Origin of the sequence: Colwellia piezophila ATCC BAA-637, from assembly GCF_000378625.1 — a bacterium.
GTDB classification, from domain to species: Bacteria; Pseudomonadota; Gammaproteobacteria; order Enterobacterales; family Alteromonadaceae; genus Colwellia; species Colwellia piezophila.
Genome location: NZ_KB905171.1, coordinates 115,343 through 222,414, shown reverse-complemented (window position 1 = coordinate 222,414; position 107,072 = coordinate 115,343). Strand labels below are relative to the sequence as shown.

Genomic DNA, 107,072 nt, shown 5'->3' with positions numbered 1-107,072 from the left:
ATAGATTTAAACATGCATCTGAAGTGCAAATGTACGCAGGAATTGCACCGGTGACTCAGAGGAGTGGTCAAAAATCATGGGTACACTGGCGTTGGCAATGCTCTAAATTCTTAAGGCAATCGTTCATAGAATGGTCAGCTAAAACTGTCTACTCATCATATTGGGCTGGGTTGTACTACGCACAACAGCGTCAGAAAGGCAATTCACATCAGTCAGCGGTGAGAGCTTTATCATTTAAATGGATACGTATTTTATTTCGCTGCTGGAAGTCGAGAACACCCTATAGTGAATCTAAATATTTGAAGTCACTCAGAGATAGAAAATCGCCATTATTAGTCTTGGAAACCGTTGACGAATGACTCAGGGCGTGAAGCGGTCTTAATTTACCAGTGAAAACCACCCCACCTAACGACCAATTTGTTGCCAAGAGCAGTCATTAGCTTATGGTGTTGAAACGATCATTTTTGCCACATAGCCGACTAAAGTAAAAATATTACTAAGAACAGGTATATGACCTTAAAGCGGACGCTCGGTGGTTACAGCTTTAGTTTCAACGCTAGAAGTTGCTTACCGCGTCCACTGTAAGCTGTGAGTTCAACTCGTTCCTGCCAGTCTAATTTTTGAGATATTTTAAAATCTATTTCTCTAAGTACGCTTGTATTTGAACTTGGTTGACATGACAAATGCCTTCAGATACTTCAACATTTGACTGATACCAATTTTGGTAGCCTTCTTTTTCAATAGTGATATTGTAAATACCACCTCTTTCAGGAGCGGCCCCAACACCAATTATAAAATCACCATTCCCTGCCGAACTAGACCCGCCCTTACAATCAACGAGCTCTTTTATATAATCGCCATCTTCAATTGTGATTGTGGCATCACAATGAAGTCGCTCCCCTGTTTCTTTATCAAATAATTCAAACCACAGTCCAGATTGTATAATGTCAGTACAGACCACACCTTGGTCTTCAGGAGGTATTCCTTCTATGAAGTTTATAGTCAACTCATGTCGTAGTAACTCAATTTTATCAACAGTTGTTTCTATAAGAAAAGCGCCTGAAGCTTCAAAAATTTCTAATATTTCTAAATCGTAATACTCACTCAACCTTTGAACTTCTGAAATTGTATTTACATTGTCGTTAAAAATAATCAGGGAACGAGGTGCATCCGGATCTAATTCACCAAACAAAGGCACTAAAGTTTCACGCATATTACCGACTTCATAATTAAAAACAGCAAATTTACTAATCTTAAATAGTGTTTCATCACAAGTCTGATTTGTTTTATCGATAAAATACTCAGAAGGAAAACCATATTCAGCATTGAATTGAGGGGGAAGGCTTTGCTCTACATGGCTCTTGGAAAATATTTCAGGTTCATTTTGGATATCTGCCATCAGTTCAGTAAATATGTCATAAATGGTAGGCCAAGAAGAAACCTCATGAGTAAACAAATGATTGGAGTCATATACAGTAGAAACGACACCGTTTTCAACCACAATTGTACCATCGTAGGCATTATCGTCATTTGGGCAATTAGGTGAATATTTTGTGACATGGAACTCATAATCCAAAAGATTATTTTCGTTCCAAATTGCTTGGTTTTTCTCTATTAAATCAAACTTTGGATTACTGTTGTCATCATTGCAAGCTGCCAAGCACGTTATCAATAAAATCGAGGTTATTTGTTTTAACATAAAAATCCCTTTACATATGTTGCTCTATTAAACATTTACTCATAGACACTTACAAGTGCCTTAAAAATTTTAGTAAACGTTCTGAAATCGACGATTCCAAAAATGATACCTATTTCAAGGGTTTAATGTCAACGACAATTTCTGACACGACTTTACAAACAACTAAATATGATTCGATTAAGTGAAGACAAATAACTGTAGCTGGTACTTTTAGGGCTGTTTCAGACACTAAAAAGCCGTCCTCGAATTAAGTGATCAACTTTATGGGAACAGCCTGGTGTCTTCTTTCGGATCATATACCTGCCCTTAACAAGATCGGCTCAGTGGCAGTAGTTAGCCTTATAAATCGAACCTCTAATGACAGCTATCAAGCCAACAGCGGAAGTTTTAATGTAACTGCTAATCACTTCCGCAATGCGCACCAAGAAGTCATTAGCGGTGAACTGTTATTAACCCATTTGTGCTGTCTTATTTTTTATTTTGATATTGAACAATTCGCGTTTGAAGGGCAATAGGCTATTGTTATTTAGTAACTATCTTTAACAAGTTTAATGTATGAAAGCACTTGTAGTTGACCCCTCCAACCTCGCCCGCATGGTCATCAAAATGACGCTTGAAAGTCATGGTATTTTCACCGACAGTGTAAGTTGTGAAAAAGAAGCGCTGTCCTTAATCAAACAAAATAATTACCAGCTTATTTGTGTGGCTAGAACGTTGGAGACCCGTGATTGTCGCAGTTTTTGCTCGGAATTACGTGGAAACCTATCGACTAAATCCACACCTATCGTAATGCTATCAGCAACAGATGAACAAGAACCTGAGTCATTTATGGCATTAGGGATCACTGAGATTTTTAGTAAAAAAGATATTTCTGCCTTCTCAGACTATGTCGATAGTCTGAGTAAAGCCACTAGAAATAATTTTCTTTATGTTGGAAGAATACTGTATGTCGAAGATTCAATGAGCATCGCCCAACCAACTATTTCAGTACTAAACGAACATGGCTATGAAGTCAGTCATATCACTACAGGTGAAGAGGCCATCAAGCTCTATGACGAACAAGATTTTGACCTAGTGATGACTGATATCATTCTTGCTGGAAAAATCAATGGTACAGCTGTAGTACGTCATATTCGAGATAGGGAAAAAAAGCATAACATTCCTTTTCCTATTTCTATCTTGGCCATGAGTAGTTTTGACGATATATCTCGAAAGTTAGCGCTATTTCAAGCTGGCGTTAATGACTATGTGCCGAAGCCGATAATGACCGAAGAACTATTGGCCCGAGTCGATAACTTAATCTTGAACCAGCACCTATTTAAACAACTGGAAGTACAGCGCCAACGTTTAGAAGAGCTGGCTATGACCGACCAACTCACCGGCCTTTATAATCGTCACTACCTTTTAGATAGCGCATCTAAAAAAATTAGTGCTGCAAAAAGACACGATATAGATCTTTGTATGGTGGTTATTGATATCGACTTCTTTAAGTCGTTCAATGACGAGCATGGCCATGCTATGGGGGATATGGTGCTCACGGAAGTTGCCGCGCTACTCTCTGATAATGTACGTAATAACGACATTGTTGCTCGCTTTGGTGGTGAAGAGTTCATTATCTTATACGATCACTGTCCTTTGACTCAGGCAATTGAGAAAACAGAAGTGCTGCGAAAAACCTTAGAACAATTAAAACCAAAAGGCTTGACGGTAACGGCTAGTTTTGGCCTTGCTCAATTTAACCAGCAGGATAAAGACTTTAATGATCTCTTTGCTCGGGCTGACGAGGCCGTATATCAAGCAAAAGACAACGGTCGAAATTGCGTTGTATCGGTGTAACCCGGTAATAGATCAGAGTTATGATGATTCAGCTAATTTTTTGTGTTTTAAAGGAAGTAAGTCATTAGTAAAGATATCGCAAAAAACTTAATGCTAATGTCGCCTTAGCACTTACTTGCTATTATTTTCTTGCGACTTGTGAATTCTTTTGAAATTCCTCACGACTTTTGACGAAAAACCTTCAATAAAATTTATCCCAATTTGGCTAAAGCTCATACAATTATTGAACAAGAATTTTCATTTTTATGACGATCCGCAAATGTAGAGGAATCATAAAAAGGAGACATTAGTCACTACATGAGATAAATTTAACAGTTATTTTACAATGAAATGTGATTACGCATAATGTTTGAGATTATCAATCATCAAATGAGATTGACTACATACTTTAGATTTCAGGAAAAAAAGCATTTATTCTTCCTATACTCCGGTTTATTTATACATTCATGATGCTGATTTAATGACAGCTATCAACTGCTCTATATCTTCAATATCATTATAAATATGCGGTGAAATTCGCATGCCTGAACTCCGAGCATCGACACTGATATTGGCATTTTTTAGTGCAGTCATGACTTTAGTCTGTTTATCGCCAAAATTTAAGATCAAGGTACCACTGCGCTTACTTTTTTCTCTGGGAGATACAAATTCTTTATCAAACTGCGCGGCAACCAGTTCGATTAAACTTTGGTTATGCTGGCGCATTGCCTGCGAACCCAGAGCTGAAAAATATTCAATACTATGGGCTGCAATGCTATAGGGAGCTATCGAAGGTGTGCCACCCCAAAACTTGAGCGCGGTATCATGATAACGAAAGTGATGAATATCAAACTCAAATGGGTTTTCATGAGAAAACCAGCCAACATCTTTTGGCTGACAAGTCTGAATTTTGTCAGGATTTACCCATAAATAGGCGGCTCCTGGGCCACCACATAACCATTTTACGCTTGAACCAATCATGAAGTCAGGGCATTGTTTTTGTAGATCTAGTGGGACTATGCCTGCCGATTGTGCAATATCTAAAATGCTTAATATATTACATTTTTTTGTAAGTTTTAAAATTTCATCCAGGGGGGCTATCTCACCGGTATTGGAATAGGCATGACTGATAAAGGCTAAGTCTACATCCTGTGTGAGATAAGCCTGCCATACATTGATATCGGTAATGTCTTGCTCTTTAGGGATAAATTTTAACTGGTAATGCTCGGGTAACGCTTTTTGTAATGCAAAGCCAATACTCGGGAAGTCGTTTTCGCTTAATAAAACCACGGGTTTAGTCTGTTGTAATTGCGCTAGTGACATCACTATTTTAGTGAGTGCACTTGACAGGTTAACTTGCGGGCAAAACTCATGTTTAGAGGCATTAAACATTTTACCTAAGGCACTGCGAAAATCATCGATAATGTTTAGCCAGTCACCCCAAGGCTCTATCCCGCTATCTTGCCAGGGGGCAAAAAAAGACTCGGCAAAAGCCGTTTGGGCTGTTTTTAAAGGGCGGCCAACAGAGTGGTTTAATAAGTAGTTTGTGCCACTGAGTCTGAAATCATTTTTAGGCATTTAATTTTCCACTTTGACTTAAGTTATTTCAGAGTTGTTTTTAATAATTTAATATCGTCATAACGGGTACGCATATCTGTTCTTTGTGCTGCGGCACGGCGATCTCGTAATTTTTCCAGTGCGTCAAGCAATGCATGTAATGGCGGCCCGCTGGCCGTGATTTTGCTCATGTGTTGTTGTGCCATGCTGGTGGATGGCACTGCTATATACTTGCTCACTAACTGGTTATGGTGTTGAATGGCTGTTTCACCGTGAGACTCACATACCGCTAAAAATAGTTTTAAATTATCTTGATACCAAGACTGATCTTTGTATTTCGAAGCCGCTAAAAAATCATCCATGATACTGGTCATGCGCATGCAATCGCGTAAAATACTTTGATCTTCAGGCATCATATAAAGAAATTTATCAACCAACATTTGCGAATAAGAAGGCTCATTTGCAAAACATAAACCTAATAACATATCGATGACATTGATCCCGGCAAAGTCACCGGCATTAGCGCCACGATAAACTTGTGAACCTACGCGATAAGGTTTGTAATAGGGGCGTACCTGGTAGAAAAACTCATCTGCATCAAGTTTTTCAAATAATGCTGAATTTGACTCAATCACATCTTGCAATGCAACTTTAGCAACCCGTAATAAATCAGCTGTGATGGCATGTGAAATCCCTAAAGGTTGAATTTTCAGCAAGGCATCAGAGGCACGTTTATAGGCTAAAATCGATTTAGTATTATAATCAACAAAGAGTTTTTCACAGGGTAAATCGGTAAAACGTTTATATAAACCATTTACAGATTTATTATGCGTGGTTAAATGCGCCGTTGCAAAACGCGGTGTCACACCTATAGAGGCGCCTATATGCATGGCTAATGCCGACGCTTGGGTGAGAGGAGAGGTTTTTTCACGGCTTGGCTCGGTAATTTCATGGCGACGACATGCTGCCATAAATAAACCTACGTTACCTAATAAGTCGAATGCATTATCAAAGCCCTCATCCGTATTACCTTCAGCAAGTAATGCGGTTATTAATTCAGTGCCTTCTGATTCGAGTTGTTTTTTTTCATTTTCGCCGACACCTTCAACATTGGCTTTGTCTTCTTGTTGCCAGTAGATCTCTTCAAGGCATGAGTTGATTTCAACAAAACGGGTTCTGATCCAATGATCAAAAGCATGGGTATTTGGAGTCACGATTAAGTCTTTTTTGTGTATGTCTATTAGTTAAAAGATAACATGGTTTAAAAATCTTATTTCGATAAATAACGCTTTAAATTTGGCTTGTTTTAGTGAATTACGATATAAATACATCATATAATATTGAGATTAACTAAAATTAAGATGAAAGCTGATTTAGATAAAAAAGATTTGAGTATTTTAGCCATTTTGCAACGTAAAGGGCGTATCGCGATATCAGAGTTAGCAGATAAAATTAACTTGTCGGATACACCCTGTTTAAGGCGGATCCGAAAATTAGAACAAACAGGTGTGATCACCGGATATGGCGCACAGCTGAACTCTCAGGCCGTTGGGCTGAATGTATTGGTTTATGCATCTGTTCGTTTAACTGAAAACTCAGATATTTATGCGGAACTATTTGAGCAAGCCGTTGCTGAACTGGATCAAGTGATGGAATGCTCAATTGTAACGGGTGCTCATGACTATATCCTTAAAATTGTGGCGACAGACTTGCTAAGTTATGAAAGTTTCGTTAAAAAATCCCTTGGTAGCCTTAAATTTATTGCCAGTATTGAATCTACCGTTGTATTGAAGCAAACATTTACCCGCAATATTTTGCCGTTATACATGGATAAGTGATCGGTAACTTTTATTTAGCGACTTGACTGCTTATCTATACAGATACCTGGGCCTGAAATATGTATCTGGTAAAGAAATCATGAAGGGAAGACGTTAACGTATGAACCAATAATTGAATATGCATCGATGTAACGGGTTGGCTTGGCGGTTATAACTTCAAATTTTGTTGGGCTAGCGATTATGCGTGTGGGCAGGCGGTTTAAGTAACATGGCTATATATCATCTTTTTGATTTCTTTGCTTCATACATAAGCGAGTCGCCATCTGCTAGTAGCGCTTCAATAGATTCGTGTTTATTTTGATTGAATTCCACTATGCCATAGGAATACTCAACGTCGTAGCCTCGCTTTACCGCTTGATTATACTTTTGTAGTGAATGACAGAATTTATCAATGACAACTTCTGCTTGTTTTCTTGAAGTACTGCTGAGTAATACGGCAAATTCATCGCCGCCTAATCGAGCAAAGACATCTGAATTTCTAAAGGTTTTTTTCATGAGATCGGCAAAAGTAATTAATACCGAATCGCCTTCAGCATGTCCAAAGGTATCGTTAATGGGCTTAAATTTGTCTAAATCAAGAAAAACCAGTACCGCTGGAAGTTCTTGTCGAATACAAAGATTCAAACTCTGTTTAGCCAGCAGCATAAAGCCCCTTCGGTTTGATATATCAGTCAGCTCATCCATGGTCGCCATTTGAATTGCTGTAAGTTCACGCTCCACCATTGACGCGAGATCTTTTAGCAATTCGATATCTTCCTCGTCAAAGTTTCTTGGAACCTGATCAAGAATACACAGTGTTCCTAACCTGTAACCATTCACTTCGAGTGGACAACCCGCATAAAAACAGATTTTTGGATCGTTCAAAACCAAGGGATTATCTGAAAAGCGAGGATCTTCACGGGTATCTGGCACGATAAAGACTGAGTTGCCAAGTATTGCATGGCCGCAAAATGAAATTTCGCGAGGTGTTTCGCTAGCGTTTATACCAATGTTGGACTTAAACCATTGTCGGTCCTCATCAATTAGGCTAACTAGCGCGATCGGAACCCCAAACATTCGCTTTGCCATGCGAGTCAGTCGCTCGAAACGTTCTTCAGGTAATGTATCGAGTACATTCAGTGAACGAAGAGTTTTGAGTCGTTCTGTTTCATCGAGTGGGATGTTAGGAGCTTTCAAAGCAATTTCCTAGTTTTAATTTCATGACGCGACGAGTTTAGTATTGGAATTATATATAATAGTAGATAGGGCATCGATGAATCAACATTCTCTCAGGGTATATTACCGATAACTTTCAACAGTATCACTTAATATAGAGCCACACTCTTTAACATTATAAATCATTTGAAATTATTGGCTCGTCGCCTAGGTGTATCCAGTTAACTGTTACACGATAGTGTTAATGGTACAGGTGTTGTTATTCATTTAAATTAGCGAGTATTATCGCTTGGCAATGTTTAGTCGATGTAGGTCAAATGCAAGCAGGGCTGCGAGTATTAATTCATGCGGGTGCTGTTGGCCATTACCGTCAGCCAAAAGACTGCCCTGAATGCTACTTTTTTAGATTTATGCCTGAGCAACTGTTGGCTGATGGCAGCGCCTGGCCAACCACCGATCAAAGCGAGTAAATGTAAGGTGATTTCTGGCGTTCGCCATGTCCCTGGTTTGGCTTTCGATTTATCTAAGGCGTAAGCGAAAAAATTCATAATGTTAGCAGCCAGGTACAGGGTTAAAATTTTTGCTATGAGCACCAAAATTATTCCTTCATCCACCCTTACATAGCAAAAGGTGAAGAGTAATAAAAACACTGACCATTATTGCCAGAGATTTTTATTACTCCCTTTGTAGTCACGTAAATCGTAGCAAACTTACCAATAAAACTAAGCCACGGTAAATTGTTGTGTTAGTTGATTTAATTTAGATGCAATGACACTAATATCTTGCCCTGCCGTTGATACCTGTGAAGCCGCCGCTGAGTTTTCATAAGCAACGTCACTGATTGTCGTTATGTTTTGTGCTATCTCATTAGAAACACAAGACTGCTCTTCAACTGCTGCTGCGATCAACTCTGTCATTTGCGTAATACTCCCTATTTCTACATTCATTATATGGATCATTTCAGCAGTTGTGTTGGCATTAGATAATGTCTTCTAACATACCAATCTACTCGTTTTCATGGCTTTTACAGCATCATTTGAGGCACTTTGCAGTTTTCCAATCATGTTTTCTATGTTTTTAGTCGATTCTTGAGTTTTTGAAGCTAATGTTCTTACTTCATCGGCAACAACGGCGAAACCTCGTCCTTGCTCACCGGCTCTTGCCGCTTCAATGGCAGCATTAAGTGCCAGCAAGTTTGTTTGATCTGCAATACCTCGTATCACTTCGAGCACGGAGCCAATCTCATGTGAATCAGTTTCTAAGGTTTGAATCACTGTACTAGCACAACTAATTTCGCTATCTAATTCTCCTAGGTCACGAATCGTTTGTGTCAGTTTATTATTTGCTTCATTGGAAGAATTTTGTGCCAATTGCGCTGAAGTAGCGGCGTTGGTCGCACTTATTGCGACTTCATTAATACTCGTTGTCATTTCTTCTACTGCTGTGGCAACTTGTTCAATGCTTGATTGTTGTTGTGCTAAGCTTGTCGAAGATTGTAAACTTAATGCGCTAGTTTCTTCCGCTGAGCTTGCTAAGCTATTACTGTTGTCAATAATTTCGCTGACCACGGCTAAAAGATGATTAGTCATGTGTTTCATTGCCCCATAAACCCCCTGCATTTCACGATCAGTATCAAAACTTACCGTTAAATCCCCTTTAGCTATAGTCTCCGAGATGCTTTTCATTTCACTTGGCTCACCACCTAATGGCGTTATAATTGATTTGGTAATTGACAGAGCTACCGCAACTATCACCACAACAAAAAATAAGATAATCGTTAATATATTCCAATAAAGAGTCTGTATTGGCTGAAAAGCTTCAGCAACATCTATTTCAGATAATAAGCCCCAACGTATACCATCAAGTTCAATGGCCGTGTATGCCGATAAAACGGGATTACCATTATAGTCAGTAATTATTTTTTGCCCGGTCTTACCCTGAATGGCCAAATTAGCCGCTTGGGTGTCTACGCCATTGTTTTTCACGTTACCTGCAAAAGAAGCTGTTACTGAATGGCCTATTGGGTCAAGAAAAGAGTCTGAACGCATTAATAAATCACTACCAACAAGGTAACTTTCGCCCGTGTCGCCCATTCCGGCACGTTCTTGCATTACTGCATTTATTTTTTCAATCGATAATTGTAAAGCAATCACAACCGATACACCGGTGTTTGTGGTGATGGGTAAGGCGATGAAGCCCGCGGGGTCGTCGTTGCTAGGTGCATAACGACTAAAGTCAGATATGCCATAGGTATGTTTGTCTTGCACTCGCCTGAATAACTCACCTAAACCAGAATTTTGGTATTGGCCAGCCAGTAAATTAGTTTGGTAATCAGCTTCTTTTGTTACGGTATAAAAAATCCCACCGCTATCATCAATGATGAAAAAATCGTAATAGCCATAGGCATTAATAAAGGTTTCAAAGTATTGATGGTTGTTATGTGCCGAAGTGTTCAATGCATTTTTGGAACTGAAGTCTAATACCTTTTGAATAGTGGCACTAAGCACTTCGATATCGCCTTTTCGTTCAGCGAAATAAGCTTCTATTTGTGATTTTTTAATTTCTCTAACGGCAACCAATTGTGAAAACGCTTGCTTTTCAATGGTATTACTAGCGACATAAGTTGATATTGCCCCGACTAAGAGCATAGGTGTTAGTGCAATAGCTAAAAAGGTGATTAATAGTTTGATTTTTAATTTCATGATTCTATAAGTCCATTTAATAGAGGGCTGTAGAGTTTTAGGCGTATCGTAAAGTAAAATACGAGGCGTAGATATATAGGTGAATATTTGGGAAGGTCAAAACAGACAAGGTAAAAGTGTATTAATCATCAATGCTAATTCCTTGCACAAGATAACCAAAGCTGAGTGTACCGTTATGTAATAATTAGTGCTGTACATTAATGTAACAATAAATGTTGTAACATTAACGTTACGATTGGTGTGGCATTAATGTAACAATTAGTACTGTTATATTGGCATATATAATATGGCCAAGGTTGGTTGAATCATGCTGATGCTGATGCTGATGCTGTTGGTTATATAGCGAAATAACTTAAATATCCCTAGCCTATCCTCTATTTATCCTCTTGCGGGTATTACTAAGCGCCTTGTTGATATTTTATTTAACGAGTATGTTAATGTTAAGTGGTCAGACCTTTGATTGCGGTCAATAATTATAGAGGCTATAAGTAAGCAATGAAGCAACAGTCGTTATATATTCAAGGTGAAAATCACCAATTACACCTTCGTCATATCTCCAAAAACCCAGCGGGTACGCCGGTATTAATGATTCACGGAGCGATAGAGAATGGTTATATTTTTTACACTAAGAAAGGTAAAGGTTTAGCCTGCTATTTAGCTGAACAGGGCTTTGATGTGTATGTTGCTGACCTTCGTGGTCGCGGACAAAGTATACCAATAATCAATGCCAATTCTGACTTTGGTCAATTTGAAGCAATTACCCAAGATATTCCAATGCTTTTAGATTACATCGCTAAAAAAACCAATAAAGCTATGCATGTTGTTGCGCATTCATGGGGCGGTGTTTTAATGGCGAGTTGTTTAGCTCGTTATCCAGAACGTTTATCACAAGTATTAACTAAAACCTGTTTTGGAACAAAAAGGTCGGTATCGGTAAAAAGTGTAGAGAAGTTTTTAAAAGTGAATTTATTTTGGAATAACTTTGCTCTAAAGCTAGCAAATAAGCATGGTTTTTTAGATGCAAAAAGGTATGGCATAGGCTCAGATAATGAAACAAAAAAATCGCTTGCAGACAGTGTTGCTTGGGTTAAAAAAGGTGCTTGGATCGATCCCCATGATGGTTTTGATTATAACAAGGCCGCTAAAAATATAGTATGGCCGCCGTCTTGGCATTTTACCGGTGTAAAAGATAAAGTATTAGGGCATGAGCAAGATGTAAAAGCTTTTATTGCCGAGTCACATAATCATCAGGCTAAGTTTCATTTACTGTCAAAGAAAAATGGTAATGCCCTAGATTATGATCACATTAATATTCTGACTCACCCACAGGCCGTTACCGATCATTTCCCACTGTTGGCAGCATGGCTAAGCACTCATCAATAATTTTAATAAACTGTTGGCAAAGTATGCCACTACCCGGATATTATTCGCACCATTTTCATAGCAAAGTGCTTTAAGGCGGAATATTGCTACTCAGCGAGATTTAAAAGGCATAGAGGGGATATCGGTGCATAGCCAATTCATTCGTGCCGTGATACAGTTTTTATCTGCTCAAAATCAAAATTTTGATCTAAGATAATGAAAGCTAATACCTGTTCAACACCATCAAGCCGTAGGAAGTTCATGTTTAATTTTATAAGCCGTTCTATTATGCGTCAGTTAGTTGCTGGCATTTCAGGCGCAGTCGCGTTATTACTTATTATTACCTCCTTTTTTATTCTTTCTAATGTAAGTGATAATACTCGACAGCAAATCACCAGCTCAATTGAAGATATAGTTAAACTGCAATCGGCAGAAGTACGTGGATTTTTTGAAGCCAAAGGACAAATAGTCCACAGTGTTTTTGCCAGTCCGCAAGTTATCGACTGGTTTTCTACCTATGACCAACGACTTGCAAACATTGATAACAATAAACAATATCAACAAGTGACTGAATATTTCAATTTTTTCTCCACAGAAGATGCTGCCATTAAAAGTGTCTTTTTTGGTAGTGAAAATACTCATGAATATTTCGACTTAAATGGTCGTTATACTGACGCAGACTATTACACCAATCAAAGACCTTGGTGGACTAATGGTCTAAACCAAGGGCAGATGTATGTTACCGATCCTGCCGTGGATAATAATGATGGTTCAATTTCAGCGACCGTAACCGGCCCTTATTACTTACCTAATGGCAAACTATTGGGCATCGGTGGTATTGATATTTTAATTTCCACCATAGGTAAAGATTTACTCTCTAAAATTAAATACCAAGGCGAAGGTGAAGCTTTTTTAATGACAGATACCGGTAAATTGGTGTTTTTCCCTGGTTTTAATACTAGTTTCTCGCCAGGTGATTTGATGCAAGACATAGACGCTAAATTTAACCATGCGTCTGGCTTTACTCAATTACAGAACCTCGCCTTGAATAGCGCGTCAGGCATCGGCAGTGTTGAGTGGCAAGGTGAACCGTATAAAGTAGTCTTTAATCAGGTTAAGAGTGACTTTCCTAAAATGAACTGGAAGTTAGGTTTTATGGTGCCAGAAAAACTTATTTCTGACCCCGTGACTCAGGCTTTTTGGTCATCAAGTTTTATCGTTTTCATTATCATTGGCTTAATCGCCGTGGTTGTTTATGTGATGGTCTTACCGCTAACTAAACGGATCACTCGTTTACAGAACACCATGCATGATATCGCTGAAGGTGATGGTGATTTGACTAAGCGTATTGAGCCGCTTAAAAATGATGAAATTGGTCAATTAGTAACAGAATTCAATACCTTCATTGATAAAATTCAAGCTTTGGTGAAAGAAACCGTGGTGATTACTGCCGAAGTAGGGCAATCGACCACTATTGCTTCCTCTATCAGTAAGCAAACTATCGACATTATTGCCGAGCAAAAGCAAGAAATTGCTTTGGTTGCCACTTCGGCGAATGAATTAGCACAAAATAGTAGTGAAATATCTTATAACGCTAATTTATCGCAAGAGTTGGCCAATAATGCTGAAACTCAAGTGGCTCAAGGGGCGTCGGTGGTTAATCAAGCTACTGCCGGTATCAACAAGTTAGCTGAAAATATAAGTTCCGCAGCAATTGTGGTTAATAAGCTCAAAGAAGATAGCCAGAGTATTGGTGAAGTGTTGAGTGTGATTCGTGGTATTGCCGATCAAACTAATTTATTAGCCTTAAACGCTGCCATTGAAGCGGCACGAGCCGGTGAACAAGGCCGAGGTTTTGCTGTGGTTGCCGATGAAGTGAGAACCTTAGCCTCTCGTACACAAGAATCAACGGCGAGTATCGAAAAAATTATTGATGAACTACAAACGACAGCTTCAAAAGCGGTGACAGTGATGGAGAGTAGCCGAGCCGAAGCGCAGTCTAGTGTTGAATTGACTGAGCAAGTGCAGGGTGTATTAACTGAAATCACCGGTGTTATCACTAATATTAAAAGCCAAACACAAGAAATTGCCCTAGCGGTTACTCAGCAATCAGTCGTTGCCGAAGAGGTATCGAAAAACATCGAAAATGTCAGAGCGTTGACTGAAGATACTGTGCAAGGCGCCGCAGAAATGCGTGATGGTTTGCAGGGTTTGCAAACCTATTCGGAAAATCTGACTACAGTGGTTAATCAGTTCAAAGTTTAGCTAGTTTAGTTACCTAAACTTAACTTAAAAAAGCGTGTAGATATTCATCTGCACGCTTTTTTTATACCATTGTTAATGGCTAACACGCTATTTCAACAGCTTAAACACTTCACTGCTTTTATCTTGCTCCGTGTCAGCCGTATTCACTAGGAAAAAAAGTTAAAAATGATTGTGCTTGCGGTGTCATTAACCAAGTTAAGGCCACTGTATTGGCAATTACCGTCAGCCAAAAGGCCGCTCGAAATGGTACTTTTTTAGATTTATGTCTGAGTATTTCTTGGGCCACTGCCGCACCCGGCCAACCACCGATCAAGGCAAGTAAATGTAAGGTGTTTTCGGGTATTCGCCACTTGCCTCGCTTAGCTCTAGATTTATCTAAGGCATAAGCGAAAAAGCTAATAGTACTCGCTCCTAAGTAAAGCCATAAAATTTGCGGAGGCAGTTGGCCGTTAAAGTAGGCGACGGTTATTATTCCGATGAATATTATCGATAGATAAATGGACAACTTATTGATGTTCTTAGTCTTATTATTCTGCAATTTTTCACCTGAAAATGTTGCCTGCTCGACACAATACCGACCTAGGTTATCTGTTGTTACAGATAAAATTATAACGGTGTTAGTCTACAGGCTTTTTATTTTGTCGGTTATCAGCTTAACTGCCCTTTATTAATAGGATGGTTCTCGCTTTTTCCAATGGTTAAACGGCAAGCGCAACAGCCAGTAAAACATCATCAATAAAGGTAATAACAGTGTTAACCAAAGCAAACCTGTATCTACAATAAAATCAGGAAATATGTCTTGGTCTAAAAATGATAGAATGGCCATTATAAATGCGAAACACATGCGCCAAAGGTGGCGAGCTATACGATGAGAGCCGATAACCCCTCCTCGTATTAGCATCGTTAAATCCAAAGTTGCTGCAAAGGCCGCAAATGTTCCGAAGATAAAATATCCAGCTAATGGCAAGGTCCCTTCTAATACTTGGCCATTATAAGTGATATCCCAAGCCCATTTATAAAACGTAATGGCGACTATACTAATGCAAAAAAAGGCAGCATATTCGAATCGTCCAATTTTTCCGGCTTGACGTTTAACCGATGCCCAAGAAGTACTAGCAAAATATAGTGATAGCACTCCCATAATTGGAAAGTCGCCTAACTTAACTTCCAGATAAGCAGCACTCAACGATAAAGTGACCATGGCAATAAAAAATATATTACCGGCCTGTTTGTGAAGCTTTAGCCCTTTACCAGAAAATAAGGCAGTGAAACCACAGAGAAGTACTAAGACTCCGGCAATAATATGAAAAAACAACATAAAGTAGTCCTTGCTAATTTAGGCTTGAAATAGTTAGTTAGTTAGTTAGTTGGCTTGGGTCATCATTGGTCGTACTCTTAATGTAGTGATCAAATAGGCTTAGTCTTTTAGCACAAAACACCATCGTTTAACTGCACTATTCTTCGACTGCGTTTAGCAAATCTGGTGTCGTGGGTCACCATACAAATGGTGCGACCTTCTTCATTTAATTCATCAAATAAGTCCATAATGACACCCGCATTGACTGAGTCTAAATTACCCGTAGGTTCATCAGCCAGCAAAATAGAAGGGTCAACGACTAGGCTTCTGGCAACGGCAACACGCTGTTGCTGACCGCCGGAAAGTTGTGCAGGGTAAAATTTAGCTCGTTCGGCCATGTTTACTTTCTCTAATGAATGCATCGCTATTTCCATTCTTTCCGCTTTTTTCATTTTTCGATAGGACAAAGGTAAGGCGACATTTTCTAGTACGGTTAAATCCCCGATCAGATTAAATGCTTGAAAAATAAAGCCGATTTCTCGGTTACGAATTTCAGCTCTTTGATATACATCTAAATCATGTACGTGATGGCCATTTAACAAATACTGGCCACTGGTTGAGGTATCTAATAAGCCTAAAATAGAAAGCAAGGTTGATTTACCACAGCCAGAAGGGCCGGCTATGCTGATGTAATCACCAGCATTTATGGTTAAATTTACATCTTTAATGGCGCTGTTAATACCGGCATCGGTAGTAAAATCTTTTGTTAATGACTCTAGTATGATCAGCGGTTGTTCGCTTATGTTTTTGTTTGTATTAGTGTTCATGTTTTTTCCCATTTCCATAGCTATTGGAATAATTTTATTGTTAACTTATTCGCTCATATCGTTTTGATTTATTGCTCACGCAAAGCCTGATTCGGTTGAATCAGGGTGGCTTGTCTAGTTGGCATATATATAGCGAGTGCGGTCACCAGTAAAACCACTATGGCTGTCAGTAAGTAGATAGGTAAATTAAGTGACTCGGTTTCAAAAAGTACGCTAGCAAGCAGAGGTGAAACAAATGCCATGATCAACGCACCAATCACTAACCCTAGACCACATAAAAACAGACCTTGTAAGGCGAAGAGTGCTTGTATTCGATTAGGGTTTGCACCCAACGCTACGCGAATCCCTATTTCTTTGCTACGCTGACTAACGTTATAGGCGACCACGCCCACCACACCACTTAAGGTAATCAAAAAGGCTAATAAGGCAAAGATAGCTACCAATAAACCAACCAGCTTGGTGGAAGCCAAGGAATTATCTTTAATCAAGGTAAAGCTAGTAATACTGGCAATAGGCTGTCGAGGGTCAACGGCATGTATGATGTTGCTCAGCGCTGGCCTAATATCGGCTAGCGTCGCTTTGCTTTTGACCAATAGCTGTAATTCATAGTGCCAGCCGGATATCCAAGGCACATAAAAGGTCGGTTTAGGTGCTATTTTAATACCCATTTCACGCACATCATCAACCACGCCAATTATGGTGCGCCACGTTTTGCCGTTGTTCAGGGATATGCGCTTACCAACAGCCGTTTTCTGGTTAAAATGTTGTTGGGCAAAGCTTTGATTGATCAGGATAACGGCGGGGCTATCTTTATCATCGGTGTTACTAAAATAACGTCCTTGCAATAAGCCAATATTAAGTACTTGATGAAAGTTTGCCGATACCTCATTTTTTAATGCTTCTGGCCTTTCATCACTATGCGCGGGCGGTTGACCTTCTATTTGGAAAAAACGTCGTTTATCTCGAAAGTCTACTAGGGGTATTTGTGCAGCAAAAGCGACACTGTCTATTTCAGGCAGTGCTTGTAAACGTCTGACAGTATCTAAGGCAAACTGAGTCCTGTTTTCAGGGCTGGTTGATAAATCAACGGCAACTATATTGGTGGTATCAAAGCCGGTATCTTGCAGGCTTAACCGATACAGACTTAAACTGACCAAGCAAGCACTGGTTAAAATAATAAATGACAAACTAAACTGTGCCACCAGCAAACCTTGTCGTAAACGTATGCTGCTACCGCTGGCGGTGATATTGCCGCTGCCTTCTTTTAATGCTTCGTTAATATTGCGCTTTTGAAAGGCTGCCGTTGTGCCACTAATAACACCAGTAAACAATGACACCAAAAGACAAAAAGCTAAAACACTGCCATTGATTTTTACTTCACTGGCTAGGGGAGTATAAAGAGCAGCAAAGTCAGATAATAAACCAACACTCATAAAGGCCAGTAATAAACCGAGTAAGCCGCCAGCCAACGATAATAGGATACTTTCCGTTAATAGTTGTTTGGCAATACGTCTTGGATCAGCGCCCAACGCTTCACGAATCGCTAATTCCTGCTTACGCGCTGCGGTACGTGCCAGGTTTAGATTAGCTACATTGGCACAGGCAATAAGTAATACCAGTGCGGTAATGCCCATCAATAAATAAAACGTCGGTCCTGAATCCCCGGCCATATCAACACGCATAGGGGTAAGGGTATTACTTAAACCTTGGCTTTGCGGGTAATCATCGGGATATTCTGACGCTAATTGGCTTGCGATAGTATTGAATTCAAGGCTGGCAGTTTGCAAGCTGACACCGGGTTTGAGCTTACCGTACAAGTTTGAAATAGGTCTTGAGCGGTTACCAATAAACATATCGCTGCCTCTGCCACCACAGGAGGATGAACCCATCCAGATATCATTTTTAAAAGGGTAGGCTGGCAATGGCGGTAAGACACCAATAACCTGAATGACAGCGTCATTCATTTCCAAGTTCATACCAATGACATCAGGATTACTGCCAAATTTTTCTCGCCAATAATGATGGGATAAAACAATAAGTGCTTTGGCGCCAGGTTCATCTTCTCCCGGTAAGAAAGTTCGCCCCAAAATAGGTCGAATGCCCAGCATTTCAAAAAAGTTCCAACTGACCACGCCACCTTCTACATTAGCGGCATCACCATAACCAAATAGGGTAAAGGCCATTTGGTGATATTCAACAAGGTGCTCTAGGCTTTTATTTTTATTGATATAGTCTAAGGCCGTAGGCACAGACACAGTGACATCAAAGCGGTCTATTTTCGGGTTATTGGTTTTAACCTTAATGAGCTGCTCGCCATCGGCAAAGGGCAGCGGCGCTAAAAGCACATTATGTACCATGCTAAAGATTGCCGCATTGGCACCTATGCCTAAAGCTAAGGTGATCACTATCAGTGCACAAACCGCGGGAGTTTTTACGAAACTGCGCCAAGCAACTTGAATGTCTTCTATCAGTGTTTGCATTAAAGCTTTATCCTTATTCATTTGGTTATAGCATTTGCCGGCTAACGTAACGCTATCTTGGTAAGTTTATGGTATTTATTGGTTGAAGACACTATCACCTGATCGCCTAGCTTTAACTCAGACAATATTTCGATAACATCAACGGAGCTGCGGCCAAAGTTTACTTGTTTCCGCTCTGCCATGTTTTGTGCTTTATTAAGCACAAATAGACTGCTTGTTGAATATTCTTGGCTGAATACTGGCCGCGTTATTTTTAAGACACCCTTTAGATGTTCTAATTCAATCACCCCGTCGATACGTAAATCTGGACGAGCACCGGCTAAGGCCTGATCGGTAAAGTACACATCGACTATCACCACGCCTTGTTTTACTGAGGGATTGATCCGTTTGACTACACCCTTAGCTGATTTACCGCCGGCAGATAAGACCACTGTTTGTCCCTTGAGTACTTCTTTCACCTGACTCTCCTGCACCCGCAATTGTGCTTTCAAATTACCTTGTTCAGCAATACGTGCGAGCACAGTGCCAACTTTAAAGGGCTCTCCCTCACGTAAGTTTACCTCCTGTAATATGCCAGCACGTGTGGCTTTAACGTAAAGATCATCGGCTAATTTTTCTTGTAATAATAACTGCCGAGTGGCTTTGTTAGTTTTAGCTTGCGCCGCGGCTAATTCTGCTTGCCTGAGTTTGGGTAAGCTATCCAATAACTCTAATTCTAATTTATGCTGAAATTGCAGCTGTTGCTCAAGTAACAATGATTCATCGTAAGCAATGCTTGATACTGCGCCGGTATTTAATAGTTTCTGATTGGCTTCTCTGCGCAATTTAGTCACCTGATAACGGGCGCTATAATCAGCAACGACAATACGCTGCTTGAGATTCGATTGTTGCCAGCGGTGTTGCAGCGAGTTATAAGCCGATTGTAATACTTCAACCTCAAGCTTGGCTTCATCAACGGCCTGGCTCAGTTGCGGATTTTCTAACACCATGATAACTGTGCCAATCTCAACAGCATCGCTGGCTTCAAGTATTATTTCTTTTACTCGACCGTTAGACGTAGCCGAAATAAAGTTCAACGCGATTGGCACTAGTGTACCTGGCGCCCGCACTTCTCTAATTAAATCGCCTTTTTCTACCTGGGCAATAATCAGCTCTGCTCGGTCAACTTCGACCTCAGTATTACTGTTACTGATGCGACTCCAAGCCAAGGCCAATAGACCAAGGCAGATGAATACCACTATCTTGATAGTCGAGGGGAATCGTGTTGATTTCTTTTCTGGAATTCTCATAACTACTCACTTTAATTCGTTTGTTATTAGTCACTTCGCTTACCAGGTTACCCATTTAATACATTTGCGATACGCGGTAACCACATGCCCATAGCGGCTATAAATATGCCGACAGCCATGGCACCAGTTAGTATTAACAGACCCGTTGTCATGGCGACTTTGCCAAAAGTGTCGCTTTTGTCTTTGGCCCACACATAAAGTTCGAAGACAAATAGCGGCAGTAGGTAGGTCGAAAAAGAGAGAAAAGTCAAAAATGGTCCCGAAAATGTTGCCATATCAAAACCTACCGGTCCGCCATGGATAAACATCCACAACATTAAACCGATACGATAAAACCACACACCACTGACTACCAAGAACAAGCGAATGGCCCAGCGACGGTGAATATTAATTTTTCTGGCAATGGCATACCGCACCGTCTGCACGACAAATACTAGGATTAATAAGGCGTTGATTGCCAGACTGACATGCGTAATAAATGCGCCAACAGCACCTCGAGTGAGCATCATAAAAAGACCACCAAGGGCCATAATGAACGCGGCCATCATGTACACTCGGCCATTTATCCGATGAAACTTAGGAAAGCGATTACGAACTTGAGGTAAAAGCTGCAAGGGTCCACCAAGGGTAATAATGGCAGCAAACATAACATGTGAAGCAACGGCAATATTGCCAACGATGTCACCGGCAACATAACCTCGGGGGAAGACGCTATTCCACAGTTCAAAATTACCTGTTATTGCGGATGTGCCATAAAAAGTAATAATGTAAAAGGCGAAGATAAATTGGCCAATAAATGCGACCAGAAACCAAAACTTTCCTACTCCCGTTAAGACTTTATCAGCCGAAATATTCAAATCTCTGGTGTTAGTTAATATTGCTTCATTCATCTTGTTCTCCTCAGTGCACCGATAATTTTTATCAAGTTGCTGATTTCATTTGATGCTTACTATAAGGACAATAAACCGGCTAAATAAGGCCCAATGTGTGCCAATAAATGAATTAGTTGTACTTTTTTTGGTTAACTTTGGGCAATGAAAGACTGTTTTTTATACAATAAAGTGCTGAAAAGGCCAATTGTGTGTCAATTTTTAGGTGTTTTCGCTGTTATTTTGTACTAGAGAGGTGAAAAGCCAACAAAAGAGATTATTGAGGGTGAAGATAAGTATTTAATGGGATTTTCTAGGATAAAAGTAATTAATGAGTAAAAAATCTATTGGTAAACTAGTTTAAGGCCGCTTTAATTTTGCTCTGGTAAGCAGAAATCTCTGCGCTAAGTTGCCGGTTTTCTTTGTTTGAATATAACAATATTTTACTCGCAGTGTGGAAGTACAACTCAGCAGCGAGGTAATTGTTATTGCGTAATGCTCTTTTACCTAATTCAATATTGAGGGTTATTTTATTACTGATTCTACGTTGATCTAATTGTTCAGAAAGGAAGGTAATATAATTTTGAGAAGCGCCGAAATCTGCGCTAGATTCTACTCTTGTTGGTCGATTATTTTCCGCTTTTAATTCGGCTAAGGCATTATGTAGTAACTTACTATAATGACAAGGGTCAGCCTCATCATCTTGTGAATAATCCCCTAGTGAGGATGCAAAACCAGTCCAGCATTTGTTGTCATTGCTGGTGGTTTTTGAACTTGTTACCGGGGCGAACCAGTGAGCTAGGTTATTAAGATTAAAAATAAGCCAAACCAAGCCAAAAAATATCAGGGTAGCGGCTATCATTAGCGGTTTTTTGTTGGATCTTTTACTAGAATAATTCTCTATCGCTAATGTTCTTTTTGTGACTTGAGCAAGCCTTAAGGCAGACTTTTCTGCTATGTCATCTTGATGTTTAGTGTTTTGCAGTGATAAATCAAAACAATGCTGGCGAAACTCTTCCTCAGTAAAACTCAGTGTTTCAGCAGTTAAATTGAAAAGCTTAAGGATTTTAGTGACGTGCCTATCAGGTACCACTGGGTATCTAGGGTTACCTAGTCTATCTCTAGTGGCAAACCAGCGCGTTAGCGAAGTGGGATCTAAGGCTAAATGTGCAGCAAGCTGCTTACGGGTCTTAATCTCAGGATTTAGACCACTACGCAAAAGGGTATTTAGTTTAGTTTTATCTATTCTCACAAGCACTGCCGAGCGGTTAACGCCACAATAATTAGAGCGCTTTAATAATTTATCTTAAAAAGTATATAGTTAATTAATGTCCGGCGAAAGTACAGTCTGCTCTGGTAGTGATAATGCTTTTTCGGCGGAGTTAAATGTACTTTAAGTTTTCGATGTTATTTATCTTCGCCTTCAACAATTTAAACGCTTCACTTGTTCTATCTTGCAAAGCACAGACAGTTAATAAATCGTCAATAAAATGATTTAGTGCTCGGTGCTCAACTTGTTGCACTTTTATTTGCTGTGTTGGAGTTAGCATTTGGTAACTTGTCGCTGCACCAAAATCGCCAAAAATGATGTTACCTTGGTCATCAAACAAAGTATTATGGGCATATAAATCGCCATGACAGACTTTAGCGTTATGCATATGGCTAAAAACATCTTGCATTTGTTTTACTATTTTATCGATAATCGCAATAGGTAAACTAAAGCCCTTAGGGAAGGTGTCGCGAGTACAGCTGTTAAAACAAGGGGGTAATCCTAGGTTTTTATAATGTGCAGGAATTAAATTCATGATCAGTGCTAGGTACTTACCTCCAGGGTTTAAGTCTTCTTTTACCTGCGCTAACGATTGTACTAAATTTGGGTGACTACCTACCTGTAAACACGCTTGTAATTCATCTTCTGGATAACCATCACTGGTCACTTCACCCTTGAATACCTTAACGGCAATGTCAGCTGGAAATTGTGATTGTGGCATTTTCCAATGTGCTTTTGAAATCACCCCAGAAGCGCCTTGCCCTAGGACATGCTCTAAAGTGTAATCTGTAGAAGATAGCTCAGGTACATACTTTTTAGCGCTCAGCGTGTTGTCGGTGACTTTAGAAAATGGATTACCGGCAAAAGCCAACCATGCTAGTTTAGGTAAATTTAATAACTGCTCAGGACATTCGCTTAACTCATTCGCTGAGATTCGTATCAGTTCAAGATTATGTGCTTGCGCTAATGTTTTTGGTAATTGCGTTAGGCGATTACCGGCTAAGGCAAGTTTTTGTAATCTCGGTCGTTCGCCCAAGGAGTCTGGCAAGGTTGTAATTTTATTATCGGTTAAAATTAACCAACGTAATTTTGCGGGTAGTGAGTTTGCCGCGACTTCTTTTATTTGGTTAGATTTAAAACCCACCATTTCTAATCTAGGTAATTTCCCTAAAACTTCGGGCAGGTGTCTGAATTTATTTTGCGAAGCGAAAATTATCTTTAACTTAGTTAGCTGCACTAGCTCTTCGGGTAGTGAAGATAAGTTATTACTCGACAAATCTAGAATTTCCAAACTGTCAGCCAAGGTTAATATTTCTAGTGGAAATTCAGTTAGATTTTCAGATAGTTTTAACTGATTAATGCCGTTGAGTTCGCCAGAGCGAAGCTGAGCAAGAGTATGCAAAATAAAGCGTCCGTAAGATAATGAAAAACGGCGCTAGTTTACTAGAAAAATGCTGATAAATCTTCGGCAATCTAATTTTACCGTGTTTAAATAAGGTTTAAAGAACGAGAGTCAGCGGCAATATTGTTCACTACACGCTGACCCTCTTTTATCTACTACCATGAAGCGAAGTTATTAGCTAAGGTTACCCGCTCGGCTGAGTCATTTTTTCTGCTTGTAATATGTCAGAGAGTTGTTCATCGGTTAATAATTTTTGTGCTTTTATTAAGGTGATGATTGAAGCACCGCTAGTTAGCGCTTCTTTGGCTATTTTAGTCGATGTTTCATAACCCAAGTATGGATTAAGCGCAGTCACTAACCCTAAGCTGTTATCGAGTAATTCTTTACAGCGTTTTTCATTGGCTTTAATGCCGGTCACACATAAGAAGTTAAACATATTAACGGCATTGGTTAGCAAGTTTTGTGAATCAAGCAAGTTCACCGCAATTAATGGTTCCATAGCATTTAATTGTAACTGGCCCGCTTCCGCTGCCATGGTAATCGCCATATCGTTACCTATTACTTGATAAGCACATTGGCTAACGGCTTCAGGAATTACCGGATTAATTTTACCGGGCATAATTGAGCTACCAGGTTGACGCGCAGGTAGGCTGATTTCACTTAAACCGGCTCTTGGCCCCATGCTTAATAATCTAAGGTCATTAGCAATTTTTGATAATTTCAATGCTAAACGTTTTAATGTTGCTGAGTAAATAACAAAGGCGCCCATGTCTGAACTGGCTTCAATTAAATCTTCTGCTTCGGAAAACTCAATACCGGTTAGCTCAGATAATTTATTAATGGCGATAGTGCCATAGCCTTTTTTAGTATTGATGCCAGTGCCAACAGCTGTACCACCTAAGTTGATTTCTGTTAGTAGTTTACCGGTGTTTTTTATTAGTTTGATATCTTCTCTAAGGGTGGAAGCAAAGCCTTTAAATTCTTGACCTAAGGTCATAGGTACAGCATCTTGCAGCTGAGTTCGGGCTAATTTTAATATACCTGAGAACTCTTTAGATTTATGGGTAAAGCTTGCTACCAATTGCTCGACTGCAGTTAATAACGACTCTTGATTAAGTAATACCGCTAAACGTACCGAACTTGGGTAAACATCGTTGGTTGATTGCGACATATTTACATCGGTATTTGGATGTAAATATTGGTATTGGCCTTTTTCATGCCCTAGTAGCTCTAGGCTGATATTTGCCAGTACTTCATTAATATTCATATTGCTTGAAGTACCTGCACCACCTTGAATCATGTCAATATCAAAGCTGTTATTAAATCGGCCGGTGTTAACTTCTTCAGCCGCTTTGATAATACTATTCGCTTTAACTGCATCTAACGAGTTTTGTTGTAAATTAGCCGTTGCACAAGCAGATTTAACCAATGCCAAGGCATTGATCAGTTCAGGATAGTGAGTTAATTTTTTACCGGATAACTTAAAGTTATTTACCGCACGCTGCGTCTGAATTCCGTGGTAGCTCTCTTGAGGGATTTCCATAGTGCCGAGTAAATCTTTTTCTATACGATAAATCGTCGTTGGACTGAATGAAGTGATGCTAGCTGACATGATTTTTACGGGTTGATGAATAGTGGCGCTAAGGTAATAATTCCCAGTACTTATTACCAATGCCGATTTAACTGAGTGGTTATGCAAGTTATGCATAATGACAGTTTAGGCTGCTAATCCCCTGGACTTACAAGTTGAGGTTATTGAAATGTAACCATACTTTTTCTTGAAACGAATGGTTGTTATGCGTTTTTTTAGCGCGGTATAACCTTAATGATAATTCGGGTTGCCATTGCTTATCGCCGGCTACCACTAATTGTTGGCTGGCTAATTCTGTCGCTAAGCTAAATTCAGGGATCCAAGCAACGCCTAAACCTTTTAACGCCATCATTTTTAAGCTATCAGCCATGGGCGACATTAGCCTTTTATTAAAGTTAACTTGTTGGCCTTTTGCTTTAAGTAATTTACTGACCACACGGTCGAGGTAAATATTTTCTTGGTAAGCCAAATACGGTACATCACCTTTTGGTTGTGATAATTGATAGATAGGCTCACCCTGTTCGTTTGCCAGACAAACAGGTAATAACTTCACTTTGCTTAATAAAATAGAGTCATGGTGAAAGGCATCGAGCAAAGGATCGCTAAAGGCTAATAAATAATCACAATGCTTATGTTTAAGTAAATTCGCGCAATCGTCGGCATCGGCAATTTTAAGTTGCGTATCGACAGTGAACTCCAGTTTATTGAGGTGCTCAACAATGGATGGAAAAACACCAATTGATAAGGTGTGGGTTGCAGAAAACACTAATGGTGTGCGTAAGTTTTGCTGTTGTAATTCGGCACTGAGTAAGTCGAGCTCAATCAGTAAGTTTTCGGCGCGCTTTAAAAATATCTCACCGGATAGGGTCAATTGCAACGGTTGGTGTAAACGATTGACCACTTTGCAGTTAAGTTTACTCTCGAGTGCTTTAATTCTGCGGCTAAAGGCGGGTTGGCTTACATGTCTAATTGCCGCTGCTTTTGAAAAATTACGGGTTTGTGCTAACACGACAAAATCTTTTAGCCATTTAGTTTCTATATTCATCTTGCCACTTTCACCAGAGATTCGTACTTACTTTTTGTTATTAATAACGAGTTTTGTGTCGTCGTTTTAAGTTTCTATAATACCTAATTTATCAGCAGAAATAATGCTTTTATCCTGCTCTACATCAGGTAAATAGGTAAAAAAGACTAATAAATGATATTGGCTAGACAAAATAGACTGATAAACGATTTCTTTAATCTTGTTTATTTCCTCGCAATTTTCAACACTGGTTTTGGTTGATAAATCATCAGTGTTACCGCTTTGGTATTCATTTGTTAGCAGCAGAATTTAAGATACTTCAATTGCAATTTTATTGCTATCAACGACAACTTTAGCTTTTGCAATAATTCTCATTGAACAAGATAGAGAGCATAAAAATGAATAAAAAAATAACAGCAATAAAAGGTAAGTTTACTACACCGCTATTCTGCATGTTTGTAGCAGGTAATTTAGTAGGTTGTGAGGTTGATAAGGAAGAGCCAACATTTGATGTCGATAGCTTCAAAGTTAGCACCAATGTTGGTGACGGAGGAAACGCGAGCATCGATTCTATGCTGGTCACTGAAGGTGAAAGTGTGGCAATCACAGTAACACCCAATGATGGCTATGAATTAGAAGGGATATCAGGTTGTGAAGGTCGTTTTGTTTACCTTGGTGCACAAATTAAGTTTTAGTGAGTTAACTAAGACTTAGTTAGCGATACTAATTAATTGCCTTTAATGGAAATATAACGGTGCCTTAGGGCGCCGTTTTTTATGGTGAAAGCTTGAGCTATTTTAACAAGCTGGCGATTTATCATGGCTTTGTACGCACTTTAGATAAATTTTTGTTGCTTAGCATAACCACGTAAAATACTATTATTTCCCAAGTGAACCTTGTCAACTCTAAGAAGCTAAAATGAAGTCTGCGTCAGCTGAACTATCTCAAAGTGATAAAAACCTAATAATTCAATGCAAAAATCTATTTTCCAATAACAAAATATTAGAGGCTAGGCAAAAGGTTTCGGTCTTATTAAAGACCCTGACCCATAATAAAGCGCTATTAGAACTTGCCTTTAACATAGAGCTTAGATGCCAAGATTTTGCCAAGGCTGGTGTATTTCTTGATTTATTATCTGCCGATATAGCTTCAAAAAAAGAGCAGCACTTATTATTAATTTCATTGCTTGAGGCACAAGAAGAACACTTCAAATTACTCGCGCAAATAGAGTTATATATAAAACAATACGATGGTGATGTAGCAATGCGCTTTAAGCACGGCATCGTTGCGATGGCCGCAGGAAAAATCGAACTTGCCGAGCAATCATTTTTAACCTGTATAAGTCATCATCATGAGTTGCCACATTTATCATTAAATTTAGGTCATATTTATAAAGCGAAAGGCGACAGTAGTAAGGCGGTGAGCTACTATCGACAGTTTGTCAGTGAAACGCCAGCACAATGTGGTGTCGGTTACTGGAGTCTGGCCGATTTGAAAGATTTTTCTTTTCTAGCCGAAGACAAAGCCAAAATGGAGCAGTTGTTAGCTGACGAAGGTATCAATATTGGTAATAAAGCGCTGTTAAACTTTGCTCTCGCCAGAGCGTGTGAGCAGCAACAAGACTTTGCTTTAGCCTTTAAAAAAATGTCAGCGGCAAATAATACCTTTGCTCGCTATCGCCCTTTTAAGCAGGAATTGTTCGCCGGTTTGGTGAATAGCATGATAAGGGGCATTGATAATACCTTTACCAAAACCTTAGCCTGTGAAAACTTCACCCCTATCTTTATCGTTGGCATGCCACGTTCTGGCACTACCTTGGTTGAACAAATATTAGCGAGTCACTCCAAAGTGGTGGCTACCGATGAGTTGCAATATATTGAACGTATCGGACTTGAGTTAGAGAAATCAGGTGGTTACGTTACGCAATTAAAAGCACTTAGCAATGAAAAAAGACAAGAGTACTCACAAAGTTACTGTAATCAAGTACAACAATATTTTACTGACTATCAACCTATTGTGATTGATAAAAACCCTAATAACTTTTTGCATATTGGTTTAATCAAAGCGCTATTCCCGAATGCAAAAATTATTAATGTTATCCGCAACCCATTAGATAATGGCTTAAGTGTTTTTAAACAATACTTTAGCCGTGGTCATGAGTATTCTTATTCGATGGAAGGCATTATGGGTTATTGGCAAGGTTACCTTGCGCTGATGCATCATTGGAAAAAAACCTTTGGCCAAGATATTTATCACCTAAGTTATGAAGGCTTAACCGAAAATCCTGAAACTGAGATCAGAAAGCTACTCAATTATTGTCAATTAACGTTTGAAGCAGATTGCTTGACCTTTTATAAGTCTGATCGCGTGGTACTAACCCCGAGTGTTAGTCAGGTGAAACAACCGATTAATAGACGTTCGGTTAATTCTTGGCAGAAATATGAGCAAGGTATGACCCCATTTTTACCAAGATTTGAGAGTATTATTAAACAAGCGAATGCCTTGCTAGATTAAATAACCTGAGTTCTGGATAAGCAATATTACACAACAAAGCTATTTTAACCGCTATCAGCGTTATTTCTCCTACCAATAGCCAGCTATTGGGTACGTAAAAATGCCTTGATAACGACTAAACTAACATCATTGTGTATAACGTGTAATTTACTACCTAAATTTCATAGTGTTATAACATTCATTAACCAGAGTTCAGGTTAAATAGAAAACCGTTTAAGCGAGCGGGGCTGTTACCTTCCTGTTGGCGGGGTGAGAGCGGGGACTATAATACAATGAGCCAACATATCTAATGCGCTACTGTCGTTAGATATTTTTAATTGTGAGGCTACCACTTTAGCCTGATGAAAAGTACCATCCCTACATTGATGATAATGCGGCCAACCAACTTTCTCATTGCCATAGAGTGACCACAACCTTCGCCAATTTTGGCTAAAACCGTGTAAAATATCAATCAGCCTATGTGTATTAGCGCTATCATTTGAAGAGACTTGTTGTACTTCGTCGGTTAATTCATTCAGCATAAAGTCTAATTCGCCAGGGCTCATTACGATTGGATTGTTATACTTCTCCATTAGTGTCTGACTTTTACTTGCGGGCGTATAAGCTAAGCTTTTGATGGGCTCTTCAGCTTGACTGTGCCATGGGACAAATGCTTTATTGATCATTTGCCAAAACTGGCTAGAGCCAAACGTATCTATGACTAGGTGAACTCTATCTTTGCTTGAGTTATTAACCACTCGGTGCTGCTTCCAGGTATCAAAAATCCAACACTCGCCCTCAGCCATATGAACAGCTTTATCGCCGCAATGAAAGATAACATCAGCATCAGTGATTATTGGGATATGGATTCTTACCCGTTTATACCAGTGATAATTGACATCTGAATGCAAGGGTACTTCAAAGCTAGCATCTAATTTCATTAATCGAGAACGGCCGAAAACTTCATCAAAAGAGGCAATAACTTGTTGTAGATATTTGCTCTGCTTTAATGCGCTCGTTGCTAACATTTCGCCAGTAAAGTCATTATTTATTTCACCATTAACGCTGATCAACGGAATAGCACTATTGCCTTTGAAACCTTCGTGGTGCTGATGCCAATCATTGGCGGAAAAAAGGGCAACTTCTTCTTGTAGTTTAGCGACATCAAAACTTAGGGGTAATTTGAAAAATTCATGGGCTAGTTTCATATAATATTATCTACTTGGTAATCACTAAAGTTTGTTAGGTTAGCGTTAAGTTGGTTAATTAGTGGCGTTAATTGCGGCATGTGAGGTGCTAATAAGGCTTTGTTTTTTTGCCATTTATCTGCTTTAGGCTTGGTCAGTGTATATTGAGAATAAGGTAGAGGTTTATTGCAGTACTGTTGTAATTCAGGGTCAAATTCAATACCAATAAAGTGACATAATTTACTAATTACGGCGCCAGTATTATCCAGAAAATCTTGATAATTAATGGTGTATTGTCTATTTTCGGGGATGTGTTTAAGGTCATTGATAATGGCTTGATTTGCTGTTTGCCATTGAAAAGTTGCAATCTCTTCTACAGGCTTGCCTTTTAACGCCTCCCATTTTGGCGGTAAAAGGTAAGACCATTGATTATTAAAACCCGGCAAATGCGGGTAAGTTATAAAATGACCAGAACGCCAACCTTCAATAATACTACTGATGTTATCTTTAGGATCTCGTATCAAATGAACAAAAATTGCATCAGGAAAAACTTTATTCAAGAAGCGAATTCGCAATGAATTTTTGGGTGTTTTCTCTAAAAACCTGATCGGTTTAAGTTGTTGTTCATCATATGCTTGGTTGTTGCTATCGCGCAATTGTTGTTGAAAACGTTCTCGTAGCACTTCAATTGCTCGAGTTGTGCCATCATTTTCGGTTAATTCATTAGAAATTGAGCCATTGTAGATAGTGCTGAATTCAGGGATTTCTTCAATGATGGCATGGCTTTCACCACCTACAGTCCATAAGTCTTTTGCTTTGCCCAGTGTTTCATAAAATAAGGTACTACCAGAGCGAGGGCTGGCTAATACAATGATTGGGCGATCGAAAGCGTTTACTTCAGTATGACTAGATGATTTCAAAACAGACTCAACAAAGGGAATTTGATAAATATTAAAATATATAAATAACCATTGCCAATAAAAGCGTCAATTAAATTTTTGCCAAGGTAAAATTACACCGGTTGAAGAAGGTTAATCCTATTGATAGTTAGGGTGTAATTTTAAATAGTCACACCAAACACTGAAGTGGGTATGATTAAAGCGGATGTCAGTAGCGACGTACCATTTAGAGACTTCGATGGCTTTAAGGCGAAACAGAATTTTATGACCGTCAATGGCGACATGACAGATTAAGTTTTCCATGGTGGCATTGCTAACTTGTATTTCAGCAAAACCTTTAATATTACGTTGATGTTTTACCGCTATTTTAGGCATGGCTAGACTATTAAGCGAAAATAACAGCACCATGAAAAAAGCAAATATTTTATAGAACATCATGCTTTTTTATCCCTTTTAGCAAATAATATTCAGTTTAGCATTGAAAGCGAATTAAGTGTCTCCATAACTTATAACAACGCAGTAATTACATGCTAGTTATCCCAAGCGGGTAAAATATAGTTCAATTACAATAATTATAAAAATATGCTCTACGACAGCATTTACAAGAGACAATATCATGGCGAACTTTGTAGCAGTTAAATCCGATAAACACCAAAATCTTAAAGTTTCACAAAAACGTAATTTAGCCCATGTTGCTAACCAACATATTATCACTGTCACAGCATCTGAATACGCCCAAGCATCAGCAAGCTTTCCCATTGTATTGGTAAAAAATCCTGATTCACCACGTTTCCGCAGTGTTGCTATGTTAGGTCTGGAGTCAGGAGAAAATGTATATTATCAAGATGACAAATGGTCTGCTTTATCTGTACCGCAAAGCATTGGTATGGCACCGTTTTCTTTAGGTTTAGATCCAGATAAAGAAAATACATTAACGGTTTGTATTGACGTAGATAGTGAATTTGTAGGTGAAGACAAAGACCTGGCATTATTTGAAGCGGAGGGTAAAGAATCTGAATTATTAACTAACGTGCAAAACTCTCTGGGTCGTTTATACGAAAATGAAAAAATGACAGAGAACTTCATTAAAGAATTAGAAGAAAATGATTTACTACAAGAGCTAGAATTAAAAATTGATTTAAGCACAGGTGAGAAGAAAAAACTTACCGGACTTTTCACTATCAATGAAGATAAAGTAAAATCGTTAGCTGAAGATAAAGTTTTAGATTTCCATAAACGCGGCTTATTTGTCCCTATTTATGCAATGTTAGGCTCATTATCGCAAATTAACCGTTTAGTACAACTGCGCAATCAAAATAACGAAGTACAAGTAACCGGCATTAAAGTTGAACCATTAGCCAAGCAAGAAGCACAAGCTGAGACTACTGAGAGCTAAAAAATCTTTTTGATTTTATAGTCAACAAATATTAAAAAAGAGGCTTCGGCCTCTTTTTTTTGTCTTGGTGTATACGATTTTGTTAAAAAAAGTAACTTTTCATATTCCTGTACTGGTATACCTGTGGTAATTTACAGGTAGTAGCGATTTATAATAATGAGAAGAATATGGTCGATAAGAGTAAACTTTCTAAGGACGTTGAAGAGAAAATACAAAGCTTAGCAAGTGATGTTTACATTCAAGTAGAAGATACGTTAACGAATTTGATAACTGCTGTTGTTAAAGAGCAAGCGAACCATAATACTGATCAAAAAAATAAAAATGCCTCGGTAAAGGAGCAAGCGCTAGCGCATGAAGTATCTCAACTTAAACATGCACTAGCTGACAAGCAAACGGATATTGATGTTAATAAACAACATTTCCAAGTAGAGCTTACTCAAAATACCATTAATTATACCGAAACTATTGAAAGCCTCGAGCAACAAGTTGCTAACTTAAAGCAGCAGAAAACATTACAGTATGATGAAAAGCAGAGTGGTCATTATAAATTAGAAGAAAAATTGTTAACAATAGAACAGAAGCTTAATGATAGAAGCCAAGAAGTTGATGGCTTAAATGGCCGTATCATGGTGCTAACAGAACAAGAGCTTAGTTTAATGGGGCAATTGAACCAATCCAAAGAGCAAGCTGAGTTAGCTTCACTACAGCATGCCAATGCACTGAAGCAAGCTAAAAAAGAACTGGCAGCTTCTGCACTACGACAAAGTGATGCGTTTGCTGAAAAGTTTCAACATGCTAATAATACAGCAAGTCACGCTCAAGCTGAGGCCCTTAAGGGCAGTGATAAAGTTTCACAAGACTTACAGACAATCATAGTGCAGCTAACCGAGCAGATTAATCAAGAGCAAGACAGTAACGCTGAATTACAGCAGCAGCTAAGTGGCTCACAAAAACAAATAGATACCGAGCAGAATAAAAATGCACAGGCTGAGAAGATTAGTCAAGAGCATCAAGCACAAATAGCTAGGTTGAATGAGCAAGGAGAGCAACAAAGCCAAGAGTATCAGGCACAGATTGTGAAGTTAGCTGAGCAAACCGAGAAAACAATACAAGAACATGAAACGCAAATCGCTAAGTTGAATGAACATGCAGTACAACAAAGCCAAGAGCATCAAGCAAAAATAGCTAGGTCGAATGAGCAAGGAGAGCAACAAAGCCAAGAGTATCAGGCACAGATTGTGAAGTTAGCTGAACAAACCGAGAAAACAATACAAGAACATGAAACGAAAATCGCTAAGTTGAATGAACATGCAGCACAACAAAGCCAAGAGCATCAAGCAAATATTATTGAACTAAATGAGCAAGCCGAACAGAAAATACAAGAACAGCAAAAGCAAGCCGCTAAGTTAGCTGAGCAGACAGAACAGAGAAATAAAGAGCAAATAACTAAGTTGCATGAACAAGCAGCACAACAAAGCCAAGAGCATCAAGCGCATATTACTCAATTAGATGAGCAAGCTGAACAGAAAGTTCAAGAACAGCAAAAGCAAGCTACTAAGTTAGCTGAGCAAGCAGAACAACAAAATAAAGATAAAATTACTAGTTTGAACGAACAAGCAGCCAAAAAGAATCAGGAATATCATGAGGGAATTGCTAAATCAGCAGAGCACGAAGCACAAACAAATCAAGAGCACCTAGCGCATATTACCCAATTAGATGAGCAAGTAGAGCAAGAAAATCAAGAGCATCAAACGCAAATTTCTCAGTTAGCTGAGCAATCAGCGCAAAAACATCAAGAGGAAATAGCGAAGTTAGTGGCGCAAGTAGCAGAACAAAGCCAAGAACATCAACAACAAATTACTCAATTAAACGAGCAAGCCAAACAACAAGCCCAAGAGCACTTAGGGCAAATGGCTAAAATAGATGAACTGGCAATTAGTGAAAAGCAGCATCAACTTGATGAAATTCAAACAATCAACAGTGCGGCTGAACAGGTAAAACAATTACAAGTAATAGCGCAAGAAAAAATTATTGAATTAGGTAGGGAAAATGAGCAACTTAGTAAGCAAATAACAACAGAGAAACAGGATATAAAGCTATATCAGCAAGAAGTTTCGGTGCTAAATGAGCAAGTTAAAACAGCTCAAGATGGCCAAGAAAACATCTTACTTCGCTTTAATAATAATCGTGATAAACAAGAAAAAGACAATGATAAAGTTAGAGAAACCATTAAGTTTTTACGTGATGAGAATCATCAGTTAATCACTGATAATAGTGCACAGAATGATAAGTTTAATGAAGAAATGAATGATCTAGAGCATAAGTTAACAGAATACCGGTTAAAGTTTGCATATGCACAAAAACAATTAACCAGCTGATTTTTTTGAGTATTATCGCTAAAGGCTTAGCGGTAATACGCCTTAGTGGATACAATTTAGTGCTTGATAGCGCCAAGCTTATTCGCATTTTGAATAAGCTTGGGTATAATCCAGTGAATTATCGCAACTGAGTCTATACCTAAGTGGCTATTCATCTTCCTTTTGCCAAGTTAAGTCATTGGCAACAAATTACTTTTTCTGCAGCGCTACTTGAGCGTATGTTACCCAATTATCAAATGTTTAGTGAAGCCGAAGGTTTTGGTGATGCTAAAATTCTTCGTAACCAACTCGATATCATTTGGCAATGGCTGGCTAATCGCAATACGGTAAAAATCAATGTTGACGCACAACTACTCAAATTAGAGCCTGAAACGCCAGATCCAGAAGCGTTTGACTCTTTTGGGGTTTTTCCTGCACTTGATGCGTGTATGGCATTAACGGCTTTATGGCAATTAATGCAAAGTAAACCACAGAAAAAAAATAAAATCACCGATGCAGATCTAGACGATATTAGATGTATTAGCCGACTTTCTCATAATACCGTCAGTTATTATGTTGAATTATTGTTACTTGATGAAGTCGATGATAATGGCGATGAAGAGTTTGTTATTACCACGGAACAAATGGATGAACATCCATTAGTTCAGTGGGAAAAAGATACGCAAAATGAACTGTTCGATTATTTAAAGTTTGCGGCTGAAGATAAACGTAGCTGCCAACTTGCCAAGAACATGAGCTTATCTGAAGGCTTATCTAGCTTAGGTATAGAGATCGCTTAATTACTACTCGTTGAGGTAAGAGGGGCTAAAGTAAGTTTAAACTAGCTCAAATGAAAGTAATCACCTTAAATCAGGAAACTAAAATGAAGTTATTCAGTTGTACCGTATTTTTAATTACCTTGCTCTTGTCATTCGTAACGCCGACGCAGGCAAGTAGCATTGCTGATAAGAATACTAATATTGAGCTAGCCATTGCCCAAGCCATGAGTACTTTTCAAGTGCCGGGTGTCGCGGTCGCTATTGTGAAAGATAACAAGGTGGTAATGAGTAAAGGCTTCGGGGTTATTGAGCACGGAAAATCTGCGAAAGTGACGGCGGATACTTTATTTGGCATAGCTTCTAATACCAAAGCCATGACCGTTGCGCTATTAGCGAATTTGGTGGATGAAGGAAAGTTAACTTGGCAAACCAAAGTAACTGACATTATTCCCGAATTTCAGATGCCAGATGCCTACGTTACTCGTGAATTCACTATCATTGATTTATTAGCACACAACTCAGGTTTAGGCTTGGGTGCAGGTGACTTAATGATTTGGCCGCACACCACTTTAACTAATGATGATGTTATTAAAGGTATTAAACATCTACCTGTTGTCTCTAGTTTTCGCAGTGAATTTGCTTATGACAATTTGCTATATATTGTCGCTGGAGAAGTGATCGCTCGTGTTACGGGGCAATCTTGGAATGACGTTGTTCAACAGCGTATTTTTACTGCTTTGGGCATGAAAAATACCCGTGCTGCTTTTTCAAAGATTGAAACGCAGAACAAAAATGTTGCCAGAGCGCATGTGCCTCTTAATGGTGAACTAAATGTTGTTGGCGGTAATTTCATAGAGAGATTTGGCGCGGCGGCCTCTGTAGCTTCAAGTGTTAATGATATGAGCTTTTGGCTATTGGCGCAGCTTAATCAAGGCACCTACGGAAATATCCTTGATGACAATGCACCGCGGTTATTTTCAGCTAAGCAAAGTCGTGCCATGTGGCAGCCGCGTACTTTATTGTCTGTTTCTGATAAAGCCACTCGGCAAGATAAAACCCACTTTTCAGCTTATGGCTTAGGTTGGTTCATGAAAGATTACCATGGCGTAAAATTAATTCATCACAGTGGTGGTATTTTAGGTATGGTTTCTAAAGTGGTGTTAGTACCGGAAGAAGATCTGGCGATGGTGATTTTAACTAATCAGCAATCTGGTTATGCTTTTAATGCTATCTACTTACAAATATTAAATGAATACCTTGAGTTACCTGAAAAAAATTGGATCGATTTTTATCATAAAAAACAGCAAAAAAGTAAAGCCAAAGAACAAAATCGCTTAGCTAAAATGGCTGATTCCGTGCATAAAAACGCAGCACATTCGTTAACATTACGTGATTATGCCAATACTTATGTTGATAATTGGTATGGTGAAATAAATATTAGCTTTAAAAATAATAAGCTGCATATGCAATTTAGTAATACCGCGGCATTAGCAGGCACACTTGAGCACTACCAGCATAATACTTTTATTGTTCGCTGGCATGATAGAACCTTGGAAGCTGACGCCTTTGTTAATTTTAATTTGAATGAAGAGGGTAGCATCAACTACGCTACTATGAAGGCGGTATCGAAAGCCACGGACTTTAGCTTCGATTTTCAAGATTTAAAGTTAGTGCCGAAAAAATAAAGAGTAAATCTTTCCATAAAAAAGGAGTACTAAAAGGTACTCCTTTTTTGCTATTACTATTGAGTTCACTTAAAGCAATTACTTATTGTTAACGCAGGAATTCTGTTTTTGCTTGTCGCTTATCAATAACATCATTGATATTCAACTTTGCATCATCATCGGATACTTTAACGTTGACCCCCTCATGTTTTAACAACCATAATTTTCTTGCTACCCCACCGGCATAACCTGTTAGCGAGCCATTACTACCAATAACACGATGACAAGGCACAATAAGGGTAATAGGGTTTCTACCGTTTGCACCACCCACCGCTTGGGAGGCTTTTGGCTTATTAAGTGCCTTGGCGATGTCGCCGTATGATTGAACGGTCCCAAAAGGAATTTTTGCTAAACAGTCCCAAACGGATTGTTGAAATGGTGTACCTTGTGGATCTAGTGGTACGGTAAACTCCTGACGTGTGCCGTTAAAGTATTCAGTTAATTGCCGTTTGCAAAGGTCGGTAATTTCGTTAGTTTTACTCGCAGACTTTTCAATACCCGTTCGTTTATCACCGCCGGCTTTATCACCACAAAAGATGGCTTGGCAGATACCTAGCTCGGTGGCCATAAATTCAAATAAACCTAAGGGTGTATCAAGATAATCAATAAACATATCTACGTTCTCCAGTGCCAAAGGGAATATGCTTAGGCGTTATATTGGTATAGTTGATAGATAACCTGACCCGCAGTTTTCTCTTTCAGTAATTGCCAGTTCGCCGGTATCTCTTGGGTACTTTCTGCTTCCATCTCTACATAAATGAGTGCTTGCTCAGCTAAGCTATGGTTATTTAATAACTGAGCCGTTTTTTCAACTAATTGCTGCCGAAAAGGAGGATCTAGAAAGACTAAATCATAAGGCTTTTGCCTACTTGTGGTTTGCTCAGCATTAAGAAATGTTTCTTTAATAAAAGCAAGCACATCGCGGTTAACAACCGTAAGGTTATCCGCTTCGAGTAATTGCTTATTCGCCAATAGTTGCTTTGCTGCTGCTCTATTTAATTCTACTAAAGTGACTTGCTCTGCACCGCGAGATAAAGCCTCAAAACCTAAACCACCAGAGCCAGCAAAGCAATCTAGGCAATTGGCTTGAGCAATATAAGGCATGAGCCAGTTAAAAACGGTCTCTTTAACTCTATCCGTTGTTGGTCTTAGCCCCTCGGCCATTAATACCGGTAATCTTCTGCCTTTATACTTACCGGAAATTATACGGATTTTACCCGCAGATTTACCTTGACCGTAACCAGAGGGTGTTTTTTTATTTTGATGTTTCTTTGCTTGCTTCATATCACTGACAATTTTGCTATTAAGTGCTAATATAGCGCCAATTTTATCCTTGTTTGGTCGTTATACCAAGTAGATTTATTAATCGAATGAGTATTATCCCAAACAAATTCATATTGAAATATATTTAGGTAGCTAAAAGTGTCGAAGAAAAAAGGTATGTTGTCTTGGTTAGGCTTTGGTAAGAAAAAAGAGCAAGTAAGTACTGAAGACAGTAATAATGAAGTTCAATCCAGCGTTGCACAAGAGCAAGCACTTGTCGCTGATCCTGTTGAGCAGCTTGAGCAATCAAAAGCTGCACCACTTATCGAGCAGGAAAACGCGGATATAAGCGAGTCAACAGCTGAACTGGCTGATGAATCACTAACCGTAAAGACAGCAGTAGCAGCCTCTGCAACCGTTGTTGATGATACGCCTGTGGTCGATAAAAGTGTCGAAAATACAGAGACGGTAGCGCCTGAAGTTACTGAAGTTGTTATTGATGAGGTAATCGCTGAAGTAGAGGTTGCACAAGCTACACCCGTGATGGAATCTCAAACGACAAGTGAAGTTGCTCGTACCGTGCAGCCCGAAGCCAAATTATTGGCTGAAATGGAAGCAGTTGAGCAAATTTCTGAACCTGTAGCTGAGCTAGAGCCAGTTGCTGAAGTAGAGCCCGAAGAAGTCGAGAGTTCAACGGCGCTTGAATCAAAAGTCGAACAGCTAGCTGAAGTTAAAGCTGAGCTAAACCCCGAAGTTAAAGCTGAACAAAAGCTGGGTTTCTTTGCCCGTTTAAAACAGGGCTTAAGTAAAACCCGACAAAATTTAGGGGGCGGCTTAGTTGATTTATTTCGCGGTAAGCAAATAGATGACGATTTGTTTGAAGAGCTAGAAACCCATTTACTACTGGCAGATGTTGGTGTTGAAACCACCATGAAACTTATCGACTCATTAACACAAAGTGCTAATCGTAAACAGTTAAAAGACGCCTCTGCTTTGTATGATTTATTGAAAATTGAGTTAAAGAAAATAATTGAAAATGTCAGCCAACCACTTGTTATCCCTGAGAGTGATGGTCCATTTGTCATGCTGATGGTTGGCGTAAATGGTGTCGGTAAAACCACCACTATTGGTAAGTTAGCTAAGCAATTTCAGGCACAGGGTAAATCAGTAATGCTAGCAGCGGGTGATACTTTTAGAGCTGCAGCCGTTGAGCAATTACAAGTTTGGGGTGAGCGCAACAATATTCCTGTTATTGCTCAGCATACGGGTGCCGATAGTGCTTCAGTGATCTTTGATGCCATTAGTGCCGCCAAAGCGCGTAAGGTCGATGTCATTATTGCTGATACAGCAGGGCGTTTACAAAATAAAGCTCACTTGATGGAAGAGTTGAAAAAAATCGTGCGAGTGATGAAAAAATTAGATGTTAATGCTCCTCACGAAGTGATGTTAACCCTTGATGCCGGCACGGGGCAAAATGCGCTAAGTCAAACCAAGTTGTTTAATGAAGCTGTTGGGTTAACTGGTCTAACGATAACTAAACTAGACGGCACTGCTAAAGGTGGTGTTATTTTCGCTGTGGCAGATAAGCATAGTATACCCATTAGATATTTAGGTGTAGGAGAAGGAATAGATGACTTAAGACCCTTTAATGCAGATGACTTTATCGATGCTATTTTCAGTAAATAAATTGTAAAAAAACCGGGCAACTGTGCTAAGTTAGCCTGCTAACAACAGCAAAAATATTAAAAATAATATGATTGATTTCAATAAGGTAAATAAAACCTACCCAGGCGGCTTCCTCGCATTAAAACAAGTTAGTTTTAGTCTAGCAAGTGGTGAAATGGCGTTTTTAACTGGCCATTCAGGTGCAGGAAAGAGTACCTTGTTGAAACTGATTTCCTTAATGGAAAAGCCGAGCTCAGGCAGTATTCAAATAAATAATACCGAGTTAGCTGATATACAGTACAAGCAAGTACCCTACGTACGTAGGGGCATAGGCATGATTTTCCAAAGCCATAATTTACTCAAAGATAGAACTGTTTTTGATAATGTCGCCTTACCGCTAATTATCGAAGGTGTTAGTCATAAAGAAATCAAAAAACGTGTTGCCACGGCCTTAGATAAAGTGCATTTGAGTGCGAAGTTAAAGTGCTATCCGCATATGCTTTCAGGTGGTGAACAACAACGTGTCGGTATTGCCAGGGCTATTGTAAACAAACCTCCTATTCTTTTAGCTGATGAGCCTACCGGTAATTTAGATCCCAAGTTATCCCTAGATATTATGAGTTTATTTGAAGAGTTCAATGCCGCCGGTGTTACCGTACTTATTGCGACTCACGACCTGGGATTAATCGCGCGGATGAAATATCGCACCCTAACCCTTAAAGAGGGCACCATGATTAATGATGGCATTGTTGATGGCTTGCAAGCGCAGCGGGCTCCTGATGAGTAATATTCATAGCAGTGGCTTACAAAAACGTGCCAGCATGTTGACGCGTATTTTAACTTTACCCATTCGACATGTTCAGCAAGCTGTAGGTAGCTTAGGTAGCCTATGGCGTACGCCTTTTACCACAGTGATGACTATTTTTGTTTTAGGTATTAGTTTGGCATTGCCAGCTACCCTACATCTTTTTGTTAAAAATGCTGAGCAAGTGAGTGAGCAATGGGACAGTGCTTCGCAAATCACCCTGTTTTTAAAGCTATCAACCAGTGAAAAGAGTGCACAAAACCTAATCAAACGTATTAGCCTATATAATGAGGTTGCTGAAGTGCGTTATATTTCAGCAAAACAAGCATTAAAAGAATTTAAAATTTTATCTGGTTTTGGTCAGTCACTTGAGTATTTAGATAAAAACCCGCTACCAGCGACAATACTGGTAACGCCCACTCAAAGGGCGAGTCAGGCACAAGCCGCGAATGCCTTATTAGCGAAGTTGAATAAAGAAAGAGAAGTTGAACAAGGCAAGCTAGATTTAGAGTGGCTAAACCGTTTAGAGGCCATGGCACGTTTAATTGAAGATATCGTGCTAGGTGTAGCGCTATTATTGTGTTTATCTGTGGTGCTGATTGTCGGTAACACTATTCGATTAGCTATCTTAAATGAAAAAGATGCTATAGCGATAATGAAGTTGGTCGGCGCTACCGATAGCTTTATTCAACGGCCATTTTTATATGCAGGTATTTGGTATGGAATCTTTGGCGGGATACTTTCATGTATTGCAGTAACGTTGCTTGCCTGGTATTTAGGTTACGCTATTAGTGATTTAAGCGAGCTCTACCAAAGTGATTTTCAATTACAGGGGCTCACGGGCAGTGAAGCATTAAAGCTGATTGCGTTTGCCATTGTACTTGCCTTAGTCGGTAGCTATATATCGGTAAGTCAGCATATAAAAGCAATTGAGCCTAATGCAGATTAACCGCTCGCTCCTTAGTTAAAGTTATCATCGCGAGAATACACCAAGGGTTAACGCATTGATTTAATAACATTGCTTACGCAACTTCTGCTTTGCTTAATTCTGAGAAAAATATCTACTTACAAATCCCAAGGCTTGAACCATCAATAAATTGAAATATAGCCTTGTGTTGCCCTATATATTAAGTTATGTTCATATCCCCGCTATCGCAAAGAGTGTCGAACTGTGTTATTATCGCGGGTGAATTAAAGAAGAGATTGGAGAGAGTTTTATGAGTCAAACAATGCAACTTACCTTACCCAAAAGTGGTAGTATCGAAGCATACATGCAATCAGCGTATAGCATTCCTATGCTTACCGCAGAGAAAGAGCATCACCTGGCGACTCGCCTCTATAACGAAAATGATTTATCAGCGGCGCAAGAGCTTATTATGTCGCATTTACGTTTTGTTATTCATGTAGCTAAAGGGTATTCAGGGTATGGTTTGCCTCACGCTGATTTAGTGCAAGAAGGCAATGTTGGCTTAATGAAAGCTGTTAAACGTTTTAATCCTGAAGTGGGTGTACGTTTGGTATCTTTTGCTGTGCATTGGATCAAAGCTGAAATTCATGAGTTTGTGCTTAAAAATTGGCGCATAGTTAAAGTGGCTACTACGAAAGCGCAACGTAAGTTATTTTTCAACCTTCGTAAAAATAAAAAACGTTTAGGTTGGTTCAGTACTGAAGAAGTCAAAACAGTAGCAGAAAGCCTTGGCGTAACCACTAAAGATGTGATGGAAATGGAATCTCGTATGAGTAGCCATGACCAAGCGTTTGAGTTATCAAAAGATGATGATGATAATATTGGTGCCGGTAGTTTTTCACCAGCACAATATCTTGAAGATAAACAATCAGACTTAGCGGTTGAGGTTGAAAATGACAATTGGGACAACCATGCCAATCAAAAATTATCGACAGCATTAGTCACTCTAGATGAACGTAGCCAAGATATTATCAAAACACGCTGGTTAACCGAAGATAAAACAACCTTGCAAGAACTAGCCAATAAATACCAGATATCAGCAGAACGCGTTAGACAATTAGAAAAAAACGCCTTATTCAAGCTGAAAAACACTATGGTATTTGACTAACACTAGTTAGCCAAATAGCTGATAAAAAAACCGACTTAATGTCGGTTTTTTTATGCCGATAATTATGCCGCTAAGTTTGCTTAACTGCGTTTAATCACACCGGTATTGACAAAAAACTCAGTCACTAAACGTTAACAGTAATTAATTGAATGAATGGTTAGTTAAAAAATAGCCTCTCAACGGTTAGTTATCTGTTATCAGTAACAAGTACTCAGATATCAGCTCAATGTCTTAGCCAAATAGCTAATCAATAAACCGACCTTAGGTCGGTTTTTTTATGCCGGTAATTGGGTAGAAATTTATGTCGCTAAGATTGCTTAACGTCGTGTAATCGCACAGTTACTTACAAAAAAATAAGCTGTTCAACGCTATTAGTTGCTTATCAATCTAGTTGTCGGCTAAAAAACACCCAGTCTATTTACAGTTTGACACACGAACCCACATTAAAGTCACTAAGTCGTATCAATCTTAACGAATCTACAACACTTGAAAACGAACTTCTTCAATTAGATGACGCAGTATAAATGTCAATTGATATACATCAGTTACAAATAAACTAACGATAAAAAGGTAGAAGTAATGAGCCTAAGAACAGCCAGAAAGAATATGGTCACTCGCGCAGTGATGTTTGCCCTTGCCGCAACATCTGTGACTTCAGTACAAGTATTCGCCGAAGAAGGCGCAGAAAATGTTGAGCGTATTGCCGTAACGGGTTCACGTATTAACAGAACAGATATCGAAACAGCTAGCCCAGTAACTGTAATTTCTGCAGATTTCATTGCTCAGAGTGGCTTTACCTCAGTACAAGAAATTTTAGCGATGCAACCCGCTGCAGCAGGTATGAGCTTAGGTGCAACTTCTAACAATGGCTCAGGTGGCTCAGCAACAGTTAACTTACGTGGGATGGGAACTCAACGTACGTTAGTGTTAATGAATGGTCGACGTATGGTTGCATCAGGTACTGGTGCTGACTCTTCAGTAGATTTAAATACTATCCCTGTCTCAATGATTCAATCCATTGAAATCTTAAAAGATGGTGCTTCTGCTGTTTACGGTTCAGATGCTATTGCCGGTGTTGTTAACATCATCACTAAGAAAGACTTTGAAGGTACAGAAATAACTGCTGACGGCAGCATTACCGACAAAGGTGATGGCGAAAGTGGTGGTTTTAGTATTTTACACGGCCGTGAAGTTGCCGGTGGTAATTTAGTGGTTGGCGTCCAATACTCAAATCGTGGCGAAATTATCCAATCGGATCGTGATTTCGTACCAGCAGGGGAGTCTTCATTTGTTCCTGGCGGCTCTTTAGGCGGTATGGTACCAGATGGTAACGGTGGCTTTGTTCCACGTGAAGAATCTTATGATTATACCGATGATAGTTACGCACAAACACCCAATGAGTTATTAAGTTTATTTACTAGCTTTAACAGTGAAATTGCTGATGACACTGAGTTAAGTATTGATCTTATGTATACACGTCGTGAGTCAAATCAACAAATGGCGCCGCAGCCAGCGAGTATTGATTTAGCTGTTTGTCAGCCAGGCGAAGCTAATATTGGTAACTGTATTGATGAAAAATATACAGCTCAATTTGCCGATGAAGATGGTAACTTACCAGGAGAGTTAGAATATAGACGTCGTATGACAGATGCTGGTCCACGTATTTATGGTCAAGAAACCGATACTTACCGTGTTTCTGTTGGTCTAACGGGTTATTTAAGCAATGATTCACAGTGGGATATGTCTGCGACTTATGGCCGTAATGACTCAAAAGATAGTGTTGGCAACTCAATTCATGCTGGCAATATGGAACAAAGTATCTACAACCATCAAGATGATTGGTTCAGTGGCGACCCTATGGATACCGACTTCTTAGCTAGTGAAGGCATCATGTATACCGAAGAAAATGAAGGTGGTAATGAGCAATTTACCTTAGCTGCAGGTTTCAGTGGTATTAATGACTCTGATATTGGTTATGCTATCGGTGTCGAAAGTCGTTTTGAAAGTGGCTACTACACCCCTGATCAAGTCACCCAAGACGGTGAAAGTACTGCTGCACAACAAGACCCAACTGAAGGTAACTATTCAGTGCAATCGCTTTATGGTGAAGTTTCAATACCAGTAACTGATTCATGGACCGTAGAAGCGGCAACTCGTTACGATAACTACTCTACCTTTGGTGGCGCTGCTACGTGGAAATTAGGTACTACTTATACTATTACTGATGGCCTTATGTTAAGAGCCGTTGCGGCAACAGGCTTTAGGGCGCCAAGTGTAAGTGAATTATACAGTGGTAACTCAGGTTCGTTTGATTACTTAAGTGACCCATGGGGTAACGAACAAGATGCTCAAATAAAAGTTAACTATGTTGGTGATGCAGACTTACAGCCGGAAGAAAGTGAATCATTTACTGCTGGTGTAGTATGGGAAGTAACCGAAGGTCTTTCTACTACTATGGATTACTGGTCGTTTGATATTACCAATGCTATTAGCCGTGTTAATGTTCAGGCCGAAATGAATAAATGTTTCGCTGGTGACCAAGTTGCTTGTGACACTATTAACATTACCCAAGGTGGTGACTTAGACAACATGACATCAACCCTAACTAATATTGGTGAGCAAAATACTTCAGGTATTGACTGGAATGTTAGTTACACGGCTGGCATTTTTAAAGTAATGCTTGATACTACTTATTTAATTGAATTTGTAGAAGATAATATCAGTTATGAAGGTACTATCGATGGCAACATGGGTGGTTACTCGCAGTTAAAATCTAACCTAACTATTAGTGCTGATATCACTGAAGATTGGAACGTGCTTTACACTGCCAACTATATTCAAGGTATGGAAGGTGTTGACTACGGAGACGTATTCACAACTGATGATGTGATTTACCACAATATTTCAACGGCTTACCACATTAATGATGCTTGGCAAGTAACCGGTGGTATTAAGAACTTATTTGATACTGAACCTGAAGAAGTACCAAATGGTAATGACATGAATACAGTACCAAACATCTACGACGTAATTGGCCGTACCTTCTTCGTGAATACTTCTTACAAATTCTAAGTAGTATTCATTGCGGATAATAATTGCTGATATTCATTAAGTTGAATTAAAGTAACTCAAAAAAGGCGACTACTTAGTCGCCTTTTTTGATCTCGGATTTTAAAGAAAGTGCTTTAGCGAGAAAAAATGTTGTTTTAGCTCATCATTTAGTCATTAATTGATTGTTTTTACTCGTTTCTAGCTATTGTTTAGGTATATAATGTTGATACAAAAAATGAACTAAGACCTAGTTCATGTCAGTATCAAATACTAGGAGTTAAATTATTATGGCTGGAATGGGAATTTGGCAACTAGCCATTATCGCTGTTATTGTGGTGTTATTGTTTGGTACTAAAAAACTACGTAATTTAGGTGGTGATTTAGGCTCGGCAATAAAAGGCTTTAAAAGTGCTATTGGTGATGATAAAGAGCAAAAAACTGATGCCGAAAAAACTAGCGTTGATAAAATGTCAGAGTCGCTAGCGGATAACTCAACTACTGCAGATGATGTTACTCAGAAGAAAACCGATAAGACTAAAGAAACCGACCAGGCCTAATTTATGTTTGATGTTGGCTTTTGGGAATTAATTCTTATTGCAATTATGGGCTTAGTTATTTTAGGTCCTGAACGCTTACCGGTTGCCATACGTACACTTCGTGACTGGATATCGGGTGCGCGTAAATTTAGTGATACCGTTAAAGCTGAGCTTACCGAAGAGTTACGCATACATGAATTGCACGCCAATTTGAAAAAAGCCGAGCAAACCAATTTACAAAACTTAAGTCCAGAAGTTGCTGAATCATTAAAGACCTTACAAGAGGCCGCTGCTTCAGTTACTGAGCCATTTAAGAAAATAGATACTCAACCACTAGATTCAATGATCTCAGCGTCCTTAGCTTCCTCTTCGAAAGAGGCAATAGATTCTGATGAACAAATTAAGCTTGATGAGAGCGCCAACTTAATTGAGCAAGAGACTAACTCAGTTAAAGGCTCTGATACAGCGTCAGCTAAAGTTGTTAATTCCAATAGTGAAAAATCCTTACCATGAGTACAGCCCCAGCACCTAGTGCCAGTTTGTTTGACCATCTATTAGAATTACGAAATCGTTTATTACGCTCAGTTTTAGGGGTGTTAATTGTTTTTTGTTGTTTAGTTTATTTTGCGCAAGATATTTACCAATATGTGGCGCAGCCTTTGTTAGCAACCATGCCTGAAGGCTCACAAATGATAGCAACCGATGTTGCCTCGCCATTTTTTGCCCCGTTTAAATTAACCCTGGTATTATCCCTATTTATTGCCATGCCATTTGTCTTGTATCAAATTTGGTCATTTGTGGCTCCTGGCTTATATAGTAATGAAAAGCGTTTGATTGTGCCGTTAATGATTGGCTCAACCCTATTGTTTTATAGCGGCATTGCCTTTGCGTACTTTTTGGTATTTCCTGTGGTCTTTGCCTTTTTCAGCTCAGTAGCGCCGGAAGGTGTGGTGATAGCAACCGATATTAGTAGCTACCTCGATTTTATTTTAAAACTGTTCTTTGCCTTTGGCGCTGCTTTTGAAATTCCGATTGCGATTATATTAATGTGTTGGACAGGTATCACAACACCTGATAATTTACGTGCTAAACGACCTTATATTGTTGTTGGCGCATTTGTTATCGGTATGTTATTGACGCCACCGGATATTATTTCTCAAACTATGCTAGCAATACCTATGCTGATTTTATTTGAGGTAGGCGTTATTATCGCCTCGTTTTATCATAAAAAAGATGATGATGAGTCAATTGAATCAGCAGGAAGAGAATAATAAACATGATAAAATCAATAAAACTTAGCGCACTTATCAGTGGCTTAATATTTGTTCAAGCAGCGCACGCTACCACGATTGATCTAGCGAGTGACATTAAGGCTTGTAGTCAAATAAGCCAAGATAAAGCTAGGCTAACTTGCTTTGATAAACTCGGGAGAGGGGAACAGTCAGCAAGTGCCGTGGCTTCTACAGCCGTACTATCTACTGCAGCAATCTCTACAGCTTTAACACCTAGATCGAGTAAGCTGAACGAACAGCAAATTGATGCTTTTGCCAAAGAGCATGTGGAAAAAACTGCTGAAGAAAAAGCGAATGAAATTTTAAGTATTTCATTAACCATAAGTAAATTAGTAAAAACAACGCGTGGTCAATGGAAAATTACTTTTAAGAATGGTCAAAAATGGCAGCAAAAAGACAGCACTAAGTTAAAGTTGAAGCTAGATGATAAGGTTACCCTAACTAAAGGGGCGCTAAACTCGGTATATTTACAAAAAGAAAATACCAATAAGCGCATTAAAGTTAAAAGGTTGAAATAGAGCGAGACTACTTTGAATACTAACGCTATAAAAAGTAAGACCCCAACGAATCATACTCTAATTGATATAGGCGTTAATTTAACCAATAAGCGTTTTGATAAAGATCGTGAAGCCGTATTAACTCGCGCTCAATCTTCAGGGGTTGCCGGTTTATTAATTACGGGTACCAGTGTTATGGAAAGTAAAAAGGCCTTAGGATTGTGTCAGCAATATCAAGCTAGCTTTCCTGACTTTCTCTATAGCACTGCCGGTGTCCATCCTCATGATGCCGATAATGTTGCTGATGATTATATCGAGCAGCTCAAACAGTTAGCAAGGCAACCACAGGTTAAAGCGATTGGTGAATGTGGCCTGGACTTTAATCGTAATTTCTCCGCGCCAACACAACAAGTCAAAGTCTTTACCGAACAAGTCGCTCTAGCTGCAGATTTAAACATGCCATTGTTTTTACACCAACGAGATGCCTTTGAGCCTTGGTTTGATATTTTATCGCCCTATCAAGGCAAAGTACCTGCTATGGTGGCTCATTGCTTTACCGGCGACAAAAATGAATTAATGCAATGCTTAGCTGCCGATATGTATATTGGTATTACGGGGTGGCTGTGTGATGAGCGTCGCGGACAAACTCTGCGAGATATTGTCAGTTTAATCCCCCTAAATCGCTTATTCATTGAAACTGATGCACCCTATTTAACACCTCGTACAATTCGACCCAAGCCGAAAAGTAGCCGAAATGAGCCAAGTTACTTAACTTTTATTATTAAAGAGCTTGCAAACATAACGGGTCTTGACCCAAAAGATATTGCTTGGCAAACTAGTCGTAATAGTGAAACAGTTTTTGATTTCCCAACAACCTAAGAATTACCTTAAATGAAGCTATTTGTTATCTCTAAAATCACAGGATATACATCTTTACTGATGTTATTTAGCCCTATGAGTTTAGCTATGACACAAGAGGGCAGCAATCCATTGTTTTTTGGAATGGGGCTGTTATTAGGGTGTGTAATAACCACGTTAATAGCCTTATTTATAAGCCGGCATGGGCGACAAAAATATCAAAAAATGTTACTGCGGCTTAAATTGGCACAAAAAAATAGCTCAATGGCGGAACAAGCAATGCAAACCTTGGCTATAGAACAGCAAGATAGCCAAGATTTGTTAGAAGAAAGAGTACAAGAGCGTACTTTAGAGCTAAATATAGCTTTACAAGAATTAGAAAGTGCTAATCAAGAGTTGGAACGAAAAAATGTGCTTGATGAGCTAACCGGCTTACACAATCGTCGATTTTACGACCAAAAAATAATGGCAGAATATCGCCGTAGTCGCCGTAACCTTACGGCTTTAAGCTTAGTTATTATTGATATTGATAATTTTAAAGCCGTGAATGATAACTATGGTCATCTGGCGGGAGATCAATGTCTAATTTGGGTGGCGAAGTTTATTAAGCAATGTTTAAAACGTAGTGCCGATAAAGCCTTTCGTTATGGTGGCGAAGAGTTTTGTTTAATTCTCCCTAACACCGATGAAGAAGGTGCGCTGCTTTTGGCCGAACAATTACGTTTGCAAGTAAGTAAGCAAGCTTTTCAATTTCAAGGCATCGACATTACAATAACCATTAGTTGTGGGACTTGTACTTATCAACAAGAAGCGGATATTGGCGTGGAGCAAATTTTTTCAGGTGCTGATAAAGCTTTATATCAAGCTAAACACAATGGCCGAAATCAAACCCAACAATATAAACTTACTGAACAATACCAAGTTGATTAATACCTCACAGAAAATTTTTAGGAATACTTATGTCTTACAATGGTAATTCGGCTTTTGGCCAATACCCTGCTCGTCGTATGCGCCGCATGCGAGTTGACGATCATACTCGTCGTTTAATGGCGGAATCGCAATTAACGGTTAATGATCTTATTTACCCTGTTTTTGTCCTAGAAGGCGAGAATCAGCGAGAAGCGATTGCTTCAATGCCCGGTGTCGAGCGTAAAAGTATTGATTTATTATTAGAAGAAGCGCAAGAGTTGGTCGATTTAGGTATTCCAGCTATTGCACTCTTCCCGGTGACACCCAGTGATAAAAAATCACTAATGGCTGAAGAAGCCTATAATTCTGAAGGCTTGACCCAACGAACTGTGCGTGCACTAAAGGCTAAATTCCCACAACTTGCTGTGATCACAGATGTTGCTCTTGACCCTTTTACTACCCATGGTCAAGACGGTATTTTAAGCGAAAGTGATGACAATAAAGCGGGGGCAACGGGTTATGTATTAAATGATGTCACTACAGATATTTTAACCAAGCAGGCATTATCACATGCACAAGCTGGGGCTGATATAGTTGCACCATCGGATATGATGGATGGCCGTGTTGGCGCGATCAGGCAAGTATTAGAAGAAAATGGCTTTGTGAATACCAAAATATTAGCTTACTCAGCGAAATATGCCTCTAATTATTATGGTCCGTTTCGTGATGCTGTCGGCTCTGCTAGCAATATTAAAGGTGGTAATAAACATACTTATCAAATGGATCCTGCCAACAGCAATGAAGCCATGCATGAGGTTGCTCAAGATATTGCCGAAGGCGCTGATATGGTCATGGTAAAACCGGGCATGCCTTATTTAGACATAGTACGCCGAGTTAAAGACACCTTTCAGGTACCCACTTATGCCTATCAAGTCAGTGGTGAATATGCCATGCATATGGCCGCTATTCAAAATGGTTGGTTAGAGGAGAAACCTTGTGTTATGGAAGGCTTACTCGCATTTAAACGTGCAGGAGCCGATGGGATTTTAACTTATTTTGCTAAAAAGGTTGCTCGCTGGTTAAAAGAAGACGCAAGGCTTTAAAGTAGCACTGAAATCAAAGCGCGATTAAATCGCGCTTTTTTTTGGCTGCTATCGGATTTACTCGCAATACTATAGGTCTTCCCTACAGTTTCTTAGCGATTAATACTTTCTGGCAAGACGGTCTTGTCATTAAGTCAGCTAAATATTTCTCTACTTTAGGAAAGTCTGTCAGCAGGTTAAAACCGGCAGGTAAGCAAGATATATAATGTAATATGGGCGCTAATAAGGCATCAGCAATGGAAAATTGTTTAGCGGCCAAGGCGGACTCTTCACCTAACATACGTTCAATAATTGCAAGTGTGGCTGTCGCTTTTGGTTGCACCTCTTTAACAACATCAAAGCGAACACTATTGTTTTCTCCTTTGGGGAAAGCAAATTCCAACAAGTATTCCCGCACAAGTACCCTATCAATATCTATTGATATTAACGCACAAAGAGCATCGTGCTTGGCGAAATCCAGACACTTATCCGGCTGTAACTTCTTATCAGTATCAAGGTAGCGACAAATACTGGCTGTTTCTGGAAGAATTAGTCCCTTATCAAGTAACACCGGTATTTTGCCAAAAGGGTGCAAGCCTAAGTGCTGCTCACTTTTAAAGGCGACTTTCTTTCCCGCCACTTCCAAACCAACGCTGTAGGCAAGTTCTTTTTCTTCACACACTAACATCACTGTCCGGACGAAATTTGAAAAGCTTGGCCCGTAGATGTGTACACTTGCTGCTGTCATTTTATGCTCCTTTATTTATAAGTGTTACTGTATAGACAATAATCTAACCTTAATCAAAATATGTTCAAGAACATATTTTGATAGTATGGAATACTATCAAGAAAATTAATCAAAATGGTATGAGTAATGGCGTGGCAAGAAACCCATAAAGAACAGTCTAAAGATAGAATTTTAGCCAGTGCAGCTATGCTCTTTACCCAACAGGGTTTTGAGAAAATATCCATTGATCAGGTGATGAAAAAAGCTGAGTTAACACGTGGGGCTTTTTATAGTCACTTTAAATCAAAGAGTGACTTATATGCACAAGCGATAAAAAAAGCGGCAACTGTCGCTTATCAGCGTAAGCCAGTAAACTGTCCTCAAGATATGAATAAATTTTCCCAGTATTATTTAAGTCCAGAGCATAGAGATGATCAATATAAGCAGGCATGCCCGTTAGCCTTTTTAGTCTCTGATATTAGTCAGCAAGATAGCCAGGTAAAGGCAACTTATACTACAATATTACAAGCTTTTATCGAACAAGCAGAGTTGTTATGCCAAAGTAGAGAAAAAGCATTACAAAGCGCGGTATTGATGATTGGAGGACTGGCTTTGTCTAGGGCATTAGCGGATAACAATTTTAGTAATGAGCTCTTAGCTGCTTGCCAAGTAGGGGTTACTTCATTAACAGAGAAAGAGAGTCATGATGTCAGCTGAAATGAGTATATTGCTGCTTAATACTGTGATTATTGTTTTGGTTTATACTTGGCTATATCCGAAAGTTGCAGATAAAAATCTTAATAAAATAGCACTTTTTGACTGTTTAGCTTCAGGTTTAGCTGTGATGATTGTCGCCAGTAAATATTGGGGCAGTGATATTCATTTTGAATTTTTCATGTTTACACTGAACTGGTTTTGGTTTACTTTTCTTAGCTACAGTATCATTGAAATACCTATCGCACTTTGGTATTTCAGATCTTCACTTACTAAAGGAAACTCAAACTAACTAAAGAAAACTTAACCTAACTACAGACAAGTAAAGAGAAGCAAGACAAGTAAATTAGAGTGCGTGGTTATTGGTTTAAATGATTTTTGCGTCAGGAACTAATTCAAATAACAGCCCTTCACGAAGTGCGCCACGTGAAAGGCGTAATTCTTTAATATGCAAACATTCAAACAACGCTATTAATATACTCAAACCACTGGCTAATATCGCTTTACGATCGGCTCTTAATCCGGGGATTTCAATCTCATTGATGGTTTGGCAAGCTATCAAGGTTTGTTGTATTTCGTTAAGTAATGCTAAGGTGATAATAGGCGCCTGTTTACGCTCATTAAGAATCTCTATCATAGCTTGCATGGTACCTGAACTGCCGACTGCAGATTGCCAGCCAAGTTGAATAAACTGTTCGGCGATGGTACTAATAACTTTAGTTGCCGCAGCGATACAGTGACTAAAGCTTTCTTGCTGTAGCCTACCATCAGTAAAATATTTACCAATAAAACTAACACAACCAATATCTAAACTGACCACTTTTTTTGCCGTACAGCCTACGCCGACGATAATTTCGGTACTAGCACCGCCAATATCAAGTACTAATCGCTTAGCCGTAGAGGTTTGTTTATTGTTAGTCGCAGTGTGAGCTACACCGGCGTATATCGTTTTGGCTTCTTGCTCACCGCTTAATAATTTAATCTCTTTAGGCAGGATTTTTTTAGCGGCATCGAAAAAAAGCTGATTATTTTTAGCAATCCGTAATGCAGCTGTCGCGACAATGCGGATATTCGTAACTGGAATAGTCTGTAGGTATAAAGAGAAGTTTTTAAGGCAAGTAAGACCGCGTGTTATGGCCTCATCCGTAAGGTAGTTGTTATTATCTAAACCGGCAGCTAAGCGAACTTTTTGCTTAACTTTATTAACGGTTTTTATTGATTTACCCGTCGGCTCGGTAATTAATTGGGTGATCTGTAGGTGGAAACTATTTGAGCCTAAATCAACCACAGCATAATGACTATCATCATACTGTGGAATTGCCTTTGGAGAGGCTTGATTTTGGCTCACTAAATTACTCAATGTGCGTTAATACCCGGGCGTTGCTTAGCTACGGTTACCGCGATTACTATTGCCACTACGATTTGTTGATCGAGTATTAGAACGACCACCTTGTCGGTTACCACCAGGTCTATGACGACGTTGGCGTGGTTTAGGTCTTGGTAAGTCAGTTAATAAAGCATCTTCATCATACTTAGTTACTGGTAGAGAATGTTCGATATATGTCTCTATGTCAGGTAAATTAAATACATATTGCTCACAAGCTAAACTAATTGCATGACCGCTTGCACCAGCGCGGCCAGTACGACCTATTCGATGGACATAATCTTCACAATCATCAGGTAAATCATAGTTGAAAACATGCGTTACACTTGGGATGTGTAAACCTCGGGCAGCAACATCAGTTGCCACTAAAATGTCTATTGTGCCTTCAGTAAATTGCTCTAAAATTCTTAAGCGCTTTTTCTGTGGTACATCACCTGTTAATAAGCCAACACGTAATTTATCGGCAACTAGATGATCATAAACTTTTTCACAAACATGTTTAGTATTTGCAAAAACAATAGCTTTTTCAGGCCAATCTTCTTCAATCAATGTTTGCAACAAAGACATCTTGTCTTCGTTAGATGGATAGAAAAGCTCTTCACTAATACGAATGTTGGTTTTTTGCTCAGGAGCAACTTCAACACTGGTAGGATCATTCATATGATCGAAGGCAAGCTCTTTAACACGGAATGATAAAGTAGCAGAGAACAACATGCTTAAGCGCTCTGTTGCCGGTGGCATTTTATTAAACATATAACGAATATCTTTAATAAAACCTAAGTCGAACATTCTATCGGCTTCATCAAGTACGATGACTTCAAGGTTAGAAATGTTGTAGACACCTTGCTTCATGTAATCAAGTAATCTGCCACAGGTGCCAATAAGAATATCAACACCTTGTTCAAGTACTAAACGTTGACTTTCATAACCTTCGCCCCCGTATACAACACCAAGACGTAAACCGGTGCTTTCTGCCATCTCTTTAGCATCACGGTGAATTTGAATCGCTAATTCACGTGTTGGTGCCATGATTAAGGCGCGGGGTTGGTTATGTGTAGGCGCTTCTTTTTGAAGCAGGTGATGAAAAGTAGCAGCTAAAAAAGCAATGGTTTTACCTTCACCGGTTTGTGCTTGGCCAGCAATATCTGTGCCTTGCAAAAGAACGGGTAAAGACATCGCCTGGATAGGCGTACAATAGTCGAAGCCCATGGCTTCTAATCCGGTCACTACTTGCGGAGCAAGATTTAGGTCAGCGAACTTTGTTTCTGTTAAGTGTGATTTTTTCATGGCGCAAGCTTAACATTTTTGTTATCAAAATAGTTGCTTAATAAATAAATAAATTTTATAGCAAATATAGGTAAGTTATTTCACCCTCAGCGATAATTATAAGCTTTAAAAGCAAGGCTTTGATTGCAGGTTAGGGTTCGTCAGGTAAATACGTATGGTATTTTCTCATAAGTTATATCTTGTCGCGTCGCTATCACATCAATCACGTGGCATCTAAGCCTTTTAAACTGCTATGACATGATTTTGAGAAATAAACTCACTTATTAGAAGTGCTATTACTGCTTTATTAACAGTTATCTTAGATAAAACAGTATGGGAAAAGCAGTGAATCACGGTATAATTATTTCAAAGGACTTACTGTAAAGTAAGAACCACATATACAAAGGCGTTTTCGCCATACATAACGGAGAATATAATGAGTGATAAAATTGTTCAGCTAACTGATGATAGTTTTGAAGCAGATGTATTAAAAGCATCGGGTCTAGTATTAGTTGATTTCTGGGCTGAATGGTGTGGTCCATGTAAAATGATTGCCCCAGTACTTGACGACATTGCCATTGAATATGATGGTAAGGTAACTGTTGGTAAATTAAACATCGACCAAAACTCAGTGACACCACCTAAGTATGGTGTACGTGGTATTCCAACATTACTATTGTTTAAAGATGGTGAAATCGCCGACACTAAAGTGGGCGCACTATCAAAAACTCAATTAAAAGAGTTTTTAGATAAAAATTTGTAAGTTTTAAAATTAGAAAAGCCTGATAACTGCCAGTTAAGTTCGCAGGCTTTTTATTTTTAACAGAGAAAATTTCCACTTACATTTTTATTCAGCCTTTACCTAATCAGATTTTAGTGCTAAATTTAGCCCCTGAGTACAAAATAGCATCTCTTTATCTCTATTCTTATTGTAACAAATACATTTAACATACACTTGTGTCGGCAATCGCCGAAGGCACTATCACTTAAAATAGTTTAAGAAACCCCCTATGAACCTTACCGAACTAAAAGAAAAATCCATTAATGAATTGGTCAATCTTGCTGAGGAAATGAAGCTTGACAACCTAGCTAGAACACGCAAGCAAGACATAATTTTTGCTATTTTAAAAGCACATGCTGAAGGTGATAATGATATTTTCGGTGGCGGTGTTTTAGAGATTTTACAAGATGGTTTTGGCTTTTTACGCTCAGCAGACTCTTCATATTTAGCTGGGCCAGATGACATTTATGTATCACCAAGCCAAATTCGCCGCTTTAGTATGCGCACGGGTGATACCATCCAAGGTAAAATTCGTTCACCGAAAAAAGGCGAGCGTTACTTCGCTCTATTAAAGGTGACTGAAGTTAACTTTGATCGCCCAGAAAATACCCGTAATAAGATATTATTTGAAAACTTAACCCCGATTCATCCAACCGATCGCTTCATCATGGAACGTGGTAATGGTTCAACAGAAGATATTACCGCTCGTGTTATTGATTTAGCGTCACCCATTGGTAAAGGCCAACGTGGTTTAATTGTTGCGCCGCCAAAAGCCGGTAAAACCTTATTATTACAAAATATTGCACAAAGCATTGCCCATAATTATCCTGATGCCGAGCTAATGGTATTATTAATTGATGAGCGTCCAGAAGAAGTAACTGAAATGCAGCGCTTGGTGAAAGGTGAAGTTATTGCTTCTACCTTTGATGAACCAGCAAGTCGTCACGTACAAGTGGCAGAAATGGTCATTGAGAAAGCAAAACGTTTAGTTGAACATAAAAAAGACGTGGTCATTTTACTTGATTCGATTACCCGTTTAGCCCGTGCTTACAACACAGTTATTCCTTCGTCAGGTAAAATTCTATCTGGTGGTGTTGATGCTAATGCTTTACATCGTCCAAAACGTTTCTTTGGTGCAGCACGTAACATCGAAGAAGGTGGTAGCTTAACAATTATCGCGACAGCGCTAGTTGAAACGGGCTCTAAAATGGACGAAGTTATCTACGAAGAATTTAAAGGTACAGGTAATATGGAATTACACCTGTCACGGAAAATTTCTGAAAAACGCGTTTTCCCAGCAATTAACATTAATCGCAGTGGTACTCGTCGTGAAGAGCTTATTACTAAGCCTGCTGAATTACAAAAAATGTGGGTTCTACGTAAGGTTGTTCATGAAATGGATGAAGTTGGTGCCATTGAGTTCCTTATCGATAAATTGGCCATGACTAAAACTAATGATGAGTTCTTTGATTCAATGAAGCGTAAATAATCGCTTTATTTATAGCTCAACCTTAATTAATGAAAACCAGTCTAATGACTGGTTTTTTTATCTCATACCCGCTATCAATCAAAGTGCTCAAGCACTCTGAACCCCGCATCTTGATTGATAACGGCTATAGTACCTTACCTCTTACTGGTAACTTAGATGAAATACAGTGATTTAAGAGACTTTATTAGTCAGCTTGAAAAAATAGGCCAGCTTAAGCGTATCACTCAGCCAATATCTACTCATTTAGCAATGACAGAGATTAGCGATAGAACGCTTAAAGCGAAAGGGCCGGCATTACTTTTTGAAAATGCAGTCGATAAAAATGGTAAGCCGCACAGTATGCCGGTACTTACCAACCTTTTTGGTACCCCTGACAGGGTTGCTCTAGCCATGGGCCAAAAAAATGTTGCTGCTTTACGCGATGTTGGTAAGTTACTGGCTATGCTTAAAGAGCCTGAGCCACCAAAAGGTTTCCGTGATGCGCTAAGTAAAATACCTGTGTATAAACAAGTATTAAATATGCCAGTAAAGGTCATCAAGAAGCCATTGTGTCAGCAAATAGTTTTATCTGGTGATGACGTTGATTTGACCAAATTGCCAGTACAAACTTGTTGGCCTGGTGATGTTGCACCACTCATTACTTGGGGGCTTACCATTACTCGAGGACCTCATAAAGAGCGCCAAAATCTCGGTATTTACCGTCAGCAAGTACTCAGTAAAAATAAAGTCATTATGCGATGGTTATCACATCGTGGCGGCGCACTTGATTTTCAAGAATTCAAAAAAGAAAATCCAGGCGAGAAATACCCTGTGTCTGTTGCCTTAGGTGCCGATCCCGCCACTATTTTAGGCGCAGTAACGCCAGTACCCGATACGCTATCGGAATATGCTTTCGCCGGTCTATTACGTGGTGCTAAAACACAAGTGGCTAAATCTATAAGTAATGATTTAGAAGTTCCCGCTAGCGCTGAAATAATTTTGGAGGGCTATTTAGACCCCGATGAAATGGCGCCAGAAGGGCCTTATGGCGATCATACTGGTTATTACAATGAAGTGGATAGTTTTCCAGTGATGACAGTAACACATATCACTATGCGCAAAGATGCTATCTATCATAGTACTTATACCGGTAGGCCACCTGATGAACCTGCCATCTTAGGTGTTGCCCTTAATGAAGTATTTGTGCCTATTTTGCAAAAGCAATTCCCTGAAATTCAGGACTTTTATTTACCGCCAGAAGGTTGCTCTTATCGCCTTGCTATTGTCACTATTAAAAAGCAATATGCCGGTCACGCTAAGGTAGTAATGATGGGTGTTTGGTCATTCTTACGGCAATTTATGTACACCAAGTTTGTTATAGTCTGTGATGACGATATCAATGCCAGAGATTGGAAAGACGTTATCTGGGCGATGACCACAAGAATGGATCCGAGTCGTGATACTGTATTGATAGAAAATACGCCCATTGATTACCTTGATTTTGCCTCACCTGTTTCAGGGTTAGGTTCTAAAATGGGCCTCGATGCCACTAATAAATGGCCTGGTGAAACAGATCGTGAATGGGGTGAGCCGATTGAGATGACCCAGGAAATTAAAGACCAAGTTGATGAACTGTGGGATGAGTTAGATATTCTATAAGTTACATTAGACCCTCATGGTACGCGGTATATACCCGTTATCAATCAAGATGTAGGTTTCAGAGTGCTTGAGCAATTTCAATTCAAGGCGCTGTGATGAAATAATGGTTGTTCCATTATAAGTCACAGCAACGATGAAGTGATGTTGTTCAAGCACTTCATCGATGGGTTTTAAGTGACTTTATACAGCGTTAAATAATCAAACCATAGAGTAACTATGATGAAATTATTTTCCTTGCCTAAAGTCATTTAAATTCCCACTGAAATCCTGCACTTTGAATGGTAATGGGTATATACATCATGATAAATTACCAATAAAGTAGAAAGGTTAAAGAATGAAGACAATTAGTTGTCAAATACAGTCGTTATCATCGTTAACGTCTCATGTGTACAAAGTAATATTACAACCAAATGAAAAAGTAGATTTTGTTGCCGGTCAATATTTGAACTTCGTTATGAGTGACGAGGACAAACGTCCTTTTTCAATTGCCAGCTCTCCAAATAGTGACTTAATAGAATTGCAAATAGGCGCTTTTATTGCTGATAGCTACGCTATGCAAGTGATTGAGCGTATTAAAGCAAGTCATGTCAGTGGTGCAGCAGTAACCATTGAAATACCGCTAGGTCATGCGCAATTACGTACTGAAAGTGAACGACCATTGCTATTACTTGCCGGTGGTACAGGATTTTCTTACATCAAATCAATGTTTGAGTATTTAGCTGAGCAAAAGTCACAGCGTCATATTATAGTCTATTGGGGCTTACGTGAAGAACGTGCTGTCTATGAACTAGAAAAGACTATTGCGACTATTGAAAAATTACCCAATGCTAGCTTTATTCCGGTAGTGGAAAATATTAGTGAAAACGTGAACGAAGATAGCTCCAAGCCTTGGCAAGGTAGAACCGGTCTAGTTCATCAAGCCGCTATGCATGACATTACCAGCTTTGAAGCTTATGATATTTATTTAGCCGGTCGATTTGACATGGTTGGCGCTATTCGGAGTGATTTCGTTGAGCATGGTGCTTTGCTAGAGCATATGTATGCTGATGCTTTTGCCTTCATCTAAAGGGTCTAAATAAATAACTCCTGCGTTGTGCTCAATCACAAGCCTTGGATTTGATTATTTATTTTCAAACCGCTGGCAAGCTCTGAGTGGGAACTAACTTAATGGACTTGGTATTGGTCAAATATTTAATCCGTTTACTGTAAGCTATAAAACTGAAAAAGCACGTCCATGAGCGATCATTGACGTGCTTTTTTGTACCAGTCATCAAGAAAACATCTATCGCAGCGAAATTTATTAACTTTATTAAAAGGCTGCCTCTGATAAATCTAACTTAGCAATGGTAATAACTGCTTGCGTGCGGTTGCGCACATCGAGTTTTCTAAATATTGCCGTAGCATGGGCTTTAATAGTCGCTTCTGAAACATTTAGATCGTAAGCAATTTGTTTATTTAGCATACCTTGGGCAAACATCATTAAGATACGGTATTGTTGCTGAGTTAAACTAGCAACGCGCTCAGCAATGTTGCTTTTACTATTGTCATTTGTCCGGTGTTCAAAAGAAGCGGGCAGCCAGAGGTTGCCTGATAACACCGAAACAATAGCAGAATAAATATCATCTACTGGTGTTGATTTAGGCACAAAGCCAGCAGCACCATATTCCATGGCCTTGCTGATGGTGTCATGATCTTCGTGAGCGGATACGATCACCACAGGAATTTGTGGAAAATGATTGCGTACATGGATTAGGGTATTAAAGCCATGAGCGCCAGGGATGTTTAAATCCAGTAACAACAAGTCACTATCATTATTGTCGGTAAGTTGTTGCTCTAACTCCGCAATAGTTTGTGCTTCAAGCCATGAAGTCTGCGTTAATTTGCTCTTTAAAGTCCCTAATAAAGCTTGTCTAAATAAGGGGTGATCGTCAGCTATTATTATTTTATCTGGCTGAATCATAACAAGGTATCCTGATTAATGATTTCCCATTCTAACGTAAAAAAAGTGAATAACAAATGATAGTTAGCTTTACTAAGGAGATACTCGGTTTGGTCAGTCTAGATAGCTGTATTGTTATTTTCACAAAAGTCCACTTAAGAGACCCCTGCGAGAGTAAATGGCCATTACTCTGTACAAAAATTAAGCATAAAGCAGCACGGATTATAAAATTCTATGATAGACTGAAAAATATTTTACCTGATATTTTGGATTAGGGATGATGAAAAACTGGCTTAAGCGCTACTTACAATTAGATAAGGATATTGAAAGTGCCGATTATCTAAAAAAAATCACCAGTAAATTTATTTTATTACTTGCGTTTATTCTGCTCTTTTTTTTAGTCTTCGCCAACTTTATTTACAGCAATACTGCCACGTTTTATCTGACGTTTAGCTTATTCTTAGTCATGTCAGGGGTATTCTTTTTACCTAGTAGCCTACGTAAATATGCGTCGCATATAGTCTTACACCTATTAGCATTGGGTGTTTTAATGGTTGTGTATTTAAACCGTGGTCAAGAATACACCCCCATTTGGTCATTTCTATATATTTTATTAGTGGTGTCGTTATACGGTCATAAAGCGGGTTTAAAAATATCGATTGTTTACTTAATGACACTACTCGTTTTACTGTTTTCATTCACCGGTATTACTTTAACCATGATGGAGTTTGTGCGGTTTACTATGGTGTCTTTATTCATGTTGTTCTTTACTTATTTGGTCGAAATGTTAATTTCGAGAACGCTCGAAAAGCTTATTACGGCAAAAAACATGTTGGAGAAACTCACCAAAATGGATGCGTTAACAGGCCTATTTAATCGGCGTCATTTTGATGAAATGTTGTCTCAACAAATGAGCAGTGCTAATAGGGGGCAAGAGTTATTAGCACTGGCTATTTTAGATATTGATCATTTTAAAAAATATAATGATAGCTTTGGCCATCCCGCGGGTGATATTGCTTTGGTCGCTTTAGCCAATTTATTAAAAGCACAAATGAGGCGCGGTAATGATGCTGCTTTTCGGTTAGGAGGTGAGGAGTTTGCCTTGATATACCAAGTGAAAAATGAAGAAAGTGCGCTGAAATTAATTGAAGGGGTTAGGGAGGCAGTAGAAAAATTGGATCAGCATTGTACTATCAACCAACGAATTACAGTATCAGTAGGCTTACTCTTAATTAATACTACACAAGGCGTTTCGGTAAAGAAGGCCTATGAATTGGCAGATCAATCGCTTTATCAAGCAAAATATTTCGGAAGAAATAGGGTGGTTACAACAAGTATACAAGCGGATAACACCAAGTTATCAGCTTGTATTTAATCACAATCGGTATTTACTTCTTTGGGATGTTAGCGAGAACAGCGACGAGTAATTGCCAATATTGTTCCACGGTGGCAATTTCAATTTTTTCATCAGGTGAATGTGGGAAATTAATCGTTGGCCCAATAGACACCATATCCCAATGCGGATAGGCCGTTTTGAATAAACCACATTCTAGCCCCGCATGAATTACCATGACGGCAGGCACCTTATTAAAGATACTCTGATAAGTGTCTCGTACCGTCTGCATAATGGCTGAATCGGCATTAGGTTTCCAACCTGGATAAGCTCCAGAGAAGACTACGCTAGCGCCTGCGAGTTCAAAAACCGATTGTACGGTGCGTTGAGTTTCTAAGCGACCATCATCATGTAAACTACGAATTAATACCATCGCATTAAGCTTATTACCACGAGTATGGATAACACCCAGGTTAAGGGATGTTTCAACTATACCTTCAATATCATCACTCATCCGCATGACACCGTTAGGACAGGCGTTCAGCGCACGTAAAATTGCGGATTGAGTTGCTTTAGTCCAACACCTTTCAAAATCTTCAGGTGAAATCAATAACATATCGATATCTGTTTCAATAGCGCCGAGATTGGCTCTAATCGTTGCTAAATAGCTAGCTAAGGCTGCCTTTAAAACCTCGACTTTATCTTTAGCAATAACAAAACTGGCATTGGCTTCACGAGGTATCGCATTTCTTAAGCTACCGCCATTAAGTTCAGTTAAGTTGATGTCAAAATCATCACTGGCGTTTAATAAAAAACGGACTAATAATTTATTAGCGTTAGCACGACCAGTATGAATATCAACACCAGAATGGCCACCTTTTAAGCCAGAAATAGATAGGTTAAAGGCTTGATAATCGTTAGGAACAGCTTCAAAATTGAGTGGGAAATTGGCATTACCGTCAATACCACCGGCACAACCCATATACACTTCACCTTCTTGCTCAGAATCGGTGTTGATTAGAATATCACCGTCGAGCCAACCCGCTTCCAAACCAAAGGCTCCGGTCATACCTGCTTCTTCATCAATCGTTACTAATACTTCTAGTGGTCCGTGAGGAATATCATTGCTCGCTAATACGGCTAGTGCAGAAGCTAAGCCGACACCATTGTCTGCACCTAAGGTTGTCCCTTGTGCAGTAACCCAATCACCTGACTCAATAATATAAGGTTTGATTGGATCCGTAAGGAAGTCATGGTCAGTATCGTTATTTTTTTGCGGCACCATATCCATATGCGCTTGTAAAATAACACCTTTAAGATCTTCCATACCAACAGTGGCGGGTTTTTTAATAATTAAATTACCCACAGCATCTTCTTTAATGGCTAAACCAAGCTCTTTTGCCCAGTCTTGAATCCATAAAGATATTTTTTGTTCATGTTTAGATGGATGTGGAATACTGCAAATTTTTTCAAATAATTGCCATAAGCTGGCTGGTTTTAAGTGTGAGAGAGTACTCATAGCTTGCCTCGAGAAAGTTTATAATTGTTCGCGGAAAATACGGTTATGGGTCATGCTTATTTTCCGCTTAGATGGTGTTGTTTAAGTGCTTATACCAATTACACTAATGAAGTGGTTAATTAATGTACTTGGTATTACTTATCGGCCATTAAAAATTGCCATTGCTCATTGAAATCAGTACTCGGCTTTTTAGTATAGCCGGAGCGAACATATTGACTCATTTTACCTTCAGCGAACGATACTAATAAACTCGCTAAAGCGGCTTCGCTGATAGTAAACGTTTTACCTTCACGGAGTTTTCGTTCACGTAAAACTTGTTTAAATTGTGACTCTAATTTTTCAAAAAATTGGTGAACTCTAGTGCGTAAACGTTCATTTTCGCCCATTAAAGCATCGCCAGCTAAAATACGGCACATACCTGGGTTACGTTCAGAAAAGACCATTAATACATGCAAGATATGATGGCATCGCACTAAGGCTTCTTTATGATCGGCAAGAATCAAATTGATACGAGAAAATATAGATTCTTCAATAAAGTCAATCAAGCCTTCGAACATACGTGCTTTTGATGGAAAATGACGATATAAAGCCGCTTCAGAAAAGCCTACTTCAGCAGCAAGTTTTGCCGTGGTGATACGCTGTCCAGGACAATTTTGCAACATTAACGCTAAGCATTCTAATATTTGAAGTTTACGGTTTGGCTTTTGGGTTTTAGTTTGTGTGGCGACCATATAAAAATATTCTCTAATGTTATTGTTTTATTCGATAGCAATGAATTAACGCACTTGCGGAGTAATATACTCTAGTTGTTTGTTAAATTTAATTGTCTTATTACTTGGTATCTTTGGCTAAATAATGCTGATTAATTAAATTGACCAATTGTTTGGCAATAATGTGCTTATTGGCCAACGGGAGTTCTATTTTATCAATGGCGCTGTATAGAGTTAGGGCATTGTTATCGCTGTTAAAACCTTGTCCGGATTTAGCAACATCATTTGCTGCGATTAAATCTAAATTCTTACGTTTTAATTTACCCCGCGCATAATGTTCGACATTTTGTGTTTCTGCAGCGAAGCCAACCATAAAGGGTTTTTTCACTAATTTAGCAACATCAGCAACAATATCGTGATTTTTAACTAACGAAAGCTGCATATTCTCACTATCTTTTTTAATTTTTTCACTGGCAATATCAGCAACCCTATAATCGGCAACGGCAGCACAGGCGACAAAAGTCGTTGCCTGTGGCGCACAAGTTAAGGCCTGTTTATGCATTTGTTCTGCACTGATTACTTGGATAAGATCACAACCGACAGGTGCAGTAATATTGACCGGGCCAGAAATTAACGTCACCTGAGCGCCTGCGTTTAATGCTGCATTAGCAATGGCATAGCCCATTTTACCCGAGCTATGGTTAGAGATATAACGAACAGGGTCAATCGCTTCACGAGTTGGTCCCGCGGTGATTACCCAGTGCTGTCCTTGCAGGAATTTTTCGGCAAAAAAGTCACAACTTAGGGTGACCAATTCGCTAACCTCTAACAGACGACCTAAACCAATATCACCACAGGCTTGTTCTCCAGCACCAGGGCCCCAAACATGAACCCCTCGTTGCAGTAAGGTGTTGATATTTTCTTGCGTTGCTTTGGCATGCCACATTTGCTGGTTCATGGCCGGAGCAATTGCAATAGGTGCGCTGGTAGCTAAACACAGTGTTGAGAGCAAGTCATTCGCCATACCGGCAGTGATGCGAGCAATAATATCGGCAGTGGCGGGAGCAATAATAATTAAATCAGCCCATTTAGCTAATTCAATATGCCCCATAGCAAGCTCAGCTTGGCTATCTAATAAACTATCTGCAACATGATTACCCGATACCGCTTGCAGCGTTAATGGGGTAATAAAGGCTTTCGCGCCTTCGGTCATTACCACACGCACATCTGCGCCATGATCTTTTAGTCGACGTACTAATTCTGGTATTTTGTAGGCAGCGATACCGCCTGTTATACCCAGTACTATTTTTTTGTCCTGAAGAATTTGCATAAGCTGCTAATCTTAAAGTAAACATAAGACCGCTAAGATAACATTTATTGGCTTTATTTAGAAATAACTGTTGCTAGATAAAGACAGTATCTTATCGATAAAACACATCAGAATGTAAAGCAAGGATGCAGTTATGTTAAAAGAATCAGTGTCGAAAGGATCTTCGTTAGGTGAATCATTGGTAAAACCCTATGTTTTAAAAGACTGGCCTGAACTGGAAAGGCCACGCGAAAAATTGGTACATTTGGGTTCAGCAAGTTTAAGTGATGCTGAATTATTGGCGATATTCTTACGTACCGGAGTCAAAGGTTGTAATGTGGTCGATCTTGCTCGGCAATTGTTGAGTAGTTTTGGCAGTCTTGGAGCTGTTTTTTCTGCCAGTCAGGAAGATTTTTGTGCAAGACATGGACTCGGCATAGCAAAGTATGTGCAACTGCAAGCGTGCTTGGAAATGTCTAAACGGTATTTAGCCGAAAAAATGCGAGCAACAGACTGCTCTTTAAGTTCATCACAAGTTACTCGTGATTATTTATTAAGTGAATTGCGCTTTGAAAATCGTGAAATATTTGCGGTGCTATTTTTAGATAATCAACACAGAGTTTTAACCTTTGAACGTTTGTTTTTTGGCACATTGGATGCAGCAGCGGTTTACCCAAGAGTTGTGGTCGAGCAAGCGATAAAACATCATGCTGCCGCGGTAATTTTAACGCACAATCATCCCTCCGGTGTTGCTGAAGCAAGTCTTGCGGATAGGCAAATTACTGATAAGTTAACTCAAGCGTTACAGTTGATTGATGTACGCGTATTAGACCATATCATAGTGGCGGGTAATCATTGCTATTCGTTGGCTGAACATAATGAAATGTCCTAATTACATCGGTGGACAATGGATAATTTGCTAAAAACCTGAAAGGCACTTACTTTTAAGTAAGGGTCCACCCTAACAATCTGAATAGAAGGATTTTATAATGACTGACAGTAGTGAGGAAATGGAGCGCCGTACATCGTTTCGTTTAGATATGGAAAAAGAACTGGTCGACATTGTCTGGGCGGATGAGAAAGGCCAAGAGCATAAGAAAAAAATCGCTTGCTTAGATTTTGCTCGTGGTGGCTTGAGGATAGATTGTGATGAGACATTACCAGTAAACACCGCAGTCACTGTCGTTTTTCAATCGGCGAATGCCAGTAACCAAAAGCTTTATGGCAAGGTGTTACGTAGTATTAAACAAGAAAATGGTTGGTTTGAAATTGCCTTAGTTCTCGATAAAGGTACTGAATAAAACTAGCAGCACTCAGTCGATGTGTGTCAGAGCAAACTCCAAAAATTGAACTACAATTAGCACGGTAAGATATTAATTATATTGTGGTAAAGGACGGTACTAAAGATGATGATATTAGTAGGTGGCGAAAAAGGTGGTAGTGGTAAAAGCTGCCTAGCACAAAACTTAGCGGTATATTTCGCCTCACATAAAAAAGCAATTGTCTTAATGGTTGATTGTGATCCTCAAAGAACAACTTCAGATTGGATTCAAGCACGTAATGGTGATCCCTCTCTGCCTTCGATAAATTGTATTCAGTTGTACGGCAAAATTCGTAATGATCTACTGAGCTTAGTACAGCACTATGATTACGTCATTGTTGACTGTGGTGGTCAAGATAACCTTGCTTTACGTGCTGCTATGTCTGTAGCAGATCATGTCATCATTCCTTTAAGGCCTAAAAGGCGTGATTTAAAAACAGTGCCGCATATGGAAGATATGCTCAGTACTTGTAAAATGGTGAACCCTAAAATGATGGCTTCTTTTGTGATCACCCAATGTCCGGCTTTGCCAAACCAAGTGGGTAGGATTCTGGAAGCTAAAGAAGTTTGTAGTTCTTATGGTATTAATGTTTTGGATGCCGTCACTTTTAATCGAAACATTTATGATGATAGTGAAGAGCAGGGCTCCTCAGTTCTTGAAATAGACCCGAAAGGTAAAGCTGCTCAGGAAATGATAGCCATTGCCGAAGAGCTATTAGCAATGGAACCGGATAATTCACATGAGTTTAACTGATTTAAAAAAAGGCAAGGATAGCAAAGAAAAAAAGAAAAACTTCACCATCGATGAGTTTATTTCTGATGCTGAAAATTATGCAAAGGGTGCACCTGAAATTGTTAGTGAGCTCCATGGTCATGAAAAAACAGATCATAAGCTTAGCTTGAAACAAGCGATTAACGAAGCTAAGCGTTATGTTGAAATGACTGAAATAGAACATCAGCAAATTGCACAAGTTAAAGTAGGTGTCAGCGCAAGGCTAGATAAGCCATTTCGTCGAGCCACGTTTACGTTAAGTGAAGAAGCCATAGCGCAATTACAAGATTTATCTGAAGGGACAGACTTAGCTAAATCACACATTTTGCGTATTCTTATTGATGAATTATGTAATAAAGAGCAAAATGAGCAGTTGAAGAAGCTGTTACAATCAAGAATAGGCTAATTTTCCATTTGTTTTACTGAAGTTTGTTGGGTTTTTATCCTCGAACAAGACAAAAATTAGTCGAAAATTCACTATTATGGTGAGTTTTTTCTCTGTATTTTCTAGTTAACTTCCTGAAACTTAATAATAAGTACAGTTTTTTGAGTATTTTTCTTTTAAAGCTAGTATTAATTATTCAGTTTCTCTATAATATGCCACCTTTTTCAGGATCCCGAGGCGACGGTCTTGGGGAAAATATAGCTCGAGCTGAAATTAAAATTGGAGTACTCACATGTCTAAAGTTTGCCAAGTAACAGGCAAAGTGCCAATGGTTGGAAACAACCGTTCTCACGCAAGAAACGCGACTCGTCGTCGTTTTTTACCTAACCTTCAATCTCACCGTTTTTGGGTTGAGAGTGAAAATCGTTTCGTTAAATTACGTTTAACTCCGAAAGGAATGCGTATTATCGATAAAAAAGGTATTGATGTTGTTTTAGCAGACATCCGTGCCCGTGGCGAAAAAGTTTAATAACTTTCTAAGGAAAATACTATGCGCGATAAAATTCGTTTAGTTTCTAGTGCTGGTACTGGTCATTTTTATACTACTGATAAGAATAAAAAGACTATGCCTGAGAAAATGGAAATCAAAAAGTTTGATCCAACCATTCGCAAGCACGTAATGTATAAAGAAGCTAAAATTAAGTAATTAATTTTATTTCTACTAAAAGCCCGGTTTTTAACCGGGCTTTTTTATGCGTGCTATCCATGCACTGACCTTAAAGGTCAACCTTTGGGTGTGAAAGAATATCAATGCCAATAAGTTTCTTTTCACTCAGCGAGAGTTAAAAGTATTAGAGATAGGGCATTGATTGCAGTACGCGCTATTTTGTAAAAAGTTAAGTATGATGTAATTACTAAATTGATTGGAACGGTTATATGAAGTTATCTAGGACAGGATGGAACAATGTCATTATCTTTTCTGTGATGATAATAATTTTATTAATCAATGCTACTAATGAGAAGCTCTTTCCAACGGCAACAGATGACAATCATGCCGAGCAGTCAATTCTTCCTCTACATAGCGTTATTTTAACGTTAACCATGGATTTTCCTGGCGGTGAGCGAATCTTATTTGAACGTATTGGACGCAGTTGGCAGCTAACGACTAAAGGCGTAATACTGGGAAAAACAGATCAACAAATTGAACAACTGATGTTTGCTTGGCAACAGAGCACTGGTTTAGTGCAAGCAGCAGAAATTATCATTGCTAATGACCATGCTATTACGGTGAAAATTGCCTTGGCCGGAGAGGAACAAGCGCGAGATTTCACTTTATATCCACTTCATGACCAGTTATTAATATTTCAGCAGCAACATAACCGTTGGTTAGCCCTACCTGCGGCATTAACTCAACAATTAATCCCCACTAGCTTTTAATACCAATTACACTAATATATTGATCAACTTAGAGTTATATTAGCGAGCTAAGAACAAGCAAAATTACTTAAACATAGTTATTCTATATTTCTTTAATTCTGTGCAGTTATCAGATTGCTGATAAACTCCCAAAGGGCGAGTTTAAAAGGCTTACATGCATCGTTATTGATTTTGACAAGGGAATAACCATTCTCTTCAATCAATGCCTTGCCTCTAAGCCTTTAAATTCTCGCTAAGTGGTCAATAAATTAATGTACTTGGTATAGCCATGATTCAATAAGGCATGGCTTGAATAAGAAGAAATTATGCCAGAATTACCTGAAGTCGAAGTATGCCGTCTAGGTATTAGTCCTCATATTGTCAATCAGCAAGTCAGTCAGGTGGTAGTTCGTAATAGCCGCCTACGGTGGCCTATCCCCGATGAAGTACATTCGGTAGTAGGGTTATCGGTACTTAAGGTCGAACGACGTGCTAAATACCTCTTACTGCGCTTTTCAACGGGTACTTTACTGTTGCACTTAGGTATGTCAGGTACTATCAGGGTCATTGAGCAAGATACGCCTGTGGCTAAACATGATCACTTTGATTTGGTTTTTCAGCACGGAAAAGTATTAAGGTTAAATGATCCTAGACGTTTCGGTGCAGTATTATGGTTGGCTAATGATCAAGATGAACTTGGCTTATTGACGAAGTTGGGGCCAGAGCCACTGAGTGATGATTTTTGTGCGGGATACTTGTTTAGTAAAGCTAAAAAGAGAAAAGTCCCTATTAAAACATTTTTAATGAATAATCATATTGTCGTTGGTGTTGGTAATATTTATGCTAATGAAGCGCTGTTCCAAGCGGGTATTTTACCTACCACAAAAGCCGGAGTTATCAATGAGCAAAGGTTGGATAAGTTAACAGATATCATTAAAAAAGTGCTGAGTGCGGCTATTGCGCAAGGTGGCACAACGTTGAAAGACTTTACCCAAGCAGATGGTCGTCCGGGATATTTTGCCCAGTCACTGAAGGTATATGGTCGAGCAGGGCAAGAGTGCCTTACTTGCCAGACCAAGTTAGAAGAAATTAGACAATCTAATCGCAGTTCGGTTTTTTGCCCGAACTGCCAACAAGAATAATCCTAACTCTGCTCTAATGCAGCTTTCACGATCGGGTGAACAAATTGACCAACATCGCCATGGTGGAGAGCGACTTCTTTTACTAAGGTTGATGAAATAAATGAATTCTCTTCTGCGGGTGTCAGGAAGACACTCTCAAGATCAGGAGATAAGCGACGATTCATATTGGCTAGCTGAAATTCATACTCAAAATCAGATACCGCACGTAAACCACGAATAAGTACCTTGGCTTGATGTTGTTTAGCAAAGTCCACTAATAATCCGCTAAAGCCAACGACAGTGACGTTAGTCAACTCTTGGGTGACTTCTTCAATCATGGCAACACGTTGCTTTAAATCAAAACGTGGTTGTTTACTTGGGCTTGCCGCGACCCCTACAATTACTTCACTAAATAATTTACTAGCGCGAACAATCAAGTCGCTATGGCCATTGGTTACCGGATCAAAAGTACCCGGATATATTGCTTTTATCGTCATCATATATCGTTTATTTAACGGTTGTTAAACATTATTGTAATATTAGATGTGACATAGTGACAAGTATTTATACTCGCTAATAGTCTTTTAAACCGTGGATAATCAACAAAATTGAAAAATTAGTCACAATAAAAAGTAAAATATCTTAAAGTATTTACTCAAAACACTTTAAATATACTGAATTTTGATAGTATTATTGAACTAGTTTTAATCAAATCAAGTGAGAAGTAGCTGCATGAAAACCCGCGATAAAATAATCCAAGCCAGTATTGAATTATTTAATGAGCAAGGAGAGCGCAATGTCACCACTAATCATATTGCTGCCCACTTAGCCATTAGCCCTGGTAACCTCTATTATCACTTTCGTAATAAAGAAGATATTATCTTATCTATTTATGAAGAATATGCTCGTCGTTTACTGCTAGATACTTTACCTAAGCTGCCAACAGAATTAAAACCACTTGATTCGCTTGTGCTCTATATGGATTCAGTTTTCCAAACTACAATGAAGTTTCGCTTCTTTTATAGCAACTTACCGGTACTATTGGATAAAAATCCTAGTTTGCGGGAAAAGTATGTTGAAGTTCAACAGTCTATTTCAGAGCGTGTTAGTCAGTTACTTCTCTCTTTAAGAGCCGCTGATTTTATTGACTTTGCCGATGAGGACTTAGCTGATATTGTCAGCATATTACGTCTGATTAATACTTTTTGGGTGAGTTTTCATCAAACCCAGACCATAGTTAACGAAGTTAATGATTCAGTATTTTATCAAGGGGTACTGAAGATATTAGTAGTGTTACGTCCTTATACTAAAGCGCATGCGATTAGTGAGCTTAATCAAGCTCGTGATGTATATCAGCAAAGGTATCAAAAAGAAGGGGAGACAGCGTAGAACTTTTTACGCTGTCAATTCAAACTGAAAGTTATCAGATTTTTCATAACCTTGGCTTACCTTAAAGTAAAAAGTTTCGATGCGGTGTGCACGTTGTAATACTTCATTAGACTGTACTTTATTATTACTTTGAGACGTTGCGAACTTGTGCTTTGAGGCACTAGAAATAACTGCCTCTTGTGCAGATAACGTTTGATTCATCAACGCGTCAAACTCATTGCTTTCATCGATATAATCTTCGTTTAAAGTCGCACTAGCGTTGAGATTTGACGCACTGCTAATATGAGTTTCAGGCGCTAGGTTACTGTTTAGTGCAAGTAGCTCAGATTGCGCTGCGAGTATGATTTTTGCTGCATTAGCGGCAACTCGAGTGTCCTGAATTGACGGGTTGGTTGGTGCTAACGCCGCGGCATGTACTTTTTTCATTTTAGTTATGGTCGCCTGTGGATCACCGGCAACACTGCTTAAGTCGACAGCAACCTCGCCTCCAACCGCATATTTTTTTCCATCAGGGCCAATTTCAAAAGTATAAGCAGGGGAACCAGTCGCAGCACCGCCAACCGTAGCATGAGCTAACTCATGTGTTCTGACTTCTTTATCTCTTTTTTGTAGTTGATTGATAAGTGTTTCATCGGCATGTGCTTGTTTAGCGCTTTCACTATCTTGGTCACTTTCAGGAGTTTCATGCTGAGCACTTTGCTCATCTTGCTGTGGATTATGTTGAGGGTTACCTTCCTTCGCGCCTTGTTGGTGTTCTTGCTCGGTTATAGAGGTGGCCGCCTGGTCGGTTTGTTTTCTTAAATTAGCAAAGTCGACTTGTTCATTGACTTGGGCGGGGGTACGAGCGCGTTCTTTATCTGAAGCGACAGCCTTTTCAGCAACTGCAGGGTTAGTTGCGGTAACTTGGGTAATAATTTCACGCTGATGATTCTCACGACGTAAGCCCTCCGTAGGTGGATTGACCACGGTTGCTAAGGGTAAACTTGTGGTATGCGGAGTGATATTCATAACAATTAATGATTAACCAATAAATAAAAGCTAGTTATCCAACGGCAGATGTTCAGTACCTGTTGCTCAGTACTGTTAGGCGGTTACATCAAGCAAGGTGCCCAGTGAGTCATCAGCACTTTTAATGACTTCTATAGCAGCTTTAGCTTGAAATTCAGCGACTTTTAACTTGACGATTGCTTGGTTTAAATCGGGTAATTCTTGATTCTCGATTTGATTCGTCACTTCAGTATTTACTTCGCCAATATTACTGACTGAACTTCTTTGCTGCTCAGCACCCAAGGTTGTACTCGCTACAATATCAACAGCCGCTTGCTCCGCTGTTGCTCTCGCATTTTGTAAGCCTTGTACCCCTGAATTAAATGCAGATGGTATTTCCACGGGTAATCCTCCCTAAGTTGTATTGGTTAATTATTAACCTAAAAGATAATAAAGTAAAGCTGAAGTTGTCACTGAATAAAGCAATTACCCGCTATTTTACTCGTTGAAATTTTCAGCTAGCCAAGCCACTAATACTTGATGAAAGTCATCCAGATGAGAAATAAATGGCGCATGAGAGGCGTGTTCAAATAAATACTGCTCACTAGACGGTGCTAACGTGTTGATCTGTTCTATTACGACTTTAGGTACCAAGCTATCGTTATGGCCATATAAACGCAAAAAGGGTTGCTTGATACGGGCTAACTGTTGGCGTAGATCACAGTGACTCAGCAATCTAAGGGAGTCAGCTAACGTTTGCTGATTGGGTAGGTTATGTGCCATCACTAGTTGAGTAATAAGTTTTAAGTCTTGTCGAATGTGGGGGCTACCCATGGCTTGAATTTTTAAGAAACCTTTGATGGTTTTTTCGGTATCTTGTGCTAATTGTTGATGGAAGTTTGCCAACACACTTTCCTTTATACCTGGCCAGCTATGTTGTGGTTGTTCGACAAAGTATGGGCTACTAGCTACGGTGATCAATGCCAATACCTTTTCAGGGTACTGCAATGACATTTCAGTGGCGACTAAGCCGCCCAATGACCAACCAAGGTAGATAGCAGGTTGCTCAATCGTTTGCTCAATTTCCTGGCAAATATTGGCTAAAGTGTAGGGGGCAATTTCAACCATGCTATTACTGCCATAGCCGGGTAAATCAATGGTCAGGAACTGGTAATTACGGGTGCCATTTTTGTTAAATAATTCCAGTAAGGGTTGCCATACACCCGAGTTTAAGCCCCAACCATGAATAAGAATAATAGGAATGGCATCTTTGTTAAGTTCACTGTTAGCGGGAAATGTGGAAAATGTTAAGCTTTTTGCCATGCTTATAACTGCACTATAAAAATCAAAACAGTAGTTTATATCATATCAGCTGATAGCAAAAGGAAAGCAAGATGGCATGGCTGCTCGATTTAAAGCAATTTAAGCGCTATTACACCGATACCCTTAAAAGTATTAGTTGCTGTGATTTATGTGGCGGTAACGTTAACAATAGCGACTTGCTTGGCTACTCACTGCCACAAGCATTACTCTGCCAATGTTGTGTCAACGATTTACCTTACTTTAACCAAAGTATCGTCTCAGGTAACTTACTCAGTTGGCCTGCTATTCAACGGGCGATGCCAAATATTCACTTTGAAAGGCTCTTTGCTTTGTCACCTTATAGGTATCCCTTTACCCAATGGCTAGCGCAGTTAAAATATTCGGGCCGCTTTGAGTTAGCGCCATTATTTAGTGCCTTGCTAGTTGCTCAGTGGCAAGCATTAACAGCAAAGCACAGCATCAAACCTGTTGACCTAGTGTTATCCGTGCCCTTACATATTAAAAAGTGGCAAGTCCGTGGTTATAACCAAGCACACCTTATCGCTAAATTTTTTAGCAATCAATTGGCTTTACCCTATGATGCTAAGCTTGTCGTGCGAATAAAAAATAATGATAGTCAGATGGGGAAAACCGGTAGCCAGCGCAGAAAAAACTTAGCCAATGCCTTTGCTTTACAAGGGAGGGTAGCTAGCCACATCAAGCATGTATTGATTATTGATGATGTGGTCACCACAGGGACTACGGTAAGCGAAATCAGTAAATTATTGAAAAAATCAGGAGTGGAGACTGTGACCTTAGTCACAGTCTGTTTAACCTTACCTAAAACCCAAGATAAGTAAAAACTCATTTGGACTGCAGCCTACTTGGGGAATTTCTAATACTTACTTATAAGGCGTAGAAAACACTTTACTGAAAAATAAGCTGTTAGCGAGTAATTTAGCGCTACCGTACCAATAACCTCTAAAAGCGAGTACTTCAGTAGTCGCAATGACTCTTCCCTTACCAACATTGTGGGCGACAATGGCAGCATTATGGGCTAAGCGGTTGACTAAGTTTTTATCGGTATAGCCACTGAGTAGAGGCTTTGGCGTATATCGGGCTACGGTAACGAAGGGTTGTTGAGGATGTTCCATAATCAAATTGCTATTACGAAATACCGGCAATAACTTTTGCTGATAACCATAAGCGAGTGGATGACTAGTATCTAACTCTACTTGGAAGATAGCGCCAGCAATACGTTTGCGACTAGCGAGACTTTCTTTATCTTGATAGCTGAGGTTATCATGATCAAAAAGATCATTTATCTCTTCCTTTTTAACAAAGCGAGTACGTAATATTTCTTGTTTTGCCAACCATAACGCTGCACGTTTCTGGCCGATAATCACACCGCCTCGCTTAACCCATTGAGTTAACTGCTCAGCTGTTTCCTCGGTGACATGCTTATAATTACCATCAACCAAAATTATATGGCTGTAACGGGATAAATCAACACGTCCTAGTTTACTGTGGTCGATAATGGATAGTGGAATATTGAGTGTTTCATCAAGGTAAAAGCGTATTTGTCCTGCTTCGTACTGAGAAATACCGGCACCGCCTAACAATAAGGTTTTAGCTTGGTTAATAAGTTTGAATGAGCTACTACCTATATCAACGCCTTTTATCGTTAAACCTGTGTTGATATGATGCACAATAATGCCCACGTCATTGCTGGCAGACTGTAAGTTTGCTTGCCAGTTTTTACTTTGTTGAATACCTGCTGGAATGACTATGCTGCCGGCAGCAAAATGCTTACGGTTACCATTGATTAAGCTAGTAAATGGCTTAGTGGCCACTTTGGCTTTAACTTGCTGAGCCAATAAGTTATTGAGTAGTTTTGGCGCTAAGAAGTGGTGCCATTCAAAAACATAAGCATAAGCAGGCTCTATCGTATTACTTGCCGTATCAATCGTTGGTTTAGACCACGCTTGTTTCGCTAGTTTTAGTCCACGAGTTCGTTTTACTTTTTTACTTTCAATGTTCATTGCCAATGGCATAGTCCAGCCGGAAACATCATAGAAAGTATTATCTTCAAAGTCTTTTTGTTGATTAAATAAAGCTTGAATCAAACGAAATTGTGCTTGAGCAAGCGGTACATAATAACTGCTGCCTTTAGGGTACTTTTTATCTTGAAATTCAAAGTCAGCGCTTAGTGGGTAAACGTTAATTTTATGCTGAGCTAATTTGTCTAGAAAAGCATTGAGGCGATAGGTGTCTTTGTCTTCATGTAATAAATACCCAGAAAAGTTCTCTTTTTTGGCCAGTTTTGTACTCTGTCGGTAAAAATCACTGCGGTATTGTTTTAATTGTTGACGGTTTTGCCAAGCACCATTAATGGTTGAAAGTGAGGTGGTCACATGATTTTTGATACCAAACTCAAGAGTCACTAAGCCATTAAGACCTTGCTGCTGCATTCCTCTAGCGCTAGCTTGTTCAAACAACAGTCCGATACTGCCATTAACATCAGGGTAGGTTGAACCTTTACCATAATAAAAATCATCGAAATTTTCTTCACTGTAATAAAGACGTTGTTGTTTATCAAAAGCGGCAGCATGAAAAGTGGCTAATATTTTGGTTAGCTCAATATTTCTTTTCGGTGTTAGTGGGTGAGTGCGGCTTGGAATACCGGGTTGAAAAAAGTAACTACTGTTGTGACTCATTTCATGAAAATCACCAATGACATGTGGTTGGTATTGATGGAAATATTTAAGCCTTTGTTGACTCTCTTGTTGAGAAAGTAATAACCAATCTCTATTTAAATCAAACCAAAAGTGATTAGTGCGCCCACTAATCCAACCTTGATGATGTTCCATATGATTAGCATCGTTATTATCAGTTGAGTTGCGGTAGGTACTAACCCAGTTTACAAATCTATCCATGCCATCAGGATTCATACTTGGCTCTAATACAATGACAGTATTGGCAAGTAATTCTGTCATTTTCTCTTCATTGTTAGCGGCTAAGTAATAGGCAACGACCATGGCGGCGTTAGCACCACTAATTTCATCACCGTGAACACTATAACCGAGCCAAATAACTAAGGGGGCATCAGCTGATTTTTGTTTTTTTAACTGATTTTTCTGAGCAGACAATAAATCACGTTCACTCAGTATTTTAGTTAAATTAGCTAAGTTTTTAGGACTTGAAATGGTCACTAATAATTGGTCGCGGTGCTGGGCTGTTTTCCCCATCGAGGTAATATTTACCCGTTCAGAACTTTCAGCTAGCAGATGAAAATAACTTTTGAGCTGATCATACCTGACATGGCGTTGGCCAATTTCAAAGCCTAAGCTACTGCTAGGTAAGGGAATAGCACTATTTAATTGACTACTTTTAGGTAAGTAATCTTGCACGGGCATAGCACTAAGTAACGTAGCACAGAGTAGGGTGAATGAAATAATTAGAATTCGTATCAGTAACATCTAGATGGCCTCTTTTTTTGACAGCCCTAAAGTATCAAACAAAAGCGCAAAAATCATTAGCACATAACTAAATAGCAGAGTAAAATAGCCATACTTGAGTAAAACAGTCAGGTATTAATCCCTTTTGTATTTAATTGGGCGAGTATCTGAGAGCAAAGAGAATTTAAATAATGATCAGTATTTCAGAGAATGCTCAAAAGCATTTTATTAACTTACTTTCACAACAAGCTGAAGGTACGCATATTCGCGTTTTTGTAGTAAATCCAGGCACAGCGAAAGCTGAGTGTGGTGTTTCATACTGTCCGCCTGACGCGGTTGAAGCCGATGATATTGAAATTCCTTTTGACGGTTTCTCAGCGATGGTTGATGCCGATAGTAAAGGCTTTTTAGCCGACGCGGAAATTGATTTCACTACCGATCAAATGGGCTCACAACTAACATTAAAAGCGCCTAACGCTAAGTTACGTAAAGTAGCTGATGACGCGCCGTTATTTGAACGCGTACATTACTTTTTACAAGCTGAAGTGAATCCTCAATTAGCCGGTCATGGTGGCGAATGTACTTTAGTGGAAGTTACTGACGATGGTTATGCGGTACTACAATTTGGTGGTGGCTGTAATGGTTGTGCACAAATTGATGTCACGGTAAAAGATGGCATTGAAAAGCAATTGGTCGAGTTAATGGCGGGCGAGATTAAAGGCGTTAAAGATGCCACCCAGCATGAACGTGGTGACCATTCATATTACTAAAAATTAGATATATGACTCAGTAAATATGATTAAGTTATTAGAAAAACTAGGCCAAAATCCACAGCGCAGTTTAACACTGTTCTTACGTGGACTTGGCCTTTTTGTTATTGGTTTGTTGTTCGTAGCCTTAGGTTATATCAATCATCACCTTTGGCAAATCATTGGTGTGGCCATCTTAGGTCTTGCTTGTTTAATTGCCGCTTGGGGTTATCTCGGTATATTTGCTAATCGCTGGTTAAATATCATTTACCGTACTAGACCCAACCAAAAAAATTCGACTAATCACAATCCATAACCGCTAGGGTGAATGTAGTAATTCAATGAAATTTATACTCAATTTAATCAAACACTATTGGTTGTTTATTACGGTTTTTTTACTTACAGCCATTGCCACTTTGTCTTTATGGCCAGCCGAATATTTACCGAAAGTTCCAGGAAGTGACAAAACCCATCACTTTATTTCTTATGGTGCGTTAATGTTGCCGGTAGCGCTTAGAAAGCCTAAACACTGGCTCTGGATTGCGCTAGGATTTGCTGCTTTTAGTGGTGCGATTGAGCTCATTCAACCTTATGTTAATCGCTATGGTGAATGGCTTGATATGGCAGCGAATGTGGCAGGCTTAGCTTGTGGTATTTTATTGGCAAAAACGCTTGAGTACTTCTCTGTAAAGGCGATTAAGTAACACTTAATTTTTCGGGTGGAAGCTGTAGCTAATAATAATCGCTATCACTCTTTACCGCGGTATCGACTAAACCAAGTAAAGGCACGGTAATATTTGATAAAATCATCGGTAACGCTAAGTAAAATAGACGTTTGTGTTGCTCTAAATTGCGTGTTTTAAACAAAGAAATACCCTAAAGTGCTAGTGATTTAATAAAAAAGGCGTTATTTTAGCTGACGACCATGTCGTATAAGTAATTCTCGTTACGTGAACACTTTTGAATGCGGATTGGTCTCATCTAATTTTTAAAGGTATTTACCATGAAACATATGTTGCGGACACTTTTTTCAGTTTCACTATTATTGGGCGTTGTGTTCAATAGTCATGCAGCGGTTATTTTACAATACCACCATGTTAGTGACAGCACCCCTGCTAGCACCAGTATTTCTCCTAAGCAGTTTGAAGTACATCTTCAATATCTTAAAGATAAGAACTTTACCGTAGTGCCACTTTCAGAACTTATTGAAGCGATAAAAAAGCAACAACCGTTACCGGATAAAAGCGTGGCAATCACTTTTGATGATGCTTATATTGACGTGTTAACACAGGCAAAACCCATTTTAGATAAGTTCGGCTTTCCGTATACCATTTATGTTAATCCTGGCATTATCAATCGTAATGATAACAAGCAGTCCTCCCCTTATATGTCATGGATTCAGCTAAAAACACTTGCCGATGAAGGGGTGATAATTGCCAACCATGGTTTTGAGCATGACTCTATGACGCGCATTACCAACGGATTAACGCAAGAAGCGTGGTTGAAAAAGCAAACGGATTTATTATTAAAAGCCGAAGCGATGATTAAAGATAACACCGGTCAAAGCTGGCGATATTATGCATACCCTTATGGTGAGTATGATATGGCAGTTCAGGCATGGGCGAAAGAAAATGATTTTGTTGCTTTTTCTCAGCAATCCGGCGCTATTGATTTATCCACAGATTTAACCAGTGTGCCACGTTTTCCTGCGTCACAGCCTTACGACAAGATCTCTGGCTTGCGTGATAAATTAAACTCTTTGGCGTTTGATATTCGTTTAGAAGGTGATCAGGGCGAAACAATTTTTAAGTACCAAGAAGCTAAAAGCATCACCTTTGCTATCGAGACCGGTGATTTTTATAAGTCGGCACTAAATTGCTATATTTCAGGCCTAGGTAAGCAAAAAATCACCTGGAATGATGATAAAAGTTTTAGCATTACCTTCAGTAAAGATTTACCTGTGGGTCGAGTTCGAGCGAACTGTACGGCTGCAAGCATCAGCAAACCAGGTCGTTATTACTGGTATTCGAAGCCATGGTTTATCTTAAAAAATGATGGTAGTTGGTATCATTTATAAGCGACTATTACCTACACATGTACTTTACACATTAACTTTAAACATTAACGTTTCACACCTTTGATGTTACTTATGTTACTGATGTTAATTATACAGGGCGACTATTTTTTGATAGTCGCTTAATAGTTTATCATTATCAATAACCGGTGCTTGGCCTACTTCCTGTTCAGGCCGAAATATTGCCGCTACCTTACCCTCTGGATTGATTAACACCAATGATGCGCTGTGATCAACCCAATAGTTTTCATCTGCTGCTTGTTCTTCACTGGCGTTACTAACTTGCTTACTGTTCTCTTTACTAGTAATGGCATACATCAGTCCTAAATTTCGAGAAAATGGGAATAGCACGTCGTGTTCGGCGCGTAGGGCTTTAAATTCCTTATTAAAATAGGCAATGTATTTGGCGAGCTTGGTTATGCTATCTCTCTTCGGGTCAACAGTGACTAATAATACTTGGCTATTGTCAGCAATAGCGGTTATTTCATCATAAATGAAATTGAGATTTTGCAAAGTGATTGGGCAAACGTCAGGACATGATGTATAGCCGAAAAATACCAGAGACCACTTGCCCTGTAACTGACTGTTATTAAAAGGCAGTCCTGATTCATCGGTGAAGGTAAAAGCGGATAACGGCCGTGCTTGCTGATAATACAAGGCATATTCAGGCTCAGGTAGTTGCTGGGCTTGTTTAATAAAGTGAAAGCCAACCGAGCCTGCACTGATAGAGATTAGGGCAATAATGCCAAAGAAAAATTTATTCATTGAAATCCTGAATTTAGAGACTCTATTAATAAACGCTTAAAACTAGCCCATTGGCAACCAATAATGATCGACCAGTAAAATAATAAAGAGCAGCATTAAGTGCACAATAGAGAATTTAAACGTTGCCATCGCCGTATCTTCCTTGGCATTAAACTTAAGCTGCCAAGCATAGCCAAAAAAGATCACATTCAAAATGCACGCGCCGACTAAATAAAACCAATTACTCATGCCAACTAAATAAGGTAATAAACACACCACAAACAGTAATACCGTATAAAGCAGTATTTGTGTTTTGGTAAAATCTACACCATGAGTTACCGGCAACATAGGAATATTCACTTTGGCATAATCATTTTTTCGGTGGATAGCTAATGCCCAAAAGTGTGGCGGCGTCCAAGTAAAAATAATCAATACTAATAACAAAGCATTTGGCGCTATTTCATTAGTCATAGCGGTCCAGCCCAATAGCGGCGGTATTGCACCGGCTAAACCACCAATAGTGATATTTTGCGGCGTAGCACGCTTAAGATACATAGTATAAATAAAGCTATAGCCAACTAAGCCAGCTAAAGTCAAAAATGCGGTTAGAGGATTCACCAAAGCATACAGAATAATGAAACCTAATAAGGCGATGCTAATAGCGAAAACTATCGCACTGCGGACACTTATTCTCCCTTCGGGTAAAGGCCTGTTATGCGTGCGCCCCATGACGGTATCGATTTTCTCATCAACAATATGGTTAATCGCTGCTGCCGCAGAAGAGAGTAACGCAATGCCCAACATGGCCGGTAATAGCAATTGCCACGGTAACCCCCCAGGCACTGATAAGCTCATCCCGACCAGTGCGGTTAAGACCAATAAGGCGACAACTTTTGGTTTGGTAATATCATAATAAGCTCGCCAATTAGTAAAAAAACGCCTCATGGAATCGGAACTATTACCGGCATTAATTGCGGTTGGTAGGGTATCGCTCATGGTCTCATTAATTGTTTTATTCATGGTATTATTCATAGAAGGACTCCTTAGAACTTTGTTTTAACTTATAAGCTAAAGCAATCAAACTTAGCATCAAGCAGGCGGCAACTAAGTTATGTGCCACCGCCACGTTAAGTGGTAGTGAAAACCAAATATTACTAATGCCCAAACTGATCTGGGCAATTAATAACGTTAACAGCACAATGGCGGTATTTTTGATGGTATGCGTTCTTGCTTTGATGAATACCATGATGGCTAACCAAGCAAGAAAAACACCAGTGATGATCGCGCCTAAGCGGTGACTGACATGAATGGTTACGCGTTCATTGTGATCTAGGTGACCAAATTCATAACTGTCTTTACTGGGCGGAATCACCGCAAAAGATTTATCAAAGGTTAGATTTGACAGCCAATCGCCTTGGCAAATAGGCAGCTCAACGCAGCTCATCGCAGCATAATTTGAGGAAGTCCAACCGCCAAGAGCGATTTGCGCCGTTAAAATAGTGATGCCGAGTAGAGCAAAACGACTGTACTTTTTAAGCTGTGCATTGACTAGGTTCGCGCCTTGCGCATTAGCCCCTTTGGCTTTGAGTCGTAAATATAATAAGAACAGTAAGCACAAAGTGGTAAAACCGCCGAGTAAATGCGCCATCACCACAATAGGCATTAATTTCAGGGTCACCGTCCACATGCCTAAAGCGGCTTGAAAGGTGACCATGGCTAAAATTAATATCGGCAGAAAAATCGGATATTTGATTCTCGAACGTTTGGACCAGCGTAATTTAATTGAAAATAGGGTAATTACCGCGATAAGCAAGCCAAGACTACCGGCGAAATAGCGATGGATCATTTCATTCCACGCTTTCGCGGGTTCAACCGGTCGGTCGGGAAAAGCTTGCTCGGCGGCAGCTATTTGTGTGCTAGTTTGCGGTACATCAAGTAAGCCATAACACGTTGGCCAATCTGGGCAACCCAAGCCTGCGTGGGTTAAGCGGGTATAAGCACCTAAGCCAATAACAACAATGGCTAATAATAAGCTAGTCAGTACTAAGCGGCGAAGGGTTTGAGCACTTTTAACATCATCCATCATGGTGTTAACCTACCTTAGAATATTTCAAAAGCTTCTTCATATCGGCAATAATAGCCTTACCAAATAAGGCATGCTGTTGTGTTTTCTCAGGGATGGCATGCCTTAAGATGATATTGCCTAACGGATCGGCGATCAGTACTTGTGGACCTTGCAGTAAATTAGTCATTCTTGGGGTTAAGGCAAGTATTTTCCACTGACTTTTAGCAAGTCGTTTATTTTGCTGAGCAGAGAAAATATCTTCTTTCAATAACACGGGCGTCACCCTGGGCATATCTTTGCCCAGTGCAACATAACTGTTATGTACGGTTTCAATGCTATGTAAGCAGCTATCAGGACAGTTTTTTGGTAGTCGGTAAATGATAAGCCATTGTTTGGCAAATACAGACTCATCTATGCCCAATTCTTTAAGTGTTAATGGCTGCGCTAATAATTTACCTTGATTGGTTACGCCAAGGTCTAGCCACTGATTTTCTAAAGCTAACTTGGCTAATAAAATAGGTAAAACAAATACCGTTACTAGCAAGAGTAAACTGCGACGGTTTCGCTTGGTTGAAGCCGGGCTTAACTTAGGTGTCTGCTCACTGGCATCGGTGGGAGAAATTGATTTAGCCATGGTTAACCGCCTTATTATTCTTATTATTTTTTTGGGAATTTTCAGCAACATTGTTAGAGATAGGTTTAACAATATTTGTATGAATGCTATTCGCTGGTGTACTTGTTAAAGTTTCAGCAGACTTCGAAGAATGAGCTGATGAATGATTCGGGGCAGGCTTTTGCGTTTTGATACGTAAACAAACCATCAATATTAGCCAAGCAATAGCCAACGTTGCCCATTGAAAAGTATAGCCAAAATGTTTTGCTGCGGGCATCACCATAGGATGCCAATTTTTCTTATAACCAAGACTCTCCTCCGGGTCTACATAAATAACAAAGGGTAATAGCGGTTTACTTATTAATGGGGATATCAATGCAGAGAATTTAGTTAATTCAATTTGTTGTACTCGTAATGGCCAACTGACTTGAGAAAAATCTTGCTCGGTAAGCATGATGCCTCGCTCAACAATACGGACATGACCTTTAAATTTATACTGACCCTGTAAAGCGGCTACATTAGGAAGCACGCTTCTATCTATTGAGCCCTGCACCCAACCTAAGTTGACTAATACGGCATGTGAAGGTGTTTCGACAACTTGTAATACTCGGTAGCCCAAAGAGTATTTTTCTACTTGGTTATCGAGTAAAAATAGAAAATGCTCGTTAAACACCCCTGTAATCGTTACTGGGAAATCATTAATACTCTCTTTACCGGTAAACTGCTTTTCGGTAGCAAGTTTGACTACTTCGTTAAGGGTTAAAGGGGACTGTTGATTGAGCTGCACGATGCGGGCAGTGCGTTGCTCTTTTTCAAAGCCGCGCTGGTATTGCCAAAATGCTAATTTAACTAAACAGAAAAAGACCATAAGCGTTAGCCCTAACCAAAGGGCATTAGCGATTAATTTTCTGCGCTTATCAATAGTCTGCAAAAAATCCGGCCTTATAAAATATAAACAAAGACAAATAACATTACCCAAACCACATCGACAAAATGCCAATACCAACTTGCGGCTTGAAAAGCAAAGTGATTTTCTGGGGTAAAGTGACCTTTTAAAATTCTGAACCACATGACAATCAACATGATACAACCCAAGGTGACGTGCATACCGTGAAAGCCGGTTAACAGATAAAAGGTATTGCCATAAACGCCGCTATCGAGAAAGAGGCGCATTTCTTCAGAGTAGCCGTGTGAGTATTCTAGAACTTGAAAACAGATAAAAGCCACACCCAGTATGATGGTTAGGCCAAGCCAGGATTTTAAAGCCTTGCGGTTATTATTAAGTAAAGCACTGTGGGCGAAGTGGGCAGTAACGGAAGACGTCATCAGTAAAACCGTATTAATTAGCGGTAAGCCATACCAACCCATAGCGGTGGTCGTGGTACCGTCAGGTGTACTTAATAACGGCCACTGGGCAACAAAGTCTGGCCAAAGTACGGCTCCTGTTGCCGCATTATTACCTGCGCCACCTAACCAGGGCACAGAAAACACCCGTAAATACAATAAGGCGCCAAAAAATGCCGCAAAAAACATCACTTCAGAAAAGATAAACCAACTCATGCCTTGGCGAAATGATTTATCCATTTGGTGTGAGTACTTACCCGCTAATGATTCTCTGATAACATCCTTAAACCAACCGACCAGCATATAAATGACTAAGGCAATGCCAGCGAGTAGTAAATAGCCGCCATAACCACTTTGGTCTTTTGATAAATCGGTAACATAGTTAGCGGCACCAAAGGCGATCATAAATAATGCTACTGCGCCAACTATTGGCCAGTGACTTTGGCTGGGTACGTAATAACTTTCGTATTCTTTGTTAGTCATTTTCTATCCCTTTTTAGTGAACCCTATGACGACTTCTCGGTTATGTCATACAAGGTGTAAGATAAAGTTAAAGTATTGATATCTTTGGGTAAGTCTAAATCGACATAAAATTGCAATGTCATTTCAACATCCTCTAATGATTTAAGTGGTTGTTGAGTAAAGCAAAAACATTCAATTTTATGAAAGTAATTGGCGGCCAAACCCGGTGATACCGATGGTACTGCTTGGCCGATAATGTCATGTTGGCTATTATTTTTTGCATAGAAGGACACCACTTTAATTTCGCCTGGGTGAACAGTAATTTCATTAATCACTGGCTCAAACTGCCATGGAATTCCTTTGGCATTACGGGTAATAAATTGCACTGTTATTGTTCGCGATTCATCGATACCCGTCGCGGTATAATCTACCGCTGTGCTATTAGTCTTACCGTTTAAGCCGGTGATATCGCAAAAAACATCATACAAAGGCACTAGCGCAAAGCCAAAGCCAAACATAGCAACAACCACTAACAGTAACTTCTTTACTGTTTTTGTGTTGTTAGCACTAGCACTACTACCGTCATTATTTTTGTCAGGTGCTAGCTTAGCTTTGCTGCCATGTTGGCTGTCATTCTTGCGGTCATCTGTGCTCATAAAGCTTAGTGCTCGTGCTGATCAGCTTGATCAATATCTGCTTGTGGCGGCGGTGTGCTAAAAGTGTGATAAGGCGCTGGGCTTGCCACCGTCCACTCTAAACCTATGGCGCCATCCCAAGGTTTCGCCGGCGCTTTTTCACCACCACGAATACATTTAATCACTACCACTAAGAAAATCAATTGTGATAAACCAAAGGCAAAACCACCAATACTGACCCACTTATTGAAATCGGCAAATTGCAGGGCATAATCTGGAATTCTACGTGGCATACCCGCTAAGCCTAAAAAGTGCATAGGGAAAAATAGTAAGTTGACAGAAATTAATGAACACCAAAAATGCCATTTACTTAACGTATCGTTGTACATATGGCCGGTCCATTTGGGTAACCAATAATAGGCGCCGGCATAAATAGAAAATAGTGAGCCAGTAACCAGTACATAATGAAAGTGAGCAACAACAAAGTAAGTATCATGATATTGAAAATCAACCGGGGTCATTGCCAACATTAAACCTGAGAAGCCACCAATGGTAAATAAAATCACAAAAGCGATAGAGAACAGCATCGGTGTTTCAAAGGTCAAAGAGCCGCGCCACATCGTTGCTACCCAGTTAAATACTTTCACGCCAGTAGGTACCGCAATGAGCATGGTGCAATACATAAAGAACAATTCACCGAACAGTGGCATACCGGTGGTGAACATGTGATGTGCCCAAACGATAAACGATAAAAAGGCAATAGATGAAGTGGCATAAACCATCGAAGTATAACCAAATAACCGTTTACGAGAAAAGGTTGGAATGATGGTAGAGACGATACCAAAGGCCGGTAAAATCATAATATACACTTCAGGGTGACCAAAGAACCAAAATATATGTTGGAACAACACCGGGTCACCACCACCGGCGGCATCAAAAAAGCTGGTGCCAAAATAGGTATCGGTCAGTAACATGGTCACCACACCGGCGAGTACCGGCATCACCGCAATTAATAAATAAGCGGTAATAAAAAAGGTCCAGACGAATAACGGCATCTTCATATAAGTCATGCCTGGGGCACGCATATTCATGATGGTAACGACAATATTAATGGCGCCCATAATGGAAGATATACCCATGATATGCACGGCAAAAACGAAGAAGGCAGTACTACCATTAGAATAGGTTGTTGATAACGGTGCGTAGAAGGTCCAACCGAAATTCGGGGCGCCACTTTCCATAAAGAATGAGCCAAGCAAAATAGCAAAGGCAAAAGGCAGAATCCAAAAACTCCAGTTATTCATCCGAGGCAGAGCCATATCTGGCGCGCCGAGCATCATAGGTAACATCCAGTTAGCAAAACCGGTAAAGGCAGGCATAATGGCGCCAAACACCATGATCAAGCCATGTACGGTAGTTAACTGATTAAAAAAGTCTGGTTCAACAAGCTGTAAGCCTGGCTGAAATAACTCAGCCCGGATAACCATCGCCATCGCGCCACCGGTTAAAAACATGATAAAAGCAAACCACAAATATAAGGTGCCAATATCTTTATGGTTGGTGGTATAAAGCCAACGCTTTATTCCGGTCATTTTCCCATGTTCATGTGAGTCATCATGATGTTCGTCGTGCGAATCTTGTACTATCACGTCTGTAGTCATTTTATATCCCCCTACTTCGCACTAGCAGCATCAACAGCTGCAGGTTGTACTAAATCACCGGTATTATTTCCCCAAGCATTACGCTCATAGGTTACAACGGCAGCTATCTCGGTTTTGGTTAGTTGGCTAGCAAAAGCAGCCATGGCTGCATTGGTCTTACTACCGTTAAGCACCATATCTAAATGAACAGCGATATCCCCCGTTGCAATTACACTGCCTTTAAGCGCAGGAAATGCAGGAGGTAAGCCTGTACCTGTCGGTTGATGACAAGCAACACAAGCTTTCATATAGACTTTTTCGCCCATAGTCATTAATTCATCATGGCTATATACTCTAGCTAAATCTTCTACGGGTGTTTCTTCAGCTATTGTCTCTACTGTTTCTTCAACGATGGTCTCAATCACTACGGGTGCCGTTGCCTCTGGTGCTGTACCTTCAGCAGAAGGGTTTTCAACCGCAGATTTAACATCAGATGCTTGCACGACATCACCGGTATTATTACCCCAAGCATTACGCTCGTAGGTAACAACAGCAGCAAGTTGTTTCATACTTAATTGCTTACCATAACCTTGCATACCGGTACCCGCTTTACCGTTAAAGACAATATTAATGTGTTCTTTGGCACTGCCTGTTGTCGTTATTGGGCTACCTTTTAAGGCCGGGAAGGCAGGTGGCAAGCCTAAGCCAGTTGGCTGATGACATGCAGAGCAGTAAGCAGTGTAAGTAGTTTCGCCTAATTGCATTAACTCTTCTTTAGACATTGATGCACTTAAGGACGCTTTTTCAGCTTCGGCTGCTTGAGCAACTCGTTGCTGTTGTTCGCTAAGCCAAATTTCATAATCTTCAGCAGATTTTACTTCAACCACAATGGGCATAAAACCATGGTCTTTACCACATAGCTCAGCACATTGGCCGCGATAAATGCCGGGTTCATCAACCCTAGTCCATGCTTCGTTAATAAAACCTGGGTTCGCATCTTGTTTAACAGCAAAGGCGGGTACCCACCAAGAATGGATAACATCGTCAGAGGTAATTAAAAAGCGGACTTTTTTATTGGCAGGAATAACCAGTGGTTTATCAACTTCCAAAAGGTAGTGCTCACCTTTAGGAGCACCAGCGCCTTGTTGATTTTGGTATTGTTCGCGTGGCGTTGAAAGTACCGAGTAATACTCGATACCTTGATCAAAGTATTTGTAATGCCATTTCCACTGAGAGCCGGTAACTTGAATCGTAACATCAGAATTAGTGTTATCTTCCATGGCTATTAAGGTGTGGGTTGCCGGTACTGCCATGGCGATTAAGATGACAACAGGGATTGCCGTCCATAATATTTCAACCTTAGTGCTTTCATGAAAGTTAGCAGGTTTTGGTCTTTTAGATCTTCGGTGAAAAACCATCGACCAAAACATAGCGCCAAACACTATGACGCCAATGGCGGTACAAATGTATAACACTAGCATGTGTAAATCATATACATCTCGGCTAACGGCAGTAACCCCTTTAGTCAGGTTTAACTGCATTTCTGCCCAGGCTGAATTGGTAAACAGGCTTACCAATACTAGCCAAAATAACTTATGTTTCCCCACACGGCATCTCCTCTTTTTTAATCATAGAGAACAGATGTACAGCAATGTACTTTATAATTCTTGAACTGAATATCTGTGTTGTTTTTATTATTGTTATCAACTTGAACTAACAAGAGTTCGGTTTAGCCACGGCTTCGCGATGTAGATCAATTAATGGCGAATTAAGTTATACCGTTAGGTATTAACCCCGAGATCAGGTGTATCACCGACGTGAAAAATAATCAGGTATGGCACTAATTAATTAGTGTGACAGGATCAGCGCATCGACGTCTTTTTATTCTTAGATTACCGATTCAAATGAATTATTCCTAACTCAGAGCTATATTTGGGAAGCAAGAACAAATAAAATTTGTGATGGTCTAGTATTCTAAATCAAACAAATTTGTGCCGTTAATTGTTTCCCAAATAAGCTCCCAAGGGCGAATTTTAAAAGGTGTATATGTTGCGTTATTGACTTTGAGAAGGGAAAAACCATTCTCTGTAATCAATGCCTTCCCTATAAACCTTTTAATTCTCGCTGAGTGGGAAATAACTTAATTGAATTGGTAAAGTGTTCGTTTTGTATGCGTTACTGTTACTAGAATTACGCTAAATTTTGATCTAGGTCAAATATTTTATAGTGAAGTAATTATAAAAAAACGATTAAATTCAATGGAGTAATAGCTCTAATGTTGGCGTGTGCTTTGCTGCAAGTAGCTTTTGGGATATTTAACTAGAAGATAAAAAAAGAATAGAAAAGTATGGCAGAATTTATTGAGGGTGCAGAAACAAAAAAAGCCACAACGACTGTCACCTTGATTATGGCTCACAGTAATTATGGCGGTTGTTATTTTATTAACTTAATTAATTGAGAAATAAATAACATTAGCTTGAATAGATTTTTAACAGCTTACATCCAACGACCACTGCGGATAATGCCAACGGCAATACCTTCAATATTAAACTCTTGAGTGCTTAGATCGACTTTTATCGGAGGGAAATCTTCATTTTCAGCATGTAAATAAACAATATTGCCTTCACGTTTATAACGTTTTACGGTGACGTCGTCTTCTACGCGAGCCACAACCACTTGGCCATTTTGTACATCAGTGGTTTGATGTACAGCAAGCAAATCGCCATCTAAAATACCAATATCCTTCATGCTTTCGCCATTAACACGTAACAGGTAATCTGCGGCTGGATGGAATAAATTACCATCCATTTTATAATGCTCTTCGATATGTTCTTGCGCCAAAATAGGTTCACCGGCAGCAACACGGCCAATAAGTGGTAAACCTTCGGGTTCTAAAAACTCTTCCACTAAACGAATACCACGAGAAGTACCGGGAAGCATTTCAATATAGCCTTTTTTCGCTAAGGCTTTTAAGTGCTCCTCAGCGGCATTTGCTGATTTGAAACCAAAAAACTTGGCAATTTCAGCGCGCGTTGGCGGCATGCCCGTGTCTTTGATTTTGTCTTTGATTAAATCATAAATTTGTTGTTGTCGCTTAGTCAGCGGGCGCAATTCAGTTGTTGAATCTATCATAGCTTAAACCTGTAAATTTACACAGTATTACTGTTAGTATATACAGGATCGTTTTAAAGGCAAGCTTTTACTTATCGGGGAATTATCACTGATTTTTTTATTTTTAAATGGCAACCTCATGTTGTCGATAAAGCTAATAAAGCTTGTAGCAGGTTTTACGAAAGCTTCTGAGTCATAGCCAAGTGCTAACAAAAACGCTCTATTTGTATTTACTAAAGCGATGAGGATATGGGGTATTAATGTCAATTGAATAAAAATTATTGGATGGAGCTTTCTGAGAAATCCCTATAATTAGTTATGAGGGGGTTCGTCAACATCTGCTGAATTGGATAAACTTAATGTTACTTTACTTGCTCGTCACTCACCTGTGACGGGTCAATTAAAGCGTAAGATAAATTTCGAGGCTAGGCGTCGTATGATAAAAAAACTTGATAATTCGAATGAAGAAGTGGCAAAGAAAATTTTTTCTGTTTTTCAAAATTCTTATAAAGTTGAAGCTCAACTTATAGGGTCTGCTGATTTTCCGCCACTTTTACGTAGTGTTAAAGCGATAGAAAATTCAGCAACAGACTTTTATGGTTTTATTGTAAATGACGCTCTCACTGCAGTTATAGAGGTTGTTATAGTCGATAAGCGCTTAGAAATTGATAGTTTAACGGTTGAGCCAAATTATTTTAGACAAGGTATCGCCAGTAAATTATTAAGTTACGTGTTAGAGACTATTTCTTATTCAACAGCGATTGTCGAAACTGCAGTAGTAAATATACCGGCAATAAATTTATACCAGAGCCATGGTTTTGTTGAGTTTAAAAGATGGACTCCCGCTCATGGTATTCCTAAGCTAGCCCTGTCGGTTGAAAGTGCTGGGTAATTTATCTAAGTAAATACTCATGTTGCCTAGATAAAAAAGGCTACTTATTTTTGTCTAAAGAGAGCAGGTAGCCTTTAACTAAAGCATATTGAGCGAAGTAATAGGTAGCCATCACCCAAAGTTGGCTGTGCAAGATAGCGCTATTGAATTTATCAAAGCCAATTAATGAATCTGAGAGCACAAAACTAATCCCCCCCAACACTAACCATAAAGTAGACCTGTGACTAAAGACGGTTGCCAGTGCCATCAGTAATAACACTACCATGTAGGCTAATACCGGAATAAATAACTCACCCAAGCCATCAATAAACAATATAAACATCAGTGCCGCAAAGCCGACATAGGTAGTGAGAATAAGCGGTTTTTTATTAACTATAGGTAAATTATTGAAAGGCTTTAAGCTAATTAAATAACAAATATGTGCAATAAAAAAAGCACCTAAGCCGAAAATAAACCAATCATGTGTGTTGTAATCTAGGAGGAAATCACCACAGGCAGAAAAGAGTAAACCGAAGAGAAAATAATAAGTCGAATTAGACTGCTCAGGGGCGGTTAAACGTTTGGTGTGCTGCCAAGTAATGGCAATCAGTAATAATATCGGTAGTATTTTCACTGCCCAGCTAAGTGGATAAGGCTTGAACAAGGTTGATAAAATAAAACCAAACGCTAAGGTAATAAATACTAGGGTGTTATTCTTATTCACTACACTTTTTACCTTAGGGTTAATTTGTTATGGCTGTAGCCAGTATCTGGGTCAATTAATATGAGCCAATTTAGCTTAGCTTTACTTGTGTATGCGGATTTATTAACTGAGTTATAGTAACTTGGTTACTGTAACTCAGTCAGTTGAATTATTATCATGTTCTCACCAGTAATTGTTATAGCGGACTGGTTATCGGCTTGATTTTCAAGTTGAACTAAAGCGCCTTCAGTTACATTGGTAGTATTTTTATCGTGCTCAATAGTCATATCGCCAGATAAACTATAAGCGAATACTAAAGTACCAGAGTTAGGTGATAAAGAGACTTGTTTTTTAGCGGGGTAGGTATCTATTTGTGCAGCAAAGCTACCTTGCTTGGTCATAATGTTGAAGTCTTTAATACCGCCATTCACTAATGCGCCATGGGTTTTACTTGCCCCATCAAAATGAGAAATATCAAGCAATTTCGTTAGCTTATCAACATCACCATTGCGGTGATCTAGTATTAAACCGTTACCTTCGATCAATATTAAATTACGTTGATAACCAGCAAAGTTTGAAAAATCACCGTCATTTACCACGCTAGCAATACTCAGTCGCCAATCAAAATCATCTAAATTACCACCATCGCTAATGGCTAATTCAGTGGTGTGGCCTAAGCCGTTTTTCCAGGGAATAGTCTTAAATTTTGCAGCAGAGAATATTGTGATCATAAGGTAGCTTCATGGTAAGAATTTTGCTCATCTTACCTAGCTTATTTATAGAGGCAATGGTTATTTTTTCTCTACTTTGTCAGTGGTCTGCTTTGTAGTACTTATTATTTTAGGACTTGCACTAACCGCTAAGCTCACGTTAGAATCTAGCTGTGCTTACTTAACCCGTTAAAAGAATGAGTAAGCGCACACTTGTCGGAGTGCCAAAGGCTGAGATCGCGAAAGCGGGATCCGTAAAACCTGATCAGATTAATATCTGCGTAGGAAACAAGAGAGAGTGATTAAGTCCTGTAACCTTAATTTTTTCCAACCTCTTTTTGCCTCTTTTTTAACTATGAAATAGTTAAAAAAACTCCGCCTATTTTTATTTTTTTCTTACTTTTATTGTCCTTATTTTGGGAATAAAACAAGAAAAACAAAAACAAGGTGCGACCATGTCCAATTCAACCAATGTTGATAAAGTAGTAAAAAAACCAAGCAGACGTGAAAAACGTGCAGCGGCAGAAGCATTCTTAAAAAATGTTTCCGACCAATCTTTCCCTAATTCCAAAAAAGTTTATGTATCAGGTAAAATCCACGATATTAAAGTGGGTATGCGTGAAATTACCTTATCTGATACCTTAATTAGTGGTAGTAAAGATACTGCCGTTTATGAGAAAAATGAACCTTTATGTGTTTATGATACTTCGGGTTTTTACACCGATGAAAATGTCAAAATTGATGTGCACAAAGGTATTCCACGTTTACGTGAAAGCTGGATAGATGCCCGTGGTGATGTCGAGCCATTAACTTCTACTAGCTCTGAATACGCCCAACAACGTCTTGCCGATGAAGGTGTTGACAGTATCCGCTTTGAAAATTTACCTCAAATGCGCATCGCAAAAAAAGGTAAAAATGTTACGCAAATGCATTACGCTCGCCAAGGTATTATTACCCCAGAGATGGAATACATTGCCATTCGTGAAAACATAAAACGTGAAGAAGTGAAAGATGCAACCTTACTGCTGCAACATAAAGGCGAATCTTTTGGTGCCAGTATTCCTGAACAAATTACCGCTGAATTTGTCCGTGATGAAGTGGCTCGCGGTCGCGCCATTATTCCAGTAAACATAAACCACCCTGAATGTGAGCCTATGATCATTGGTCGTAACTTTTTAATTAAAGTTAACGCCAATATTGGTAACTCAGCAGTAACCTCTTCTATTGAAGAAGAAGTGGAAAAGCTGGTTTGGTCAGCAAAATGGGGCGCAGATACGGTAATGGATTTATCTACTGGCCGTAACATTCATGAAACACGTGAATGGATCATGCGTAACTCGCCAGTACCTATTGGCACAGTACCTATTTATCAAGCACTTGAAAAAGTAAATGGCGTAGCAGAAGACCTAACTTGGGAAATATTCCGCGATACTTTAATTGAACAAGCAGAGCAGGGTGTTGATTATTTCACTATTCATGCCGGCGTTTTACTGCGTTATGTACCTATGACAGCTAAACGTGTCACTGGTATTGTTTCGCGTGGTGGTTCAATTATGGCGAAATGGTGTTTAGCGCATCACAAAGAAAACTTTCTTTACACCCATTTTGAAGACATTTGTGAAATTTTAAAACAATACGATGTGTCATTTTCTTTAGGTGATGGTTTACGTCCAGGCTCAGTAGCCGATGCCAATGATGAAGCGCAATTTGCTGAATTACATACGTTAGGTGAGTTAACTAAAATTGCTTGGCAGCATGATGTACAAGTCATTATAGAAGGTCCAGGCCACGTACCGCTTCATATGATTAAAGAAAATATGGAAGAGCAAATCAAACATTGTGGCGAAGCACCGTTCTATACTTTAGGGCCTTTAACTACAGATATCGCCCCAGGTTATGATCATATTACTTCGGGTATCGGTGCGGCTAACATTGGTTGGTACGGCTGTGCCATGCTTTGTTATGTAACACCAAAAGAGCATTTAGGTTTACCGAACAAAGAAGACGTAAAAGAAGGTTTGATGACTTATAAAATTGCTGCTCATGCTGGTGATTTAGCTAAAGGTCATCCTGGCGCACAAATTCGTGATAATGCCATGTCTAAAGCGCGTTTTGAATTCCGTTGGTATGATCAATTCAATATTGGTTTAGATCCTGAAACCGCTAGAGCTTACCATGATGAAAGCTTGCCACAAGAGTCGGGCAAAGTAGCGCATTTCTGTTCTATGTGTGGACCGAAATTTTGTTCAATGAAAATTTCACAAGAAGTACGTGAGTATGCTGCCAATCTTGATAAAAACGCCATAAAAATTCAATTGCTTGATGAGACAATAACGATAACGTCTGACGAAGCTATTGAAAAAGCGATGCAAGAAAAGTCCGCTGAATTTAAAGCAGCGGGTAGCGAAATATACCAACTCGCTGATTAGCTAACCTTGTCATTGCCGAGTTGTCTTGTCGGCAATCCATGGTCTTATTTCAGTTTAACTACTTGTTTGCAGTTATGGATCCCCGACAATAGACTTCGGGGATGACAGCAACACTGACGTAGTATTTACTCATATAAAAAGGTTGCAGATAAACCATGAACATTGCCATTGTTGGCGCAGGATTGATGGGGCGATTACTCGCTCTTTCATTACTTCGAGGTGAACAGCTTCGAGGAGAACAGCCTGACGACAAAAAGTCCGAAAGCGGAACTATTACTTTATTTGATAAAGATAATAGACTCGCCCATAACAGTGCAGCCTATGCTGCTGCTGGTTTATTAACGCCATTGGGTGAATCACTGCATTGTCACCCTAATATCGTTAGTATGGGTTTTGAGTCATTACGTTTATGGCCAACGTTGCTCGACAGCTTGGATGAACATACCTTTTTCCAACAAACTGGCGCCATCATGGTAAGTCATGAACAAGACAAAGGTGACTATCAACGTTTTGTTAGACACCTTAGCAATAATTATCCAGAGCAAGAGTTACACCGATTAGACCGACAAGCGTTATTAGCACTGGAGCCTGAAATAGGCCGAAGTTTTAATCAAGGTTTGTACCTGCCACAAGAAGGTCAACTAGGAAATCGCCGTTTGTTAGTGGCACTGCGTAAGCAACTTGAAAAAGAAGGTCAGCAGACATCTTCGAGCAATAATAGTGGCAATAAACTGCTGTGGTTAGCTGAGTGTGAAGTTGTTGCAATCAAGACCAGTAAAGAGAGCAGCACGGTAAGTTACTTGCAAGGTGGCAGTAAGCATAACCAGCGTTTTGATTTAGTGATTGATTGTCGTGGCACGGGGGCAGCCAGTAAAAATAGTAATAGTAGTTGTGCGCCTTTGGCAGATTTAAGATCGGTACGAGGTGAGCTTTTTCAACTGTTTGCACCTGACGTCAATATTTCTCGGCCAGTACGTTTAATGCATCCAAGATATCAGCTGTATATAGCGCCAAAGGGCAAAGGCTTTTATGTGGTTGGCGCAACGGAAATTGAAAGTGATGATAATTCACCTATGACCGTGCGCTCAGCAATGGAATTACTCAGTGCTGCGTATAGCGTGCATCCGGGGTTTGCTGAAGCACAAATCCGTCAACACGTTAGTCAATGTCGGCCAGCCTTTAGTGATAATCAGCCTAAAATTACCGTGCAAGACTCACTGATTCAAGTAAATGGTTTGTTTCGCCACGGTTTTTTAATTGCCCCTGTTATATTGGCACAAACACTTGCGGTTATTGCCAATCAACTAAACTCTACTAATAGTCCTTTACCTTATGCTGACCTGTTACCTGTAGAGAAGGCAGTGAGCATAAATAAAAAAGAGTCATCTTATGAATATTCATATTAACGGAAAAGCCTACCCCCTAAGTCATGAAACACATATCAGTGTTAGCTCAGCGTTAACTTTATACTTTATTGAACCGCAACAAAGTACTTTCGCCGTGGCACTTAATGGTGATTTTGTCGGTAAAGCCGATTACGGCACTACCATGGTGAAAAATGGTGATAGCCTTGATGTCTTACAACCTATTCAGGGGGGCTAAGTTTAATGTCATTGAATATCTACGGACAAAACTTAGCTAGTCGTTTGCTTATTGGCAGTGCTTTATATCCGTCACCACAAGTGATGAAAGAAGCGATTTTAGCCAGTGGTTCACAAGTGGTGACGTTGTCGCTAAAAAGACAAAATCCAGCTGCAAAGTCGGGTCAACAAATTTGGCACTATTTACAAGAAATAGTAAAACAAACTGATGGGCACTTATTGCCAAATACTGCCGGCTGTAAAACAGCGAAAGAAGCGGTAACGCTGGCACATATGAGTCGTGAAATTTTTAAAACGGACTGGCTGAAATTAGAAGTTATTGGCGATGATTATAACTTGCAACCAGACCCTATTGAATTATTGCATGCGGCAGAACAGTTGATAAAAGACGGTTTTAAAGTACTGCCCTATTGCACTGACGATCTGGTGTTATGCCAGCGACTTTATGACTTAGGCTGTGAAGTGATTATGCCATGGGCATCGCCAATTGGCACAGGAAAAGGACTGATGAATCCGTATAATTTAGAAACTATACGTTTACGTTTACCTGATGCTACCTTAATTTTAGATGCCGGTATTGGCAAGCCCTCCGATGCTTGTTTAGCTATGGAAATGGGTTATGACGGTGTGTTGTTAAATAGTGCCGTGGCATTGGCAGATAACCCGGTATTGATGGCAAAAGCCTTTGGTCTGGCGTTGCAAGCCGGTGAACAAGGTTATGTTGCTGGTATAATGCAGCAAAGACAGACCGCCCATCCTTCAACGCCGACATTAGATACACCGTTCTGGCACCAATCGTGAGTTAAACTGCTTATTTTTGTAGTACACAATTAAGGCGTCAGATGTACTCATTGCCTCGAAATAGCTAATAAATTCGTCGTTATTTAACGCTACTGCGGCGTTGAAGATGCTCACCTAGTAAACTAGGCTCCGCGTATTCGCCTTGCATTAGCATCAACTAACTTAGCCTTTAAGCTATTTATTTACTTAGATTGTAGAAAGTACGGAATTGAAGAGACATTTTGTGATGCGACATGTAGTTTTTTATGTAGAAAAATATCTTATTCAGGGATGAATAAGTTAAGCGTATAGGGATATATTTACCGCGTTTTTTCGTAATAATAAATGCAATGTCACATTCACACTTTTGAATAAAACTATATCAGGCTTCATTATGATAATACGAAAACCAATAATCTGGACTATTTCGGGCAGTGACTGCTCTGGTGGTGCGGGCATTGCTGCTGATATTAAAACGGGTCATGGCTTAGGGGTTGAAGTCTGTCATTTGATCACGGCTAATACCGTGCAAAATTCTTCGAAATTAATCTCAGTAAACCCAGTCCCTATTGATATTTTACAGCAACAGTTTGAAGTGTTAATTGCTGACAAGCCGCCATCGGTTATCAAAATTGGCTTAGTCGCTAATGTTGAGCAAGTAGTATGGTTAAGACAAATAGTAATACAAGCCAAGCAAGCTGATAGTAATTTGGTTGTGGTTTATGATCCTGTAGGTCAGGCCAGTGTTGGTGGTAGTTTTAGTTATTTTACTTTAGATCAGCTAGCCCCCTTGTTGCGACAAGTTGACGTGATAACACCTAACTTGATGGAAGCACACAGCTTAGCGCTGTTATCCCAAGAGACAGCAGCAGAAAAACTTGCAAAGAAAATCTATCAAAACTTTGCCATTACCAGCATTATCATTAAGGGGGGTCATAGTAATAATGACGATGGCCTAGTGAGTGATTATTGTCATCACCAACTTAACCAGCTTAGCGAAGAGAAACAAGACAACCAAGAAAAACTGCATCAAAGCATTGATTATCAACTCAGTTCGCCGCGTATAAATACAAACTATAGCCATGGTGGTGGTTGTAGTTTTGCCACTGCCTTATCTAGTTTCCTTGCCCAAGGTTATCTAATGCGTGATGCCTTTATGCTAACCAAAGCTTTTATCAATCAAGGTTTGTCAGCTAGTGTTGAAATGAGTGCATCACAACAGCATCAATATTACGGTGCCTTTGAACAGCAAGGTTGGCCGCATACTCCAACAGCTATGGCGCCACACTTTGCAAAAGTTGTTGATGATTTAAGCTTGCAATATCAAGACTTACCTGCCTTTGAATCGCTTGATTTGAACAGAAAAAAACTCGGTCTTTATCCTGTTATTGATTCACTTTATTGGTTAAAACGATTATTGCCGCTAGGTTTGGAAATTATTCAGTTACGGGTGAAGAACTTAGGCCAAGATGAATTAGAACAAGTGATCATTAAAGCGGTAGAGTTGGCGAAAGACTATGGTACTCGTTTGTTTATCAATGATTATTGGCAGCTAGCGATAAAACATGGCGCTTATGGTGTGCATATTGGTCAAGAAGATTTACAGGATGCCGATCTAAGTGCGATTCAACAAGCTGGCGTACGTCTAGGCATTAGCACCCACGGTTGTTATGAGTTTATATTAGCGCAACAATTACAGCCGTCTTATTTAGCCATAGGCGCAATTTTCCCGACAAAAACCAAAGACATGACCGGACAAATTCAAGGCTTAGATAACTTAAAACAAGTATTAGCTTTACGTCCTGAAAATAAAAAACAGCAGATCCCTGTGGTTGCTATTGGCGGCATTACCCTTGAACGTGCAGCTAAAGTGGTTGCCACTGGTGTCGACAGCATTGCCGTAGTCACTGCAATAACTGAAGCGGAACAATCACTCGGCATAACGCCAGAACAAGCTGTCGCTGATTTTGAACAGATTTTTGCTAATACCAATTACACTAATAGATTGATCAACTTAGAGTTGTATTAGCGAGTTTAGAACAAGAAAAATCACTTAAACATAGTTATTCTATATTTCTTTAATTTTGAGTAGTTATTGGTTCGCTAATAAACTCCCAAAGGGCGAGTACCTAATAAAAGGCAAAGGCCTACATACGTCGTTATTAATTTCGAAAAGGACGCTATATGGATGGTGTTATTAGAGAATGCAGGATGCACATTCTCCTGAGCTTATTCTCCTGAATAACCCTTCTTTTCAATCAATGCCTTGCCTTTAAGCCTTTTAATTCTCGCTAAGTGGTCAATTAATTAATGTACTTGGTATATGGTATAGATAAACAAAGTTTGCCTATAAAGTACTATTGGTAATCATTCGCATTTGCTATTATGGAGGCAATTCTTATCCATTAGCAGTATAAATAGATGAATACCCTCCGATCTTTTCTTTGTCGTTTAACCGTGATTTTAGCAACTTTGCTTTCTTTTCAATCCGTTGCTGTTGAGCGACTTTATTATGTCGCCGCCGACGAAATTGAATGGCAATATGCAGAAAAGCATCATAATTTAATGATGGATATGCCGTTAATGGCAGCGCAGCAAGTTTTTGTTAAAGCCAGTGAAAATACCATCGGTAGCAAGTATAAAAAAGCACTTTACCGTGAATATACCGATGCTTCTTTTAGCCAGTTAAAAGTACGACCAGCCAGTGAGCAGCATCTGGGCTTATTGGGGCCATTGTTTCGCGCAGAAGTTGGCGATACCATCAAAGTTGTCTTTAAAAATAACGGCACCCGTCCTTATACCATTCACCCCCACGGCGTATTTTACAACAAGGCCAATGAAGGCTCTCCGACCAACGACGGTACCTCGGGTAAAGATATAATCGATGATCGAGTCATGCCAGGACAAACTTATACTTATCATTGGCAAGTACCAGATACGGCAGGTCCAGGGCCGGCAGATACTAGCTCGGTAGTTTGGGTTTATCATTCTCACGTTAACAGCATCAGAGATTCTAATACCGGCCTGATTGGCGCTATTGTTATTACTGCTAAAGGTATGGCTAAGGCCGATGGTTCGCCTAAAGATGTTGACCGTGAGTTTATCAATCTTTATACCGTGATGAATGAAAATGAAAGTTGGTTTTTAGCTGATAACATTAAAAATTATCTGACCACGCCAGCTAGCGAAAACATCACTGAAGATGATGATTTTGTTGAAGGTAATCTAATGCATATGATTAACGGTTATCTGTTTGCTAACTTACCGGGTTTAACTATGGTTGAGGGTGAAAAAGTGCGTTGGCATTTAATTGCTTTAGGTACAGAAGTGGATTTACATACCCCGCATTGGCATGGTCATACAGGTTTGATCAATGGTCATAGAACCGATGTAGTTGAATTATTGCCAGCTTCGATGAAAACCTTAGATATGACGGTTAATAATCCGGGTACTTGGATGTATCACTGTCATGTTAATGATCATATCGCTGCCGGTATGACCGCACTTTATCAAGTGTTGGAAAAGTAATATTTTTCCAACTCAGTAGTAGGACAATAGCGGGTTTTTATTGCTACCAGTCCTACTTGCCATTAGCGGCTAGTGGCAAGTACTATAAGTGACTTTCTGTTCTTGATTATGCTATGTTTGTGCAACTAATGAGTGAACATTTAATCGGTGAACAAACGTTAAAAAGAGTTCTTTAACTAGCTTGTTGCGAGTCAAGAGGGCAGGTATTCGCTATCAGGAAAATACATCAGTACAAATCCATGATAGCGAGTGTTTTCAGTAATAAAAGTTAGAACTACATTGCTGATAATAACTTAGGATTCGTTACCAGATTTCTGACACCATGGGCGTGATCTTCATTAAAAACATTACCTTTACACCAATCACCAACCGTTTCGATATTAACTTTAGCTACTTGTGGACGAACACTCCATGAAACTTGCAACGGTGAGCCTTTTTCATTGTAACCAGGGCCAGTGGTTGAACCGATATATTGAACAGCAGAGCCAGTATTACTCGGAATGTTTAATGCCTGTTGGTAGCCATTTTTAACACCGTGTTTAGTTAATTCATTAAAATCTAAAGCCTTACTATCATTCACTAAAACATAAACTTGTGTTTCAACACGCAATTGTGGGTTACCAATTGAGTCGCTTAAGCACGCACCTAAAGTAGGGCCAGGCATTATTTGTGCGGTTGAATGAACATAATGCACTTCAATAGTATCACCAGCGTTTAAGGCACCGTGCTTACTTGGGCATATTGCTGATTTGGTTGCTTGCTTTTCACTTGAGCTCAACTTGCCAGAATAAACATAACCACTTAGAAAACCATGACCATCGCCATTGCCAGCGTATTGACTAAACTCGCCACCTTTATGTTCGGCATTTTTATGGAAATGAATATTACATAAGTTCATCGCAGTAGATGCTGGCGCAGCACCAAAATCTCGGGCATTGGAGCCTTTGATGTTATCAATATCGCGTGGTGACTGAGGGCCAAAACCTTTGCCATCAGTATTTTTTTCTAACATAGCGCGTTGTTTTTCAATGACCTTGTCCGAAACATTATCGTGACCGCTGCCAGCACAGGCCGTTAACGGTATTAAGGTTGTGGCGAGCGCCATTGCAATAATATTTGTCTTCATGTTTTACCCTTAATGTTGTTGATTAACTTGTTACTTATGGTCAATAGCACTACTGAGTTTTATAGCATTAAGCTAATACAGCGTATATTTTCACGAATTATTATATGAAAAGAACTATTATTCGCTTTAATTATATAGCTGCTAAAAGATAAAAGCACAAGGCAGATTGTTTGAATAAATGCCACTATTTACCAATGTTAAGCTTTGTTTTTATTGGTGTTCATCATAAAATACTTGTTAAGTATGCTACAGAAAAATACGATATTAGACACTAGTACTACTCTCGAAGAAGGTGCTTAATGTATTCATTATTATGCGCGGAGGTGTTTATACTTTGTAGGTAGTGGCTATGTTGAAAATATTAATAATATGGCCAAATAATCAATATTGGTGAGCATAAAATAAGCAACTATAATTTTAAGAGTGAGTTATACGAAAGCATATAATGCCAATTCGTTTGGTATTATATGTATGGCAATTACTTTGGAGTGTTATTATGATTGAACTTAAAATACAAGCAGTTGGTACGGGCGTAGGCGTGGAACTTCCACAAGAAGTATTAAATCAACTACGCACTAAGAAGGGCGAAAGTATCTTTTTAGAAAATATGTTTGATGGCAGTTATAGCCTGGTAAAACATGATGTAAAGTATGCGGAGAAATTGATGCTAATTGACGGTCAAATGCACGAAGAAGACTCTTAACGTCGCAACCAACACACTATTGATACAAGATAAGAAATCTTAATGATTAGCAATAAACTCCTACGTTACCAGCATATATCGGTTGCTAATGTATTTGAAAAAGAGACCCAGATTGTTGCACAGATTCAAGCGGGTGAACTCAAACAATGCCTAATACTTTGGCAAGCTAAGCAGGCTACCTTAGTATTACCGGCGGGTAAAAAATGGCCAGAGTCAGATTTACTTAAAGAAACCTTATTAGCGGATAGCTGGCTACTTCAGGCACGAAAAACTGGCGGTGCTCCAGTGCCGCAATGCCCGGGTGTGATTAATTTATCGCATTTATATCTTTGGCAACACGAAAAACCCTACTCGATACCGCTAGCCTATGAAAACCTATGCTCAGTCTTACATGACTTCTTCAAGCAATTTAACTTAGTGAGTCAAGCGCACGCGACTGAATTCTCATACTGTGATGGCGACTATAATATCAACCTTAAGGGTAAGAAGGTTGTCGGCACAGCACAGCGGGTAATCTTAAAAAAGGGCGGCGGTAGAATCGTCTTAGCGCAAGCCTTCATTCTTGTTGATGTCATCTTAGAAGAAATCATTAAGTCGGTGAACTTGTGTTATCAATTATCAGATAAAACTGAGCGGGTAAAAGCGAAAGTGCATACGACACTTTTTGATAATATTAGTGAGCGACCGACAATAGAACAGTTATATCAGCAGCTCACTCAAGCTTTTATTGATAGTGGTTTATACCCATAACAGCAAATTCATAGGGTGCTTATTGGAATGGGTATTAGTAAGCAAGAGAACTTCACTTAAGCCCCTTCTTTAGTTGTCGATACAGCTCGTTAAACTTGACGCGTTTTTTATAACCTTTGAAAAAATGTTTATGAATCACATTGCCTTGGTTATCAATGACTACTACGCCTGGATACGGAATACCGTAATTATCATCGCCTAGTGAATATTCTTTATTGAGAATGTTGTAGGCTGACATCGTTTGTACATTTTGGTCTGATAATAAGGGAAAGCTGATGTTTTGTTGCTTTGAGAATTTTTTCAAAATATCAGTGTTATCATAAGAAATTGCACTTAAGCCATAACCTAATTGGATAAAGTCTTCAGCTTGATTGTTCAACTCAATGAGATGTCTTTTACAAAATGGGCACCAATCGGCAGAGCGAAAAAATAGGATTATTAGACCTTGCTCACCACTGAGTTGTTTGATGTTAACAAGCTGCTGGAGTGTATTGATAGCCGTAATGGCGGGCGCTTGTTTACCTAAAGTAGGGCCTACATTAATACTTGTGTTGGCAAAAGCTTTATTCGTTAATAACAATAGTAGTGAAAGCAGTACTATCCGTATTTTACGCTTTGTTTTGAAATTAATTATCTTGTTCACTTGGGTTACAGTCTGTATTGGGTTCTGATCTAAAAGACCGTGTAGTTGGCTAAAAATTTCATTACAAGGTTAGTTTTAGTTTCTATAATTAACACCACGGGTGATTTTACCCGTATCATAAGCGCCAATAATTTCACCTCTAAAGCAGACAAGTTATGGTAAAACCAGATAATGACAGTATTTGCCCGTTATGCGAACAAAGTAATCGCTGTGATGTGAATGCTAAGCAGGGCTGTTGGTGTTTGAACATCCAAGTTCCGCCAGCACTGTTGGCTCAAATACCCGCTGAATTGAAAGGCATAAGCTGTGTTTGTAATGCCTGTATAACACGTTTCAATCAACAGCAATCGTTAGCTCATAGGGCAAAATAACGCGATTAAATGTACTGACTTTTTAGCATGTAAAAAGAAAAGCGCAAGTTAATAGCACTTTTTTGCATTACCCCCTACGCAAGTAGCGTACATCCAAGTAAAATACCCGATATGAAAGCATTACTTAATAACCTTGATGACTAAAGTATCTGTAGCACATAACTCTTCAAAATTGCATAAACCACGGTTAAGTTCAAAAGCTAAAGTGGCTATTATTGGTGGCGGTGTAGCCGGCTCAACCATCGCTTTACGTTTTGCTGAGTTGGGTTTAGACACTACCTTGATAGAAAAAGGCCCGAGTTTAGTTAATGGCCCACCCATTTGTCATTTACATGCGGGGGGTAACTTGTATCGTGAAATTTGTGATGAGCAGTGCCTGACGTTGTTGCAGCAATCAATCGACACAGTAAAAGTTTATCCGAAGAGCGTTAACGTTCGACCAACCGTTATTGCACTACCTAAAACGGATCACGGCCAGCCGGAAGATTTATTACCCCGCCTAGAAAAACTACGAGCAAGATATAGCGAACTAGTTAAAGCCGATGTTCGCAATAAAGTGCTCGGAGAGCCGGAAAACTATTTTCGTTTTTATTCTCGCACTGAGCTTGAAGCCTTAGTTGATTTACCTTTACCAACCGTTGCTAAAAAAGACAGTGACTGGTTAGTCGCTTTTGCTCAACATGTAGATTTAAATAGCCTGAAATTCCCGGTACTGATGGTGCAAGAATATGGATTGTCAGCCTTTCGTTTTGCCGCCATTGCCAGTTTAGCCATCGAGGCTTTACCCAGTTGTCACTTACAAACTAATCGGCAAGTGGTTGACATTACTCAACCTGAAAATGGTTTAGGTTGGCAGGTAACCACTCAGCACCAACAAAGCCAAGCTATTGAGTGTAATCACTTTGACTATGTCATTAATGCTTGTGGTTTTAAAAGTGGTGAAATTGATGACATGGTAAGTGCTAAGCGTAAACGTATGGTGGAATTTAAAGCCGCTTATGTTGCGCATTGGGCTAAATGTGAAGGTTTATGGCCTGAAGTGGTTTTCTATGGTGAGCGTGGCACACCACAAGGTATGGCGCAATTAACGCCGTACCCAGAGGGTTATTTTCAGCTGCATGGCATGACGCAAGATATTACCTTATTTGAT

Annotated in this window: 104 protein-coding genes and 1 riboswitch (1 of these 105 cut by a window edge); of the genes, 55 read left to right on the top strand and 49 right to left on the bottom strand. The window is 39.4% G+C overall.

What is annotated here, in order from left to right; all coding sequences use genetic code 11:
• Window positions 1-359 (top strand): transposase (locus F580_RS26110; RefSeq protein ID WP_157443176.1); only part of this gene is annotated, 359 nt, incomplete at its 5' end.
• A gap of 278 nt (window positions 360-637) precedes the next feature.
• Here F580_RS26110 and F580_RS25700 read toward each other — a convergent pair.
• Window positions 638-1,699 carry a DUF6174 domain-containing protein gene (locus F580_RS25700; RefSeq protein WP_019029362.1) on the bottom strand — a complete coding sequence of 354 codons (1,062 nt, stop codon included), beginning with the start codon at window positions 1,697-1,699 and terminating at the stop codon, window positions 638-640.
• Window positions 1,700-2,254: 555 nt separating this feature from the next.
• On the opposite strand from F580_RS25700, the gene F580_RS0119110 reads away from it, so the two are divergent.
• Window positions 2,255-3,535, top strand: a complete 1,281-nt coding sequence (locus tag F580_RS0119110) for a response regulator (RefSeq protein ID WP_019029360.1) — start codon at window positions 2,255-2,257, stop codon at window positions 3,533-3,535.
• A 444-nt stretch (window positions 3,536-3,979) separates the two neighbouring features.
• Here F580_RS0119110 and F580_RS0119105 read toward each other — a convergent pair whose 3' ends face one another.
• On the bottom strand, window positions 3,980-5,092 hold the full coding sequence (locus tag F580_RS0119105) for an aminotransferase class V-fold PLP-dependent enzyme (protein WP_019029359.1): 1,113 nt from the start codon (window positions 5,090-5,092) through the stop codon (window positions 3,980-3,982).
• A gap of 23 nt (window positions 5,093-5,115) precedes the next feature.
• The gene (locus tag F580_RS0119100; RefSeq protein ID WP_019029358.1) at window positions 5,116-6,285 is read right to left on the bottom strand and encodes a PrnB family protein; all 1,170 of its coding nucleotides are present in this window, start codon (window positions 6,283-6,285) and stop codon (window positions 5,116-5,118) included.
• Between the two features lie 147 nt (window positions 6,286-6,432).
• Between F580_RS0119100 and F580_RS0119095 the strand changes: the two genes are divergently transcribed.
• The gene (locus tag F580_RS0119095; protein ID WP_019029357.1) at window positions 6,433-6,909 is read left to right on the top strand and encodes an Lrp/AsnC family transcriptional regulator; all 477 of its coding nucleotides are present in this window, start codon (window positions 6,433-6,435) and stop codon (window positions 6,907-6,909) included.
• A 219-nt stretch (window positions 6,910-7,128) separates the two neighbouring features.
• Here the strand turns inward: F580_RS0119095 and F580_RS0119090 are convergent, their stop codons facing one another.
• The 4 genes from F580_RS0119090 to F580_RS25025 all read right to left on the bottom strand — a co-directional run bounded on the left by F580_RS0119090 (window position 7,129) and on the right by F580_RS25025 (window position 10,766).
• Entirely contained in the window at window positions 7,129-8,085 is a 957-nt protein-coding gene (locus F580_RS0119090) for a sensor domain-containing diguanylate cyclase (protein ID WP_019029356.1), read from the bottom strand.
• A 317-nt stretch (window positions 8,086-8,402) separates the two neighbouring features.
• Window positions 8,403-8,657 carry a DUF1294 domain-containing protein gene (locus F580_RS0119085; RefSeq protein ID WP_019029355.1) on the bottom strand — a complete coding sequence of 85 codons (255 nt, stop codon included), beginning with the start codon at window positions 8,655-8,657 and terminating at the stop codon, window positions 8,403-8,405.
• A 129-nt stretch (window positions 8,658-8,786) separates the two neighbouring features.
• On the bottom strand, window positions 8,787-8,981 hold the full coding sequence (locus tag F580_RS25695) for a hypothetical protein (RefSeq protein ID WP_019029354.1): 195 nt from the start codon (window positions 8,979-8,981) through the stop codon (window positions 8,787-8,789).
• Window positions 8,982-9,056: 75 nt separating this feature from the next.
• On the bottom strand, window positions 9,057-10,766 hold the full coding sequence (locus F580_RS25025) for a methyl-accepting chemotaxis protein (protein WP_019029353.1): 1,710 nt from the start codon (window positions 10,764-10,766) through the stop codon (window positions 9,057-9,059).
• A gap of 495 nt (window positions 10,767-11,261) precedes the next feature.
• On the opposite strand from F580_RS25025, the gene F580_RS0119075 reads away from it, so the two are divergent.
• Together F580_RS0119075 and F580_RS0119070 are read left to right on the top strand one after the other, a co-directional pair.
• Window positions 11,262-12,149 (top strand): alpha/beta fold hydrolase, encoded by an 888-nt coding sequence (locus tag F580_RS0119075; protein ID WP_019029352.1) that lies wholly within the window; start codon window positions 11,262-11,264, stop codon window positions 12,147-12,149.
• 240 nt (window positions 12,150-12,389) lie between these two features.
• Window positions 12,390-14,393, top strand: a complete 2,004-nt coding sequence (locus F580_RS0119070) for a methyl-accepting chemotaxis protein (RefSeq protein WP_019029351.1) — start codon at window positions 12,390-12,392, stop codon at window positions 14,391-14,393.
• A gap of 133 nt (window positions 14,394-14,526) precedes the next feature.
• Here the strand turns inward: F580_RS0119070 and F580_RS25020 are convergent, their stop codons facing one another.
• The 10 genes from F580_RS25020 to F580_RS0119020 form a co-directional block, all read right to left on the bottom strand.
• Window positions 14,527-14,931 (bottom strand): DUF1294 domain-containing protein, encoded by a 405-nt coding sequence (locus tag F580_RS25020; protein WP_019029350.1) that lies wholly within the window; start codon window positions 14,929-14,931, stop codon window positions 14,527-14,529.
• A gap of 129 nt (window positions 14,932-15,060) precedes the next feature.
• Window positions 15,061-15,711 carry a hypothetical protein gene (locus F580_RS0119060; RefSeq protein WP_019029349.1) on the bottom strand — a complete coding sequence of 217 codons (651 nt, stop codon included), beginning with the start codon at window positions 15,709-15,711 and terminating at the stop codon, window positions 15,061-15,063.
• Between the two features lie 107 nt (window positions 15,712-15,818).
• Complete coding sequence (locus F580_RS0119055) at window positions 15,819-16,517, bottom strand: ABC transporter ATP-binding protein (RefSeq protein ID WP_019029348.1); 699 nt, start codon at window positions 16,515-16,517, stop codon at window positions 15,819-15,821.
• 68 nt (window positions 16,518-16,585) lie between these two features.
• A complete protein-coding gene (locus F580_RS0119050) occupies window positions 16,586-18,997 on the bottom strand; it encodes an ABC transporter permease (RefSeq protein WP_169338325.1) in 2,412 nt (803 codons plus the stop codon).
• Window positions 18,998-19,038: 41 nt separating this feature from the next.
• Complete coding sequence (locus F580_RS0119045) at window positions 19,039-20,286, bottom strand: efflux RND transporter periplasmic adaptor subunit (RefSeq protein ID WP_083927024.1); 1,248 nt, start codon at window positions 20,284-20,286, stop codon at window positions 19,039-19,041.
• Window positions 20,287-20,333: 47 nt separating this feature from the next.
• Window positions 20,334-21,176 (bottom strand): DUF2306 domain-containing protein, encoded by an 843-nt coding sequence (locus tag F580_RS0119040; RefSeq protein ID WP_019029345.1) that lies wholly within the window; start codon window positions 21,174-21,176, stop codon window positions 20,334-20,336.
• 334 nt (window positions 21,177-21,510) lie between these two features.
• Window positions 21,511-22,407, bottom strand: coding sequence for a hypothetical protein (locus tag F580_RS0119035; protein WP_019029344.1), 897 nt, complete (start codon window positions 22,405-22,407; stop codon window positions 21,511-21,513).
• Between the two features lie 130 nt (window positions 22,408-22,537).
• Entirely contained in the window at window positions 22,538-23,827 is a 1,290-nt protein-coding gene (locus F580_RS0119030; RefSeq protein WP_019029343.1) for a leucine-rich repeat-containing protein kinase family protein, read from the bottom strand.
• A gap of 184 nt (window positions 23,828-24,011) precedes the next feature.
• Entirely contained in the window at window positions 24,012-25,535 is a 1,524-nt protein-coding gene (locus F580_RS0119025; protein WP_019029342.1) for an aspartate ammonia-lyase, read from the bottom strand.
• A gap of 31 nt (window positions 25,536-25,566) precedes the next feature.
• Window positions 25,567-26,463: a LysR family transcriptional regulator gene (locus F580_RS0119020; RefSeq protein ID WP_019029341.1), complete on the bottom strand. Its 897-nt coding sequence runs from the start codon at window positions 26,461-26,463 to the stop codon at window positions 25,567-25,569.
• A 377-nt stretch (window positions 26,464-26,840) separates the two neighbouring features.
• Between F580_RS0119020 and F580_RS0119015 the strand changes: the two genes are divergently transcribed.
• Window positions 26,841-27,137 (top strand): InlB B-repeat-containing protein, encoded by a 297-nt coding sequence (locus tag F580_RS0119015; protein ID WP_019029340.1) that lies wholly within the window; start codon window positions 26,841-26,843, stop codon window positions 27,135-27,137.
• Window positions 27,138-27,360: 223 nt separating this feature from the next.
• Window positions 27,361-28,956 carry a tetratricopeptide repeat-containing sulfotransferase family protein gene (locus tag F580_RS25015; RefSeq protein ID WP_019029339.1) on the top strand — a complete coding sequence of 532 codons (1,596 nt, stop codon included), beginning with the start codon at window positions 27,361-27,363 and terminating at the stop codon, window positions 28,954-28,956.
• A 230-nt stretch (window positions 28,957-29,186) separates the two neighbouring features.
• On the opposite strand, the gene F580_RS0119005 is transcribed toward F580_RS25015, so the two are convergent.
• The 3 genes from F580_RS0119005 to F580_RS0118995 all read right to left on the bottom strand — a co-directional run bounded on the left by F580_RS0119005 (window position 29,187) and on the right by F580_RS0118995 (window position 31,459).
• Window positions 29,187-30,143, bottom strand: a complete 957-nt coding sequence (locus F580_RS0119005; RefSeq protein WP_019029338.1) for an aspartyl/asparaginyl beta-hydroxylase domain-containing protein — start codon at window positions 30,141-30,143, stop codon at window positions 29,187-29,189.
• Window positions 30,140-31,042, bottom strand: a complete 903-nt coding sequence (locus F580_RS25010; RefSeq protein WP_019029337.1) for a sulfotransferase family protein — start codon at window positions 31,040-31,042, stop codon at window positions 30,140-30,142. Before F580_RS25010 ends, F580_RS0119005 begins: the two co-directional genes overlap by 4 nt.
• 117 nt (window positions 31,043-31,159) lie before the next feature.
• The gene (locus F580_RS0118995; protein WP_019029336.1) at window positions 31,160-31,459 is read right to left on the bottom strand and encodes a hypothetical protein; all 300 of its coding nucleotides are present in this window, start codon (window positions 31,457-31,459) and stop codon (window positions 31,160-31,162) included.
• Window positions 31,460-31,637: 178 nt separating this feature from the next.
• Here F580_RS0118995 and F580_RS0118990 point away from each other — a divergent pair, with 178 nt between their 5' ends.
• The 4 genes from F580_RS0118990 to F580_RS0118975 all read left to right on the top strand — a co-directional run bounded on the left by F580_RS0118990 (window position 31,638) and on the right by F580_RS0118975 (window position 37,238).
• Window positions 31,638-32,417 (top strand): SapC family protein, encoded by a 780-nt coding sequence (locus tag F580_RS0118990; RefSeq protein ID WP_019029335.1) that lies wholly within the window; start codon window positions 31,638-31,640, stop codon window positions 32,415-32,417.
• Window positions 32,418-32,584: 167 nt separating this feature from the next.
• Complete coding sequence (locus F580_RS0118985) at window positions 32,585-34,795, top strand: coiled-coil domain-containing protein (protein ID WP_019029334.1); 2,211 nt, start codon at window positions 32,585-32,587, stop codon at window positions 34,793-34,795.
• A gap of 143 nt (window positions 34,796-34,938) precedes the next feature.
• Complete coding sequence (locus F580_RS0118980; protein ID WP_019029333.1) at window positions 34,939-35,574, top strand: YjaG family protein; 636 nt, start codon at window positions 34,939-34,941, stop codon at window positions 35,572-35,574.
• Window positions 35,575-35,657: 83 nt separating this feature from the next.
• Entirely contained in the window at window positions 35,658-37,238 is a 1,581-nt protein-coding gene (locus F580_RS0118975; protein WP_019029332.1) for a serine hydrolase, read from the top strand.
• Between the two features lie 88 nt (window positions 37,239-37,326).
• On the opposite strand, the gene F580_RS0118970 is transcribed toward F580_RS0118975, so the two are convergent.
• Together F580_RS0118970 and rsmD are read right to left on the bottom strand one after the other, a co-directional pair.
• Entirely contained in the window at window positions 37,327-37,890 is a 564-nt protein-coding gene (locus tag F580_RS0118970) for a methylated-DNA--[protein]-cysteine S-methyltransferase (protein WP_019029331.1), read from the bottom strand.
• Between the two features lie 32 nt (window positions 37,891-37,922).
• A complete protein-coding gene (gene rsmD, locus F580_RS0118965) occupies window positions 37,923-38,561 on the bottom strand; it encodes a 16S rRNA (guanine(966)-N(2))-methyltransferase RsmD (protein WP_019029330.1) in 639 nt (212 codons plus the stop codon).
• A 156-nt stretch (window positions 38,562-38,717) separates the two neighbouring features.
• Here rsmD and ftsY point away from each other — a divergent pair, with 156 nt between their 5' ends.
• The 12 genes from ftsY to hemB all read left to right on the top strand — a co-directional run bounded on the left by ftsY (window position 38,718) and on the right by hemB (window position 51,331).
• The gene (gene ftsY / locus F580_RS0118960; RefSeq protein WP_019029329.1) at window positions 38,718-40,226 is read left to right on the top strand and encodes a signal recognition particle-docking protein FtsY; all 1,509 of its coding nucleotides are present in this window, start codon (window positions 38,718-38,720) and stop codon (window positions 40,224-40,226) included.
• A gap of 67 nt (window positions 40,227-40,293) precedes the next feature.
• Entirely contained in the window at window positions 40,294-40,992 is a 699-nt protein-coding gene (gene ftsE, locus F580_RS0118955; protein WP_019029328.1) for a cell division ATP-binding protein FtsE, read from the top strand.
• Window positions 40,985-41,959: a permease-like cell division protein FtsX gene (gene ftsX / locus F580_RS0118950; protein ID WP_019029327.1), complete on the top strand. Its 975-nt coding sequence runs from the start codon at window positions 40,985-40,987 to the stop codon at window positions 41,957-41,959. Before ftsE ends, ftsX begins: the two co-directional genes overlap by 8 nt.
• Before the next feature lie 268 nt (window positions 41,960-42,227).
• Window positions 42,228-43,085 carry an RNA polymerase sigma factor RpoH gene (gene rpoH, locus F580_RS0118945; protein WP_019029326.1) on the top strand — a complete coding sequence of 286 codons (858 nt, stop codon included), beginning with the start codon at window positions 42,228-42,230 and terminating at the stop codon, window positions 43,083-43,085.
• A 579-nt stretch (window positions 43,086-43,664) separates the two neighbouring features.
• Window positions 43,665-46,157 carry a TonB-dependent receptor plug domain-containing protein gene (locus F580_RS0118940; protein ID WP_019029325.1) on the top strand — a complete coding sequence of 831 codons (2,493 nt, stop codon included), beginning with the start codon at window positions 43,665-43,667 and terminating at the stop codon, window positions 46,155-46,157.
• A 266-nt stretch (window positions 46,158-46,423) separates the two neighbouring features.
• Window positions 46,424-46,693, top strand: a complete 270-nt coding sequence (gene tatA / locus F580_RS0118935) for a twin-arginine translocase TatA/TatE family subunit (RefSeq protein ID WP_019029324.1) — start codon at window positions 46,424-46,426, stop codon at window positions 46,691-46,693.
• Window positions 46,694-46,696: 3 nt separating this feature from the next.
• The gene (tatB, locus tag F580_RS26100; protein WP_019029323.1) at window positions 46,697-47,185 is read left to right on the top strand and encodes a Sec-independent protein translocase protein TatB; all 489 of its coding nucleotides are present in this window, start codon (window positions 46,697-46,699) and stop codon (window positions 47,183-47,185) included.
• A complete protein-coding gene (gene tatC / locus F580_RS0118925; RefSeq protein WP_019029322.1) occupies window positions 47,182-47,943 on the top strand; it encodes a twin-arginine translocase subunit TatC in 762 nt (253 codons plus the stop codon). Before tatB ends, tatC begins: the two co-directional genes overlap by 4 nt.
• A gap of 5 nt (window positions 47,944-47,948) precedes the next feature.
• On the top strand, window positions 47,949-48,482 hold the full coding sequence (locus F580_RS0118920; RefSeq protein WP_019029321.1) for a hypothetical protein: 534 nt from the start codon (window positions 47,949-47,951) through the stop codon (window positions 48,480-48,482).
• Window positions 48,483-48,494: 12 nt separating this feature from the next.
• Window positions 48,495-49,340 (top strand): TatD family hydrolase, encoded by an 846-nt coding sequence (locus tag F580_RS0118915; RefSeq protein ID WP_019029320.1) that lies wholly within the window; start codon window positions 48,495-48,497, stop codon window positions 49,338-49,340.
• A 12-nt stretch (window positions 49,341-49,352) separates the two neighbouring features.
• A complete protein-coding gene (locus tag F580_RS0118910; RefSeq protein ID WP_245560646.1) occupies window positions 49,353-50,249 on the top strand; it encodes a GGDEF domain-containing protein in 897 nt (298 codons plus the stop codon).
• A gap of 29 nt (window positions 50,250-50,278) precedes the next feature.
• Complete coding sequence (hemB, locus tag F580_RS0118905) at window positions 50,279-51,331, top strand: porphobilinogen synthase (RefSeq protein ID WP_019029318.1); 1,053 nt, start codon at window positions 50,279-50,281, stop codon at window positions 51,329-51,331.
• A gap of 82 nt (window positions 51,332-51,413) precedes the next feature.
• Here the strand turns inward: hemB and F580_RS0118900 are convergent, their stop codons facing one another.
• Window positions 51,414-52,058 (bottom strand): glutathione S-transferase family protein, encoded by a 645-nt coding sequence (locus F580_RS0118900; RefSeq protein ID WP_019029317.1) that lies wholly within the window; start codon window positions 52,056-52,058, stop codon window positions 51,414-51,416.
• 126 nt (window positions 52,059-52,184) lie between these two features.
• Between F580_RS0118900 and F580_RS0118895 the strand changes: the two genes are divergently transcribed.
• Both F580_RS0118895 and F580_RS0118890 read left to right on the top strand, forming a co-directional pair.
• The gene (locus tag F580_RS0118895; protein WP_019029316.1) at window positions 52,185-52,754 is read left to right on the top strand and encodes a TetR/AcrR family transcriptional regulator; all 570 of its coding nucleotides are present in this window, start codon (window positions 52,185-52,187) and stop codon (window positions 52,752-52,754) included.
• Window positions 52,741-53,043 carry a hypothetical protein gene (locus F580_RS0118890; RefSeq protein WP_026301539.1) on the top strand — a complete coding sequence of 101 codons (303 nt, stop codon included), beginning with the start codon at window positions 52,741-52,743 and terminating at the stop codon, window positions 53,041-53,043. Before F580_RS0118895 ends, F580_RS0118890 begins: the two co-directional genes overlap by 14 nt.
• A 75-nt stretch (window positions 53,044-53,118) precedes the next feature.
• Here the strand turns inward: F580_RS0118890 and F580_RS0118885 are convergent, their stop codons facing one another.
• Window positions 53,119-54,099, bottom strand: a complete 981-nt coding sequence (locus tag F580_RS0118885) for a Ppx/GppA phosphatase family protein (RefSeq protein ID WP_019029314.1) — start codon at window positions 54,097-54,099, stop codon at window positions 53,119-53,121.
• A gap of 36 nt (window positions 54,100-54,135) precedes the next feature.
• On the bottom strand, window positions 54,136-55,422 hold the full coding sequence (gene rhlB, locus F580_RS0118880) for an ATP-dependent RNA helicase RhlB (protein WP_019029313.1): 1,287 nt from the start codon (window positions 55,420-55,422) through the stop codon (window positions 54,136-54,138).
• 415 nt (window positions 55,423-55,837) lie between these two features.
• Between rhlB and trxA the strand changes: the two genes are divergently transcribed.
• The 4 genes from trxA (at window position 55,838) to fre (ending at window position 60,375) form a co-directional block, all read left to right on the top strand.
• A complete protein-coding gene (gene trxA, locus F580_RS0118875; RefSeq protein WP_019029312.1) occupies window positions 55,838-56,164 on the top strand; it encodes a thioredoxin TrxA in 327 nt (108 codons plus the stop codon).
• Between the two features lie 247 nt (window positions 56,165-56,411).
• On the top strand, window positions 56,412-57,671 hold the full coding sequence (gene rho, locus F580_RS0118870) for a transcription termination factor Rho (protein WP_019029311.1): 1,260 nt from the start codon (window positions 56,412-56,414) through the stop codon (window positions 57,669-57,671).
• Window positions 57,672-57,827: 156 nt separating this feature from the next.
• Window positions 57,828-59,309 (top strand): 4-hydroxy-3-polyprenylbenzoate decarboxylase, encoded by a 1,482-nt coding sequence (ubiD, locus tag F580_RS0118860; protein WP_019029309.1) that lies wholly within the window; start codon window positions 57,828-57,830, stop codon window positions 59,307-59,309.
• A gap of 334 nt (window positions 59,310-59,643) precedes the next feature.
• Window positions 59,644-60,375, top strand: a complete 732-nt coding sequence (gene fre / locus F580_RS0118855) for an NAD(P)H-flavin reductase (protein ID WP_019029308.1) — start codon at window positions 59,644-59,646, stop codon at window positions 60,373-60,375.
• 243 nt (window positions 60,376-60,618) lie between these two features.
• Here fre and F580_RS0118850 read toward each other — a convergent pair whose 3' ends face one another.
• The gene (locus tag F580_RS0118850; RefSeq protein ID WP_019029307.1) at window positions 60,619-61,269 is read right to left on the bottom strand and encodes a response regulator transcription factor; all 651 of its coding nucleotides are present in this window, start codon (window positions 61,267-61,269) and stop codon (window positions 60,619-60,621) included.
• Between the two features lie 256 nt (window positions 61,270-61,525).
• On the opposite strand from F580_RS0118850, the gene F580_RS25690 reads away from it, so the two are divergent.
• Window positions 61,526-62,623: a GGDEF domain-containing protein gene (locus F580_RS25690; protein WP_019029305.1), complete on the top strand. Its 1,098-nt coding sequence runs from the start codon at window positions 61,526-61,528 to the stop codon at window positions 62,621-62,623.
• A gap of 13 nt (window positions 62,624-62,636) precedes the next feature.
• On the opposite strand, the gene F580_RS0118835 is transcribed toward F580_RS25690, so the two are convergent.
• The 3 genes from F580_RS0118835 to coaBC all read right to left on the bottom strand — a co-directional run bounded on the left by F580_RS0118835 (window position 62,637) and on the right by coaBC (window position 66,140).
• Window positions 62,637-64,100, bottom strand: coding sequence for an aminoacyl-histidine dipeptidase (locus F580_RS0118835; protein WP_019029304.1), 1,464 nt, complete (start codon window positions 64,098-64,100; stop codon window positions 62,637-62,639).
• 134 nt (window positions 64,101-64,234) lie between these two features.
• On the bottom strand, window positions 64,235-64,831 hold the full coding sequence (gene slmA / locus F580_RS0118830) for a nucleoid occlusion factor SlmA (protein WP_019029303.1): 597 nt from the start codon (window positions 64,829-64,831) through the stop codon (window positions 64,235-64,237).
• Window positions 64,832-64,931: 100 nt separating this feature from the next.
• Complete coding sequence (coaBC, locus tag F580_RS0118825; RefSeq protein WP_019029302.1) at window positions 64,932-66,140, bottom strand: bifunctional phosphopantothenoylcysteine decarboxylase/phosphopantothenate--cysteine ligase CoaBC; 1,209 nt, start codon at window positions 66,138-66,140, stop codon at window positions 64,932-64,934.
• Between the two features lie 133 nt (window positions 66,141-66,273).
• Here coaBC and radC point away from each other — a divergent pair, with 133 nt between their 5' ends.
• From radC to mutM, 8 genes are all read left to right on the top strand, one after another.
• On the top strand, window positions 66,274-67,011 hold the full coding sequence (gene radC / locus F580_RS0118820) for a RadC family protein (protein ID WP_019029301.1): 738 nt from the start codon (window positions 66,274-66,276) through the stop codon (window positions 67,009-67,011).
• A gap of 97 nt (window positions 67,012-67,108) precedes the next feature.
• Window positions 67,109-67,420: a PilZ domain-containing protein gene (locus F580_RS0118815; RefSeq protein ID WP_019029300.1), complete on the top strand. Its 312-nt coding sequence runs from the start codon at window positions 67,109-67,111 to the stop codon at window positions 67,418-67,420.
• 105 nt (window positions 67,421-67,525) lie between these two features.
• A complete protein-coding gene (locus F580_RS0118810; RefSeq protein WP_019029299.1) occupies window positions 67,526-68,194 on the top strand; it encodes an AAA family ATPase in 669 nt (222 codons plus the stop codon).
• Window positions 68,181-68,618 (top strand): hypothetical protein, encoded by a 438-nt coding sequence (locus tag F580_RS0118805; RefSeq protein ID WP_019029298.1) that lies wholly within the window; start codon window positions 68,181-68,183, stop codon window positions 68,616-68,618. The genes F580_RS0118810 and F580_RS0118805 overlap by 14 nt, the downstream gene beginning before the upstream one ends.
• Window positions 68,619-68,889: 271 nt before the next feature.
• Complete coding sequence (gene rpmB / locus F580_RS0118800) at window positions 68,890-69,126, top strand: 50S ribosomal protein L28 (RefSeq protein WP_019029297.1); 237 nt, start codon at window positions 68,890-68,892, stop codon at window positions 69,124-69,126.
• A 21-nt stretch (window positions 69,127-69,147) separates the two neighbouring features.
• Window positions 69,148-69,303: a 50S ribosomal protein L33 gene (gene rpmG / locus F580_RS0118795; RefSeq protein WP_019029296.1), complete on the top strand. Its 156-nt coding sequence runs from the start codon at window positions 69,148-69,150 to the stop codon at window positions 69,301-69,303.
• Between the two features lie 230 nt (window positions 69,304-69,533).
• Entirely contained in the window at window positions 69,534-70,034 is a 501-nt protein-coding gene (locus F580_RS0118790) for a hypothetical protein (RefSeq protein WP_040357680.1), read from the top strand.
• A 305-nt stretch (window positions 70,035-70,339) separates the two neighbouring features.
• Window positions 70,340-71,155 (top strand): bifunctional DNA-formamidopyrimidine glycosylase/DNA-(apurinic or apyrimidinic site) lyase, encoded by an 816-nt coding sequence (gene mutM / locus F580_RS0118785; RefSeq protein ID WP_019029294.1) that lies wholly within the window; start codon window positions 70,340-70,342, stop codon window positions 71,153-71,155.
• A 2-nt stretch (window positions 71,156-71,157) separates the two neighbouring features.
• Here mutM and coaD read toward each other — a convergent pair whose 3' ends face one another.
• Window positions 71,158-71,631: a pantetheine-phosphate adenylyltransferase gene (gene coaD / locus F580_RS0118780; RefSeq protein WP_019029293.1), complete on the bottom strand. Its 474-nt coding sequence runs from the start codon at window positions 71,629-71,631 to the stop codon at window positions 71,158-71,160.
• Between the two features lie 235 nt (window positions 71,632-71,866).
• Here coaD and F580_RS0118775 point away from each other — a divergent pair, with 235 nt between their 5' ends.
• Window positions 71,867-72,523: a TetR/AcrR family transcriptional regulator gene (locus F580_RS0118775; protein ID WP_019029292.1), complete on the top strand. Its 657-nt coding sequence runs from the start codon at window positions 71,867-71,869 to the stop codon at window positions 72,521-72,523.
• Window positions 72,524-72,529: 6 nt separating this feature from the next.
• Here F580_RS0118775 and F580_RS0118770 read toward each other — a convergent pair whose 3' ends face one another.
• The 3 genes from F580_RS0118770 to bioH form a co-directional block, all read right to left on the bottom strand.
• Window positions 72,530-73,531 (bottom strand): putative metalloprotease CJM1_0395 family protein, encoded by a 1,002-nt coding sequence (locus F580_RS0118770; RefSeq protein ID WP_019029291.1) that lies wholly within the window; start codon window positions 73,529-73,531, stop codon window positions 72,530-72,532.
• A 75-nt stretch (window positions 73,532-73,606) separates the two neighbouring features.
• Window positions 73,607-73,912, bottom strand: coding sequence for a hypothetical protein (locus F580_RS0118765; RefSeq protein ID WP_019029290.1), 306 nt, complete (start codon window positions 73,910-73,912; stop codon window positions 73,607-73,609).
• A gap of 96 nt (window positions 73,913-74,008) precedes the next feature.
• The gene (gene bioH, locus F580_RS0118760) at window positions 74,009-74,833 is read right to left on the bottom strand and encodes a pimeloyl-ACP methyl ester esterase BioH (RefSeq protein WP_019029289.1); all 825 of its coding nucleotides are present in this window, start codon (window positions 74,831-74,833) and stop codon (window positions 74,009-74,011) included.
• A 71-nt stretch (window positions 74,834-74,904) separates the two neighbouring features.
• Here bioH and F580_RS24995 point away from each other — a divergent pair, with 71 nt between their 5' ends.
• Window positions 74,905-75,672, top strand: coding sequence for a ComF family protein (locus F580_RS24995; RefSeq protein ID WP_019029288.1), 768 nt, complete (start codon window positions 74,905-74,907; stop codon window positions 75,670-75,672).
• A gap of 42 nt (window positions 75,673-75,714) precedes the next feature.
• Here F580_RS24995 and F580_RS0118750 read toward each other — a convergent pair whose 3' ends face one another.
• On the bottom strand, window positions 75,715-78,291 hold the full coding sequence (locus F580_RS0118750) for a M14 family zinc carboxypeptidase (RefSeq protein WP_019029287.1): 2,577 nt from the start codon (window positions 78,289-78,291) through the stop codon (window positions 75,715-75,717).
• Window positions 78,292-78,461: 170 nt separating this feature from the next.
• Between F580_RS0118750 and nfuA the strand changes: the two genes are divergently transcribed.
• Genes nfuA through F580_RS0118735 form a run of 3 tightly spaced genes read left to right on the top strand, consistent with a single transcriptional unit; the run spans window position 78,462 to window position 79,723 of the window.
• Window positions 78,462-79,040, top strand: coding sequence for a Fe-S biogenesis protein NfuA (gene nfuA / locus F580_RS0118745; protein ID WP_019029286.1), 579 nt, complete (start codon window positions 78,462-78,464; stop codon window positions 79,038-79,040).
• A 25-nt stretch (window positions 79,041-79,065) separates the two neighbouring features.
• Window positions 79,066-79,335 carry a hypothetical protein gene (locus F580_RS0118740; RefSeq protein WP_019029285.1) on the top strand — a complete coding sequence of 90 codons (270 nt, stop codon included), beginning with the start codon at window positions 79,066-79,068 and terminating at the stop codon, window positions 79,333-79,335.
• A gap of 25 nt (window positions 79,336-79,360) precedes the next feature.
• Window positions 79,361-79,723: a VanZ family protein gene (locus F580_RS0118735; RefSeq protein WP_019029284.1), complete on the top strand. Its 363-nt coding sequence runs from the start codon at window positions 79,361-79,363 to the stop codon at window positions 79,721-79,723.
• A gap of 28 nt (window positions 79,724-79,751) precedes the next feature.
• Here F580_RS0118735 and F580_RS27155 read toward each other — a convergent pair whose 3' ends face one another.
• On the bottom strand, window positions 79,752-79,886 hold the full coding sequence (locus F580_RS27155) for a hypothetical protein (protein WP_019029283.1): 135 nt from the start codon (window positions 79,884-79,886) through the stop codon (window positions 79,752-79,754).
• A 136-nt stretch (window positions 79,887-80,022) separates the two neighbouring features.
• Between F580_RS27155 and F580_RS0118725 the strand changes: the two genes are divergently transcribed.
• Window positions 80,023-81,096 carry a polysaccharide deacetylase family protein gene (locus F580_RS0118725; protein ID WP_019029282.1) on the top strand — a complete coding sequence of 358 codons (1,074 nt, stop codon included), beginning with the start codon at window positions 80,023-80,025 and terminating at the stop codon, window positions 81,094-81,096.
• An 84-nt stretch (window positions 81,097-81,180) separates the two neighbouring features.
• Here F580_RS0118725 and F580_RS0118720 read toward each other — a convergent pair whose 3' ends face one another.
• The 10 genes from F580_RS0118720 to lexA form a co-directional block, all read right to left on the bottom strand.
• On the bottom strand, window positions 81,181-81,858 hold the full coding sequence (locus tag F580_RS0118720; protein WP_019029281.1) for an SCO family protein: 678 nt from the start codon (window positions 81,856-81,858) through the stop codon (window positions 81,181-81,183).
• 42 nt (window positions 81,859-81,900) lie between these two features.
• A complete protein-coding gene (gene cyoE / locus F580_RS0118715) occupies window positions 81,901-82,833 on the bottom strand; it encodes a heme o synthase (protein WP_040357698.1) in 933 nt (310 codons plus the stop codon).
• 28 nt (window positions 82,834-82,861) lie between these two features.
• Window positions 82,862-83,923, bottom strand: a complete 1,062-nt coding sequence (locus tag F580_RS0118710) for a COX15/CtaA family protein (RefSeq protein ID WP_019029279.1) — start codon at window positions 83,921-83,923, stop codon at window positions 82,862-82,864.
• Between the two features lie 4 nt (window positions 83,924-83,927).
• On the bottom strand, window positions 83,928-84,536 hold the full coding sequence (locus tag F580_RS0118705) for a hypothetical protein (protein ID WP_019029278.1): 609 nt from the start codon (window positions 84,534-84,536) through the stop codon (window positions 83,928-83,930).
• Window positions 84,529-85,446, bottom strand: coding sequence for an SURF1 family protein (locus tag F580_RS0118700; RefSeq protein WP_019029277.1), 918 nt, complete (start codon window positions 85,444-85,446; stop codon window positions 84,529-84,531). The genes F580_RS0118705 and F580_RS0118700 overlap by 8 nt, the downstream gene beginning before the upstream one ends.
• A gap of 11 nt (window positions 85,447-85,457) precedes the next feature.
• Complete coding sequence (locus tag F580_RS0118695; RefSeq protein ID WP_019029276.1) at window positions 85,458-86,342, bottom strand: cytochrome c oxidase subunit 3; 885 nt, start codon at window positions 86,340-86,342, stop codon at window positions 85,458-85,460.
• A gap of 23 nt (window positions 86,343-86,365) precedes the next feature.
• Window positions 86,366-86,977 carry a cytochrome c oxidase assembly protein gene (locus tag F580_RS0118690; RefSeq protein WP_019029275.1) on the bottom strand — a complete coding sequence of 204 codons (612 nt, stop codon included), beginning with the start codon at window positions 86,975-86,977 and terminating at the stop codon, window positions 86,366-86,368.
• Window positions 86,978-86,982: 5 nt separating this feature from the next.
• Window positions 86,983-88,617 carry a cytochrome c oxidase subunit I gene (gene ctaD, locus F580_RS24990; protein WP_019029274.1) on the bottom strand — a complete coding sequence of 545 codons (1,635 nt, stop codon included), beginning with the start codon at window positions 88,615-88,617 and terminating at the stop codon, window positions 86,983-86,985.
• An 11-nt stretch (window positions 88,618-88,628) separates the two neighbouring features.
• Complete coding sequence (gene coxB, locus F580_RS0118680) at window positions 88,629-90,203, bottom strand: cytochrome c oxidase subunit II (RefSeq protein WP_019029273.1); 1,575 nt, start codon at window positions 90,201-90,203, stop codon at window positions 88,629-88,631.
• 889 nt (window positions 90,204-91,092) lie between these two features.
• Window positions 91,093-91,707, bottom strand: a complete 615-nt coding sequence (lexA, locus tag F580_RS0118670; RefSeq protein ID WP_026301535.1) for a transcriptional repressor LexA — start codon at window positions 91,705-91,707, stop codon at window positions 91,093-91,095.
• 436 nt (window positions 91,708-92,143) lie between these two features.
• On the opposite strand from lexA, the gene F580_RS0118665 reads away from it, so the two are divergent.
• Window positions 92,144-92,599 (top strand): GNAT family N-acetyltransferase, encoded by a 456-nt coding sequence (locus F580_RS0118665; RefSeq protein WP_026301534.1) that lies wholly within the window; start codon window positions 92,144-92,146, stop codon window positions 92,597-92,599.
• A gap of 40 nt (window positions 92,600-92,639) precedes the next feature.
• Here F580_RS0118665 and F580_RS24985 read toward each other — a convergent pair whose 3' ends face one another.
• Together F580_RS24985 and F580_RS25685 are read right to left on the bottom strand one after the other, a co-directional pair.
• Window positions 92,640-93,302, bottom strand: a complete 663-nt coding sequence (locus F580_RS24985; protein ID WP_019029270.1) for a lysoplasmalogenase — start codon at window positions 93,300-93,302, stop codon at window positions 92,640-92,642.
• Window positions 93,303-93,427: 125 nt separating this feature from the next.
• The gene (locus tag F580_RS25685) at window positions 93,428-94,012 is read right to left on the bottom strand and encodes a HutD/Ves family protein (RefSeq protein ID WP_019029269.1); all 585 of its coding nucleotides are present in this window, start codon (window positions 94,010-94,012) and stop codon (window positions 93,428-93,430) included.
• A gap of 186 nt (window positions 94,013-94,198) precedes the next feature.
• Window positions 94,199-94,296, top strand: a riboswitch (TPP riboswitch).
• A 150-nt stretch (window positions 94,297-94,446) separates the two neighbouring features.
• Between F580_RS25685 and thiC the strand changes: the two genes are divergently transcribed.
• The 6 genes from thiC (at window position 94,447) to F580_RS0118625 (ending at window position 102,329) form a co-directional block, all read left to right on the top strand.
• Window positions 94,447-96,420, top strand: a complete 1,974-nt coding sequence (gene thiC, locus F580_RS0118650; protein ID WP_019029268.1) for a phosphomethylpyrimidine synthase ThiC — start codon at window positions 94,447-94,449, stop codon at window positions 96,418-96,420.
• A gap of 155 nt (window positions 96,421-96,575) precedes the next feature.
• Window positions 96,576-97,826 (top strand): FAD-dependent oxidoreductase, encoded by a 1,251-nt coding sequence (locus tag F580_RS0118645; RefSeq protein WP_019029267.1) that lies wholly within the window; start codon window positions 96,576-96,578, stop codon window positions 97,824-97,826.
• Entirely contained in the window at window positions 97,810-98,022 is a 213-nt protein-coding gene (thiS, locus tag F580_RS0118640; protein WP_019029266.1) for a sulfur carrier protein ThiS, read from the top strand. The genes F580_RS0118645 and thiS overlap by 17 nt, the downstream gene beginning before the upstream one ends.
• Before the next feature lie 5 nt (window positions 98,023-98,027).
• A complete protein-coding gene (locus F580_RS0118635; RefSeq protein ID WP_019029265.1) occupies window positions 98,028-98,822 on the top strand; it encodes a thiazole synthase in 795 nt (264 codons plus the stop codon).
• Between the two features lie 373 nt (window positions 98,823-99,195).
• On the top strand, window positions 99,196-100,830 hold the full coding sequence (gene thiE / locus F580_RS0118630) for a thiamine phosphate synthase (protein ID WP_019029264.1): 1,635 nt from the start codon (window positions 99,196-99,198) through the stop codon (window positions 100,828-100,830).
• A 392-nt stretch (window positions 100,831-101,222) separates the two neighbouring features.
• Window positions 101,223-102,329, top strand: coding sequence for a multicopper oxidase domain-containing protein (locus F580_RS0118625; RefSeq protein WP_019029263.1), 1,107 nt, complete (start codon window positions 101,223-101,225; stop codon window positions 102,327-102,329).
• Window positions 102,330-102,603: 274 nt separating this feature from the next.
• Here the strand turns inward: F580_RS0118625 and F580_RS0118620 are convergent, their stop codons facing one another.
• Complete coding sequence (locus F580_RS0118620; RefSeq protein WP_019029262.1) at window positions 102,604-103,455, bottom strand: delta-class carbonic anhydrase; 852 nt, start codon at window positions 103,453-103,455, stop codon at window positions 102,604-102,606.
• A gap of 445 nt (window positions 103,456-103,900) precedes the next feature.
• On the opposite strand from F580_RS0118620, the gene F580_RS0118615 reads away from it, so the two are divergent.
• Both F580_RS0118615 and F580_RS0118610 read left to right on the top strand, forming a co-directional pair.
• Entirely contained in the window at window positions 103,901-104,158 is a 258-nt protein-coding gene (locus F580_RS0118615) for an AbrB/MazE/SpoVT family DNA-binding domain-containing protein (RefSeq protein WP_019029261.1), read from the top strand.
• 42 nt (window positions 104,159-104,200) lie between these two features.
• Entirely contained in the window at window positions 104,201-104,908 is a 708-nt protein-coding gene (locus F580_RS0118610; RefSeq protein WP_019029260.1) for a lipoate--protein ligase family protein, read from the top strand.
• A 52-nt stretch (window positions 104,909-104,960) separates the two neighbouring features.
• Here F580_RS0118610 and F580_RS25680 read toward each other — a convergent pair whose 3' ends face one another.
• On the bottom strand, window positions 104,961-105,551 hold the full coding sequence (locus F580_RS25680) for a peroxiredoxin family protein (protein WP_026301532.1): 591 nt from the start codon (window positions 105,549-105,551) through the stop codon (window positions 104,961-104,963).
• Window positions 105,552-105,706: 155 nt separating this feature from the next.
• On the opposite strand from F580_RS25680, the gene F580_RS0118600 reads away from it, so the two are divergent.
• Both F580_RS0118600 and F580_RS0118595 read left to right on the top strand, forming a co-directional pair.
• A complete protein-coding gene (locus F580_RS0118600) occupies window positions 105,707-105,922 on the top strand; it encodes a cysteine-rich CWC family protein (protein WP_019029258.1) in 216 nt (71 codons plus the stop codon).
• Between the two features lie 136 nt (window positions 105,923-106,058).
• Window positions 106,059-107,072: the 5' portion of an FAD-dependent oxidoreductase gene (locus F580_RS0118595; RefSeq protein WP_019029257.1), read on the top strand. Its footprint extends 483 nt past the window's final position; the window shows 1,014 of its 1,497 coding nt (coding positions 1-1,014); it begins with the start codon at window positions 106,059-106,061; its stop codon lies beyond the right edge, outside the window.

Coding starts and splice junctions, on each gene's coding strand:
- F580_RS25700 (WP_019029362.1), bottom strand. CDS start 1,699: ATGTTAAAACAAATAACCTCGATTTTATTGATAACGTGCTTGGCAGCT.
- F580_RS0119110 (WP_019029360.1), top strand. CDS start 2,255: ATGAAAGCACTTGTAGTTGACCCCTCCAACCTCGCCCGCATGGTCATC.
- F580_RS0119105 (WP_019029359.1), bottom strand. CDS start 5,092: ATGCCTAAAAATGATTTCAGACTCAGTGGCACAAACTACTTATTAAAC.
- F580_RS0119095 (WP_019029357.1), top strand. CDS start 6,433: ATGAAAGCTGATTTAGATAAAAAAGATTTGAGTATTTTAGCCATTTTG.
- F580_RS25695 (WP_019029354.1), bottom strand. CDS start 8,981: ATGACAGAGTTGATCGCAGCAGCAGTTGAAGAGCAGTCTTGTGTTTCT.
- F580_RS25025 (WP_019029353.1), bottom strand. CDS start 10,766: ATGAAATTAAAAATCAAACTATTAATCACCTTTTTAGCTATTGCACTA.
- F580_RS0119075 (WP_019029352.1), top strand. CDS start 11,262: ATGAAGCAACAGTCGTTATATATTCAAGGTGAAAATCACCAATTACAC.
- F580_RS0119070 (WP_019029351.1), top strand. CDS start 12,390: ATGTTTAATTTTATAAGCCGTTCTATTATGCGTCAGTTAGTTGCTGGC.
- F580_RS0119060 (WP_019029349.1), bottom strand. CDS start 15,711: ATGTTGTTTTTTCATATTATTGCCGGAGTCTTAGTACTTCTCTGTGGT.
- F580_RS0119055 (WP_019029348.1), bottom strand. CDS start 16,517: ATGAACACTAATACAAACAAAAACATAAGCGAACAACCGCTGATCATA.
- F580_RS0119050 (WP_169338325.1), bottom strand. CDS start 18,997: ATGCAAACACTGATAGAAGACATTCAAGTTGCTTGGCGCAGTTTCGTA.
- F580_RS0119045 (WP_083927024.1), bottom strand. CDS start 20,286: ATGAGAATTCCAGAAAAGAAATCAACACGATTCCCCTCGACTATCAAG.
- F580_RS0119040 (WP_019029345.1), bottom strand. CDS start 21,176: ATGAATGAAGCAATATTAACTAACACCAGAGATTTGAATATTTCGGCT.
- F580_RS0119025 (WP_019029342.1), bottom strand. CDS start 25,535: ATGCATAACTTGCATAACCACTCAGTTAAATCGGCATTGGTAATAAGT.
- F580_RS0119020 (WP_019029341.1), bottom strand. CDS start 26,463: ATGAATATAGAAACTAAATGGCTAAAAGATTTTGTCGTGTTAGCACAA.
- F580_RS0119015 (WP_019029340.1), top strand. CDS start 26,841: ATGAATAAAAAAATAACAGCAATAAAAGGTAAGTTTACTACACCGCTA.
- F580_RS25015 (WP_019029339.1), top strand. CDS start 27,361: ATGAAGTCTGCGTCAGCTGAACTATCTCAAAGTGATAAAAACCTAATA.
- F580_RS0119005 (WP_019029338.1), bottom strand. CDS start 30,143: ATGAAACTAGCCCATGAATTTTTCAAATTACCCCTAAGTTTTGATGTC.
- F580_RS0118995 (WP_019029336.1), bottom strand. CDS start 31,459: ATGATGTTCTATAAAATATTTGCTTTTTTCATGGTGCTGTTATTTTCG.
- F580_RS0118990 (WP_019029335.1), top strand. CDS start 31,638: ATGGCGAACTTTGTAGCAGTTAAATCCGATAAACACCAAAATCTTAAA.
- F580_RS0118985 (WP_019029334.1), top strand. CDS start 32,585: ATGGTCGATAAGAGTAAACTTTCTAAGGACGTTGAAGAGAAAATACAA.
- F580_RS0118975 (WP_019029332.1), top strand. CDS start 35,658: ATGAAGTTATTCAGTTGTACCGTATTTTTAATTACCTTGCTCTTGTCA.
- F580_RS0118970 (WP_019029331.1), bottom strand. CDS start 37,890: ATGTTTATTGATTATCTTGATACACCCTTAGGTTTATTTGAATTTATG.
- rsmD (WP_019029330.1), bottom strand. CDS start 38,561: ATGAAGCAAGCAAAGAAACATCAAAATAAAAAAACACCCTCTGGTTAC.
- ftsY (WP_019029329.1), top strand. CDS start 38,718: ATGTTGTCTTGGTTAGGCTTTGGTAAGAAAAAAGAGCAAGTAAGTACT.
- ftsE (WP_019029328.1), top strand. CDS start 40,294: ATGATTGATTTCAATAAGGTAAATAAAACCTACCCAGGCGGCTTCCTC.
- ftsX (WP_019029327.1), top strand. CDS start 40,985: ATGAGTAATATTCATAGCAGTGGCTTACAAAAACGTGCCAGCATGTTG.
- rpoH (WP_019029326.1), top strand. CDS start 42,228: ATGAGTCAAACAATGCAACTTACCTTACCCAAAAGTGGTAGTATCGAA.
- F580_RS0118940 (WP_019029325.1), top strand. CDS start 43,665: ATGAGCCTAAGAACAGCCAGAAAGAATATGGTCACTCGCGCAGTGATG.
- tatA (WP_019029324.1), top strand. CDS start 46,424: ATGGCTGGAATGGGAATTTGGCAACTAGCCATTATCGCTGTTATTGTG.
- tatB (WP_019029323.1), top strand. CDS start 46,697: ATGTTTGATGTTGGCTTTTGGGAATTAATTCTTATTGCAATTATGGGC.
- tatC (WP_019029322.1), top strand. CDS start 47,182: ATGAGTACAGCCCCAGCACCTAGTGCCAGTTTGTTTGACCATCTATTA.
- F580_RS0118920 (WP_019029321.1), top strand. CDS start 47,949: ATGATAAAATCAATAAAACTTAGCGCACTTATCAGTGGCTTAATATTT.
- F580_RS0118910 (WP_245560646.1), top strand. CDS start 49,353: ATGAAGCTATTTGTTATCTCTAAAATCACAGGATATACATCTTTACTG.
- hemB (WP_019029318.1), top strand. CDS start 50,279: ATGTCTTACAATGGTAATTCGGCTTTTGGCCAATACCCTGCTCGTCGT.
- F580_RS0118900 (WP_019029317.1), bottom strand. CDS start 52,058: ATGACAGCAGCAAGTGTACACATCTACGGGCCAAGCTTTTCAAATTTC.
- F580_RS0118895 (WP_019029316.1), top strand. CDS start 52,185: ATGGCGTGGCAAGAAACCCATAAAGAACAGTCTAAAGATAGAATTTTA.
- F580_RS0118890 (WP_026301539.1), top strand. CDS start 52,741: ATGATGTCAGCTGAAATGAGTATATTGCTGCTTAATACTGTGATTATT.
- rhlB (WP_019029313.1), bottom strand. CDS start 55,422: ATGAAAAAATCACACTTAACAGAAACAAAGTTCGCTGACCTAAATCTT.
- trxA (WP_019029312.1), top strand. CDS start 55,838: ATGAGTGATAAAATTGTTCAGCTAACTGATGATAGTTTTGAAGCAGAT.
- rho (WP_019029311.1), top strand. CDS start 56,412: ATGAACCTTACCGAACTAAAAGAAAAATCCATTAATGAATTGGTCAAT.
- ubiD (WP_019029309.1), top strand. CDS start 57,828: ATGAAATACAGTGATTTAAGAGACTTTATTAGTCAGCTTGAAAAAATA.
- fre (WP_019029308.1), top strand. CDS start 59,644: ATGAAGACAATTAGTTGTCAAATACAGTCGTTATCATCGTTAACGTCT.
- F580_RS0118850 (WP_019029307.1), bottom strand. CDS start 61,269: ATGATTCAGCCAGATAAAATAATAATAGCTGACGATCACCCCTTATTT.
- F580_RS25690 (WP_019029305.1), top strand. CDS start 61,526: ATGATGAAAAACTGGCTTAAGCGCTACTTACAATTAGATAAGGATATT.
- F580_RS0118835 (WP_019029304.1), bottom strand. CDS start 64,100: ATGAGTACTCTCTCACACTTAAAACCAGCCAGCTTATGGCAATTATTT.
- slmA (WP_019029303.1), bottom strand. CDS start 64,831: ATGGTCGCCACACAAACTAAAACCCAAAAGCCAAACCGTAAACTTCAA.
- coaBC (WP_019029302.1), bottom strand. CDS start 66,140: ATGCAAATTCTTCAGGACAAAAAAATAGTACTGGGTATAACAGGCGGT.
- radC (WP_019029301.1), top strand. CDS start 66,274: ATGTTAAAAGAATCAGTGTCGAAAGGATCTTCGTTAGGTGAATCATTG.
- F580_RS0118815 (WP_019029300.1), top strand. CDS start 67,109: ATGACTGACAGTAGTGAGGAAATGGAGCGCCGTACATCGTTTCGTTTA.
- F580_RS0118810 (WP_019029299.1), top strand. CDS start 67,526: ATGATGATATTAGTAGGTGGCGAAAAAGGTGGTAGTGGTAAAAGCTGC.
- F580_RS0118805 (WP_019029298.1), top strand. CDS start 68,181: ATGAGTTTAACTGATTTAAAAAAAGGCAAGGATAGCAAAGAAAAAAAG.
- rpmB (WP_019029297.1), top strand. CDS start 68,890: ATGTCTAAAGTTTGCCAAGTAACAGGCAAAGTGCCAATGGTTGGAAAC.
- rpmG (WP_019029296.1), top strand. CDS start 69,148: ATGCGCGATAAAATTCGTTTAGTTTCTAGTGCTGGTACTGGTCATTTT.
- F580_RS0118790 (WP_040357680.1), top strand. CDS start 69,534: ATGAAGTTATCTAGGACAGGATGGAACAATGTCATTATCTTTTCTGTG.
- mutM (WP_019029294.1), top strand. CDS start 70,340: ATGCCAGAATTACCTGAAGTCGAAGTATGCCGTCTAGGTATTAGTCCT.
- coaD (WP_019029293.1), bottom strand. CDS start 71,631: ATGACGATAAAAGCAATATATCCGGGTACTTTTGATCCGGTAACCAAT.
- F580_RS0118775 (WP_019029292.1), top strand. CDS start 71,867: ATGAAAACCCGCGATAAAATAATCCAAGCCAGTATTGAATTATTTAAT.
- F580_RS0118770 (WP_019029291.1), bottom strand. CDS start 73,531: ATGAATATCACTCCGCATACCACAAGTTTACCCTTAGCAACCGTGGTC.
- bioH (WP_019029289.1), bottom strand. CDS start 74,833: ATGGCAAAAAGCTTAACATTTTCCACATTTCCCGCTAACAGTGAACTT.
- F580_RS24995 (WP_019029288.1), top strand. CDS start 74,905: ATGGCATGGCTGCTCGATTTAAAGCAATTTAAGCGCTATTACACCGAT.
- F580_RS0118750 (WP_019029287.1), bottom strand. CDS start 78,291: ATGTTACTGATACGAATTCTAATTATTTCATTCACCCTACTCTGTGCT.
- nfuA (WP_019029286.1), top strand. CDS start 78,462: ATGATCAGTATTTCAGAGAATGCTCAAAAGCATTTTATTAACTTACTT.
- F580_RS0118740 (WP_019029285.1), top strand. CDS start 79,066: ATGATTAAGTTATTAGAAAAACTAGGCCAAAATCCACAGCGCAGTTTA.
- F580_RS0118735 (WP_019029284.1), top strand. CDS start 79,361: ATGAAATTTATACTCAATTTAATCAAACACTATTGGTTGTTTATTACG.
- F580_RS0118725 (WP_019029282.1), top strand. CDS start 80,023: ATGAAACATATGTTGCGGACACTTTTTTCAGTTTCACTATTATTGGGC.
- F580_RS0118720 (WP_019029281.1), bottom strand. CDS start 81,858: ATGAATAAATTTTTCTTTGGCATTATTGCCCTAATCTCTATCAGTGCA.
- cyoE (WP_040357698.1), bottom strand. CDS start 82,833: ATGAGCGATACCCTACCAACCGCAATTAATGCCGGTAATAGTTCCGAT.
- F580_RS0118710 (WP_019029279.1), bottom strand. CDS start 83,923: ATGATGGATGATGTTAAAAGTGCTCAAACCCTTCGCCGCTTAGTACTG.
- F580_RS0118705 (WP_019029278.1), bottom strand. CDS start 84,536: ATGGCTAAATCAATTTCTCCCACCGATGCCAGTGAGCAGACACCTAAG.
- F580_RS0118695 (WP_019029276.1), bottom strand. CDS start 86,342: ATGACTAACAAAGAATACGAAAGTTATTACGTACCCAGCCAAAGTCAC.
- F580_RS0118690 (WP_019029275.1), bottom strand. CDS start 86,977: ATGAGCACAGATGACCGCAAGAATGACAGCCAACATGGCAGCAAAGCT.
- ctaD (WP_019029274.1), bottom strand. CDS start 88,617: ATGACTACAGACGTGATAGTACAAGATTCGCACGACGAACATCATGAT.
- F580_RS0118665 (WP_026301534.1), top strand. CDS start 92,144: ATGATAAAAAAACTTGATAATTCGAATGAAGAAGTGGCAAAGAAAATT.
- F580_RS25685 (WP_019029269.1), bottom strand. CDS start 94,012: ATGATCACAATATTCTCTGCTGCAAAATTTAAGACTATTCCCTGGAAA.
- thiC (WP_019029268.1), top strand. CDS start 94,447: ATGTCCAATTCAACCAATGTTGATAAAGTAGTAAAAAAACCAAGCAGA.
- F580_RS0118645 (WP_019029267.1), top strand. CDS start 96,576: ATGAACATTGCCATTGTTGGCGCAGGATTGATGGGGCGATTACTCGCT.
- thiS (WP_019029266.1), top strand. CDS start 97,810: ATGAATATTCATATTAACGGAAAAGCCTACCCCCTAAGTCATGAAACA.
- F580_RS0118635 (WP_019029265.1), top strand. CDS start 98,028: ATGTCATTGAATATCTACGGACAAAACTTAGCTAGTCGTTTGCTTATT.
- thiE (WP_019029264.1), top strand. CDS start 99,196: ATGATAATACGAAAACCAATAATCTGGACTATTTCGGGCAGTGACTGC.
- F580_RS0118625 (WP_019029263.1), top strand. CDS start 101,223: ATGAATACCCTCCGATCTTTTCTTTGTCGTTTAACCGTGATTTTAGCA.
- F580_RS0118620 (WP_019029262.1), bottom strand. CDS start 103,455: ATGAAGACAAATATTATTGCAATGGCGCTCGCCACAACCTTAATACCG.
- F580_RS0118615 (WP_019029261.1), top strand. CDS start 103,901: ATGCCAATTCGTTTGGTATTATATGTATGGCAATTACTTTGGAGTGTT.
- F580_RS0118610 (WP_019029260.1), top strand. CDS start 104,201: ATGATTAGCAATAAACTCCTACGTTACCAGCATATATCGGTTGCTAAT.
- F580_RS0118600 (WP_019029258.1), top strand. CDS start 105,707: ATGGTAAAACCAGATAATGACAGTATTTGCCCGTTATGCGAACAAAGT.